At 58.8% G+C, this 114924-nt stretch carries 103 protein-coding genes, 3 tRNA genes and 2 pseudogenes (2 of these 108 running past the window's edge); 53 read left to right on the top strand and 55 right to left on the bottom strand.

Annotated features, from left to right (window positions below; all coding sequences use genetic code 11):
* Positions 1-960 (bottom strand): annotated as a pseudogene (locus WFM45_RS19165) (transposase); its annotated part reaches 19 nt to the left of the window's first position; the annotation flags it as partial.
* A gap of 260 nt (positions 961-1220) precedes the next feature.
* Here WFM45_RS19165 and WFM45_RS19160 point away from each other — a divergent pair.
* The gene (locus tag WFM45_RS19160; RefSeq protein ID WP_306403384.1) at positions 1221-1940 is read left to right on the top strand and encodes an Eco47II family restriction endonuclease; all 720 of its coding nucleotides are present in this window, start codon (positions 1221-1223) and stop codon (positions 1938-1940) included.
* Positions 1941-2020: 80 nt separating this feature from the next.
* Entirely contained in the window at positions 2021-3253 is a 1233-nt protein-coding gene (gene dcm, locus WFM45_RS19155; RefSeq protein WP_075205149.1) for a DNA (cytosine-5-)-methyltransferase, read from the top strand.
* Positions 3254-3405: 152 nt separating this feature from the next.
* Here the strand turns inward: dcm and WFM45_RS19150 are convergent.
* Positions 3406-4573 (bottom strand): annotated as a pseudogene (locus WFM45_RS19150) (integrase core domain-containing protein).
* A 382-nt stretch (positions 4574-4955) separates the two neighbouring features.
* Here WFM45_RS19150 and WFM45_RS19145 point away from each other — a divergent pair.
* Positions 4956-5672: a PmeII family type II restriction endonuclease gene (locus WFM45_RS19145; protein ID WP_075205157.1), complete on the top strand. Its 717-nt coding sequence runs from the start codon at positions 4956-4958 to the stop codon at positions 5670-5672.
* 754 nt (positions 5673-6426) lie between these two features.
* Here WFM45_RS19145 and WFM45_RS19140 read toward each other — a convergent pair.
* The 5 genes from WFM45_RS19140 to lptF form a co-directional block, all read right to left on the bottom strand.
* Entirely contained in the window at positions 6427-6675 is a 249-nt protein-coding gene (locus tag WFM45_RS19140; RefSeq protein WP_306403381.1) for a hypothetical protein, read from the bottom strand.
* Positions 6676-6889: 214 nt separating this feature from the next.
* Positions 6890-6974: transfer RNA gene (locus WFM45_RS19135), tRNA-Leu, on the bottom strand.
* Between the two features lie 1082 nt (positions 6975-8056).
* Positions 8057-8782: a LuxR family transcriptional regulator gene (locus WFM45_RS19130; RefSeq protein ID WP_336956882.1), complete on the bottom strand. Its 726-nt coding sequence runs from the start codon at positions 8780-8782 to the stop codon at positions 8057-8059.
* 134 nt (positions 8783-8916) lie between these two features.
* A complete protein-coding gene (gene lptG, locus WFM45_RS19125) occupies positions 8917-9987 on the bottom strand; it encodes an LPS export ABC transporter permease LptG (RefSeq protein WP_004933350.1) in 1071 nt (356 codons plus the stop codon).
* Complete coding sequence (lptF, locus tag WFM45_RS19120) at positions 9987-11081, bottom strand: LPS export ABC transporter permease LptF (RefSeq protein WP_004933351.1); 1095 nt, start codon at positions 11079-11081, stop codon at positions 9987-9989. Before lptF ends, lptG begins: the two co-directional genes overlap by 1 nt.
* Positions 11082-11363: 282 nt before the next feature.
* On the opposite strand from lptF, the gene pepA reads away from it, so the two are divergent.
* The 5 genes from pepA (at position 11364) to WFM45_RS19095 (ending at position 18984) form a co-directional block, all read left to right on the top strand.
* Positions 11364-12875: a leucyl aminopeptidase gene (gene pepA / locus WFM45_RS19115; protein WP_004933352.1), complete on the top strand. Its 1512-nt coding sequence runs from the start codon at positions 11364-11366 to the stop codon at positions 12873-12875.
* Between the two features lie 231 nt (positions 12876-13106).
* Positions 13107-13556, top strand: coding sequence for a DNA polymerase III subunit chi (locus WFM45_RS19110; RefSeq protein ID WP_015376463.1), 450 nt, complete (start codon positions 13107-13109; stop codon positions 13554-13556).
* Between the two features lie 12 nt (positions 13557-13568).
* The gene (locus WFM45_RS19105) at positions 13569-16445 is read left to right on the top strand and encodes a valine--tRNA ligase (protein WP_085337511.1); all 2877 of its coding nucleotides are present in this window, start codon (positions 13569-13571) and stop codon (positions 16443-16445) included.
* Between the two features lie 199 nt (positions 16446-16644).
* Positions 16645-17148, top strand: a complete 504-nt coding sequence (locus tag WFM45_RS19100; RefSeq protein WP_099032696.1) for a GNAT family N-acetyltransferase — start codon at positions 16645-16647, stop codon at positions 17146-17148.
* A 228-nt stretch (positions 17149-17376) separates the two neighbouring features.
* Positions 17377-18984: a GMC family oxidoreductase gene (locus tag WFM45_RS19095; protein WP_336956876.1), complete on the top strand. Its 1608-nt coding sequence runs from the start codon at positions 17377-17379 to the stop codon at positions 18982-18984.
* Positions 18985-18999: 15 nt separating this feature from the next.
* Here WFM45_RS19095 and miaE read toward each other — a convergent pair whose 3' ends face one another.
* Both miaE and rraB read right to left on the bottom strand, forming a co-directional pair.
* Positions 19000-19764 carry a tRNA isopentenyl-2-thiomethyl-A-37 hydroxylase MiaE gene (gene miaE / locus WFM45_RS19090; protein ID WP_015376459.1) on the bottom strand — a complete coding sequence of 255 codons (765 nt, stop codon included), beginning with the start codon at positions 19762-19764 and terminating at the stop codon, positions 19000-19002.
* Positions 19765-19943: 179 nt separating this feature from the next.
* Positions 19944-20369: a ribonuclease E inhibitor RraB gene (rraB, locus tag WFM45_RS19085; protein ID WP_004933365.1), complete on the bottom strand. Its 426-nt coding sequence runs from the start codon at positions 20367-20369 to the stop codon at positions 19944-19946.
* A gap of 162 nt (positions 20370-20531) precedes the next feature.
* Between rraB and argF the strand changes: the two genes are divergently transcribed.
* From argF to WFM45_RS19040, 9 genes are all read left to right on the top strand, one after another.
* Positions 20532-21551: an ornithine carbamoyltransferase gene (gene argF / locus WFM45_RS19080; protein ID WP_004933372.1), complete on the top strand. Its 1020-nt coding sequence runs from the start codon at positions 20532-20534 to the stop codon at positions 21549-21551.
* A 195-nt stretch (positions 21552-21746) separates the two neighbouring features.
* Positions 21747-23315 (top strand): ABC transporter substrate-binding protein, encoded by a 1569-nt coding sequence (locus WFM45_RS19075; protein ID WP_336956872.1) that lies wholly within the window; start codon positions 21747-21749, stop codon positions 23313-23315.
* A gap of 298 nt (positions 23316-23613) precedes the next feature.
* The gene (pyrB, locus tag WFM45_RS19070) at positions 23614-24549 is read left to right on the top strand and encodes an aspartate carbamoyltransferase (RefSeq protein ID WP_019453297.1); all 936 of its coding nucleotides are present in this window, start codon (positions 23614-23616) and stop codon (positions 24547-24549) included.
* Positions 24550-24561: 12 nt separating this feature from the next.
* Positions 24562-25026 (top strand): aspartate carbamoyltransferase regulatory subunit, encoded by a 465-nt coding sequence (gene pyrI, locus WFM45_RS19065; RefSeq protein WP_004933377.1) that lies wholly within the window; start codon positions 24562-24564, stop codon positions 25024-25026.
* Positions 25027-25124: 98 nt separating this feature from the next.
* Positions 25125-25511: a 2-iminobutanoate/2-iminopropanoate deaminase gene (ridA, locus tag WFM45_RS19060; RefSeq protein ID WP_015376455.1), complete on the top strand. Its 387-nt coding sequence runs from the start codon at positions 25125-25127 to the stop codon at positions 25509-25511.
* Between the two features lie 260 nt (positions 25512-25771).
* Positions 25772-27208, top strand: a complete 1437-nt coding sequence (locus WFM45_RS19055) for a circularly permuted type 2 ATP-grasp protein (RefSeq protein WP_336956868.1) — start codon at positions 25772-25774, stop codon at positions 27206-27208.
* Positions 27202-28128, top strand: coding sequence for an alpha-E domain-containing protein (locus tag WFM45_RS19050; protein ID WP_004933382.1), 927 nt, complete (start codon positions 27202-27204; stop codon positions 28126-28128). The genes WFM45_RS19055 and WFM45_RS19050 overlap by 7 nt, the downstream gene beginning before the upstream one ends.
* Positions 28125-28919, top strand: a complete 795-nt coding sequence (locus tag WFM45_RS19045) for a transglutaminase family protein (protein ID WP_336956864.1) — start codon at positions 28125-28127, stop codon at positions 28917-28919. Before WFM45_RS19050 ends, WFM45_RS19045 begins: the two co-directional genes overlap by 4 nt.
* Positions 28920-28994: 75 nt before the next feature.
* Entirely contained in the window at positions 28995-29723 is a 729-nt protein-coding gene (locus tag WFM45_RS19040; protein WP_015376453.1) for a proteasome-type protease, read from the top strand.
* A 29-nt stretch (positions 29724-29752) separates the two neighbouring features.
* Here the strand turns inward: WFM45_RS19040 and WFM45_RS19035 are convergent, their stop codons facing one another.
* Positions 29753-32143, bottom strand: coding sequence for a beta-N-acetylhexosaminidase (locus WFM45_RS19035; RefSeq protein ID WP_336956860.1), 2391 nt, complete (start codon positions 32141-32143; stop codon positions 29753-29755).
* Between the two features lie 267 nt (positions 32144-32410).
* Complete coding sequence (gene mgtA, locus WFM45_RS19030; RefSeq protein ID WP_336956859.1) at positions 32411-35119, bottom strand: magnesium-translocating P-type ATPase; 2709 nt, start codon at positions 35117-35119, stop codon at positions 32411-32413.
* 424 nt (positions 35120-35543) lie between these two features.
* On the opposite strand from mgtA, the gene treR reads away from it, so the two are divergent.
* From treR to treC, 3 genes are all read left to right on the top strand, one after another.
* Positions 35544-36491 (top strand): trehalose operon repressor TreR, encoded by a 948-nt coding sequence (gene treR, locus WFM45_RS19025; RefSeq protein ID WP_015376450.1) that lies wholly within the window; start codon positions 35544-35546, stop codon positions 36489-36491.
* Between the two features lie 137 nt (positions 36492-36628).
* Complete coding sequence (gene treB / locus WFM45_RS19020; RefSeq protein ID WP_103085879.1) at positions 36629-38044, top strand: PTS trehalose transporter subunit IIBC; 1416 nt, start codon at positions 36629-36631, stop codon at positions 38042-38044.
* 67 nt (positions 38045-38111) lie between these two features.
* Positions 38112-39776 (top strand): alpha,alpha-phosphotrehalase, encoded by a 1665-nt coding sequence (gene treC, locus WFM45_RS19015; RefSeq protein ID WP_336956856.1) that lies wholly within the window; start codon positions 38112-38114, stop codon positions 39774-39776.
* A 28-nt stretch (positions 39777-39804) separates the two neighbouring features.
* Here treC and WFM45_RS19010 read toward each other — a convergent pair whose 3' ends face one another.
* On the bottom strand, positions 39805-40329 hold the full coding sequence (locus WFM45_RS19010; protein WP_099982315.1) for an NAD(P)H-dependent oxidoreductase: 525 nt from the start codon (positions 40327-40329) through the stop codon (positions 39805-39807).
* 105 nt (positions 40330-40434) lie between these two features.
* Here WFM45_RS19010 and WFM45_RS19005 point away from each other — a divergent pair, with 105 nt between their 5' ends.
* The 3 genes from WFM45_RS19005 to nrdG all read left to right on the top strand — a co-directional run bounded on the left by WFM45_RS19005 (position 40435) and on the right by nrdG (position 44365).
* The gene (locus WFM45_RS19005; RefSeq protein ID WP_336956852.1) at positions 40435-41349 is read left to right on the top strand and encodes a LysR family transcriptional regulator; all 915 of its coding nucleotides are present in this window, start codon (positions 40435-40437) and stop codon (positions 41347-41349) included.
* Positions 41350-41593: 244 nt separating this feature from the next.
* Positions 41594-43732 carry an anaerobic ribonucleoside-triphosphate reductase gene (gene nrdD / locus WFM45_RS19000; RefSeq protein WP_336956850.1) on the top strand — a complete coding sequence of 713 codons (2139 nt, stop codon included), beginning with the start codon at positions 41594-41596 and terminating at the stop codon, positions 43730-43732.
* 168 nt (positions 43733-43900) lie between these two features.
* Entirely contained in the window at positions 43901-44365 is a 465-nt protein-coding gene (nrdG, locus tag WFM45_RS18995; protein WP_039567952.1) for an anaerobic ribonucleoside-triphosphate reductase-activating protein, read from the top strand.
* Positions 44366-44521: 156 nt separating this feature from the next.
* On the opposite strand, the gene WFM45_RS18990 is transcribed toward nrdG, so the two are convergent.
* Both WFM45_RS18990 and WFM45_RS18985 read right to left on the bottom strand, forming a co-directional pair.
* Positions 44522-45439: a M14 family metallopeptidase gene (locus tag WFM45_RS18990; RefSeq protein WP_336956847.1), complete on the bottom strand. Its 918-nt coding sequence runs from the start codon at positions 45437-45439 to the stop codon at positions 44522-44524.
* Between the two features lie 26 nt (positions 45440-45465).
* Positions 45466-46323 carry a DMT family transporter gene (locus tag WFM45_RS18985; protein WP_336956845.1) on the bottom strand — a complete coding sequence of 286 codons (858 nt, stop codon included), beginning with the start codon at positions 46321-46323 and terminating at the stop codon, positions 45466-45468.
* A gap of 99 nt (positions 46324-46422) precedes the next feature.
* On the opposite strand from WFM45_RS18985, the gene WFM45_RS18980 reads away from it, so the two are divergent.
* Entirely contained in the window at positions 46423-47277 is an 855-nt protein-coding gene (locus WFM45_RS18980) for a LysR family transcriptional regulator (protein ID WP_336956844.1), read from the top strand.
* A gap of 248 nt (positions 47278-47525) precedes the next feature.
* Here the strand turns inward: WFM45_RS18980 and WFM45_RS18970 are convergent, their stop codons facing one another.
* The 4 genes from WFM45_RS18970 to WFM45_RS18955 all read right to left on the bottom strand — a co-directional run bounded on the left by WFM45_RS18970 (position 47526) and on the right by WFM45_RS18955 (position 52162).
* Positions 47526-47861, bottom strand: coding sequence for a hypothetical protein (locus WFM45_RS18970; protein ID WP_336956842.1), 336 nt, complete (start codon positions 47859-47861; stop codon positions 47526-47528).
* A 333-nt stretch (positions 47862-48194) separates the two neighbouring features.
* Entirely contained in the window at positions 48195-50534 is a 2340-nt protein-coding gene (locus tag WFM45_RS18965) for a KAP family P-loop NTPase fold protein (protein ID WP_336956841.1), read from the bottom strand.
* Positions 50535-50874: 340 nt separating this feature from the next.
* Positions 50875-51066: a hypothetical protein gene (locus tag WFM45_RS18960; protein WP_336956839.1), complete on the bottom strand. Its 192-nt coding sequence runs from the start codon at positions 51064-51066 to the stop codon at positions 50875-50877.
* A 40-nt stretch (positions 51067-51106) separates the two neighbouring features.
* Complete coding sequence (locus WFM45_RS18955; RefSeq protein WP_336956837.1) at positions 51107-52162, bottom strand: permease; 1056 nt, start codon at positions 52160-52162, stop codon at positions 51107-51109.
* 227 nt (positions 52163-52389) lie between these two features.
* Here WFM45_RS18955 and phnF point away from each other — a divergent pair, with 227 nt between their 5' ends.
* From phnF to phnP, 11 genes are read left to right on the top strand one after another with little or no spacing between them, the layout of a single operon-like run.
* Positions 52390-53118 (top strand): phosphonate metabolism transcriptional regulator PhnF, encoded by a 729-nt coding sequence (phnF, locus tag WFM45_RS18950; protein WP_047025109.1) that lies wholly within the window; start codon positions 52390-52392, stop codon positions 53116-53118.
* A complete protein-coding gene (phnG, locus tag WFM45_RS18945; protein WP_019453314.1) occupies positions 53119-53562 on the top strand; it encodes a phosphonate C-P lyase system protein PhnG in 444 nt (147 codons plus the stop codon).
* Between the two features lie 3 nt (positions 53563-53565).
* On the top strand, positions 53566-54147 hold the full coding sequence (gene phnH / locus WFM45_RS18940; protein ID WP_336956834.1) for a phosphonate C-P lyase system protein PhnH: 582 nt from the start codon (positions 53566-53568) through the stop codon (positions 54145-54147).
* The gene (locus tag WFM45_RS18935; protein WP_336956832.1) at positions 54147-55232 is read left to right on the top strand and encodes a carbon-phosphorus lyase complex subunit PhnI; all 1086 of its coding nucleotides are present in this window, start codon (positions 54147-54149) and stop codon (positions 55230-55232) included. Before phnH ends, WFM45_RS18935 begins: the two co-directional genes overlap by 1 nt.
* Complete coding sequence (locus tag WFM45_RS18930) at positions 55225-56085, top strand: alpha-D-ribose 1-methylphosphonate 5-phosphate C-P-lyase PhnJ (RefSeq protein WP_004933420.1); 861 nt, start codon at positions 55225-55227, stop codon at positions 56083-56085. The genes WFM45_RS18935 and WFM45_RS18930 overlap by 8 nt, the downstream gene beginning before the upstream one ends.
* The gene (gene phnK, locus WFM45_RS18925; RefSeq protein ID WP_197787556.1) at positions 56085-56873 is read left to right on the top strand and encodes a phosphonate C-P lyase system protein PhnK; all 789 of its coding nucleotides are present in this window, start codon (positions 56085-56087) and stop codon (positions 56871-56873) included. Before WFM45_RS18930 ends, phnK begins: the two co-directional genes overlap by 1 nt.
* A gap of 16 nt (positions 56874-56889) precedes the next feature.
* Positions 56890-57594: a phosphonate C-P lyase system protein PhnL gene (gene phnL / locus WFM45_RS18920; RefSeq protein WP_033631640.1), complete on the top strand. Its 705-nt coding sequence runs from the start codon at positions 56890-56892 to the stop codon at positions 57592-57594.
* Entirely contained in the window at positions 57594-58730 is a 1137-nt protein-coding gene (phnM, locus tag WFM45_RS18915; protein ID WP_004933428.1) for an alpha-D-ribose 1-methylphosphonate 5-triphosphate diphosphatase, read from the top strand. Before phnL ends, phnM begins: the two co-directional genes overlap by 1 nt.
* A complete protein-coding gene (gene phnN / locus WFM45_RS18910; RefSeq protein ID WP_033631639.1) occupies positions 58730-59299 on the top strand; it encodes a ribose 1,5-bisphosphokinase in 570 nt (189 codons plus the stop codon). The genes phnM and phnN overlap by 1 nt, the downstream gene beginning before the upstream one ends.
* Positions 59296-59898 (top strand): DapH/DapD/GlmU-related protein, encoded by a 603-nt coding sequence (locus WFM45_RS18905; protein ID WP_015376431.1) that lies wholly within the window; start codon positions 59296-59298, stop codon positions 59896-59898. Before phnN ends, WFM45_RS18905 begins: the two co-directional genes overlap by 4 nt.
* Before the next feature lie 15 nt (positions 59899-59913).
* Positions 59914-60696 (top strand): phosphonate metabolism protein PhnP, encoded by a 783-nt coding sequence (phnP, locus tag WFM45_RS18900; RefSeq protein ID WP_336956823.1) that lies wholly within the window; start codon positions 59914-59916, stop codon positions 60694-60696.
* Here phnP and WFM45_RS18895 read toward each other — a convergent pair.
* Complete coding sequence (locus tag WFM45_RS18895) at positions 60653-61285, bottom strand: NAD(P)H-binding protein (RefSeq protein ID WP_074055392.1); 633 nt, start codon at positions 61283-61285, stop codon at positions 60653-60655. The two genes, phnP and WFM45_RS18895, sit on opposite strands and share 44 nt — an antisense overlap.
* A gap of 30 nt (positions 61286-61315) precedes the next feature.
* A complete protein-coding gene (locus tag WFM45_RS18890; RefSeq protein ID WP_015376428.1) occupies positions 61316-61756 on the bottom strand; it encodes a YhbP family protein in 441 nt (146 codons plus the stop codon).
* A 433-nt stretch (positions 61757-62189) separates the two neighbouring features.
* Between WFM45_RS18890 and speFL the strand changes: the two genes are divergently transcribed.
* The 4 genes from speFL to WFM45_RS18870 all read left to right on the top strand — a co-directional run bounded on the left by speFL (position 62190) and on the right by WFM45_RS18870 (position 66501).
* On the top strand, positions 62190-62294 hold the full coding sequence (gene speFL, locus WFM45_RS18885; RefSeq protein WP_004933443.1) for a leader peptide SpeFL: 105 nt from the start codon (positions 62190-62192) through the stop codon (positions 62292-62294).
* A 273-nt stretch (positions 62295-62567) separates the two neighbouring features.
* Positions 62568-64730 carry an ornithine decarboxylase SpeF gene (speF, locus tag WFM45_RS18880; RefSeq protein ID WP_016929309.1) on the top strand — a complete coding sequence of 721 codons (2163 nt, stop codon included), beginning with the start codon at positions 62568-62570 and terminating at the stop codon, positions 64728-64730.
* A 62-nt stretch (positions 64731-64792) separates the two neighbouring features.
* On the top strand, positions 64793-66109 hold the full coding sequence (potE, locus tag WFM45_RS18875) for a putrescine-ornithine antiporter (RefSeq protein ID WP_028127578.1): 1317 nt from the start codon (positions 64793-64795) through the stop codon (positions 66107-66109).
* 86 nt (positions 66110-66195) lie between these two features.
* Entirely contained in the window at positions 66196-66501 is a 306-nt protein-coding gene (locus WFM45_RS18870; RefSeq protein WP_025305084.1) for a GIY-YIG nuclease family protein, read from the top strand.
* Here the strand turns inward: WFM45_RS18870 and WFM45_RS18865 are convergent.
* Both WFM45_RS18865 and ubiT read right to left on the bottom strand, forming a co-directional pair.
* Complete coding sequence (locus WFM45_RS18865; protein WP_021504238.1) at positions 66488-66991, bottom strand: GNAT family N-acetyltransferase; 504 nt, start codon at positions 66989-66991, stop codon at positions 66488-66490. The genes WFM45_RS18870 and WFM45_RS18865 overlap by 14 nt on opposite strands.
* Positions 66985-67506 carry a ubiquinone anaerobic biosynthesis accessory factor UbiT gene (gene ubiT, locus WFM45_RS18860; RefSeq protein WP_033633544.1) on the bottom strand — a complete coding sequence of 174 codons (522 nt, stop codon included), beginning with the start codon at positions 67504-67506 and terminating at the stop codon, positions 66985-66987. The genes WFM45_RS18865 and ubiT overlap by 7 nt, the downstream gene beginning before the upstream one ends.
* A gap of 258 nt (positions 67507-67764) precedes the next feature.
* Between ubiT and ubiU the strand changes: the two genes are divergently transcribed.
* Both ubiU and WFM45_RS18850 read left to right on the top strand, forming a co-directional pair.
* A complete protein-coding gene (gene ubiU, locus WFM45_RS18855) occupies positions 67765-68760 on the top strand; it encodes a ubiquinone anaerobic biosynthesis protein UbiU (protein ID WP_033631633.1) in 996 nt (331 codons plus the stop codon).
* Between the two features lie 11 nt (positions 68761-68771).
* A complete protein-coding gene (locus tag WFM45_RS18850; RefSeq protein ID WP_336956813.1) occupies positions 68772-69650 on the top strand; it encodes a U32 family peptidase in 879 nt (292 codons plus the stop codon).
* 454 nt (positions 69651-70104) lie between these two features.
* On the opposite strand, the gene WFM45_RS18845 is transcribed toward WFM45_RS18850, so the two are convergent.
* Genes WFM45_RS18845 through WFM45_RS18835 form a run of 3 tightly spaced genes read right to left on the bottom strand, consistent with a single transcriptional unit; the run spans position 70105 to position 73351 of the window.
* Entirely contained in the window at positions 70105-71247 is a 1143-nt protein-coding gene (locus WFM45_RS18845) for an ABC transporter permease (protein ID WP_033631631.1), read from the bottom strand.
* Positions 71244-72398: an ABC transporter permease gene (locus WFM45_RS18840; protein ID WP_336956811.1), complete on the bottom strand. Its 1155-nt coding sequence runs from the start codon at positions 72396-72398 to the stop codon at positions 71244-71246. The genes WFM45_RS18845 and WFM45_RS18840 overlap by 4 nt, the downstream gene beginning before the upstream one ends.
* Positions 72380-73351 (bottom strand): HlyD family secretion protein, encoded by a 972-nt coding sequence (locus tag WFM45_RS18835; protein ID WP_336956809.1) that lies wholly within the window; start codon positions 73349-73351, stop codon positions 72380-72382. Before WFM45_RS18835 ends, WFM45_RS18840 begins: the two co-directional genes overlap by 19 nt.
* Positions 73352-73582: 231 nt before the next feature.
* On the opposite strand from WFM45_RS18835, the gene WFM45_RS18830 reads away from it, so the two are divergent.
* Positions 73583-74596, top strand: coding sequence for a luciferase-like monooxygenase (locus WFM45_RS18830; RefSeq protein ID WP_033633542.1), 1014 nt, complete (start codon positions 73583-73585; stop codon positions 74594-74596).
* 37 nt (positions 74597-74633) lie between these two features.
* Here the strand turns inward: WFM45_RS18830 and yedF are convergent, their stop codons facing one another.
* The 19 genes from yedF to rlmE all read right to left on the bottom strand — a co-directional run bounded on the left by yedF (position 74634) and on the right by rlmE (position 94194).
* The gene (gene yedF, locus WFM45_RS18825; protein ID WP_004933486.1) at positions 74634-74873 is read right to left on the bottom strand and encodes a sulfurtransferase-like selenium metabolism protein YedF; all 240 of its coding nucleotides are present in this window, start codon (positions 74871-74873) and stop codon (positions 74634-74636) included.
* Positions 74870-76084: a selenium metabolism membrane protein YedE/FdhT gene (yedE, locus tag WFM45_RS18820; protein WP_336956806.1), complete on the bottom strand. Its 1215-nt coding sequence runs from the start codon at positions 76082-76084 to the stop codon at positions 74870-74872. The genes yedF and yedE overlap by 4 nt, the downstream gene beginning before the upstream one ends.
* A 146-nt stretch (positions 76085-76230) precedes the next feature.
* Positions 76231-78153 carry a DEAD/DEAH family ATP-dependent RNA helicase gene (locus tag WFM45_RS18815; RefSeq protein ID WP_033641661.1) on the bottom strand — a complete coding sequence of 641 codons (1923 nt, stop codon included), beginning with the start codon at positions 78151-78153 and terminating at the stop codon, positions 76231-76233.
* Positions 78143-78217 carry a protein YrbN gene (gene yrbN, locus WFM45_RS24670; protein WP_223182019.1) on the bottom strand — a complete coding sequence of 25 codons (75 nt, stop codon included), beginning with the start codon at positions 78215-78217 and terminating at the stop codon, positions 78143-78145. Before yrbN ends, WFM45_RS18815 begins: the two co-directional genes overlap by 11 nt.
* Before the next feature lie 122 nt (positions 78218-78339).
* Positions 78340-79224: a lipoprotein NlpI gene (gene nlpI, locus WFM45_RS18810; RefSeq protein WP_004933495.1), complete on the bottom strand. Its 885-nt coding sequence runs from the start codon at positions 79222-79224 to the stop codon at positions 78340-78342.
* 128 nt (positions 79225-79352) lie between these two features.
* The gene (pnp, locus tag WFM45_RS18805; RefSeq protein ID WP_004933498.1) at positions 79353-81470 is read right to left on the bottom strand and encodes a polyribonucleotide nucleotidyltransferase; all 2118 of its coding nucleotides are present in this window, start codon (positions 81468-81470) and stop codon (positions 79353-79355) included.
* Between the two features lie 256 nt (positions 81471-81726).
* Positions 81727-81996: a 30S ribosomal protein S15 gene (gene rpsO, locus WFM45_RS18800; protein ID WP_004933502.1), complete on the bottom strand. Its 270-nt coding sequence runs from the start codon at positions 81994-81996 to the stop codon at positions 81727-81729.
* A gap of 124 nt (positions 81997-82120) precedes the next feature.
* On the bottom strand, positions 82121-83065 hold the full coding sequence (gene truB / locus WFM45_RS18795) for a tRNA pseudouridine(55) synthase TruB (RefSeq protein WP_004933505.1): 945 nt from the start codon (positions 83063-83065) through the stop codon (positions 82121-82123).
* A complete protein-coding gene (gene rbfA, locus WFM45_RS18790; RefSeq protein ID WP_004933508.1) occupies positions 83065-83475 on the bottom strand; it encodes a 30S ribosome-binding factor RbfA in 411 nt (136 codons plus the stop codon). The genes truB and rbfA overlap by 1 nt, the downstream gene beginning before the upstream one ends.
* Positions 83476-83545: 70 nt before the next feature.
* Complete coding sequence (gene infB / locus WFM45_RS18785; RefSeq protein ID WP_004933511.1) at positions 83546-86233, bottom strand: translation initiation factor IF-2; 2688 nt, start codon at positions 86231-86233, stop codon at positions 83546-83548.
* A 23-nt stretch (positions 86234-86256) separates the two neighbouring features.
* Complete coding sequence (gene nusA, locus WFM45_RS18780) at positions 86257-87765, bottom strand: transcription termination factor NusA (protein WP_004933514.1); 1509 nt, start codon at positions 87763-87765, stop codon at positions 86257-86259.
* Positions 87766-87786: 21 nt separating this feature from the next.
* Positions 87787-88239, bottom strand: coding sequence for a ribosome maturation factor RimP (gene rimP, locus WFM45_RS18775; RefSeq protein WP_004933515.1), 453 nt, complete (start codon positions 88237-88239; stop codon positions 87787-87789).
* Between the two features lie 217 nt (positions 88240-88456).
* Positions 88457-88533 (bottom strand) — tRNA-Met (locus WFM45_RS18770).
* A gap of 60 nt (positions 88534-88593) precedes the next feature.
* A tRNA-Leu gene (locus WFM45_RS18765) sits at positions 88594-88680 on the bottom strand.
* Positions 88681-88749: 69 nt separating this feature from the next.
* On the bottom strand, positions 88750-89085 hold the full coding sequence (gene secG, locus WFM45_RS18760) for a preprotein translocase subunit SecG (protein ID WP_004933519.1): 336 nt from the start codon (positions 89083-89085) through the stop codon (positions 88750-88752).
* A gap of 220 nt (positions 89086-89305) precedes the next feature.
* Complete coding sequence (glmM, locus tag WFM45_RS18755) at positions 89306-90643, bottom strand: phosphoglucosamine mutase (RefSeq protein WP_004933522.1); 1338 nt, start codon at positions 90641-90643, stop codon at positions 89306-89308.
* A 4-nt stretch (positions 90644-90647) separates the two neighbouring features.
* Positions 90648-91484 (bottom strand): dihydropteroate synthase, encoded by an 837-nt coding sequence (folP, locus tag WFM45_RS18750; protein ID WP_336956800.1) that lies wholly within the window; start codon positions 91482-91484, stop codon positions 90648-90650.
* Positions 91485-91576: 92 nt separating this feature from the next.
* Positions 91577-93508, bottom strand: coding sequence for an ATP-dependent zinc metalloprotease FtsH (gene ftsH / locus WFM45_RS18745; protein WP_004933529.1), 1932 nt, complete (start codon positions 93506-93508; stop codon positions 91577-91579).
* A gap of 56 nt (positions 93509-93564) precedes the next feature.
* Complete coding sequence (rlmE, locus tag WFM45_RS18740; protein ID WP_004933533.1) at positions 93565-94194, bottom strand: 23S rRNA (uridine(2552)-2'-O)-methyltransferase RlmE; 630 nt, start codon at positions 94192-94194, stop codon at positions 93565-93567.
* A gap of 143 nt (positions 94195-94337) precedes the next feature.
* Here rlmE and yhbY point away from each other — a divergent pair, with 143 nt between their 5' ends.
* Complete coding sequence (gene yhbY, locus WFM45_RS18735; RefSeq protein WP_004933536.1) at positions 94338-94631, top strand: ribosome assembly RNA-binding protein YhbY; 294 nt, start codon at positions 94338-94340, stop codon at positions 94629-94631.
* A 112-nt stretch (positions 94632-94743) separates the two neighbouring features.
* Here yhbY and greA read toward each other — a convergent pair whose 3' ends face one another.
* Positions 94744-95220 carry a transcription elongation factor GreA gene (greA, locus tag WFM45_RS18730; protein WP_004933539.1) on the bottom strand — a complete coding sequence of 159 codons (477 nt, stop codon included), beginning with the start codon at positions 95218-95220 and terminating at the stop codon, positions 94744-94746.
* Positions 95221-95476: 256 nt separating this feature from the next.
* Here greA and dacB point away from each other — a divergent pair, with 256 nt between their 5' ends.
* The 3 genes from dacB to pmrB are packed head-to-tail and all read left to right on the top strand — an operon-like array spanning position 95477 to position 98639.
* A complete protein-coding gene (dacB, locus tag WFM45_RS18725; protein WP_049243030.1) occupies positions 95477-96910 on the top strand; it encodes a serine-type D-Ala-D-Ala carboxypeptidase in 1434 nt (477 codons plus the stop codon).
* A gap of 8 nt (positions 96911-96918) precedes the next feature.
* A complete protein-coding gene (pmrA, locus tag WFM45_RS18720; RefSeq protein ID WP_033631626.1) occupies positions 96919-97581 on the top strand; it encodes a two-component system response regulator PmrA in 663 nt (220 codons plus the stop codon).
* The gene (pmrB, locus tag WFM45_RS18715; RefSeq protein WP_021504259.1) at positions 97578-98639 is read left to right on the top strand and encodes a two-component system sensor histidine kinase PmrB; all 1062 of its coding nucleotides are present in this window, start codon (positions 97578-97580) and stop codon (positions 98637-98639) included. Before pmrA ends, pmrB begins: the two co-directional genes overlap by 4 nt.
* Positions 98640-98675: 36 nt before the next feature.
* Here the strand turns inward: pmrB and cgtA are convergent, their stop codons facing one another.
* The 4 genes from cgtA to rplU form a co-directional block, all read right to left on the bottom strand.
* A complete protein-coding gene (gene cgtA / locus WFM45_RS18710; protein WP_004933553.1) occupies positions 98676-99848 on the bottom strand; it encodes an Obg family GTPase CgtA in 1173 nt (390 codons plus the stop codon).
* A 16-nt stretch (positions 99849-99864) separates the two neighbouring features.
* The gene (locus WFM45_RS18705; RefSeq protein ID WP_082997128.1) at positions 99865-100836 is read right to left on the bottom strand and encodes a DMT family transporter; all 972 of its coding nucleotides are present in this window, start codon (positions 100834-100836) and stop codon (positions 99865-99867) included.
* 105 nt (positions 100837-100941) lie between these two features.
* The gene (rpmA, locus tag WFM45_RS18700; RefSeq protein WP_004933559.1) at positions 100942-101199 is read right to left on the bottom strand and encodes a 50S ribosomal protein L27; all 258 of its coding nucleotides are present in this window, start codon (positions 101197-101199) and stop codon (positions 100942-100944) included.
* A 17-nt stretch (positions 101200-101216) separates the two neighbouring features.
* The gene (rplU, locus tag WFM45_RS18695) at positions 101217-101528 is read right to left on the bottom strand and encodes a 50S ribosomal protein L21 (protein WP_004933561.1); all 312 of its coding nucleotides are present in this window, start codon (positions 101526-101528) and stop codon (positions 101217-101219) included.
* 270 nt (positions 101529-101798) lie between these two features.
* On the opposite strand from rplU, the gene ispB reads away from it, so the two are divergent.
* Complete coding sequence (ispB, locus tag WFM45_RS18690; RefSeq protein ID WP_016929331.1) at positions 101799-102770, top strand: octaprenyl diphosphate synthase; 972 nt, start codon at positions 101799-101801, stop codon at positions 102768-102770.
* Between the two features lie 50 nt (positions 102771-102820).
* Here ispB and WFM45_RS18685 read toward each other — a convergent pair whose 3' ends face one another.
* Positions 102821-103177, bottom strand: coding sequence for a DNA-binding protein (locus WFM45_RS18685; RefSeq protein ID WP_033631624.1), 357 nt, complete (start codon positions 103175-103177; stop codon positions 102821-102823).
* A gap of 181 nt (positions 103178-103358) precedes the next feature.
* Between WFM45_RS18685 and WFM45_RS18680 the strand changes: the two genes are divergently transcribed.
* Complete coding sequence (locus WFM45_RS18680) at positions 103359-103619, top strand: helix-turn-helix domain-containing protein (RefSeq protein WP_004933567.1); 261 nt, start codon at positions 103359-103361, stop codon at positions 103617-103619.
* Positions 103620-103685: 66 nt separating this feature from the next.
* Here the strand turns inward: WFM45_RS18680 and mdh are convergent, their stop codons facing one another.
* A complete protein-coding gene (gene mdh, locus WFM45_RS18675; RefSeq protein ID WP_004933569.1) occupies positions 103686-104624 on the bottom strand; it encodes a malate dehydrogenase in 939 nt (312 codons plus the stop codon).
* A 464-nt stretch (positions 104625-105088) separates the two neighbouring features.
* Between mdh and argR the strand changes: the two genes are divergently transcribed.
* The 3 genes from argR (at position 105089) to yhcN (WFM45_RS18660) (ending at position 106610) form a co-directional block, all read left to right on the top strand.
* Positions 105089-105559 (top strand): transcriptional regulator ArgR, encoded by a 471-nt coding sequence (gene argR, locus WFM45_RS18670; protein ID WP_004933572.1) that lies wholly within the window; start codon positions 105089-105091, stop codon positions 105557-105559.
* A gap of 403 nt (positions 105560-105962) precedes the next feature.
* On the top strand, positions 105963-106226 hold the full coding sequence (gene yhcN / locus WFM45_RS18665; protein WP_004933574.1) for a peroxide/acid stress response protein YhcN: 264 nt from the start codon (positions 105963-105965) through the stop codon (positions 106224-106226).
* 120 nt (positions 106227-106346) lie between these two features.
* Positions 106347-106610, top strand: a complete 264-nt coding sequence (gene yhcN / locus WFM45_RS18660; protein ID WP_004933578.1) for a peroxide/acid stress response protein YhcN — start codon at positions 106347-106349, stop codon at positions 106608-106610.
* A 196-nt stretch (positions 106611-106806) separates the two neighbouring features.
* On the opposite strand, the gene mpl is transcribed toward yhcN (WFM45_RS18660), so the two are convergent.
* Entirely contained in the window at positions 106807-108186 is a 1380-nt protein-coding gene (mpl, locus tag WFM45_RS18655; protein WP_004933582.1) for a UDP-N-acetylmuramate:L-alanyl-gamma-D-glutamyl-meso-diaminopimelate ligase, read from the bottom strand.
* Between the two features lie 169 nt (positions 108187-108355).
* Here mpl and fbp point away from each other — a divergent pair, with 169 nt between their 5' ends.
* On the top strand, positions 108356-109360 hold the full coding sequence (gene fbp / locus WFM45_RS18650) for a class 1 fructose-bisphosphatase (protein WP_004933587.1): 1005 nt from the start codon (positions 108356-108358) through the stop codon (positions 109358-109360).
* 45 nt (positions 109361-109405) lie between these two features.
* Here the strand turns inward: fbp and WFM45_RS18645 are convergent, their stop codons facing one another.
* Positions 109406-110959: a methyl-accepting chemotaxis protein gene (locus WFM45_RS18645; protein WP_336956792.1), complete on the bottom strand. Its 1554-nt coding sequence runs from the start codon at positions 110957-110959 to the stop codon at positions 109406-109408.
* A 260-nt stretch (positions 110960-111219) separates the two neighbouring features.
* Here WFM45_RS18645 and ppa point away from each other — a divergent pair, with 260 nt between their 5' ends.
* A complete protein-coding gene (gene ppa / locus WFM45_RS18640) occupies positions 111220-111750 on the top strand; it encodes an inorganic diphosphatase (protein ID WP_004933594.1) in 531 nt (176 codons plus the stop codon).
* A 52-nt stretch (positions 111751-111802) separates the two neighbouring features.
* On the opposite strand, the gene WFM45_RS18635 is transcribed toward ppa, so the two are convergent.
* The gene (locus tag WFM45_RS18635; RefSeq protein WP_004933596.1) at positions 111803-112150 is read right to left on the bottom strand and encodes a gamma-glutamylcyclotransferase family protein; all 348 of its coding nucleotides are present in this window, start codon (positions 112148-112150) and stop codon (positions 111803-111805) included.
* Positions 112151-112152: 2 nt separating this feature from the next.
* Positions 112153-114924, bottom strand: the 3' portion of a protein-coding gene (gene tamB / locus WFM45_RS18630) for an autotransporter assembly complex protein TamB (protein ID WP_336956790.1). It continues 1047 nt past the right edge of the window; the window shows 2772 of its 3819 coding nt (coding positions 1048-3819); the start codon falls outside the window, past its right edge; its stop codon occupies positions 112153-112155.

Raw genomic sequence — 114924 nt, 5'->3', positions numbered from 1 at the left:
ATGAACCAGTTCTCATTCAAGCATTCATCGAAAAACAGAACATTAAAATGCTCGAGAAATCCATTTTAAGTGAATTTAATCGGCCGAATTAAACGCAGTTCCATCCCATACTCTAAGACTCATTTATCCAGAGCGAGAGCGGTAATTTTCGAGTTCTGAACGTTTATTATCATCGCCCCGGATAACTACGAAGCAGCACAATGCTATCCAGAATTTGTAACATTAACGCACCTGAAATCCCAAAAGCAGTGGTGATCGGCAGGAACTCCTTCAGGAAATTATCGAGACATATTAGGCTCCTAATCCGGCGGCCGCTGGCGAGTACACCCATGACAAATTTCATCAACGAGTCAACGTTCGGAGCTTCCGAGTGCAGAAGCGGCAGCCACTCATTTACCAGCCCTTTAAGACGTCGCCTGTGTTTTAACACCAAGCCATTAGCGGTATATCTGTTTGTGACTGAAGTGAAAACACTCGATGCGGCAATTACCAGATGCACCGATAATCAAAACGTCGGCGTTCAAGTACCAGTTCAGTGATGCATGCTGATAGCAAATACCGTAGCAGAACACTGAGTCTCATAGTGACGAGTTGACAGCAACAAACCAGCCAGACTACAGACACGACATTACGGCAGCCCCTTTACCTCACACATGACTTCTACGACTTCCCACTTCTTATCTGTTGTTATCTGTTGCCAAAACTTTCGCCCCAGAGCCACCTGAAGTACCTCCTTATCCAGCATGGCTTCGGCAAGCAGCTTCTTGAGCCTGGTGTTCTCTTCCTCAAGCGACTTCAGGCTCTTAACCTCGGGAACCTTTATACCGTCATACTTCTTGCGCCAGGTGTAAAGCGTGACATCGGAAATGGCGTGCTTATGTTAAAGCTCACGGGTAGAGGCTCCTGCTTCCGCTGCGCGGGGCTACTGATGAGCTGTTCATCGGAAAAACGCTTCCTCACGGGGATGCCCCCATGTGGTTTATGAAGGCATTACTAAGCAGGTCAGAACAAGCCATTCAGGGCTCAATATAGTAAACATCCGCGCTCCCTATAATTTCGTGCTTAATGGTCGTTCTCATCTATCCATACAACCGCTATGATGAGAAGAATTGTTCCGATATCGTTTTGAGAGCTGCTGCGTAGTTAGTCACAAGGCCAATTGGCCCCAAAGATTATTACGCAAATAACTTATTGAATTATAAGAGTGATAGAGGGAAGAGATGGCATTACTAGAATACATCAGCAATGAAAACTTATTCAGCGAAGTTGAAAATTTGTTAACAAAAGCAAAAAAGAAAAAAGAAACCGCTGAGAAAACTTTTAATAATAATGTGATAGACCCGTTTGGGGCTCTTTTTGAAGCTCCGGGATTCTCATCCCATGAAGAGTGGCGAAATTCCGAACTTGCACGGCAACAGCAGAAGACAATTCAGAACCATGTGGGTACCTTTCACCAAAAAATCCTCGGCCATGTGGATGGATGGCGGGACATGGGGATTGGTGGAATCGTTGACCTTCTCCATGAAGAGAGAAAAATCATCGCTGAAGTGAAGAATAAATATTCAACAGTTACTGGTGGTGACTTAGCTGATAAGTACAAAGGGCTAGATGAGCTGGTATCACCAAAACATAGCCGGTTTAAGGATTATTGCGCTTACTTTGTAAATATAATTCCTCGTAAACCGGTCAGATCCGACATGCCTTTCACTCCATCCAATAAAGGCAGTGGTACATTGTGCCCTTCAAATCCTAATATCCGAATTATTGATGGGGCAAGTTTCTATGGGCTAGTTACTGGTAGACCTGATGCGCTTAAAGAACTGTATACAGCTCTCCCGTACGCAATAGAGTATGTTTTGAATGAGCGTCTTGAGCAGGAAGGCTTCTCCATCCCTGATAAAGAGAGCTTTATTCAGTATTTTAGCCTCGCTTATGGTTAATAACCATGATCAATGTTTGACAAATCCTATGTAAACCCATACAGTAGTAACCATGACTAATGTTGACGTGGTTACTAAGTATGTTAAAGGAAGAGTTTTCACTTTCGGAAGTTGCAGACATCCTAGGTGTGTCAAAAGAAACTTTAAGACGTTGGGACACTTCAGGAAAATTAGTTTCTCATCGAAACGATGAGAATAACTATCGTTTTTATAGAATAGATCAACTCAAACATTTTGAACAGGCTCAATTTCTATTTAAAAGCCAATGGTCTGATGAGACTAAATTTTGCAATAACACTTATACTGTATTGGAATTATTTGCTGGTGCAGGAGGTATGGCTTTAGGTTTGGAAAAGTCAGGTTTAAAGTCTGTTTTGCTAAATGAAATAGATTCTCATGCATGTAAAACACTAAGAAGAAACAGACCTGAATGGAACGTTATTGAAGGTGATGTCAGCAAAGTAGACTTCACTCCTTATAGAAACACTGTCGATGTACTGGCAGGTGGTTTCCCGTGCCAGGCATTCTCGTATGCGGGAAAAAAACTTGGTTTCGAAGACACCCGAGGAACTCTCTTCTTCGAATTCGCTAGAGCAGTTAAGGAAACAAACCCAAAAATTCTTTTAGCCGAGAACGTGCGAGGATTACTAAATCATGATGAAGGTCGAACTTTAGAAACAATAAAAAACATTATTGCCGATTTGGGCTACACGTTATTTGAACCTAGAGTACTTAAGGCTATTTTTTATAAAGTACCGCAAAAACGTGAGCGTTTGATTATAATCGCTGTTAGGAATGATCTTGCTGATGGCATCGATTATGAATGGCCATCATCTTACAATAAAGTATTAACTCTTAAAGATGCCCTAAAAAAGGGAGAGCTGTACGATAGCGACGTGCCAGAATCAGAGGGGCAGAAATATCCTAAAAGAAAATCAGAGATCTTAAGCATGGTTCCGCCAGGTGGTTACTGGAGAGACCTTCCTGAAGACATCCAAAAAGAATACATGCTCAAAAGTTTTTACTTAGGTGGCGGTAAAACAGGTATGGCACGACGCTTGTCCTGGGATGAACCAAGCCTAACGTTAACCTGTGCCCCTGCACAGAAACAAACAGAACGTTGCCATCCGGAAGAAACAAGGCCATTAACAGTGCGTGAATATGCAAGAATACAGACATTCCCCGATGATTGGGTATTTGAGGGGCCAATTTCTGCAAAATATAAGCAGATAGGAAACGCTGTCCCTGTCAATCTCTCATTTGCTGTTGGAAAATCTGTTGTGAATCTTTTAGAAAAAATAAACAAAAGATGATCATATAGGGTAGGTTTGACTTCCTACCCTTCCATTCTTACAACATGTGAGTAAATTATATTTACTCCTAAATAATCTTTCCAATAAACCATTAGCATCTCTCCTCAGTAGTATAAGTATTCCTAGGCTCTCCAGCCCATGCGAGCCCGATTTTAAAGTATCCAGTCTAATATAAAAACACCCGATTTATTTTCGCGCAATTTTTGAAGTTTCACTTTTTCGGTCATTAGCCGGTACTCCTCCAGTATCGGGTTCTTCAAGAACTCATGAGGTAGCTCGCTATTGTATTCGACCCATCAACATTCTATAATTTCCCAAACTTCATTCAGGGTTCCAAACAGTTAAAATCTAGAATTTCTGTCCGGTACGTTCTGTTAAAGCGTTCTATAAAGTCATTCTACGTTGGCTTTCCGGTTTGATAAATTCTAGTATGACGCCATACCATTCAGCCTACTGCGCCAGCGTGAACGTGACCAGTTCCGGGTCGTTGTCTATTCGTAGTTTCAGCGAAAAATCCTGGTTTGCCACAATTCTGTCCCGCACTCTGACCACCCACGCTGCCGAAATATTCAGTTCGATTTCTATTACGAGAACCTCGCAGTTGAAAGTCGTCCATCATATTGAAGGTTCGGAAACGCCTAACGCGGATCAGCGAATCAGCGAATCAGCGAATCAGCGAATCAGCGAATCAGCGAATCAGCGAATCAGCGAATCAGCGAATCAGCGAATCAGCGAATCATACATAAAATCGATGAACCAGCTCTAGTTCAGAGATTACGTTGTGATCAGCAGAGCCAAATTTCGCACCGGCAAACGTTGCTTTCCCTTCCGGCGAAAATTCAGTTTCAGCAGGCAATAACTACAGTGAACACGTTTATAGTGCCAAGTATGCCCTACCAGTACAGTAACCGGAGTAGCGTCTTAAAACCATAGCACTCAGCCAACTCAGCCAACACTTGGAGCACCGGTTCATCGCGCCAAAAATAGACCGTCCTGGTCAGCGATGACGCCTTGCAGGATTGGCGGATGCTCATGGTAAATCGTACAGTCAGATAACCGACGAGCTTACACATTATCGTTAGTTTTAAAACTTTTCCGATAACGTCTTTAAGTGCCCGGCATTCAAGGCTGAGTTCAGTAAACATCTGTTTAAGGTGACGGTAGGTATTTCATTCTTTATATCGGAGGCTTCTATACCGCTAAACTTCTCTTTCCAGTTGTAATTGCTGGCTTTATAGTAGCATTCTTAACGATACATGCGGCCTCGATGGACTTCAAAACGGCAATATCCTGATGCTCAGTGAGTCGGGATTGATGCAAGATAATCTCCTCAGTTCTCAGAGAAAATAATAGCATGTCGGAGGATACAAAAAGTGAATAGCTCACTTTGTCGTGATGCCTTACATACATAAAGACTTAGAGAACAATAGTATAACTAAAAGCCAATTCACTCATAAAAAATACGGCTCATTTAAAAGCCCTTCCATTTAACTTTCGACAACTTGACATTACCATTATAACAATTTCAATCAGAATATTAATAAACCATCAATTCAGAGTGTAAATTCTGATTTTTAAAATAAAATATGCTTAGTGATATAATATTTAGGTGGATAAAATTAAGTTATACTTTATAAATAATAAATAGTATAATATTCGCGTATGCTTTTCATAAAAAATTAGTTATGTGAATGGAGCTCCTATGTTAGATAAAGAAAAAAGAGAAGAAATTCTTGAAAAATCAAAGCATTGGTTTATTGAAAAAATAGCAAAAAGTCACATTAGAAACACTATAAAGTTAACAGACCCAAAAGAATTTAATATAAACCCATTTTTGAATATTTATTTATCAAACTTCCTAACTGGAAATTCATCTCCAGAAAGCATAGCTAAAGCACTTATTTATCCCCGTGTATTAGGAACATCAATTACAACATCATTTGGGCAGCATATTCAAAGTTTCACCAGTGAAGTTCTAGATGGCTTTGGTAGTACAACTAGCGGCATTGATATTGAGTTTATAGACCAAGTAGATGGGTTGAAAAAATACTGTCAGATAAAGTCAGGTCCTAACACAATAAATAAGGATGATGTTGAGACAATTGCAGGGCATTTTAGAGGTGTAATAAACCTTGGAAGAACAAATAATCTGAAACTAGGATTTGAAAATATGATTGTTGGTGTGATATACGGTGAAGAATCAGAGCTTAGTGCTCATTATAAAAGAATAACCAACCAATATCACTTCCCCGTAATTGTAGGTAAGGATTTTTGGCACCGATTAACTGGTGATGAGAATTTTTATAAAGACTTGGCAGAAGCAATCGATGATGCAGTAAAAGATTCTGACTATAGCACAGAACTTGATACTGTAATAAAGGCCCTAGCTAAATCAGAAAAGATAATGAATATAAAATAAAATACAACTGTCTCTTAATTAATAAGAGACAGTTTTTATAATCTAACCACACTAACAACCCGAAACATATGAACTGTATTTACATAATCTTTATGCTACTTATCTAAATAATCTAACTCCATTAAACCTCATGAAAAACAACCATGAATTTTATATCAAGAATTAAAAACACAATTATCTAAGCCACTTTAGGTCTGTCATCACCAGAGAGCTAGCTGTCAAAAAAAGAAGCTATTTCCAATTTCATCGATAGTAACGTCAAAGACTAAGCACACACACATATTCAGAAAAAATAATAAATTTATTATCGACTGTCCGCCTAGAATCTAAGCCGTGGACTGCTATAAGTATATATCAACAAAGCCATAACTCCTTGAAGACCAATTCGCATCATTCCTACCAGCCCGATTAAAACGAGTCTGGCTTCAATACTATATATTCACCTTTTTCCATCTCCAAAAAAAAATCCAGCTCCACATGAGATAAGAAACACCTTAACAATTACTATATTACTTTGCCGATGATAAAAAACCGCCTATGCAAAAAACATCTCACTTTCTCAAAAACCAGTAGTTTTCGAACAGATTAGTGGATGTATATATAATCAATGCCACTATATTTCCAGATGGCTATCTTTGAAATAAATCCATCACTTATTATTTAATCATTATCAAAAATAGAAAAATTCTTAATCTACAATCTTGCGTTGCACTAGATATAAATTACCTTCCAAAGATAGCCCGAGGGAAAAAACCTAGGCAATAAAAAGATGCTGAGCTTCAGGATCCTGGCTCGCATAATCTCTTTCATAGAGTGACCTACGAAAGTACAACTCCCCATTCGGGCTCATCGCCGTGTACTGATTCTGTAGCCCAAACGGCAGGTAGCTGTCGCAGTGAACCAACACGCTCTGATAGAAAATGGTGCTGCCAAACACCGAGCGTGCCAGATTGATTTCGCCCGGCGTTAACGCCCGCATGACCCCTTCCTGTTGTGGCCCCATCCCGGAACGCCTGGCTCCGAAAGAGTTCAATGAAACGCGACTAAACCATTTAAAGTCAATAAGATATATCAAATTAAAGCATCGGGAAGCTCCGGTTTTTACGGGAGTGGGGAATGCGTCAATACGGAGTAAAAATAGTCAGGTAGTAGCTGCGGGCAGATTCCAGGCACAAAAAAACCACCTTTCGGTGGCTTCTTGTTCGCGCGGTACTTAATGGTGCCGAAGGCCGGACTCGAACCGGCACGTATCTCTACGGTTGATTTTGAATCAACTGCGTCTACCGATTTCGCCACTTCGGCACTGAAGTAGTATGCGGAAAACGGGTGAATTATACCTTCCCGCGACCAGCACGCAACACTTATCCGTTGTTCAATGAGTTAAGTGTCGAAAAAAACGCCGCCACGCGCGTTTGCCCGCCCCGTCTTCTCGCTGCGCGCCCTCCATAACCACGTTGATGATGAGCATGCTACATCCACATGCTGTTGCAACGAGCATCCAGGATCAGGCGCTACACTCACGTAATACCGTCCGATTCCAGGCTCCAGCATAGTTGCACAGAGCAATGATGGCTCCTGTGCCGGACGTCATTCACTCCCACTAGCCAGAACCGCTCATAGCGCTAGCGAGATTCGTTCAGGAGCCCGGCACGTCGTTGGTCGCAACCCGCCCCCCATCACTACTGCCTCACCCAGCGCCTGGCAGAAACAATATAATCCCCAGCCGCAATGGCAATGCTGCAAATAATTGCATACCCATGTGTCAGCCAATAAAGAATGAGGTTGCGCAACATTTCGAGAACACTATTTTTTCATTGTTGAATATCAGGCGGGAAATAAAAAATCGAAACGGGGCTATAAAAAGACAGAGGTTATTCACGTTGGATGGGCTTTATCTGAAATCACCAGAAAATAGCGTACATACATAACAAAATGGCTAGTTAATGCTTAAAAACCAGCTGAGATCGCTTGCCTCTGCGGAGTTAATAGCTTTAAGATGGTGTAACAAAATTTTCCCTGGTGTTGGCCAATATTGGCAACCTGGCCCTACGCGGTCAGGTTTTTTTTTGTATTTTTTATCAAAACATTACCGGGAAAGTGTATCGCCTCAAGGGGTGAGAAACTAGTTAGACTAAAGTACAGTCCCTTACTAGACCTTTATAAGTTCAGTGTGGTGATTATTTCAAATTGCAGAGTTCGGGATCGATATGCTATTGCGGCCTTCACGTTAATCGCCACGGTGCCAAATCAATACCGGTTAACGCCCGCCATTTCCTGAATCGAAAAGCTCTATTCGTTAGCCGATACTTTTTACCTCTAGACGTCTCCCGACTTATTTAGCTTTGCGCTGCCGCCGGCTCAGTATTCCACGGGGCGCTAGCAGCCTATCCATCCACAGGCTTAATCAGCCGCAGCTCCATCCCCAGGCGCACGGCATGTCGGGCATTCGTGACCCCCAGCTTTTTGACGACGTTGGACATATGAAACTTGATGGTGCCGGTCTTTATGCCGAGGATCATCGCCGTTTCCTGGTAGGTTTTACCCACGCTGGCCCAATAGAGGATCTCGTTTTCCCTGTCGGTAAAGCGGGCGTTTCTCTCCAGCGCTGCGGCGTTTTTTGCTGACAGTGGGGACAGCGCCAGGTACGACTCATGGATTGAGGCCAGCAATACCGAAATATCACCTTTACGATCGGTGAGCGCCTGAATGGCTTCCGTTTTCTGTTCCGCATTGAAGGCAAAGGAAAGCGTAACGAGATTGTCGCTGTAATCGTGCAGCACGAAGGTATAGCCGTGCGTCACGCCAAACTCGCGGGCCTGTTCGAACAGCTCAGGAAAGTGCAGCCCTGCGTCCGCCATGATTTGCTCGTCCCAGGCGAACGGGGTCAGGCGGTTGCGGGCGGTAAGCACCACCGGATCAATGTACTGCAATCCCTGCTCTTGATACTTTTTTACCCATTCACTCGGGTAGTTGGTGACGCCAAAGATGCAGGCAATGTCTTTTTTGGATAACACCACATACGCCCACAGGAGATCGCCCAACTCCCCTAGTGCCGCTTCCAGGCGCTTGCCGATAATGTTGCTGAGATTATATTCGTCTTCGTCTTCCATTGGCTGCCTGCTCCCTCTCCTGCATTGCTGCTGAAGTGACTATAGCACGACAAAAACCGCAGGCGGGGGCATGCCACACCAACAAAAAAGGCGCGGCCCCGCGGCCACGCCTTTCTTCACTGCCGAGCGCCCCGCTACTTGCGTTTGAGCAGCATATACACGCTGATCAGCAGGAACAGCATGCTCGGCAGCAGCGCGCCCAGCACCGGCGGCATGCTGTACACCAGGCTCAGCGGGCCGAAGATCTGATCCAGCACGTAGAACAGGAAGCCGAAGCTGATGCCGGTCACCACGCGGATGCCCATCGGCACGCTGCGCAGCGGGCCGAAGATGAACGACAGCGCCATCAGCATCATCACCGCCACCGACAGCGGCGAGAAGATTTTGCTCCACATGTTGAGCTGGTAACGGCTGGCTTCCTGGCCGCTCTGCTTCAGGTACTTCACGTAGTTGTGCAGCCCGCTGATGGAGAGCGAATCCGGATCCAGCGCCACCACGCCCAGCTTGTCCGGGGTCAGGTTGGTTTTCCATTCGCCGGTCAGCGTCTGGGTGCCGGTCACCTGTTTCGGGTTGGTCAGATCCGAGGTGTCCACCTGCGAAAGCTGCCACAGGCCGTTCTCGAAGCTGGCGGTAGCCGCATAGCGCACCGTTTCCAGGCGACGCTGATCGTTGAAGTGGTAGATGTTCACGCCGGAGAGTTCTTTATCGCCGGAGACGCGCTCGATGTAGATGAAATCGTTGCCGTCCTTCGCCCACAGCCCGCTCTTGGTGGAGAGCAGCGAGCCGCCGTACATCTGCTGGGCGCGGTAGTTGCGCGCCATTTGCTCGCCCTGCGGCGCCACCCACTCGCCGATCGCCATGGTCAGCAGCACCAGCGGAATGGCGGTTTTCATCACCGAGCCGGCAATCTGCAGGCGGGTGAAGCCGGAAGCCTGCATCACCACCAGTTCGCTGCGCGTCGCCAGTTGGCCCAGGCCGAGCAGCGCACCGAGCAGCGCCGCCATCGGGAAGAAGATCTCGATGTCTTTCGGCACGCTCAGCAGGGTGTACATGCCGGCGCTCAGCGCGGTGTATTCGCCCTGGCCGACCTTGCGCAGCTGATCGACGAACTTGATGATGCCGGACAGCGACACCAGCATGAACAGCGTCATGATGATGGTGTTGAAAATCGTTTTACCGATATACCGGTCTAATACGCCAAACATCAGGCCGCTCCTCTCAGGCGTGCGCGCAGCTTGCGCATCGGCACGGTATCCCACAGGTTCAGCGCCAGCGCGATCGCGAAGTAAACGCCGTTAACCAGCCACAGCCACAGCATCGGATCCAGTTTGCCCTTGCCGGCGTTGGAGCGCAGCGAGGTCTGCAGCAGGAAGAAGATCAGATACAGCAGGATGGCCGGCAGCATGCTCAGCACGCGGCCCTGGCGCGGGTTCACCACGCTGAGCGGCACCACCAGCAGCGCCATCAGCGCCACCGACACCACCAGCGTCAGGCGCCAGTGGAACTCGGCGCGCGCATCCGGATCGTCGGATTCCCACAGCGTCTGCATCGACATCTGTTCGGATTCAGTGTTGTCCGCCGCCACGGTGCGGTGGCCAATCACCGCCTTGTAGTCGGTGAAGTCGGTAATGCGGAAGTCGCGCAGCAGCGCGGTGCCTTCAAAACGCGTGCCCTTGTCGAGCGTCACCACCTGCGAGCCGTCTTTCTGCTGCACGATGTTGCCGTGCTCGGCCACCACCACCGACGGGCGTTGGTTGCCGTTCGGCCGCAGTTGCGCCAGGAACACGTCGTTGAAGGTGCTGCCCTTCACGTTGCCGATAAACAGCACCGCGTTGCCGTCTTGCGAGGGTTTGAACTGCCCTTCCGCCAGCCCGGCGATGCTCGGGTTGGCCTTGGCTTCGTTCACCACCACGTCCTGATAGCGCGAGGCCCAGGGGCCGGCCCAAAACACGTTCACCGCCGCGACCGCAGAGGTGAACAGCGCCAGGATCATGGCGGCGATAATCAGGGTGCGTTTGCCCAGCCCGCAGGCGTGCATGACGGTGATTTCGCTCTCGGTATACAACCGCCCAAGCGTCATCAGCAAGCCGAGAAACAGGCTCAAAGGCAGGATGAGCTGCGCCATCTTCGGCACGCCCAGAGCGAGCAGAGAGAGTACTAAGTTTGTCGGGATATTGCCGTCCACCGCGTCGCCCAACACCCTGACCAGGTTCTGACAAAAGAAGATCAGAAGCAGGATGAACAGGATGGCGATTTGGCTCTTGAGCGTTTCCCGTACCAGATATCTTATGATGATCACGCTTATTACGCCTGTGAAAACTTGTCTTTTTGCAGGAAAATCGATAATTTCATCGCTAATCCGCCATTTATTCTCATCATATGGCAACCTTCACAGCTAAAATAGTATTACAACATCAAGCCGTTTGGGTGTCCTATAGGAACTTGCTTATAGTCGCCAAAACAGAGCAATTTACGCCGTTCAGGTTAACATAATCCGTTAACTCAAATGGCGGGAGATCGTTACGGAGTCGATTATTCTAGCCGTAGCGTCCGCCTTTGTCTTTAAGATTCAGGAGAGTGCATGGAGTTCAGTGTAAAAAGCGGTAGCCCGGAAAAACAGCGCAGTGCCTGTATTGTAGTCGGCGTTTTCGAACCGCGCCGCCTGTCCCCTATCGCAGAACAACTCGACAAAATCAGTGATGGTTATATCAGCGCATTACTGCGCCGTGGCGAACTGGAAGGCAAGGTCGGGCAGACGCTGCTACTGCACCATGTGCCCAACATTCTCTCCGAGCGCATCCTGCTGATCGGCTGCGGCAAAGAGCGCGAGCTCGATGAGCGCCAATACAAGCAGGTGATCCAGAAAACCATCAATACCCTCAACGACACCGGCTCGATGGAAGCGGTCTGCTTCCTGACCGAACTGCACGTGAAAGGCCGCAACACCTACTGGAAAGTGCGTCAGGCGGTGGAAACCGCCAAAGAGACGCTCTACACCTTCGATCAGCTGAAAAGCAACAAGGTGGAGCCGCGTCGTCCGCTGCGCAAAATGGTGTTCAACGTGCCGACCCGCCGTGAGCTCACCAGCGGCGAGCGCGCGATTCAGCACGGCCTGGCGGTGGCTTCCGGCATCAAGGCGGCCAAAGATCTCGGCAACATGCCGCCGAACATCTGTAACGCCGGCTACCTGGCCTCGCAGGCCCGCCAACTGGCGGACGCCTTCAGCACCAACATCACCACCCGCGTCATCGGCGAACAGCAGATGAAAGAGCTGGGCATGAACGCCTATCTGGCGGTCGGCGCCGGTTCGCAGAACGAATCATTGATGTCGGTGATGGAATATAAGGGCAACCCAAATCCGGACGCTAAGCCGATCGTGCTGGTAGGCAAAGGGCTGACCTTCGACTCCGGCGGCATCTCGATCAAACCGGCCGACGGCATGGACGAGATGAAATATGACATGTGCGGCGCGGCGACCGTGTACGGCGTGATGCGCGTGGTGGCGGAGCTGAACCTGCCGCTGAATGTGATCGGCGTGCTGGCCGGCTGTGAAAACATGCCGGGCGGCCGGGCGTACCGTCCGGGCGACGTGCTGACCACCATGTCCGGCCAGACCGTCGAGGTGCTCAACACCGACGCCGAAGGCCGTCTGGTGCTGTGCGATACCCTGACCTACGTCGAGCGCTTCGAGCCGGAGCTGGTGATCGACATCGCCACCCTGACCGGCGCCTGCGTGATCGCTTTGGGCCACCACATCACCGGCCTGATGTCGAACCACAACCCGCTGGCGCACGAGCTGCTGGGCGCTTCCGAGCAGGCCGGCGACCGCGCCTGGCGCCTGCCGATGGCCGACGAGTACTACGAGCAGCTGGACTCCAACTTCGCCGACATGGCGAACATCGGTGGCCGCCCTGGCGGCGCCATCACCGCTGCCTGCTTCCTGTCGCGCTTCACCCGCAAGTACACCTGGGCGCACCTGGATATCGCCGGCACCGCCTGGCGCTCCGGTAAAGCCAAGGGCGCGACCGGCCGCCCGGTGGCGCTGCTGTCGCAGTTCTTGCTCAACCGTGCAGGCCTGAACGGCGACGATTAAATACCCTTCATCTTTCAAGCCGCAGCGTTGTTGGCCGCATTCGTTCACCCCAGTCACTGACTTGATGTCAGCTCCTGGGGATGAACGAACTTGCCGCCTAGCTGCAACTTGAAATCTATTGGGTATATAATCCTCTCAGCAGCGAAGGGGTAGAGTTATCTGCTCCGTTCCCAAAAAGGGCGCAACCTACATGTTGTGCCCTGTTTTTTTATCGGCAGCGGTGGATCCTTAATGAAACAGGCGACGTTTTATTTGCTCGACAACGCGGAACCGTCAGGCGCGCTCAGCGCCCATGAGGCCGTGGCCTGCGCCGTTGCCGCCGAACGCTGGCGCACCGGCAAGCGGGTGCTGATCGCCTGCGAGAGCCAGGAGCAGGCCCAGCGGCTGGACGAAGCGCTGTGGCAGCGCGAGCCGCATGAATTCGTGCCGCACAACCTGGCCGGCGAAGGGCCGCACTACGGCGCGCCGGTGGAACTGTGCTGGCCCGGCAAGCGCGGCAACGCCCCGCGCGATCTGCTGATCGCCCTGCTGCCGCAGTTTGCCGATTTTGCTACCGCTTTCCATGAAGTGGTAGACTTCGTTCCTTACGAAGACACTCTGAAACAGTTGGCGCGCGACCGTTACAAGGCCTATCGCAGCGTCGGCTTCCATTTGACCACGGCTACGCCGCCAACTCACTGAATACGATAAAGAATGGAAAAGACAAACAGTCAGCTCGATACCGCATACGACCCAAAACAGATCGAACAGAAGCTGTACGATCACTGGGAGAATCAGGGTTACTTCAAGCCGAACGGCGATACCAGCCAGGAAAGCTTCTGCATCATGATCCCGCCGCCGAACGTCACCGGCAGCCTGCACATGGGCCACGCGTTCCAGCAGACCATCATGGACACCATGATTCGCTATCAGCGCATGCAGGGTAAAAACACCCTGTGGCAGGCGGGCACCGACCACGCCGGCATCGCCACCCAGATGGTGGTGGAGCGCAAGATCGCCGCAGAAGAAGGCAAAACCCGCCACGACTACGGCCGTGACGCGTTCATCGATAAGATCTGGCAGTGGAAAGCGGAATCCGGCGGCACCATCACCCGCCAGATGCGCCGTCTGGGCAACTCCGTGGACTGGGAGCGCGAGCGCTTCACCATGGACGAAGGCCTGTCGAACGCGGTGCGCGAAGTGTTTGTCCGTCTGCACAAAGAAGATCTGATCTACCGCGGCAAGCGCCTGGTGAACTGGGATCCGAAGCTGCGCACCGCCATCTCCGATCTGGAAGTGGAAAACCGCGAATCCAAAGGTTCCATGTGGCACCTGCGCTACCCGCTGGCCGACGGCGCGAAAACCGCCGAGGGCAAAGACTATCTGGTGGTCGCCACCACCCGTCCGGAAACCGTGCTGGGCGATACCGGCGTGGCGGTCAACCCGGAAGATCCGCGCTATAAAGACCTGATCGGCAAAGAGATCATTCTGCCGCTGGTCGGCCGCCGCATCCGCATCGTCGGCGACGAACACGCCGATATGGAAAAAGGCACCGGCTGCGTGAAGATCACCCCGGCGCACGATTTCAACGACTACGAAGTCGGCAAACGCCACGGCCTGCCGATGATCAACATTCTGACCTTCGACGGCGACATCCGTCAGGAAGCGGAAGTGTTCAACACCCTGGGCGAAGTCTGCACCGACTACTGCAACGAGATCCCGGCCGAGTTCCGTGGCCTGGAGCGCTTCGCGGCGCGTAAAGCGGTGGTTGCCGCCTTCGAAAATCTGGGCCTGCTGGACGAGATTAAACCACACGACCTGACGGTGCCTTACGGCGACCGCGGCGGCGTGGTGATCGAGCCGATGCTGACCGACCAATGGTACGTGCGCACCGCGCCGCTGGCCAAAGTGGCGGTGGAAGCGGTCGAACAGGGCCAAATCGAGTTCGTGCCGAAGCAGTACGAAAACATGTACTTCAGCTGGATGCGCGACATCCAGGACTGGTGCATCTCTCGTCAGCTATGGTGGGGCCACCGCATCCCGGCCTGGTACGACGTGAACGGCAAAGTCTACGTAGGCCGCAGCGAAGAAGAAGTGCGCAGCGAGAACAACCTGGGCGCCGACGTGGTGCTGACCCAGGACGAAGACGTGCTGGACACCTGGTTCTCGTCCGGCCTGTGGACCTTCTCCACCCTGGGCTGGCCGGAGCAGACCGAGGCGCTGAAAACCTTCCACCCGACCAGCGTGATGGTCAGCGGCTTCGACATCATCTTCTTCTGGATCGCGCGCATGATCATGCTGACCATGCACTTCATCAAGGATGAAAACGGCAAGCCGCAGGTGCCGTTCAAGACCGTCTACATGACCGGTCTTATCCGCGACGACGAAGGCCAGAAGATGTCCAAGTCGAAAGGCAACGTGATCGATCCGCTGGACATGGTCGACGGCATCTCGCTGGAAGATCTGCTGGAAAAACGCACCGGCAACATGATGCAGCCGCAGCTGGCGGAGAAGATCCGCAAGCGCACCGAGAAGCAATTCCCGAACGGCATCGAGCCGCACGGCACCGACGCCCTGCGCTTCACCCTGGCGGCGCTGGCCTCGACCGGCCGCGACATCAACTGGGACATGAAGCGCCTGGAAGGCTACCGCAACTTCTGTAACAAGCTGTGGAACGCCAGCCGCTTCGTGCTGATGAACACCGAAGCGCACGACTGCGGCTTCAACGGCGGCGAGAAAGTGCTGTCGCTGGCGGATCGCTGGATCCTGGCCGAATTCAACCGCACGGTGAAAGCCTACCGCGAAGCGCTGGATACCTACCGCTTCGATCTGGCGGCCAACATCCTGTACGAATTCACCTGGAACCAGTTCTGCGACTGGTATCTGGAGCTGACCAAGCCTGTGGTGAGCAACGGCAGCGAAGCGGAACAGCGCGGCACCCGCCACACGCTGATCACCGTGCTGGAAGCGCTGCTGCGCCTGGCGCACCCGATCATTCCGTTCATCACCGAAACCATCTGGCAGCGCGTGAAGCCGCTGACCGGCACGACCGCAGACACCATCATGCTGCAGCCGTTCCCGGCCTACGACGCCGCGCTGGAAGACGAGCAGGCGCTGAACGATCTGGAGTGGATCAAGCAAACCATCATCGCCGTGCGCAACATCCGCGCCGAGATGAACATCGCGCCAAGCAAAGCGCTCGACGTGCTGCTGCGCAACTGCAGCGCCGACGCCCAGCGCCGTGTGCAGGAGAACCAAAGCTTTATCGCCCGCCTGGCGCGCCTGGGATCCATCGCGCTGCTGCCGGCCGGTGAGAAAGGCCCGGTCTCCGTCACCAAGCTGGTGGACGGCGCCGAGCTGCTGATCCCGATGGCCGGTTTCATCGACAAGGACGCCGAGATCGCGCGTCTGGCCAAAGAGATGGGCAAGCTGGATGCGGAAATCGCTTCGATCGAAGGCAAGCTGGCGAACGAAGGCTTCGTGGCGCGCGCGCCGGAAGCGGTGGTCGCCAAAGAGCGCGATCGCCTGGCGGCCTGCAAAGAAGGCAAAGTGAAGCTGCAGGAACAGCAGGCGACCATCGCCGCGCTGTAATCCACCGGCTCACGCCAACGCCTGAAAACAGCGGGGTCTTCCCCGCTGTTTTTTTATCGCCGTTGCATCCGGGCCGGGTTAGATGTTATTACAAGATATTACTGCTGCAGGGACGCCGCCGGGAAATAACCCCCGGCGCGTTTCGCGCTGCGATAAAAACGAAAAACGAACGTGGTCTCTTTCAATGGCGAGTGTAAACATGACAACAGCAACTCCGGCGCGCCTGCTGGTGCGCCCCATCACGGCGGAAGACAATGCCGCCATTGCTCACGTCATTCGCGAAGTCTCCGCCGAGCACGGCCTGACGGCGGATAAAGGCTATACCGTCTCCGATCCCAACCTGGATGCCCTGTATCAGCTCTATAGCCTGCCGCGCAGCGCTTACTGGGTGATCGAGATGGACGGCCAGGTCGCCGGCGGCGGCGGCATCGCGCCGCTGCAGGGCGGCGCAGACGATATTTGCGAATTGCAGAAGATGTATTTCCTGCCGGTGTTGCGCGGCAAGGGATTGGCGAAACGCCTGGCGCTGCAGGCGCTGGATTTCGCCCGCCAGCACGGCTTCCGCTGTTGTTACCTCGAGACCACCGCCAGCCTGACGCAGGCCGTCGCGCTGTACGAACACCTGGGCTTCGAACACATCGACCACGCGATGGGCGCCACCGGCCACGTCGATTGTGAAGTCACCATGCTGAAAACGCTGTAATCCTCCCCCCGCCTCTTCATCAGGGCGCAGCTTGCTGCGCCTTTTTTATTAATATCGCAATCAATCAGTAAAACTCGCTATAACGCCGTTTTTCAAGCAGATAAACTGACGTTAAAAACCGATATGTAAATTTAATGTGAAGTTCGTTAATAAATTAACGATCGCAAATTGACCGCCTTTTCCCCCGCGTTACTCTGCCAGTATCCCAATCGCGCACGGAGAGCTGTCATGTCGGAAAATACCTTTGATTACATCATCGTCGGCGCCGGTTCCGCCGGCTGCGTGCTGGCGGCGCAGCTGATCCGCCGCACCCAGGCGCGGGTGCTGCTGCTGGAAGCCGGCGGCGACGACAATAACCTGTTCATCAAGATGCCGGCCGGGGTGGCCAAGATCATCGCCAAAAAGAGCTGGCCTTATGAGACGGAGCCGGAACCGCACGCCAATAACCGCCGCATGCAGATCGCGCAGGGCAAGGTGCTGGGCGGCAGCAGTTCGGTCAACGGCATGATCTACCTGCGCGGCCAGCCGCAGGATTACGACGACTGGGCCGAGCGCTACGGCTGCGCCGGCTGGAGCTACCGCGAGGTGCTGCCCTACTTCAAACGCGCCGAGGCCAACGAAAGCCTGTCGGACGACTACCACGGCGCCGACGGGCTGCTGCCGGTCAGCGAAAACCGCTACCGCCATCCGCTCAGCATGGCGTTTATCCGCGCCGGCCAGGAGCTGAACCTGCCCTATCGCAACGACTTCAACGGCGACAGCCAGCACGGCGTCGGTTTCTACCAAACCACCACCCACAACGGCGAGCGCGCCAGCACCGCCCGCACCTACCTGAAGGCGGTGCGCGACGAACGGCGGCTGGTGGTGAAACTGAACACCCTGGCGCATCGGCTGACCTTCGAGGGCAACGTCGCCACCGGCGTGGTCTACAGCCAGAATGGCGGCGCGGAAGTGACCGCCCGCGCCACCAAAGAGGTGATCGTCAGCGCCGGCGCGGTCGGTTCGCCGAAGCTGCTGATGCTGTCCGGCATCGGCCCGCGCGACCACCTGCAGCAACTGGGCATCGAGGTGCGGGCGGATCTGCCGGTAGGCAAAAACTTCCACGACCACCTGCACATGTCGATCAACGTCAGCACCCGCGAGCCGATCAGCCTGTTCGGCGCCGATCGCGGCCTGCAGGCGCTGAGCCACGGCGCGCAGTGGCTGGCGTTTCGCAGCGGGGTGCTCTCGTCCAACGTGCTGGAAGGCGCCGCCTTCACCGACAGCCAGGGCGACGGCCGGCCGGACGTGCAGATCCACTTCCTGCCGCTGCTGGACAGCTGGGACGACGTGCCCGGCGAGCCGCTGCCGAACATTCACGGCTTCACGCTCAAGGTCGGTTACCTGCAGCCGAAGGCGCGCGGCGAAGTGCTGCTGCGCAGCAGCAACCCGCGCGATCCGGTCAAGCTGCACGCCAACTACCTCGGCCACCCGGACGATCTGGCCGGCAGCGTGCGCGCGGTGAAGTTCGGCCTGGATTTCCTGCAAACCGCGGCGCTGAAGCCGCTGATCAAAGCTCTGCTGATGCCGCAGCCGGAGTGGACACGCGACGAAGCGCAGCTGGAGGAGTTCGTGCGCAACTTCTGCAAGACGGTGTATCACCCGGTGGGCAGCTGCCGCATGGGGCCGTCGCCCCAGGACGCGGTGACCGATCCGCAGCTGCGGGTGCACGGTTTTGAACGGCTGCGGGTGATCGACTGCTCGGTGATGCCGCAGCTCACCAGCGGCAACACCAATGCGCCGACCATCATGCTGGCGGAAAAGGCGGTGGATCTGTTGCTGGGCGCGCCGCAGTAAGGGCGCGCCTCAACCTCAGGCGGCGGCGGGCACGCCGCTGTGGAAGCGCAGTTCGCTGTCCGGCGACAGGATCAGTTCAGCTTCGAGGCGGCCGAAATGCGCCACCCGTTCGCTGATGTCGCCGCCGGCGATCTGTTCCGCCAGCGTCAGATAGTCCTGATAGTGGCGCGCTTCGGATCGCAGCAGCGAGACGTAAAAGCGGTTCAGCTCGTCGTCCAGATGCGGCGCTAGCTTGGCGAAGCGTTCGCAGGATCGCGCTTCGATGTAGGCGCCACAGATCAGTTTGTCGATCAACGTCGCCGGATCGTGGGTGCGGATCTCGCGGATCATACCCTTGGCGTAGCGGCTGGCGGTGATCTTGCGATACGGGATCCCGCGCGCCTGCATGATCTCCAGCACCTGCGAGAAGTGATGCAGCTCTTCCTTGATCAACAGCACCATGCGATCCGCCAGATCCTGGCCGTAGGCCGAGCCGTTTTTCGGCAGGATCTTGCGGGTGAACTGGCCCTGGCGGAACAGCGTGTCCGGCGCGCCCTGCGCCTCGTGCAGAAACGCCTCGTAGGGCCGCAGTAGCGCCAACAGCGCGTCGCCGCTCTCTTTGTCCGCCACGTAACGGCGGATCAGCCACATGCCGGTCTGCGCGGCTTTCAGCTCGCACACCAGGTGGTCGGTCAGCAACAGCTGCAGGTTTTCCGGACGGCGCGCGGCGTCGATCCAGGCGTCGGGAGTTTCACAGTGCAGGAAGCTTAAAATCGGGGCTAGCAGGGATTGGTATGTCATGGCGTCATTGCCCTATGTATTTCAAGTTGCAGCTAGGCGGCCAGCTCACTCATCCCCAGGAGCTTACTCAGGTAAGTGACCGGGGTGAGAGAGTGCAGCCAACAACGCTGCAGCTTGAAAGACGACGGGGATATCAGGGGCCGGCGAGAGCCGGCCCACAGGCATTAATCGGAAAGGAATTAGTGGCGTTTGCCGTCGTCGTCTTCGTCGATGTAGTCGCCGTCTTCGTCATCCTCACCGTCTTCACCGTTCGGATCTTCGAAGTAGGTGCCCCAGCCGTCGTAGTTGACGCCGCAGCGTTCCGCCAGCGCCACCAACTGCTCGACCTGGGCGTCGATCAGTTCGGCGTTCAGGCCGACTTCGCTGATCACGTCGCAGCACATCACCAGCGAACCGTCTTCCACTTCCAGCTCTTCGGCGTCGGTCACTTCGTAGCCCAGCTTGAAGGCTTCAACGGCGGCCTGCTCCAGAACCTCAAATTTCTCGGCGGACAGATGGTGCTCGATGGTGTAGAGCGCGTCCGGATCGCTGCCGTCTTCCAGCAGCTCTTCGATGATCAGGCGGGTCTCTTCACGTTGTTCTTCCAGCAATTCGCGGTTTGCCATGCCTATATCCTCAAGTCAAATGGCCTTCATTCCTTCTATTTTCACACACCGCCGACGTTGCTTCCACGATAAACGTGAAAGATTTCCTCGCCGGGGTTGAAATTGAATATTCATACATATAAAGTGAATTTTAATTCAATTACACAATCAGGGAATCGGACTATGAGCACCGGCAATGCGTTCTACCAACGTCACTTTCTGAGGTTAATGGATTTCACCCCCGCCGAACTGCAGGCGCTGCTGAAGCTGGCGGCCGATCTGAAACAGGCCAAAAAGCTGGGGCAGGAACAGCGCCGGCTGCAGGGCAAAAACATTGCGCTCATCTTCGAAAAAGACTCGACCCGCACGCGATGCTCTTTCGAAGTTGCCGCATTCGATCAGGGCGCGCAGGTGACCTATCTCGGCCCGAGCGGCAGCCAGATCGGCCATAAAGAGTCGATGAAAGACACCGCCCGGGTGCTGGGCCGCCTGTACGACGGTATTCAGTATCGCGGTTACGGCCAGGCGCTGGTGGAAACCCTGGCACAGCACGCCGGCGTGCCGGTGTGGAACGGCCTGACCGACGAGTTCCACCCTACTCAGCTGCTGGCGGATCTGCTCACCGTGCAGGAACACCTGCCGGGCAAGGCGCTGAGTGAAGTGAAGCTGGCGTACGTCGGCGACGCGCGCAACAACATGGGCAACACGCTGCTGGAAGCCGCCGCGCTGGCGGGCATGGATCTGCGGCTGGTGGCGCCGAAGGCCTGCTGGCCGCAGCCGGAGCTGGTGGCCGAGTGCCAGGCGCTGGCGCAACAAACCGGCGCGAAACTCACCCTGACCGAAGACATCGCCGAAGGGGTGCAAGATGCCGACTTCCTCTACACCGACGTGTGGGTGTCGATGGGCGAACCGAAAGAGACCTGGCAGGAGCGTATCGCGCTGCTGCGGCCGTATCAGGTCAACATGGCGATGCTGAAGCTGACCGGCAACCCAAACGTGAAGTTCCTGCACTGCCTGCCGGCGTTCCACGACGACCAAACCACGCTCGGCAAGCAGATGGCGCAGCAGTACGATCTGCACGGCGGCATGGAAGTGACCGACGAGGTGTTCGAGTCGGCGCACAGCGTGGTGTTCGATCAGGCGGAAAACCGGCTGCACACCATCAAAGCGGTGCTGGTCGCCACGCTGAGCGAAACCCTCTGACAATCCCCCCCTCCGCCCTGGCGCCCCCGGCCAGGGCGGCTAATATATTCCAGGAATATCAAATAGCGCATTGACCTTTGCCCACCACCGGTAAAGGTTCTACCGTGACAGGCCGACGGCGCCCGCGCCGTAAAAACCAACGATAACAAACCGTTCTCAGCGCCACCTTGTGGTGCCTTCAGGGGATATACACCGATGAAAGCCAAACTCTTGCCGCTGTTCCTGCTCGCCGCCCTGCCCGCCGCCGCGTTAGCCGCCACGCCGCCGAATACGCTGGTGGTGGTGCAATCGCTGGATGACATCGTCAGCCTCGATCCGGCGGAAGCCAACGAACTCTCCAGCATCCAGACGGTGCCCAGCCTGTATCAGCGGCTGGTGCAGGCGGATCGCGACGATCCGGCCAAGGTGGCGCCGGTGCTGGCGGAAAGCTGGCAAAGCGATGCGGCGGCCAAAACGCTGACGGTGAAACTGCGGCCGCAGGCGGCGTTCGCCTCCGGCAACCCGCTGACCGCCGACGACGTGATCTTCTCCTACAGCCGCGCGGTCAAGATGAACAAATCGCCGGCGTTCATCCTCAACGTGCTCGGTTGGCAGCCGGACAACATCGACGCGCAGCTCAAGAAGATCGACGAACATACCGTGCAGCTGCGCTGGACGGCGGACGTCAGCCCGGCGGTGGCGCTGAATATCCTCTCGACGCCGATCGCCTCGATCGTCGACAGCAAAGCGGCGCTGGCCAACGTCAAAGACGGCGACTTCGGCAACGCCTGGCTGAAGATGAACTCCGCCGGCAGCGGCCCGTTCAAGATGCGCGTCTATCAGCCGCATCAGGCGATCGTGCTGGACGCCAACCCCACCTCACCGGGCGACAAGCCGCAGCTGAAAAACATCATCATTAAAAACGTGCCGGACCCGGCTACCCGCCGCCTGCTGCTCCAGCAGGGCGACGCCGATATCGCCCGCGAACTGGGCGCCGACCAGACCGAAACGCTGAAGAATCAGCCCGGCGTCAAGGTGCTGGAGATCCCGTCCGCCGAGCAAAACTATCTGGTGTTCAACACCGGCAACGGCGCCAATCCGCTGCTGAGCAACCCGGCCTTCTGGGAAGCGGCGCGCTACCTGGTGGATTATCAAGGCATCACGAAGGATCTGCTGAAGGGACAATACTTCGTGCACCAGAGCTTCCTGCCGGTCGGGCTGCCGGGCGCGCTGGAGACCAACCCGTTCAGCTACGATCCGGCCAAGGCGAAAGCCATCCTGGCCAAGGCGGGGATCACCCACGCCGCCTTTACGCTGGACGTAGAGAACAAACCGCCGTTCATCACCATCGCGCAGGCGCTGCAGGGCAGCTTCGCCGCCGCCGGCGTGAAGATCGAGCTGCTGCCGGCCGCGGGCAGCCAGGTTTACTCCCGCGTGCGCGCCAGGCAGCATCAGGCGGCAATCCGCCTGTGGATCCCGGATTATTTCGACGCTCACTCCAACGCCAGCGCCTTTGCCTACAACGACGGCAAGAGCAGTACGGTGGCCGGGCTGAACGGCTGGCAGATCCCGCAGTTGAATAAGCAGACGCTGGCGGCGCTGGCCGAAGCCGATCCGGCCAAGCGCCGCGCGCTGTACACCGCCATGCAGCAGGAGCTGCAGCGCAGTTCGCCGTACGTGTTTATCGATCAGGCTAAAACCGAAGTGGTGCTGCGCGACAACGTCAAAGGCTATCAACAAGGGTTGAACGCCGACATGGTCTACTACGATCGCGTCAGCAAATAGCCGGCGAGCGGCCATCGCCGGCCAATCGATTGCGGGGCGGCAAAAAACGGCGTTTTAACGCTTGCAGTGGCGAAAAGCGCGAGTATAATGCGCCACAATTTGCCAGGAGAAAGCATGAAAAACGACGTTTGTTTTGTTAGCCGCAATCGACAAAACCGACTGCCTATCGGCGGCCAGCTGCCGTTGTTTCTCCTGTTGCTAAACCGATCTTTTCAAGCCCCTCATTGAGGGGCTTTTTTTTGCCTTGAGAATATCCCAAAGTCCCGCGCCACGGGCACGCGTCGAGGAGGAGTGAAAAATGGCCAACCCGCTGTATCACAAACACATCATCTCTATTAACGATCTCAGCCGCGAGGATCTGGAGCTGGTGCTGCGCACCGCCGCCGGTCTGAAAGCCAACCCGCAGCCGGAGCTGTTGAAACACAAGGTGATCGCCAGCTGCTTCTTTGAAGCCTCGACCCGTACCCGCCTGTCGTTCGAAACCTCGATGCACCGCCTCGGCGCCTCGGTGGTCGGTTTCGCCGACGGCAGCAACACCTCGCTCGGCAAGAAAGGCGAAACCCTGGCCGACACCATCTCGGTGATCAGCACCTACGTGGACGCCATCGTGATGCGCCACCCGCAGGAAGGCGCGGCGCGCATGGCCTCGGAGTTCTCCGGCAACGTGCCGGTGCTCAACGCCGGCGACGGCGCCAACCAGCACCCGACCCAAACCCTGCTGGATCTGTTCACCATCCAGGAAACCCAGGGCCGCCTGAGCAACCTCAGCATCGCCATGGTCGGCGATCTGAAGTACGGCCGCACCGTGCACTCGCTCACTCAGGCGCTGGCCAAGTTCGAAGGCAACCGCTTCTACTTCATCGCCCCGGACGCGCTGGCGATGCCGGCCTACATCCTGAAAATGCTGGACGAGAAAGGCATCGAGTACAGCCTGCACGGCAGCATTGAAGAAGTGGTGCCGGAGCTGGATATTCTCTACATGACCCGGGTGCAGAAAGAGCGCCTCGATCCGTCCGAGTACGCCAACGTGAAGGCGCAGTTCGTGCTGCGCGCCGCGGATCTGGCCGGCGCGCGCGCCAACCTCAAGGTGCTGCACCCGCTGCCGCGCATCGACGAGATCGCCACCGACGTGGATAAAACGCCGCACGCTTACTACTTCCAGCAGGCGGGCAACGGCATCTTCGCCCGCCAGGCGCTGCTGGCGCTGGTGCTCAACGCTGATTTGGCTCTTTAAGGGGGAACCGCCATGACTCACGACAACAAACTGCAGGTCGAAGCGATCAAATGCGGCACGGTGATCGACCACATTCCGGCGCAGATCGGTTTCAAACTGCTGACGCTGTTCAAGCTGACCGCCACCGACCAGCGCATCACCATCGGCCTGAACCTGCCTTCCAACGAGCTGGGCCGCAAGGATTTGATCAAGATCGAGAACACCTTCCTGACCGAGCAGCAGGCCAACCAGCTGGCGATGTACGCGCCGAAGGCCACGGTGAACCGCATCGACAACTATGAAGTGGTGCGCAAGCTAACCCTTAGCCTGCCGGACCACATCGACGGGGTGCTGACCTGCCCGAACGGCAACTGCATCAGCCGCAGCGAGCCGGTGGCGTCGAGCTTCAGCGTCAAATCGCGCGGCGGCGAAGTGCACCTGAAGTGCCGCTACTGCGAAAAAGAGTTCGAGCACCAGGTGGTGCTGCAGGCCGACTAAGCCCGGTATGGGTGCCGGGAGATGGCGCTGTTATTCTCCCGGTGACGCCCTATAATGGGATTTCTGGATAGAACAATCCTCGTTTATCAGGAGAAAACATGTCACGTAACATCAGCACTGAACTCGCCCCGGCAGCCATTGGTCCTTACGTGCAGGGCGTTGATCTGGGCAGCATGATCATCACTTCCGGCCAGATCCCGGTCGATCCGAAAACCGGCGCCGTCGCCGACGACGTCGCCGCTCAGGCGCGCCAGTCGCTGGAAAACGTCAAAGCGATCGTCGAAGCCGCCGGCCTGAGCGTTGCCGACATCGTGAAAACCACCGTGTTCGTGAAAGACCTGAACGACTTCGCCACCGTCAACGCCGCGTACGAAGCCTTCTTCACCGAGCACAGCGCGCCGTTCCCGGCCCGTTCCTGCGTGGAAGTGGCGCGTCTGCCGAAAGACGTGAAGATCGAAATCGAAGCCATCGCCGTGCGTCGTTAATCGACGCGCACGCGAATGACGGTCAGCTTCGGCTGGCCGTTTTTATTTCTGCTCTGCCCCGACAGCCTGCCGTCCCTGCGCCTTCAGCGCTCACCGCCACCGCCATTTCGCCCTATATTAAGGCGTCGCTACGCCGCGCCTGCACCGCAAACGGGCGTTTTTCGCCGCGGCAGCCCCGCTCTGCGCCATTTTCGCCCGTTATCGCCTTGGCACGTTTTATGCTCGATTGATTGACAGCCTGCAATGTCGACGAGGTGACGATGCTGAATATCAATCTTTCCGCTTCACCGTTTTTTGATGAGATGCTTCTGGCTGAGGGAAAACACCGTGGCCACTACGACGCCTACTGGCAATGGCTGCAGCAGGCCGATCACCAGGCCGTGCAACGCAAGCGGGAAGAGGCTGCGCTGCTGTTTCACCGGGTGGGCATCACCTTCAACGTCTACGGCGACGATGACGGCGCCGAGCGGTTGATCCCGTTCGACAGCGTGCCGCGCATTATTCCGGCCGCCGAATGGGCGATGCTCGATCGCGGCATTCGCCAGCGCGTACAGGCGCTCAATGCCTTCCTGCATGACATTTACCACCAGCAGCATATTCTGAAGGCCGGCCTCATTCCGGCGGAGCAGGTGCTGGCCAACGATCAGTATCAACCCTGTATGCAAGGCGTTGATCTGCACCGCGATATCTATGCGCATATCGTCGGCGTGGACATGGTCCGCAACAGCGACGGCCAATACTACGTGCTGGAAGATAACTTGCGCACCCCGTCCGGCGTCTCTTACATGCTGGAAAACCGCAAAATGATGATGCGTCTCTATCCGGAACTGTTCGCCCGGCAACGCATCGCGCCGGTGGAGCGCTACCCGTCGCACCTGCTGCAAACGCTGCGCGAAAGCTCGCCCATCAACGATCCCACCGTGGTGGTGCTGACGCCGGGCCGCTTCAACAGCGCCTATTTTGAGCACAGTTTCCTGGCGCAGCAGATGGGGGTGGAGCTGGTCGAAAGCGCCGATCTGTTCGTCAAGGACGGCGCGGTGTTCATGCGCACCACCGCCGGGCCGTGCAAAGTGGACGTGATCTATCGTCGGGTGGACGACGCCTTCCTCGATCCGCTGGCGTTTCGGCCGGACTCGATGCTCGGCGTACCGGGGCTGCTGTCGGTGTATCGCCCCGGCAATGTGGTACTGGCCAACGCCATCGGCACCGGCGTGGCCGACGACAAATCGATCTACCCCTACGTGCCGGATATGGTGCGCTTCTACCTGCAAGAGGAACCGATCCTCAACAACGTGCCAACCTGGCAGTGCCGACATAAGAACGAGCTGTCGTACGTGCTGGCCAACCTCGAACAGATGGTTGTGAAAGAGGTGCACGGCGCCGGCGGCTACGGCATGTTGATCGGCCCCACGGCGAGCAAGGACGAGCTCGCCCGCTTCCGCGCGCTGCTGCTGGCGCGCCCGCAGAATTACATCGCGCAAAACACGCTGGCGCTGTCCACCTGCCCGACCTTCGTCAACGACGGTCTGGCGCCGCGGCATATCGATCTGCGGCCGTTCGCCCTCAGCGGCGCGGAGATCCGCCTGGTGCCCGGCGGCCTGACCCGGGTGGCGTTGGCGGAAGGTTCGCTGGTGGTGAACTCGTCGCAGGGCGGCGGCACCAAGGACACCTGGGTATTGGAGGACGACCTATGCTGAGCCGCACCGCCAGTGAACTCTATTGGATGGCCCGCTATCTGGAGCGGGCGGAAAGCATCGCCCGGGTGCTGGACGTCACCAACAAGCTGTCGATGATGCCGATCCGCGACGGCGGCGATCAGGATCTGCAGGTGCCGCTCAATCTGACCGGCACCGGCCAGCTGTATGCCGCCGCCTACCCGGAATTGACGATGCCGAATCTGGTCAGTTTCTTCGCGCTCGACAACCGCAACCACAGCAGCATCTTCAGCTGCCTGCAAATGGGCTGGAACAACGCCCACGCGGTGCGCGGCAGCCTGTCATCCGAAGTCTGGGAGTGCATCAACGCCACCTGGATAGAGATGAAACTGATCCGCCGCCAGGGCATCGGCTCGGTGGGCGCCGATGCCTTCTTCGACTGGGTGAAGGAGCGCGCCCATCTGTTTCGCGGCGCCATGTTCGGCACGCTGCTGCGCAGCGACGCCATGCGCTTTATCCGTCTCGGCACCCTGCTGGAGCGGGCCGACGGCACCGCCCGTCTGCTGGAGGTGAAGAACACGCTGATGGACATCGACGGCGACCCGGTGCGCGAATATTACCGCATGGACACGCTGCTGCGGGCAGTGAGCGCGCGCGAAGCCTACCACAGCATCTACAAGCAGCCGTTGAGCCGCGAGACCATCGCCGAACTGATGATTCTGCGCAATGAAATCCCGCGTTCACTGCTGGCCTGCGTCGGCGACATGGTGCAGCAATTGGAACTGATCGGCGGCGGCGCCAACCAACCGCGACGTCTGGCGCACACCCTGCATGCCGAGCTGCGCTTCAGCAGCATGAAGGATCTGAACAAGATCGGCCTGGGCGAGTGGTTGAGCGCCTTTCTCGGCCAGGTGAACGGCATCGCCGAAAGCATCCATCACACTTATCTGGAGGCGCAATGAAACTGAATATTGAGCACAACACCCATTATCGCTACGCCCAGCCGGTGCAGCGCAGCACCCAATATCTGCGGCTGACGCCGCAGGATTCGCCGCATCAGCGCATCCTCTCCTGGCAACTGTCGTTGCCGGATGACGCGGTGCGCACCACCGACGCCTTCGGCAACGTACTGCACGTGCTGACGCTCGATGAACCGCATCAGGCCATCACCATTCGGGTGCTCGGGGAAGTGGAGATTGAAGACGGCGTCGAAGATCGGGCGCTCGGGCATCTGTCGCCGCTGGTATTTCTGCGTCATAGCCCGCTGACCCAGCCCGATGACGCCATTCAGGCCTTCGCCCTGCGTTATCATCAACCGCAGGCGGTGCTGAGCGGCCTGGAACATCTGATGGGCGAGCTGCTGCTGAAGATGCCTTACAGCCCAGGCTCCACGCGCGTGACAGACAGCGCCGCCGAGGCGTTCGCCGCCGGCAGCGGCGTGTGTCAGGATCATACGCATGTCTTCCTGAGCTGCTGCCGCAGCCTGAACATCCCGGCGCGCTACGTCAGCGGCTACCTGTACAGCGAAGACTCGACCCATGTCGCCACCCATGCCTGGACGGAAGTGTGGGTGGAGGAACGCTGGCACAGCTTCGACGTGACCAACAATACGCGCATGCCAAATCAGCACCTTAAGCTGGCGGTCGGCATCGATTATCTGGACGCCTGCCCGGTGCGCGGCATGCGGTTGGGCGGCGGCTGCGAAGACATGAGCGCCATCGCCGCCGTACAAATGATGCCAACCGGCCAGTAGCCGCTTGCCGATGGAAAATGTTTCGGGCACGCTGCGCGTTGGCGGCGTGCCGGTCTTGTTTTGAGGGATTGTAGTATGACCTACTGTGTGGCCATGCGTTTGTCGTCCGGGCTGGTCTTTGCGTCCGATTCGCGCACCAACGCCGGGGTGGATCATATTTCCACCTTCCGCAAACTGCACGTGTTCCAACAGGACGGCGATCGCACGCTGGTGCTGCAAAGCGCCGGCAACCTGGCGACCACCCAGAGCATCATCAGTTTGCTGTTGCACCGCAGCAAGGACGCCGAACGCCCCAACCTGCTCAACGCTCCCAGCCTCTACGACGCCGCCACGCTGGTGGGGGAAACGGTGCGCGAGGTGATCCAGCGCGACAGCGAGGCGCAGCAAAGCGGCAGCACCACCGATTTCAGCTGCAACCTGCTGCTCGGCGGCCAAATTAGCGGGGAAGAGATGCGGCTGTTCCATATCTACCCGCAAGGCAATTTTATCGAAGCCACCCGCGACACGCCCTATTTTCAGATAGGCGAAAGCAAATACGGCAAACCGATCATCGACCGGGTACTGCACTACGACACGCCGCTGGAACAAGCGATGCAATGCGCGCTGATTTCACTGGATTCAACCTTACGCAGCAACCTGTCCGTCGGGCTGCCGCTCGACGTGATGATCTACCCGCGCGACAGCTTCAGCCATGCCCGGCAATACCGCATTACCGAAGATCATCCGTACTTCAGCGCCATCCGCAAGGGCTGGGGCGAAGGGCTGGTCAGCATTTTCACCCAGTTGCCGCCGCTGCAGCTGTAGGGTTCCGGGCTCACACGAGCCCGTCCGCCTCATTGCGGCTGGAGCCCCCGCAGCAGCGCCTCCAGCGGGTACACCGCCGCAATCACCACTTCGTCGCGCGTCTGCGCCGCCGCATCCAGCCGGCGCTGCGCTTGTTCTGCCTCGGTTCGGCTCAGCGGTTTGTCCTGCTGATACCGCTCCAGCAGCGTTAAGCCCAGCGAGGCCAAAGCATCGACGTCCTGCGCCACCGGCGCCAGCTCCCGCAGCGCGCGGTTGCCCGCGATCGCCGTCTGCAGCGCAGCGCCGTTCGCCTGCCAGCGCTGCAACCGTTCGCGCAGCGCCTGCGCCGCCGCCTTATCGCGCTTATCCTTCAGCAAAGCCGCGACCTGCGCATGCATCTCGCGCACCGCCTCGCTCTCCGGCGGCAGCGCATCGGCAAAGCGATTCAGCGGTTCGAACTGATGATAGTTGCCGGCCTGGAACTTCAGGTGCTGGCGGGTGTAATACTGCGCCGGTTCCACCGCCTCGGCCAGGATCTGCAGCGGCATGATCTGCACGCTGTTACTCAGCCGGGTGAATTCGCGCGCCGTTTCCGCGTGCTGCTGCAGGCCGACCGACACCACCGACCAGGCGTCGATCGCCGCCAGCCGCCGGTACATGTTGCTTTCATCGGTGACGTCCTGCGCCGACCACAGCCGCTCCGCCACTGCAAAAGCGCGCGGCCACAGCTTGAGATCGAGAAGCGGCGCGCGCACGTTTTCCGCCCACAGCGCCGCTTCCCCGCCGAGGATCTTGGCCTGCCCCTTCTCATCCGGCACCACCGGCATCTTGCCCGCCGGCGCCGCCGCCAGCTTGTCGCCGCTGGTGGGGTAACGCACGTTGCCGACCAACGTATAGCCGCTGAGCTTGTCCTGTTGCAGCGTGAACACCGGCCGTGTGTCGCCCATCCAGGTATCTACGCGGAACGTCACCTGCTGCGGCGTGCGCCAGACGATATCGTGCACCGCGCGGCGCGATTTGCCGTTGAAATCGATAAAGCCGCGCCAGCCCTGCTTGCCCTCGATCAGCGTGAAGCTGCCTTCCACCGCGCTGCCCTTCAGGCGCGGCATGCTGAAACGCCAGCTTTGCGCCTGCTCGCCGGGCTGCACCGCCGTCTCGACCCCCAGCGGCTGCGGCAGAATTTCATTGCGGTAGTGATAGGCGGTGCTTTGCGGCTGATCGAGATAGAAACCGGTGGAGAGAATGCCCTGATAGCCATCCTGCGCGCTGGCGCCCAGCGAGTCTTGCCCCTGCCAGGATTGAATGACGATCGAGCGCGGCAGCGACGGATGATAGATCTCGTCCCAGCCGACCATCTGCCGCTGGTGCTTCTCGAGGATCTTTTCCAGCTTCTGGTTGAAGTAGGCCTGCAGCGCATGGGTATCCGCCAGCCCGTTCTGCTGCATAAACGCCTGTATCGACGGCGACGCCCGCCACTGGCTGGCGTCCACTTCGTCGCCGCCGATGTGCAGATAAGGATCGGGGAAGATCGCCGCCAGTTCGCCGACGATCGTGTCGACAAACTGATAAACCTCGTCGCGGGTCGGATCGAGCGTCGGCTTATGCACGCCCCACTCGCGCTCCATGCGATACGGCCCCGGCGCGCTCATCAGATCGGGATAGGCCACCGCGATGCTGGAGGCGTGCCCCGGCATGTCTATCTCCGGCACCACGCGAATGCCGCGCGCCGTGGCGTAAGCCACCACCTGCCGCATCTGCTCGCGGGTGTAGAACTGGCCGTCGCTGGCCTGCTGCTGCAATTTGGGGTAATGCTCGGAGGCGAAGCGCCAGCCCTGATCGTCGGTCAGGTGCCAGTGGAATACGTTGAGCTTGGCCGCCGCCATGCCGTCAAGCTGGCGCAAAATGTCCGGCAGCGGCAGGAAATGGCGCGCCGAATCCAGCAGCACGCCGCGCCACGGAAAACGCGGCACGTCGCGAATATCCACCAATGGCAGGAAAGTGTTTTGCCCGTCGGTCTGCAGCAGCTGCAGCAGGGTCTCCATGCCGCGCAGCGCGCCGAAGCGGGTGTTGGCGGTCAGCGTGGCGCCCTGCGGCGTGACCGCCAGCCGGTAACTCTCATCGCTGCCCGGCAGCGGCTGCGCCGCCACCCGATCCTTGATCACCACCTTGATCGCCGCGCCGTTTGCTTCTTCCCTCGGCGCCAGCGTCCAGCCGGTCTGCAACTCGATGCGCTGGCGCCAGCGCGGCAGCGCGTCGCCCAAATCATCGCCCTGGAGGCTTAACGACAGCCGGTGATCCAAAATCAGTTTGCCCGCCGGTTGCGTCACGTCCACCTGCTGCGGCCAGGGCATCAGCGGCAGATCACCCGCCGGCTGCGCCAGCGCGCCGCAAGAAAACCATAACGATGAAGCCAGTAGCGTATAACGGAAAGGTCTGTGCATCGGAAATTCCTCAGAGGAAAAAAACAAAATATCCCCAATGAATTTCAAACCACCGCTAGGCGGCAAGCGCCCGCATCCCCAGGCGCTTAGGTCTGCTAAGTAACTGGGGGGCGGGCGTACAGCCAACAACGCGGTGGCTTGAAAGGCGCAGGGGAAAACAGCCAACGCTGTAGATAAAGACTCAGCACAGAACAGATGTCCAACCGTTGCGGTGAAAAAGCGGACGGGATCACAGTTGCCCCCTCCCGCCCGGAGGGGGCGAACGGGTTATTGCCAGCCGTAGCGGCGCACGAACCAGCCTTTCACGCACTGGGTCAGCACCATGTAACCGGCGAGGATCAATACCAGCCACGGGAAGTAGGCGAGCGGCAGCGCCTGCAGCTGCAGGAAGCCGGCCAGCGGCGAGAACACCAGGCCGATGCCGGTGGCGATCACCGCCAGCGTCATGATGCACAGCGGCCAGGACGGGCGGCTCTGGATAAACGGAATTTTGCGCGTGCGGATCATGTGCACGATCAGCGTTTGCGACAGCAGCCCTTCCACGAACCAGCCGGACTGGAACAGCGTCTGCATTTCCGGCGTATTGGCCTTGAACACCCACCACATCAGGCTGAAGGTCAGCACGTCGAAGATTGAACTGATCGGCCCAAAGAACACCATAAACCGCCCCAGATCGGCGGAGTTCCAGCGCTGCGGCTGGGTGATCTGATCGTCGTCGACGTTATCGAACGGGATGGCGATCTGCGAGATGTCGTACATCAGGTTCTGAATCAACAGGTGCAGCGGCAACATCGGCAGGAACGGCAGGAAGGCGCTGGCGATCAGCACGCTGAACACGTTGCCGAAGTTGGAGCTGGCGGTCATCTTGATGTATTTCAGCATGTTGGCGAAGGTGCGGCGCCCTTCGATCACCCCCTGCTCCAGCACCATCAGGCTTTTTTCCAGCAGGATGATGTCCGCCGCTTCCTTGGCGATGTCCACCGCCGAATCGACGGAGATGCCGATGTCGGCCGCGCGCAGCGCCGGCGCGTCATTGATGCCGTCGCCCATAAAGCCCACCACGTGCCCCTGGCGGCGCAGCAGTTTGACGATGCGCTCCTTATGCAGCGGCGTCAGCTTGGCGAACACCGTGGTGCGCGCCGCCGCCTGCGCCAGCTGCTCGTCGTCCATCTGCTCGATCTCGCTGCCGCGCAGCAGATGATCGGCCTCCAGCCCGACGTCACGGCACACTTTGGCCGCCACCAGCTCGTTGTCGCCGGTGAGGATCTTCACCGTGACGCCGTTCTGTTTCAGCGCCGCCAGCGCCGGTGCGGTGCTCTCCTTCGGCGGATCGAGGAAGGCGACGTAGCCTTCGAGGATCAGATCCGACTCGTCCGCCACGCCGTATTCATGGGTTTGCGCCGGCAGGATCTTGTTGGCCACCGCCACCACCCGCAGCCCCTGCTGGTTGAGATCGTCGGTGATGCGGCGGATCCTCACCAGCAGCGCCTCGCTGAGCGGGATCACCTCGTCTTCGTGGCGCACGTGGCTGCAAATCGCCAGCATCTCTTCCAGCGCGCCCTTGCACACCAGCTCGTGATACTCGTTGTCTTTGGCCACCACCACCGACATGCGGCGGCGCACGAAATCGAACGGGATCTCATCCACCTTGCGGTAATTTTGCAGCGCCTCCGGCTGCCGATTCTGCTCCGCGCAGCTCAGCACCGCCACGTCGAGCAGATTTTTCAAGCCGGTCTGGTAGAAGCTGTTCAGCCAGGCGTAGCGCAACACCCGCTCGCTGCCGGCGCCGAACGCATCGGTGTGGCGCTCCAGCACGATCTTGTCCTGGGTCAGGGTGCCGGTCTTGTCGGTGCACAGAATATCCATGGCGCCGAAGTTCTGGATGGCGTCCAGCCGTTTGACGATCACCTTCTGGCGCGACAGTTTCACCGCCCCTTTGGCCAGCGTCGAGGTGACGATCATCGGCAGCATTTCCGGCGTCAGCCCGACCGCCACCGACAGCGCGAACAGCGCCGCCTCCCACCAGTCGCCCTTGGTGTAGCCGTTGATCAGCAGCACGATCGGCGTCATTACCAGCATAAAGCGGATCAGCAGCCAGCTGACCTTGCTGATGCCGCTCTGGAAGGCGTTCGGCTGCTCATCCTGGCTGGTGACGCGCTGCGCCAGCTGGCCGAAATAGGTGCCGCCGCCGGTGCCGATCACCATCGCCAGCGCGGTGCCGCTGACCACGTTGGTGCCCATGAAGCACAGGTTCTGGCAGTCGAGCGGATCGGCCGCCGACAATTGCGGCGCGGCGGATTTCTCCACCGGCAGCGATTCGCCGGTCAGCGCCGCCTGGCTGATGAACAGATCCTTGGCCGACAGCACGCGCAGATCCGCCGGGATCATGTCGCCGGCCGCCAGCTTGATGATGTCGCCCGGCACCAGCTGTGCGATCGGCAGCTCCACGTGTTCGCTCTTGCCGGTGTGCGCGTCGCTGCGGATCACCGTGGCGGTGTTGCTCACCATCGCCTTCAGCGCATCGGCCGCCCGGTTGGAGCGCGCCTCCTGGATGAAGTTCAGCAACGTGGAGATCAGCACCATCAACGCGATCACCAAGGCGCCGGTGAGATCTTCGGTGGCGTAAGAGATCATGCCGAGCGCGGTCAGCAGCAGGTTGAACGGGTTGCGGTAGCAGTGCCACAGGTGCTGCCACCAGGCCTCTTTCTGCTGATCGTCGATGACGTTCTCGCCGCAGCGCTGGCGCACCTGTTCCGCCTCATGGGCGGTGATGCCTTCCGGGTGGCTGTGAAAACGCTCAAACAGCTGCATCGTCTCTGCGGCGGCGCATTCCAGCCGCTGCTGCGCCAGGCCGGCAGGCATATCGCGCGCAGCGCCGCCGACGCCGTCCAGCAGGCTGTCGCGGCGCACCAAACGGCGCGGGAGGCCGCGGGCGAACAGGCCCAGCAGCTGACGGGGGAGTTTTTTCAGTTTCATGGTTCGCACCTCGTCGCCCGGTGCCTCACGGCAGCGGGTAAACGGGGATCGTCATCGGCCGGGCGGATGGCGGGTGCGCCAAAAAGCCTCTGCCAACGCAGATCCTTATTATTTTTTTCAGCAGCAGGAGCGAACGACGAAGCGCGCGCTACCGGTTACCGTGATGTACTTCACCGGTAAAACAGCAGCGCCAGGCGGAGAGGTTTTACCGGAGAACCGAGTGAGTGTCTAAAGCAGTCGGGTCGGGGTCCATATGGGGTATAACCTCCGGTAAAGGGAAAAACAGAGCGGCAGGAGCGGCCGTTCAGCGCAGTGCAACAATCCCGTTTTGCATCAAGATCCCCGTAGGAAAATGAGCTATGCTGACGGGCATTGTTTTACAGGCCGTTATGTTACGCCTGTCCACTTCAACGAAAAGTAAACCATGCAAAACCGGCTGACCATCAAGGACATCGCACGCCTGAGCGGCGTAGGCAAATCCACCGTCTCACGCGTGTTGAACAATGAAGGCAGCGTGAGCCCGCAAACCCGTGAACGGGTGGAAGCGGTGATCCGTCAGCAAGGGTTTACCCCCTCCAAGTCGGCGCGCGCCATGCGCGGCCAGAGCGACAAAGTGGTGGGCATTATCGTTTCCCGTCTCGATTCGCCGTCGGAGAACCAGGCGGTGCGCACCATGCTGCCGCTGCTGTATCAGCAGGGCTTCGACCCGATCGTGATGGAGAGCCAGTTCGAAACCCGCCTGGTGCAGGAGCACCTGCACGTGCTGCGCCAGCGCAACGTCGACGGGGTGATCCTGTTCGGCTTCACCGGCCTGACCGCGGCGATGCTCAAACCATGGCAGGAAAAAATGGTGGTGATGGTGCGCGAATACGACGGCTTCTCGTCCGTCTGCTACGACGACGCCGGCGCGGTGAACCTGTTGATGGATCGTCTGTACCGGCAGGGGCATCGGCATATCGGCTATCTGGGGGTGCAGCTCAGCGACGCCACCACCGGCCAGCGCCGCTACCAGGCCTATCTCGACGCCTGTGAACGCCTCACGCTCACGCCGCGCGCCACGCTGGGCGAGCTGAGTTACCAGAGCGGTTTCCAGCACGCCGCCGAAGTGATCGATGCGCACACCAGCGCGCTGATCTGCGCCTCCGACAGCATCGCCCTCGGCGCGATCAAGTACCTGCAGCAGCAGCCGGCGCGCGCCATTCAGGTGTGCGCCATCGGCAACACCCCGCTGCTCAGCTTCCTGTTCCCCGACACTCTGTCGGTGGAGTTCGGCTACGGCAGCGCCGGCCTGCTGGCCGCGCAGCAGCTGCTGGCGCAGCTCAGCGGCGAACAGGGGATCCGCCGCCTGGTGGTGCCCAGCAAACTTTCCTGACTCCCTGATTAGAAATTGACCATTTTTTGTCATTTTGTGATCCTCGCCCCAAACCGGGAACGTTCCCATTTCATTCAAAAAGCCGAGTGGCTAAGCTTTGATCATTACTCAGTCAACACCTCTGCAGGTATCCCATAATGAGCAAAGTAAAACAGCAGGATATTGATCGCCTGATTGTTTTGGTCGGCGGCCGCGAGAACATCGCCACCGTCAGCCATTGCATTACCCGGCTGCGTTTCGTCCTCAACGATCCCAATAAGGCGAAACCGAAAGAGATCGAAGAGCTGCCGATGGTCAAAGGCTGCTTCACCAACGCCGGGCAGTTCCAGGTGGTGATCGGCACCGACGTCGGCGACTACTATCAGGCGCTGATCGCCAGCACCGGCGTCAACGAGGCCGACAAAGAACAGGCCAAGGTGGCGGCGCGCCAGAACATGACCTGGACCGAGCGCACCATCTCCCACTTCGCCGAGATCTTCTTCCCGCTGCTGCCGGCGCTGATCAGCGGCGGTCTGATCCTAGGTTTCCGCAACGTGATCGGCGACATCCCGATGTCCGGCGGCCAAACGCTGGCGCAGATGCACCCGGCGTGGAAAACCGTTTACGACTTCCTGTGGCTGCTGGGCGAAGCGATCTTCATGTTCCTGCCGGTGGCCATCTGTTGGTCGACGGTGAAAAAGATGGGCGGCACGCCGGTGCTCGGCATCGTGCTGGGCGTCACCCTGGTGTCGCCGCAGCTGATGAACTCCTACCTGCTCGGCCAGCAAACGCCGGAAGTGTGGAACTTCGGCTGGTTCGTGATCCAGAAAGTCGGCTATCAGGCGCAGGTGATCCCGTCGATCCTGGCGGGCATGGCGCTGGGCTGGATCGAAACCCGGCTGAAAAAGATCGTCCCCGACTATCTCTATCTGGTGGTGGTGCCGGTGGTCTCGCTGCTGCTGGCGGTGTTCCTGGCGCACGCGCTGATCGGGCCGTTCGGCCGCATGATCGGCGACGGCGTCGCCTGGGCGGTGAAAGCGGTGATGACCGGCAGCTTCGCCCCGGTGGGCGCCGCGCTGTTCGGCTTCCTGTATGCGCCGCTGGTGATCACCGGCGTGCACCAGACCACGCTGGCTATCGACATGCAGATGATCCAAAGCATGGGCGGCACCCCGGTGTGGCCGCTGATTGCGCTGTCCAACATCGCGCAGGCCTCGGCGGTGCTCGGCATCATCATCATCAGCCGCAAGGCCAACGAGCGTGAAATCTCGGTGCCGGCGGCGATCTCCGCCTACCTCGGCGTGACCGAACCGGCGATGTACGGCATCAACCTCAAATACCGCTTCCCGATGCTGTGCGCGATGATCGGCTCCGCCTTCGCCGGCCTTATCTGCGGCCTGGACGGCGTGATGGCCAACGGCATCGGCGTCGGCGGCCTGCCGGGCATCCTGTCTATCAAGCCGCAGTTCTGGCTGATTTACTCGCTGGCGATTCTGGTGGCGATCGTCATCCCGCTGGTGCTGACCATCATGGTCTACAAACGCAAGGCCGCGCGCGGCGAGCTGCCGGTTTGATTGACGCAATATGAATGTAGGAGCCTGCTCGCGCAGGCTCGTTGTCACGATTCGAAGGTATTGAACTATGAGCAACCCAACCCCCTGGTGGCAGAACGGCGTCATCTACCAAATTTATCCGAAGAGTTTTCAGGACAGCACCGGCAACGGCTACGGCGATTTGGCCGGCGTGACGCGGCGGCTGGACTATCTGCAGGAGCTGGGCGTCGACGCCATCTGGCTGACGCCGGTCTACGTATCGCCGCAGGTGGACAATGGCTATGACGTGGCGGACTACTGCGCCATCGATCCGGCTTACGGCACGATGGCGGACTTCGAGCAGCTGGTCGCCGCCGCCCACCAGCGCGGCATTCGCATCGTGATGGACATGGTGTTCAACCACACTTCGACCGAGCACCCGTGGTTCAAGGCCGCACAGGATCGCCACAGCCCGTATCGCCAGTTCTATGTCTGGCGCGACGGCGAAGACGATACGCCGCCGAACAACTGGCGCTCCAAGTTCGGCGGCAACGCCTGGCAGTGGCACGCCGACAGCGGCCAGTACTATCTGCACCTGTTCGCCGTCGAGCAGGCGGATCTCAACTGGGAGCACCCGCCGGTGCGCGAAGAGCTGAAGAAAGTGTGCCAGTTCTGGGCGGACAAAGGCGTCGATGGCCTGCGCCTCGACGTGATCAACCTGGTGTCCAAACAGCAGGACTTCCCGTCTGACAGCCAGGGCGACGGCCGCCGCTTCTACACCGACGGCCCGCGCATCCACGAGTTCCTGCAGGAGATGAGCCGCGACGTGTTCCAGCCGCGCGGCCTGATGACGGTGGGCGAGATGTCCTCCACCACGCTCGAACATTGCCAGCAATACGCGGCGCAGAGCGGCGAAGAGCTGTCGATGACCTTCAACTTCCACCACCTGAAGGTGGACTACGCCGGCGGCGAAAAATGGACGCGGGCGGCGCCGGATTACGTGGAGCTGAAGCAGATCTTCCGCCACTGGCAGCAAGGAATGCATAACCGCGCCTGGAATGCGCTGTTCTGGTGCAACCACGATCAGCCGCGCATCGTGTCGCGCTTCGGCGATGAAGGCGCACTGCGGCTGCCGGCCGCTAAAATGCTGGCGATGGTGCTGCATGGCATGCAGGGCACGCCTTATATTTACCAGGGTGAAGAGATCGGCATGACCAACCCCGGTTTCCGCGCCATCGAGCAGTATCGCGACGTGGAAAGCTTGAACATGTACGCCGAACTGCGCGCCCAGGGCCGCAGCGACGCCGAGCTGCTGGCGATCCTGGCCGACAAATCGCGCGACAACGGCCGCACGCCGATGCAGTGGAGCGCCGCGCCGCACGCCGGTTTCACCACCGGCACGCCGTGGATCGGCTGCGCTGAGAACTACCCGCAGATCAACGCCGAAGCGGCGCTGGCCGACCTCGACTCGGTGTTTTACGCCTACCGCCAGCTGATCACCCTGCGCAAGCAATACCCGCTGCTGACCCACGGCGACTATCAGGATCTGGCACCGGAACACCCGGCGCTGTGGTGCTATCAGCGCAGCTGGAACGGCCAGCGCCTGCTGGTAGCGGCCAACCTGAGCCGCGAGCCGCAGGACTGGACGGCGGCGGGCGTGGAGCCTTCCGCCCAGTGGCGCCCGCTGATGAGCAACTACAGCGACTCGGCAGACCAGCCGCAGGCGCTGACGCTACGGCCGTTCGAAGCGGTGTGGTGGCTGCTCGAAGACTAACCCCGCAGGGCGCGGCGAGCGCTGCGCCCTACCATTTCCCCAGCAGCGCCGCCACGCCGGCGGCCTCTTGCGCCAACTGCTCATCGCTCATGTCGCTCACGCCCTGCACCAGATGCGGCGGCAGATAATCCATGCCGGTCAGGTTGGCCATGGCGTGGAACGGCAGCAGCAGATCCTGCACCGGATAACGGTTGTACCCTTCCGCCGTATAAGCCTGCGCGTCGCCGCCGGTGCTCACCACCAGCTGCAGCGGTTTGCCGTGCAGTTGAGTGCCTTCGCTGCCGTAGGCGAAACCGTAGGTTAATACCGCATCCTGCCATTCGCTGAGGATCGCCGGCGAGCTGTACCAATAAAACGGGAACAACATCACTACCGCATCATGGCTCTGCAGCAGTTCCTGCTCGCGCGCCACGTCGATGCGGTAATCCGGATACGCGCGGATCAGTTCGTGCACGGTAACGTTGGGCAACGGACGCAGCGCCGCGATCAGCGCTTTGTTGATGCGCGACTCGTCGGGAGTGCGGTGGGCGGTTAACACTAAAATGCGTGACATAACGATTCCTCGGTCATAAGAAGATGAGGGCATTTTTCCATTTCCGCCGCTTCGGGTGTAGGCTGTTAAAGGTCACTTCAATTTCAACTGAAAGTATCAACCACTATGTCGCTGCCCTTTGACGTGCACCGCCTGTTGCCGGCCTTCCTCGCCGCCGCGCAGGCGCAAAATTTCTCCGCCGCTGCTCGCCAACTGGGCGTCACGCCGGCGGCGGTCAGCAAAAACATCCGCACGCTGGAAGAGAAGCTGGCGCTGCGGCTGTTTCAGCGCAACACCCACAACGTGCTGCTGACCGACGAGGGTAAGGCGCTGCTGGCGCAGGTGGCGCCGCTGTGGCAGGCGCTGGCGGCCACGCTGGAGAGCGCCGGCGGCGAACGGCAGGCGCCGGCCGGGGTGGTGCGCGTCAGCATGATCCCCGGCTTCGGCCGCCAGATGCTGATGCCGTTGATCCCGCAATTTCTGGCGCGCTATCCGCAGATCGATCTCGATCTGTCGCTGGACGCCCGGGTGGTGAACCTGGTGGGCGAAGGCTTCGACGTCGGCATCGGCAGCCGGGTCGATCCCGACAGCCGGCTGGTGGCCCGCCCGCTCTACCCGATGCATATGGTGCTGGCGGCCTCGCCCGACTATCTGGCGCGGCGCGGTGAGCCGCAAACGCCGCACGATCTGCTGCGCCACGACTGCCTGCTGCACCGTAACCCGGGCAACGGCCGCCACGTCAAATGGCAGCTGCGCCATCAGGGCGAAACGCTGGCGCTGGATCTGAACGGCCGGCTGGTGGTCAGCCGGCCGGAGATGTTGCTGGATGCGGCGCTGGCCGGGCTCGGTATCGTCAACCTGGCGCGCTGGTACGTTGAAAAGCACTTCGAACAAGGCACGCTGCGGCCGGTGCTGGCGCAATGCTGGCCGCGCCCGGTGCAGCTGTGGCTCTATTACGCCTCAGCGGATCTGCCGCCGCGGGTGCGCGTCTGGGTCGACTTTCTGCTGGAACATTTTCGCGATCGGCCAACGGGCGATTGACGTCTGTTCAGCTTACGCACGCTCTTCCGTTTTCCTTGTTCTACATCAAAAGAATCGCGCCAATATCTATATATAGTACATTAATAATTGCGAACACCTATATATAGTAGTTATCCACAAAATCATCCACACACCGCCACAGCCCCTGCGCGCTGCGGCTTTGCCCTGTGGATAAGCGAAATTTGACGGTTGCTCGCCGCGTCAGGCGGGTATGAACGCTCCCTCGGGGAACAAGGAGTACAACGTGAAACCAGTAGTGATTAAGCGGGACGGTTGCCAGGTACCTTTTGACGAAGCGCGCATTGCGCAGGCCATCGAGCGCGCCGCGCTGGCAGTGGGCGTGGTCGACGCCGACTACTGCGCCACCGTCGCCCGCGTGGTCGCTCAGCGCATGGAGCAACAGCCGCGCGTCGATATCCACGAGATCCAGCAGGCGGTGGAAAACCAGCTGATGGCCGGCGAGTACAAACAGCTGGCGCGCGCCTATATCGAATACCGCCACGATCGCGACGTGGCGCGCGAGCTGCGCGGCCGCCTGAATCAGGAAATTCGCGGCCTGGTCGAGCAAAGCAACCGCGCGCTGCTGAACGAGAACGCCAACAAGGACAGCAAGGTGATCCCCACCCAGCGCGACCTGCTGGCGGGCATCGTCGCCAAACACTACGCCAAGCAGCACATCCTGCCGCGCGACGTGGTGCTGGCCCATGAACGCGGCGAAATTCACTACCACGATCTCGACTACTCGCCGTTCTTCCCGATGTTCAACTGCATGCTGATCGATCTGAAAGGCATGCTGACCAACGGCTTCAAGATGGGCAACGCCGAAATCGAGCCGCCGAAGTCGATCTCCACCGCCACCGCCGTGACCGCGCAGATCATCGCCCAGGTCGCCAGCCATATTTATGGCGGCACCACCATCAACCGCATCGATGAAATTCTGGCGCCGTTCGTCGACGAGAGCTTCCGTAAACACCTACAGGTGGCGGAAGAGTGGCAGATCCCGGACGCCAAAGGCTATGCCATGGCGCGCACCGAGAAAGAGTGTTACGACGCCTTCCAGTCGCTGGAGTACGAAGTCAACACCCTGCACACCGCCAACGGCCAGACGCCGTTCGTCACCTTCGGCTTCGGCCTCGGCACCAGCTGGGAGTCGCGCCTGATCCAGCGCTCGATCCTGAAAAACCGCATCGCCGGGCTGGGCAAAAACCGCAAGACCGCCGTGTTCCCCAAACTGGTGTTCGCCATCCGCGACGGCCTCAACCACCAGTACGGCGATCCGAACTACGACATCAAGCAGCTGGCGCTGGAGTGCGCCAGCAAGCGCATGTACCCCGACATCCTCAACTACGATCAGGTGGTGAAGGTCACCGGCTCGTTCAAAACGCCGATGGGCTGCCGCAGCTTCCTCGGCACCTACGAGCAGGACGGCGAGCTGGTGCACGACGGCCGCAACAACATCGGCGTCATCAGCCTCAACCTGCCGCGCATCGCGCTGGAGGCGATGGGCGATGAGTCGCGCTTCTGGGCGCTGCTGGAACAGCGCCTGCAGCTGGCGAAAAAGGCGCTGATGACGCGCATCGCCCGGCTGGAAGGCATCAAGGCGCGGGTGGCGCCAATCCTGTACATGGAAGGCGCCTGCGGCGTGCGGCTCCAGGCCGACGACAACATCGCCGATATCTTCAAGCACGGCCGCGCCTCGATTTCGCTGGGCTACATCGGCCTGCACGAGACCATCAACGCGCTGTTCGGCGGCGAAAACCACGTGTATGACGACGAAGCGCTGCGCGCCAAAGCGGTGGCGATCGTCGCGCGCCTGCGTGCCGCCGTCGACGCCTGGAAGGACGAGACCGGCTACGGCTTCAGCCTCTACAGCACGCCGAGCGAGAACCTGTGCGATCGCTTCTGCCGGTTGGACACCGCCGATTTCGGCGTGGTGCCGGGCGTCACCGACAAGGGCTATTACACCAACAGCTTCCACCTCGACGTGGAGAAGAAGGTCAATCCCTACGACAAGCTGGACTTCGAAGCGCCCTACCCGCCGTTGGCCAGCGGCGGCTTCATCTGCTACGGCGAATACCCGAACCTGCAGCACAACCTGAAGGCGCTGGAAGACGTATGGGACTACAGCTACACCCGGGTGCCTTACTACGGCACCAACACGCCGATCGACGAGTGCTACGAATGCGGCTTCACCGGCGAATTCTCCTGCACCAGCAAAGGCTTCACCTGCCCGAAATGCGGCAACCACGACTCGGCCAAGGTCTCGGTCACCCGCCGGGTGTGCGGCTATCTCGGCAGCCCCGATGCCCGGCCGTTCAACGCCGGCAAGCAGGAAGAGGTGAAACGCCGGGTGAAACACCTCGGTAATGGGCAGCTCGGCTGAAAAACGCCGTGCAACCTATGCAGAAGCCTGTTCATCAGGCGTGATTGTCGCCGCCAGTTTGCCTTCGGCCAGCACGCACCAACCGCAGCGTACACGCAGTACGTGAGGATTGGGAGCCCTGCCCTGAGGCAAAATGGCCAGTAAAATAGCCTGATGGGCAGGCCTCACATGAATTATCACCAGTACTATCCGATCGACGTCGTCAACGGCCCCGGCACCCGCTGCACGCTGTTTGTCGCCGGCTGCGTGCACCAGTGCCCCGGCTGCTACAACAAAAGCACCTGGCGGCTCAACTCCGGCCAGCCGTTTACCCCGGCGCTGGAAGACCGCATCATCGCCGATCTGAACGATACGCGCGTGCCGCGCCAGGGGCTGTCGCTCTCCGGCGGCGATCCGCTGCACCCGGCCAACGTGCCAAGCATCTTGAAGCTGGTGAAACGGGTGCGCGCCGAGTGCCCCGGCAAGGATATCTGGCTGTGGACCGGCTACCGGCTGGCGGAGCTGGACGCGCAGCAAATGCAGGTGGTGGACAGGATCAACGTGCTGATCGACGGCAAGTTCGTGCAGGATTTGAAAGACCCGGCGCTGATCTGGCGCGGCAGCAGCAACCAGGTGGTGCATAGGTTGCGATGAGCTGATAGCTCGTGTCTCGACGTGTGTTAATACAAAGTCGGCATGATACGGCTACGGCACAGAGCTAAACCTGATCTGATAGGCGGCTTTGTGCCAGAAGCAGACGTTGATGCTGGATGAAAATTAGGCCAGGAGTTTTCTCACTGGCCTTAGCGATCAGTTTGATAAGGCGAAATCGATAGCCTGACGGATAGTCACTACCTGTGCCCTGACACATTCTTCCGGAGAGGTTTCTGCGCTGTCGGGGTAAACTTCAGTGGTTGTGGTGAAGGGAGCTCCGGTGATCGTGGCACATAAATGATATGCACCGTTGTCGTATTCAATCACGCCCGGGCTCACTACCGGAAAACCAAGCATGTTCCCCTCATGGTCAGCCGGGGCGATATGTGTCACCTTCTCCACAGCTTCGATAATTGCACGCTGGAAGTCGAGCCTTGAATTCTGTCTGTCGCTGACGAGGTAAAATCCATCCGGGATAGATTCTGGTTCGTAAAGTTGACCATCTCTTGCCGCAAGCGCCGGGCTGAACTCGCTTTCATCTGTATCTGTCGTTTCATGTAAATCGACATGAACCAGAAATCGTCCTTTTATCCCGGAAACGAGCTGCATTAAGCTTGTCGATTCTTCTGCGCTGCCTTGCGCGAAAAATTGCCTGTTAGGATCGACGGCATTGTAATTCCAGCGGGCTACACGTTCATACGCCCACGGGCTGACGCAGGGTACAACAAGCAAGTTTAATTTCCCCGCATATTCTTCCTGACAATCGGACAAAAATTCCAGAGCGCCAAGAACACCACTTGTTTCGTACCCATGAACACCGCCGGTAATAAGGGCAACAGGGAGCGTCTGCTCCCAGTCCTGTGACTTTGCCGCCATCAGAGGATAGACATCATCACCATATTGCAACTCGCCATACTGAACGATGTCATAGCGCTTAATAAGCGCCTGAAGCGCGTCGAGGACATCATTTTTATAGCTTCTGACACGCGTCTGTCTTTGTTGCCATATCTGCTTTTCTGTCTCGGTCCAGGGCTTGCCTGGGGTACCGATCGGGTAAAATTGTTGAATTGTCATACTTCCCTCTGAAGAATAAAAAAATTTCAGCGGCCGCGGGCTGGCAACAGAACCGATAACAGGGAAGCGCTGATGATTAACATTGCTCCCGCGATGGTCTGACCGTCGGGCCTCTGATTTAAGAACAGCCAGGCGAGTATCAGCGCATAAACAGGTTCAAGAACAATCATCATTGACACCGTGCGCGCCTGTAACCTCTGTAACCCCCAGGTGAGCATCCAGTATGCGAGTCCAGTACATAAAAAGCCCAGAATGCCGATGCTGACAATATCATGACCGTTACTGTAATACAGGCCCGTCGTACCAACGGGCAGGGTTGCAATTAAACATCCGGCGCACTGCCACCAGGAAGACTGAGTTGCCGAGGCCCGAACAGGTATATACCGGTTAAAGATAATAATAAGTGCATTGCTGAAACCAGCAGCGAGAGACCACAGCAATCCTTTCATGGCATCTGCATATCCGGTGTTCACCGGCGCTAATATATATACGCCGGCCACAATCATTGTCATCAGCACCATATCGAAATATGCCGGCTTTTTATTTGCCAGAGCAGACTCAATGATAATGACGAAAGCCGGGAACGTTGCAAACCCGAGCGTACCGATCGCGACGCCTCCTTCCCTGACGCCCATAAAAAAACAGAACCAGTGTCCGGCTAACAGCGCACCATTCAGCATCAGTTTGCTTTTATCACGCCAGGGGACCTTAAGACGACCGTTGTCTGAAAGGCAGAGCAGGCTGCTCAGCAGGATAAGAGCAAACAGACTTCTTCCAAATACAACCGCAGTAATCTCACTCTGGACATGCTCACCAATGAGAGCGGACAACCCAAACAAAAGGGTACATAGCTGGATGGCAAGATATGCCCTGATATTATGCATCTGTCACCTCACAAAACGCTGAGGCGAATTTACCTTTACAGGAGTTATCCGTAAAATGAATAATACACGGCAACAGAATTCGAATATCGGATAGGTAAAGTGAGCGACTCGCAACTCGAAATCAGCTGGTTAAAAACCTTTATCGTGGTGGCCCGGACGGGATCAATGACAGAAGCCATGTCGTCGCTCTGCCGCTCGCAATCCGCGATCAGCATGCACATAAAAAAAATCGAAGAGGTGCTTGGGCGTAAGGTTTTCAACCGCGAGGTGAGAAAACTCACCCTCACTCTGGCGGGCCAGGAGCTGTTAGTACATGCCCAAAGAATTCTGGGGGTGTATACAGAGGCCATGCAAAGCCTGGCAGGTTCGAATGTAAACGGAAAAATCAGCCTGGGGATCCCTGATGATTACGCCGTCCGTTATCTTCCGGATGTACTCAAAGCATTCGGGGAAAAATATCCGGCAATAGAAATCTCACTGTTCTGCGAACCCTCCCTGACTCTCATTCCCAAAATCGAATCCGGGATGCTTGATGTCGCCATTGTCACCCGGGATAAACCCGGACGCGGAGAGTTTCTTTTCAGTGAACAACTGGTATGGACTGGAGCGAAAAATAGCGTAATCAGGGAAGACCAACGCCTGTCTGTAGCCGTCTATGAATACGGCAGTGAAGCCCGCAAAAAAGTGATGTCCGCCCTTGGAAAACTCCCTTGCGGCTACAGGATCGCTTACAGCAGCCCCTATGTGGCAGGCCAGATTGCAGCTGTTGAAAGTGGCATGGCCGTCGCCGTGCTGACCCGGTGTAGCGTTCCGGATTCTTTGCACATCATAAATTCAGAGCAATTACCGCCATTACCGTCACTGGACGTTGTGGTTATTTCCCGCGATAACACGGCCAACTCCACGCTAAATGAGCTCCTGGTGAATGAAATTAAGCTTCAACTCAGCAGGTAAGCGATGGACGGAAATGTCAGCTTCTCGCTCATGACGGACCTTTGGTGCAGTAAGCTTGTCCGCTCTGTGCTGAAGCGGACGTTGCTAACAACAGTCTGAGTTGATCAACGGGGAGCAGGTCAGATGCGTAATTTATTAAACAGCGTTCATGTGAAAGTGCTCCACCTTTGGTGGCAAATTGCTCGCGAATTCGTTTGCCGTTTGCCCCAAATAGATAACACTCGCTAAGCCTCTTTCATGATGGTTGCTTACGAACGGTCATTTTGTTTAGCCTTCATGAGTAAATCCCGAATTTTCGCAAGGTGTGAATTTTCGGGGACTGAATCCATGTACGGATCGCGCTCAAACACTAATTGCTCAGACTCAACGAAAGCCTGCCACTCTACTGGGTCTAGCTCAAACTCCATCGCGGACATATCACTTTCATCTTCCCCCTCGATCCAGCTGACTAAATAAAAAAATTCATCATCAGGAAGGTCATCATCGTCATCAACAATATCAACGTCGGTTACAGTTATGCGAAAGGTGGGATCAATTTTCGAGACATAAATCCCTAACTGCGGCATAGATGGAATATTGTTCATGAAAATTCCTTTTATTGGTGTTTGCTATTTGAATAAAAATACGCCAAATAGAGTGCTTACTGTGAATACGGTAAGAATCGTTGTAAGTATCCCGATTAGACGCCCCATTCTCTTTTAGAGATCCTCTAGCATATGGATTATGTTACCCGAAAACGAACTTCCGTTCATCGCTCACAGCGAACCTTTAGCTCCGTTAGCTTGCCCACTCTGTGCCAGAAGCGGACATCGCGGACGTTATGGCACGTTAGGTCAGATATCTAAAAGCACATAGTCCACTTAGGTGAGAGATTTACAGCAGAACTCCTTGCTTGAGGCTGTTGCTGTTCCAATGATCTAAAAATCGAGAATGTCGTTTGCTCTCAACCCAAGCCACCTTTCTAGATGCCTAAGCAGCACTCGCAGGGCTTCTTCGTGCTCAGGGAACTGGTCAGGATTAATCGAGTCAATCCTAGCCTTAGCAACATCAATACCGATAAAATCGTCAATTGTTTCTTTGTTGAAACTATTGTGGGGCGTAGAGACCCTATCACCATACGTGTGGCTTGTACCACGGCTCATCAAGCGTGTGACCATGGTTGCGAAGCCTTGGTCGGTTTGAATTGCATTCATCATCCACTCTCGTGGTTCGTCCATTGAATCGGTATAGTTTTTCCAGCGATAGAGCAGGTATATGAGATCCGGTTCAGCAATCAGCGCATCGCCGTCTGCTGCGCGGATCCTTATCAACCGTAGCCATTCAGTCTTCATTGCCACAACGGTGTTAAGATCTAACGCTGGCTCTAACGCTCTACTCTCGCCCTCATTCCGATCGGTGGGATCGCTGAGATGAATCAGGATTGAGGCAACGGATAGCGCTTCACTTTTACGGAGTGCTTCAAGAGCCAAACCGCCTCGAACATCCTCAGGAATCCGCTTCAGGTACCAACTTGTTGCACGCCATGCTGCCACATATGACGAGTTGAAGGCGCCGCTGTTCTTGCCTGCAAGTTTTTCAGCGAGTCCGAACATCCCCGGGAGTAGAACAGCAGCGTTCTCGATCGGTAATCGGTCGACGGATTCGTCGAGCCTCGCAACGAGCGAATTCAGCAGGCCGTCAGCTTCGACGGCAGCGATTGCCACAGAGAGCTCGTCCTCTGTCGCCGTAGCATCGAGAAAGTCAACGAAGCTGCGCTCAGATATTTCTCCGACTGTCGTCTGGAGTTCGAAGTAACGTGGGAAGTATCGCGATGTGCACACTCGTTTCTCCGTTAACCACTGACGATGAAAACCGTCTGCATAGTTCATCCCCCCATATGCCCATTCGATGGGAGGGAATAAGTCTTTAAGCGCGTCACGAACAACATCACGGCGCTCCTCCGACACAATATCAAGAAGTATCTCCGCTGATTCCCGGTCTATCTTCCGTCGGCTATCACGGGAGTAGCGTCCTTCCTGGAGAACCAATCCTCGCTCACGGAACAGTGCATCATGGAGGTCGGGCTCAAAGACCCTGAGTGTCTCCAGAAGCAGAAAATCAACAATGTTCACCTCAAATACGTTGCCGACCACATGCAGTGGCATATGTATAGCAATGGACGAGATGAGACGACGTGCATCGCGTATATTGCGAAGCATAGGCTGGATGCAGCCAATGAAAGCGTTACCCCAGCGTCTCTGAGAGAACCCGTTGGCCTCAGTCGCATAGGAACCCGCTATTTCAGAGAGTTCCTCCTCGAACATACGATGCACGAAAGATGTCGGTACGGCCGGTAAATCAAAGCTAGTTTGCACGACCTTTTCAAGGAAGGCTCGGCCGTCGTTGTCGGCAACCGGATCTAGTGCTCGTTCTACGATACTGGGCTGGAACAGGAGCACAAAAACAATATTCGGTAGATTAGCATTCGCTTTTACCTGCCGAAGCAGCATCCTGATCTGCTCAGGCTCGAGCCGATCGATGTCGTCAACGAAGACAACCAGCGGCCGGTCAAGTTCGCGAAGACGAGCTTCAAGCGCTCTACGTACCTTGTCGAGAGACTCGCCGCTATGGTCACGCCCGAGATGCGATAGTACGCGTCCGAGAAGAGGTACTCCGACCGAGAGAAAAGCGAGAACAGCCGCGACCTTTGCGACCGTCGGAAGGTCGTATCCAATTGCCGACGCGATCGCTATAACCGAGGCATTTGTTAGCACCGTCGAGATTAGAAGGCCTGAACTCCCAGCCTCTTTAAGAGGTTTACTGACCCCGGTAAGGATCGCGCCGTAGCGTCGCAGTGCTTCGGCACGGTCGAGTGCTGCCTTCGAATGCTCGCCTCCCAAGCGATTTGCTATCTGGCCAAATAGCGCGCGGGCGATTGCGTCGCCATCCCCCCATTGCCAGGGGTTAAAGTCGAGCCAGTCCGCTCCGCTGCTCTTGGCATCGAGCCGTTCGGTGGTGAGGTTTTTCAGTGATGATTTGCCGAAGCCCCATCCCCCACGAATAGCGAACACTCGCCCTTCGCGCAAACTAAGCTCCGAAAGTACGTCGGCTATGCGAACCGCGAATTCAGCCCTTCTAAGGCGATCTTCGGATGCTGTCCGAATCGGAGCTTCAGCCCCAATCCCTCTGTCCGGTCGCTCGTTCCTTACGGCATCAGCATTAGGCTTCGCGCGACGACGAGCGCGCCATACCGCCAGACGGAACAACAGCTTATTCATCGCACACCATCTCCCAAGGATGCAGGTATTAATCGTCCTATTGCTAGAGACTTCACTGGTTGAACTTTGTCTACGCCAGCTAACTGGAGAGAGCTCGCTGCGGCAATTGCAAGCCAGTATAGCGGTTTTGTCTTCTCAACATGAACGGAGATCGGGCAACTACATCAACTAAGCGAGAATACTAAGGAGAATCTAGCAGGTGTAAGTTAGCACCAGTGACCTACTCTCTATAGCTCAAGATACTTCAATGTAAGTATGCATTCCGAACTTCCGCTTCTCGTTCAAAGCTGCCCACCTGTTCTACCTTTAGAACCTGCCAGCCCCGCTCTGAACGCCCCCCTCATCCCCCTCGCCGATAACGCCCCCGGATTTTCGCTTTAAATATAGCCATTCGTTTTTCTACCTCCGAATGGCTGAGATAAACCGCGGTGCCGTTTCTTAAGCGTTCAAGGGCGGCATCCACCCTTTCACGCAGCGCTTGCTCCTGCAACATCACCTCTACGTCCATTTCAGGTTTATTCCACTGTTCCATTTCCATCTCCTCCTTGAGACAGCATCAAGTCACGAATCAGTTACACCAACCCCATCCCCACCACGCCGGTCAGCACGCCGCACAGCACCACCAGCGCCGCCGTCAGGCACAGCGCGCGGGCGGAGAAGGCTTTGTTGAGCATCAGCAGCGAAGGCAGGCTGACCGCCGGCAGGGTCATCAGCAGCGCCAGCGCCGGGCCGGCGCCCATGCCCGCCAGCATCATGGTCTGCACGATCGGGATTTCAGCCGCGGTGGGGATAACGAACAGGCAGCCGACGATCGCCAGGCCGATGATCCACAGCAGGCTATTGTCGACGGCGCCGTCGGCGTGCGGGAACAGCCAGACCCGCGCCGCCCCCAGCGCCAGCACCGCCAACACGTAGATCGGGATGGTCGACCAAAACAGCGCCCACAGCGCTTTGCCCCAGCGGGCGAGGAACGGCTGCTCATCGCTCTGCGCCATCATCAGCGGCGGCTGCGGCGCGGCGGGTTGCGGATCGTTGGCGGTCACGCGCTGCACCAGCCAGGCGATACCCAGCACCATCACCACGCCCGCCACCAGGCGGATGGCGGCGAACGGCCAACCGAGCACAAACCCCATGAACACCAGCGTCGCCGGGTTCAGTACCGGGTTGGCGAGCCAAAAGGCCAGCGCGGCGCCGCTGGACACCGACTGGCGGCGCATGCCGGCGGCAACCGGCGCGGCGCAGCAGGTGCACATCATGCCCGGCAGCGCGATCAGCGCCCCCAGCATGGTGCCGGAAAAACGCCGGTGGCCGAGCGTGCGCGCCAGCCAGTCGCGCGGGATCAGCACCTGCACCAGCGAACCTAACAACACCCCGAGCAGCGCCGCCTTCCACACCGCGGTGAAGTAGACCAGCGCGTACTGCCAGGCCGCCAGCCAGGGGCTCGCGGCGCCGTCGGCCAGGATCGATTTGCCGATCGAGTGGCTGTCCGCCGCTACGAACGCCTTGCCGTAGTAAGGCTGCCATTTGACGTAGTAGAGGCCGACGGCCACCACCAGCAGAAACAGGATCGGTTTCCACAGCGGCCAGGCGCGTGGGGCGTGTTCAGGGGCGTTCAGAGGTTGCGGCATGGTAGCGGCCAGAGTGAGTCAACAGTGGCGCCAGCATAGCGCGCCGCCGCCGCCCGTGCACGCCCGGGCTGTCCAAAATAGTTCATCTGTTCGCCACCGACGCGTAACGCGATTGTCATCTGCGCCCGGCACCATGATGCCAACTTGAAAACCATAGGGTAGACGCCCGATGAAACGCACTGCTTTCGCCTTCATCGCACCGCCATCGGTATGACGAGGTTTTTATTATGATGGAGTTATCTAGACATCCGACCACTTACCCCACCCGCTATCAGCAGATCGCCGCACAGCTGGAACAGGAGCTGCGCACGCAGTACCGCTGCGGCGACTATCTGCCTTCGGAACAGCAGCTGGCCGAGCGTTATCAGGTCAATCGCCACACCCTGCGCCGCGCGGTGGATCAACTGGTAGAGCGCGGCTGGCTGCAGCGCCGCCACGGCGTCGGCATTCTGGTGCTGATGCGGCCTTACGACTACCCGCTGCACGCCAACACCCGCTTCAGCCAGAACCTGTTCGAGCAGGGCAGCCACCCCACCAGTGAGCGCTTACTCGCAGTCTTGCGGCCGTGCAATGGGCATGTCGCCAGCGCGCTCTCGCGTGAAGAAGGCGAAATGGTGATCCACCTGCGCACCCTGCGCCGGGTCAACGGCGTGCCGATGAGCGTGATCGACCACTATCTGCCCGATCTGGAGTGGTGGCCGGCGCTGCAGCAGTTCCACAGCGGTTCGCTGCACCAGTTTATCGAACAGCACCTGCAGCAGCCGCTGACCCGCCGCCAGACGCGCATCAGCGCGCGCCGCGCGCAGGCCAAAGAGAGCCGGCTGCTGGAGATCGCCACCCACGCGCCGCTGCTGTGCGTGCGCACCCTTAACGTCCGCAGCGGCGGCGAAGACGTGGCGGAATACTCCGTCAGCCTGGCCCGCGCCGACATGATTGAACTGACGATGGAGCACTGAATGCAAGCCTTAGAGTCGAGACAACGCTGGATGTCGGTGCTGGCGCACAGCCGGCCCGAGCAGCTGCGCAGCCACTGGCAGGCGCTGAACCTCAGCCCGGGTTACCGCAGCATCCGCGCGCCGGAGATCGGCCTGGCCCAGCTGCAGGGGCGCATGGGCGCCACCGGCCGCCGCTTCGTGCTGGGGGACATGACCGTCACCCGCGCGGTGGTGCAGCTGGACAACGGCGGCTACGGCTACAGCTATATCGCCGGGCGCGACAAGGCGCACGCCGAGCTGTGCGCGCTGGCCGATGCGCTGCTGCAACAGCCGGAGCACGGCGAGCGCCTGCAACAACAGCTGATCGCGCCGCTGGCCGCGCTCCAGCACGAACAGCGCCAGCTGCGCGCCCGGGCGATCGCCGCCAGCCGGGTGGACTTCTTTACGCTGGTGCGAGGGGATTAAGCCATGAGTTTATTGACCGGTTTTGAGCAACCGATAGACCAATCGCAGCACGCTTTCCGTTTGATTCTTAAAGCCTTGAGCGAACCGGGCCACCGGGTGACGCTGCCGGGCGGCCCGGCCTGGGCGCCACTGAACGCCGCCAGCACCGCCGCGCTGCTGACGCTGGCCGATCAGGAAACGCCGCTGCAGCTGTGCGCTGCGCTTAAAAGTGAGCAAGTGCTAACAAACATTCGTTTTCACAGCGGCGCGCCGCTGGCCGCCACGGCGCAGGAGGTCTGTTTTGCCCTGTTCGATGAGCAGCTGCAGGCCGCCGATCTGCAGGCGTTGCCGCACGGCACTGAAATCTCGCCGGAATGCGGCGCCACGGTCATCGTGCAGCTTGCCGAGCTGGAGAACGGCGCCGCGCTGCGCCTGACCGGCCCCGGCATCGAGAGCCAACGCCTGATTGCGCCGCGCCTGCCGCCGGCGCTGCTGGATTATCTGGTCAACCGCCCGCAGCGCTTCCCGCTGGGGCTGGATGTCTTGCTGACCTGCGGCGATCGCCTGCTGGCGATCCCGCGGACCACCCGCGTGGAGGTGTGCTGATGTACGTAGCGGTAAAAGGGGGCGAAAAAGCCATTGAGGCCGCCCACCAGCTGCAGGAACAGCTGCGGCGCGGCGACGAGACGCTGCCGGCGCTCGGCGCGGAACAAATCGAACAGCAGCTGGGGCTGGCGGTGGATCGGGTGATGACCGAAGGCGGCATCTACGATCGCGAGCTGGCGGCGCTGGCCATCAAACAGGCCAGCGGCGATCTGGTGGAGGCGATCTTCCTGCTGCGCGCCTATCGCACCACCCTGCCGCGCCTGGCGGTCAGCGAGCCGCTGGCCAGCGAAAACATGCGGCTGGAGCGGCGCATCTCGGCGGTTTACAAAGACTTGCCCGGCGGGCAGGTGCTGGGGCCGACCTACGACTACACCCACCGGCTGCTGGACTTCGCGCTGCTGGCGGAAGGCGAGGCGCCGCGCGCGCCGCAGGCCGACGAACCGCTGCCGGACAACTGTAGCCACGTGTTCGATCTGTTGTGTCGCCAGCAGCTGGCGCGGGAGGAACAGGACGACGGCAGCACGCCGGACGACATCACCCGCAACCCGCCGGTTTACCCCTGCTCGCGCTCTGCGCGCCTGCAGCAGCTGGTGCGCGGCGACGAAGGCTTCCTGCTGGCGCTCGGCTACGCCACCCAGCGCGGTTACGGCCGCAACCACCCGTTCGCCGGCGAGATCCGCACCGGCCACGTTTCGGTGGAGATCGTGCCGGAAGAGCTCGGTTTCGCCATCGATATCGGCGAAATCCTGCTGACCGAGTGCGAAATGGTCAACGGCTTCGTCGATCCAAAAGACCACCCGCCGCACTTCACCCGCGGTTACGGGCTGGTATTCGGCCGCGCCGAACGCAAGGCGATGGCGATGGCGTTGGTGGACCGCGCATTGCAGAGCCCCGACTACGGCGAAGGCGTCGCCGGCCCGGCGCAGGACGAAGAGTTCGTGCTGGCCCACGCCGACAACGTCGAGGCCGCCGGCTTCGTCTCCCATCTCAAGCTGCCGCACTACGTCGACTTCCAGGCTGAACTGGAACTGCTCAAGCGGCTGCGGCAGGAATACAGCGAGCGTCAGGAGGCCCGCGATGAGTGAAGTATTGACCGGCTATAACCTCGGTTATCTGGACGAGCAGACCAAGCGCATGATCCGCCGCGCCATCCTCAAGGCGGTAGCGATCCCCGGCTATCAGGTGCCGTTCGGCGGCCGCGAGATGCCGATGCCCTACGGCTGGGGCACCGGCGGCATTCAGCTCACCGCCAGCGTCATCGGCCGCGCCGACGTGCTGAAGGTGATCGACCAGGGCGCCGACGACACCACCAACGCGGTGTCGATCCGCCGCTTCTTCCAGCGCGTCGCCGGGGTGGAAACCACCGAACGCACGCCGGAGGCCACGCTGATCCAGACCCGTCACCGCATTCCGGAAACCGCGCTGCGCGAAGATCAGATCCTGATCTATCAGGTGCCGATCCCGGAGCCGTTGCGCTTTATCGAACCGCGCGAAACCGAGACCCGCAAGATGCACGCGCTGGAGGAGTATGGCGTGATGCAGGTGAAGCTGTATGAAGACATCGCGCGCTACGGCCATATCGCCACCACCTACGCCTACCCGGTGAAGGTCAACGATCGCTACGTGATGGATCCGTCGCCGATCCCGAAATTCGACAACCCGAAAATGCACATGATGCCGGCGCTGCAGCTGTTCGGCGCCGGGCGCGAGAAACGCATCTACGCCCTGCCGCCGTTCACCAAGGTGGAGAGCCTGGACTTCGACGACCATCCGTTCAGCGTGCAGCAGTGGGACGAACCCTGCGCGCTGTGCGGCTCGCGCCACAGCTATCTCGACGAGGTGGTGCTCGACGATCGGGGCAACCGCATGTTCGTCTGTTCGGACACCGACTACTGCCGGCAGCAGCTGGCGCAATCTTCGCAAGAGGCGCAGCACTGATGACTTCCACCCCTTTGAGCACCACTCCGCTGCTGTCGGTGAACCGGCTCACCCACCTGTACGCCCCCGGCAAGGGCTTCAGCGACGTGTCATTCGACATCTACCCCGGTGAAGTGCTGGGCATCGTCGGCGAATCCGGCTCCGGCAAAACCACGCTGCTGAAGTCGATCTCGGCGCGGCTGGCGCCGCAGCATGGGCAGATCCTTTACCGCCCGCAGGCGGGCCAGGAACACGATCTATACGCCATGGCGGAGAGCGATCGCCGCCGCCTGCTGCGCACCGACTGGGGCGTGGTGCATCAGCACCCGCTCGACGGGCTGCGGCCGCAGGTCTCCGCCGGCGGCAACATCGGCGAGCGGCTGATGGCCATCGGCCAGCGCCACTATGGCGACATTCGCCGCCAGGCCGGCCAGTGGCTGGAAGACGTCGAAATCCCGCTGTCGCGCCTCGACGATCTGCCGACCACCTTCTCCGGCGGCATGCAGCAGCGGCTGCAGATCGCCCGCAATCTGGTCACCCACCCCAGGCTGGTGTTTATGGATGAGCCGACCGGCGGGCTGGACGTATCGGTGCAGGCGCGCCTGCTCGATCTGCTGCGTAATCTGGTGGTAGAGATGCAGCTGGCGGCGGTGATCGTCACTCACGATCTCGGCGTGGCGCGGCTGCTGGCCCACCGCCTGCTGGTGATGAAACAGGGCGAAGTGGTGGAGAGCGGCCTGACCGACCGGGTGCTGGACGATCCGCACCATCCTTACACCCAGTTGCTGGTTTCTTCGGTGCTGTCGTAACCCAAGGCGATAACAGATGACTATGCAAATCCGAGTTGAACATCTCAGTAAAACCTTTGTGCTGCATCAGCAGTACGGCACCCGCCTGCCGGTGCTGCACGACGCCAACCTGACGGTCCACGGCGGCGAATGCGTGGTGCTGCACGGCCACTCCGGCAGCGGTAAATCCACCCTGCTGCGCTCGCTGTACGCCAACTACCTGCCGGACAGCGGCCATATCTGGATCAACCACCAGGGCGACTGGCTGGACATGGTCAGCGCCGATGCGCGTCAGATTCTGGCGGTGCGCCGCCATACGCTGGGCTGGGTCAGCCAGTTCCTGCGGGTGATCCCGCGCATCAGCGCGCTGGAGGTGGTGATGCAGCCGCTGCTGGAACAGGGGGTCGAGCGCGCCGAATGCCGCGAGCGCGCCGAAGCGCTGCTCGCTGCGCTCAACGTGCCGCCGCGCCTGTGGCCGCTGGCGCCGTCAACCTTCTCCGGCGGCGAACAGCAACGGGTGAACATCGCGCGCGGCTTTATCGTCGACTACCCCATTCTGTTGCTGGACGAACCGACCGCCTCGCTCGACAGCCGCAACAGCGCGGCGGTGGTGCAGCTTATCGAACGCGCCAAGGCGCGCGGCGCGGCGATCGTCGGCATTTTTCACGATGAAGGCGTCCGCCGACAGGTCGCCGACCGGCTTTATGACATGCAGGCGCCGCAGGCGCTGGAGGCCCTCTGATGATCGTCAATAACGTTAAGCTGGTGCTGGATGACCAGGTGGTGCAAGGCTCGCTGGAGATGCAGGACGGCGTGATCCGCAGCTTCGCCGACGGCCCGAGCCGGCTGCCGCAGGCGCTGGACGGCGACGGCGGCTGGCTGCTGCCGGGGCTGATCGAGCTGCATACCGACAACCTGGACAAGTTTTTCACCCCGCGCCCGAACGTCGACTGGCCGGCCCATTCGGCGATGAGCAGCCACGATGCGCTGATGGTGGCCAACGGCATCACCACGGTGCTGGACGCAGTGGCGATCGGCGACGTGCGCGACGGCGGCCACCGGCTGGAAAACCTGCAGAAGATGATCGACGCGGTGATCCACAGCCAGCGCGCCGGAGTGAACCGCGCCGAGCACCGGCTGCACCTGCGCTGCGAGCTGCCGCACGAGAGCACGCTGCCGCTGTTCGAACAGCTGATGGACAAGCCGGGCGTGTCGCTGGTGTCGCTGATGGACCATTCGCCGGGCCAGCGCCAGTTCGCCTCGCGCGAAAAATACCGCGAATATTATCAGGGCAAATACCACCTCAACGACCAGCAGATGAGCGAGTACGAGGAGCAGCAGGTCGCCCTGTCCGCCCGCTGGGCCGCGCCGAACCGCGAGGCGATCGCCGCCCACTGCCGCGCGCGCCGCATCTCGCTGGCCAGCCATGACGACGCCACCGCCGCGCACGTGGCCGAATCCTGCGCGCTGGGCAGCGCCATCGCCGAGTTCCCCACCACCGAGGCGGCCGCCCGCGCCTCGCACCAGCAGGGCCTGCAGGTGCTGATGGGCGCGCCGAACATCGTGCGCGGCGGCTCCCACTCCGGCAACGTGGCGGCGCACCACCTGGCGGCGCTGGGGGTGCTGGACATTCTCTCTTCCGATTATTACCCGGCCAGCCTGCTGGACGCGGCGTTTCGCCTCGCGGCGGACGAACGCAACGCCTACGATCTGCCCCAGGCGGTGCGCATGATCACCCGCAACCCGGCGCGGGCGCTGGATCTGCAGGATCGCGGCACCATCGCCGAAGGATTGCGGGCGGATCTGGTGCTGGCGCGGCCGCACGGCGAGCACGTTTATGTGCAGAACGTGTGGCGCCAGGGCAGGCAGGTGTTCTGATGGCGCGGCTCATCTATCTGATGGGGCCTTCCGGCGCAGGCAAGGACAGCCTGCTGGCCGCGCTGCGGGCCGACGCCGACCGCGCGCCGCTGGTGGCGCACCGCTATATCACCCGGCCGGCGGACGCCGGCTGCGAGAATCATATTGCGCTGAGCGAACCCGAATTTCTGCGCCGCCGCGCCAAGGGGCTGTTCGCGCTCGACTGGCAGGCGCACCAGCAGCGCTACGCGTTCGGGATCGAAGTGGATCTTTGGCTGCTGCAGGGGATCGACGTGGCGGTCAACGGTTCGCGCGCCCACCTGCCGCAGGCACAGCAGCGCTACGGGGCGCAGCTGCTGCCGGTGTGCCTGCAGGTCAGCGCCGCGATCCTGCGCCGGCGCCTGCAGGATCGCGGGCGGGAAAGCGCCGAACAGATCGAGCAGCGGCTGGCGCGGGCGGCGGAATATCAGCAGAGCCTGCCCGCCGGCTGCCGGGTGCTGCACAACGACGGCCCACTCGACGACACCCTGGCGGCGCTGCTGGCGCTGCTGCCGACCTCTACCCGACAAACTCAGGACGCGACGCCATGAACGACTTCGCCCAGCCGAAAATCGGCGACAACGTGACCCTTAACCGCACCCGGCTCGGCCAGTATGTGCATCTGGCCGACGATGCGATCCTGGAAGAGGTGGAGATGGGGGACTACTCCTACACCGCCGGGCACAACCAGATCTTTTACGCCACCATCGGCAAGTTCGTCTCCATCGCCTCCTATGCGCGCATCAATCCCGGCAACCACCCGACCTACCAGCGCATCGCGCAGCACCACTTCACCTACCGCGCTTCCGAATACGGGCTGGGGGAAGATGACGCAGCGTTCTTCGACTGGCGGCGCGAGCACCACGTCACCGTCGGCCACGACGTGTGGATCGGCCATAACGCCATTCTGATGCCGGGCGTCAGCGTCGGCAACGGCGCGGTGATCGGCAGCGCGGCGGTGGTCACCAAAGACGTGGAACCCTACAGCATCGTCGCCGGCGTGGCGGCCAAAAAGATCGGCATGCGCTTTGACGATGCGCTGATAGAGCGTATCGAACGCAGCCAGTGGTGGCACTGGGATCACGCCACGCTGCAGGCGCGGCTGGCGGATTTTCGCGACATCAACCGCTTTGCGCAGAAGTACCTTTAACAACGGAGGGGAGCGATGCAACTGACCTTTCTCGGCACCGGCGGCGCGCAGCAGGTGCCGGTGTTCGGCTGCGACTGCCCGATCTGCCAACGGGCGCGGCGCGAGCCGGCATTTCGGCGGCGAGCGTGCAGCGCCATGCTCAACTATCAGGGGGAAACGACCTTATTGGATGCGGGATTGCTGGCTTTGGAGCGGCGATTTTCGGCGGGGCAAATTCAACGTTTTTTACTGACACATTACCACATGGATCACGTTCAGGGGTTATTTCCTTTGCGTTGGGGGTGCGGAAATTCCATTCCGGTGTATGGCCCGCCGGATGAACAGGGCTGCGACGATCTGTTCAAACACCCCGGCATTCTGGCGTTTCAGCCGCCGCTGGCGCCCTTCGCCACCGTCGAACTGGGCGGCATGCGCATCACCCCGCTGCCGCTGCAACACTCCAAACTGACCCACGGTTATCTGATCCAGGCGGCGGGCGCTGCGCTGGCCTACCTGACCGACACCGTCGGCCTGCCGCCGGCCACCGCCGACTATCTGCAGAACGTGGCGCTGGATCTGCTGGTGCTCGATTGCAGCCTGCCGCCTCAGCCGCAGGCGCCGCGCAACCACAACGATCTGACCCGTGCGCAGGAGACGCAGCGGTTGCTGCAGCCCAAACGCACGCTGTTGACGCACATCAGCCATCATCTCGATCGGTGGCTGCTGGACAATGAACTGCCCGCCGGGCTGGAGCTGGCGTTCGATCACCTCAGCGTCAGTCTCGGTAGCAGTGCAGCCGATCCGACTCCAGCACCCTGACCCCTTCGCCCGGCGTGAACGCCTGCTGCAGCAGCGTTTGCGCCACGTCTTTGGCGGCGACCGCGCGCCATTTGCCGGGCAGCAGCCTGAACAGCGGCAGCGTAAGGCGCTCCATCAGGCGCGGCGCCGGGCGATCCCCCACCAGCATGGAAGGCCGCACCAGCGTCAGGCGCGGCCAGCGCTGTTCGCGCAGCGCCTGCTCCATTTCGCCTTTGGTGCGGTTATACAGGAAGGTAGAATCCGCATTGGCGCCCAACGCGCTCACCACCAGACAGTGCTGCGCCCCCAACCGGCGGCCGGTCAGCGCGCTCTCCACCACCAGTTGATAATCGACGTAGCGGAAGGCATCGGCGCTGCCCGCCGCCCGGCGGGTGGTGCCCAGGCAGCAGAACACCAGATCGACCGGTTGCTGCAGGCTACTCAGCAGCTCGAACAGCGCATCGCCGACCGGATTGGTCAGCTTGCCGTGCGGCGGCAGCGGCGTGCGCGTCGGCGCCACGATGGCCGTTATCTGCGGATCGCTTTGCAACCGCTGCAGCAACTCGCGCCCCACCAGCCCGGTTGCGCCGACTAACAGTGCTCGCGCCATGCAATCTCCCGTTGTAATCAATACGTCGACTTAAAGTATAGACCGCGCCCAGTGCAGCTTCTTGCCGAAGCCGAGGGTGTTGTCGGTCATCTTCACCTCGTGCAGATCCAGCCGCCAAACCGAGGCTTTCATCGCCCTGGCGATCGGGAAACGCTTGCAGTAACGCGCGCGCGCCGCCTCGGCCTCTTCGCCGCTCAGCAGCACCGCCTCGGCGCGGTACTGCACGCCGCGGATCAGCGCGATGCTTTTCGGCTTCGGCGCGATGGTGCCGACCACCCGGCCGTTGTTCAGCATCAGCCCGCCGTGGCGGGTGTGCGGTTCGGTCATCAGCCACAGCGCCATCGTCGCGGCGTCGAACACGTAAAAACAGTTGGCGCACCACATGTCGAGGCCGTCGCCGGCGCACAGCGTCAAGACGTGTTGTTTACCGATAAAATCCGCAATCTGCTGCCGTTGTTCTGGGGTATTCAAGGTTACTCGCCTCCCTGTTCACTCACTTCATCTTACCCTGCGTTGTTGAGGCGAGTCACAAATAACGATAATCATCAAGAAACAAAATTGAATATAAAAACACAATAAATGCATTTTTATTAACCTAAGCCCAAAGCGGATTTATAACATAAAAAATACAAGACGGATTTATTTGATCGTTATGCAACCGGTTAATCGAGCGATTTTATTGTTCTCATCCTGACGACACGCAAATTTAACGCACACGTCCGGCACCGATTAGCAATTTATTTACATACCCAGTTGACTCCCTGAACACGATTTATGCAACTCACTGCATAACTTATGAATAGTTATTTATAAAAACCGGCATTTATGTGACTCTCATCACAATTTTTAGTGCATCTTGCGCTAAAATAGCGCCATCTTTTCACTCAGCAAGGTGGATTAGAAAATGGAAAACAATAACCGAAAAATGGCGCACATCAGGCGTACAACCCATATTATGATGATGGCTCATCGCAGCTGCTTTAGCTTCGCATTCTTCAACTACAGATAACCCTCCCCCTCGCTCTTACGCCGTTGTTAAGAGTGTCTTTGCGTTTCACTTTATTCTCCGCACTCCGGTGATAATGTCTTTTTCTCGCTAAGCGGGAAGGACACGCAACACATTTTTAATTTCGGCCAAGCGCATCCAGGATAAATAAAACAGCGAACACAGTTAATGCCTTTCGGCATCACTGGGTTCTCGCACACCTTTATTTTCGTGAAGGCGTTAACGGCAAATGGAATTATTTGCCGGCGGAATGCCTTTGCCTGAAGAATGAGAAAAATGAAAAAATTAAAAATTGCCGCCAACACCCAAACCCTCGGCTGCTTTGAAACTGAACGCGACATCGTCGATGTGCATCACAGCGATTTCAATGACGTCGCCGCCATCGTGCTGTCGGTGGAGGACGTCGCGCAAGGCATGGTGGCGCGCATCGAAGAACACGGCCTGAACATTCCGCTGTTCGTCGCCGTCTGCTGCGAAGAAGAGCTGGATAACGCCGTCTTGCCGGCGCTGCACGGTGTGTTTGAACTGTGCGGCAAGAATACCCAGTTCTACGGCAAACAGCTGGAGGCCGCCGCCGCCAAATATGAGAGCGAACTGCTGCCGCCGTTCTTCAACACGCTGACGCAATACGTAGAAATGGGCAACGCCACTTTCGCCTGCCCCGGCCACCAGGGCGGCGAGTTCTTCCGCAAACACCCGGCGGGCCGCCAGTTCTTCGACTTCTACGGCGAAACGCTTTTCCGCTCCGACATGTGCAACGCCGACGTCAAACTGGGCGATCTGTTGATCCACGAAGGCGCGCCTTGCGCCGCGCAGCAGCACGCCGCCAAGGTGTTCAACGCCGACAAGACCTACTTCGTGCTCAACGGCACCTCGGCCTCGAACAAGGTGGCGACCAACGCCCTGCTGACGCGCGGCGACCTGGTGCTGTTCGACCGCAACAACCATAAATCCAACCACCACGGCGCGTTGATCCAGGCCGGCGCTACGCCGGTTTACCTGGAAACCGCGCGCAACCCGTTCGGCTTTATCGGCGGCATCGACGCGCACTGCTTCGACGAACGCTACCTGCGCCAACAGATCCGCGAAGTGGCGCCGGAACGCGCCAACGAGGCTCGCCCGTTCCGCCTGGCGATCATCCAGCTCGGCACCTACGACGGCACCATCTACAACGCCCGCCAGGTGGTCGACAAAATTGGCCACCTGTGCGACTACATCCTGTTCGACTCCGCCTGGGTGGGCTATGAGCAGTTCATTCCGATGATGAAAGACTGCTCGCCGCTGCTGCTGGAGCTGAACGAAAACGATCCCGGCATCATCGTCACCCAGTCGGTGCACAAACAGCAGGCCGGTTTCTCGCAGACCTCGCAGATCCACAAAAAAGACAAGCATATCAAGGGGCAGAGCCGCTACTGCAACCACAAGCGCTTCAACAACGCCTTTATGCTGCACGCCTCCACTAGCCCGTTCTACCCGCTGTTCGCCGCGCTGGACGTCAACGCCAAGATGCACGAGGGCAAGAGCGGCCAGCGCCTGTGGCAAGAATGTGTGCGCGTGGGCATCGAAGCGCGCAAAATGCTGCTGGATACCTGCACGATGATCAAACCGTTCGTGCCGGATCAGATCGACGGCAAGCCTTGGCAGGCCTATGACACCGCGGCGATGGCCAACGATCTGCGCTTCTTCAACTTCGTGCCCGGCGAAAAATGGCACGCTTTTGAGGGCTATGCCGAATCGCAGTACTTCGTCGATCCGTGCAAACTGCTGCTCACCACGCCGGGCATCGATACCGCGACCGGCAGCTACAGCGAGTTCGGCATCCCGGCGACCATTCTGGCCAATTACCTGCGCGAAAACGGCATCGTGCCGGAAAAATGCGATCTCAACTCGATCCTGTTCCTGCTGACGCCGGCGGAAGACATCGCCAAGATGCAGCACCTGGTGGCCCTGATCGCCCGCTTCGAGAAGCACATCGAGCAAAACTCCCTGCTCAGCGAGGTGCTGCCTGCGGTCTATAAAAACCACCAGCAGCGCTACAAAAACTACACCATCCGCCAGCTGTGCCAGGAAATGCACGACCTTTACGTCAGCTATGACGTTAAAGAACTGCAAAAAGAGATGTTCCGCAAAAGTTATTTCCCGCGCGTTGTGATGAACCCGCAGGACGCCAATACCGAGTTCGTTCGCGGCAATGTGGAATTGGTCTCGCTGGCCAAGGCCGAGGGCCGCATCGCCGCCGAAGGCGCCCTGCCTTACCCACCAGGCGTGCTGTGCGTGGTGCCCGGCGAAATTTGGGGCGGCGCCGCGCAGCGTTATTTCCTGGCACTGGAAGAAGGCATCAACTTATTGCCGGGATTCGCGCCGGAATTGCAGGGCGTTTATATCCAACAGGATGAGGACGGCTGGAACCGCGCTTACGGCTACGTCATGAAAAATTAATCACCTTACGGGGCGGCGATTATTCTCGCCGCCCGGATCGCATCCTAAAAGAGAAAATGATCATGAGTAAGTCCAATAATAAAATGGGGGTCGTGCAATTAACGATCCTGACCGCCGTGAATATGATGGGTTCCGGCATAATTATGCTGCCAACCAAGCTGGCCGAAGTGGGCACGATTTCGATCGTTTCCTGGCTGGTGACCGCCGTCGGCTCGATGGCGCTGGCCTACGCCTTCGCCAAATGCGGCATGTTCAGCCGTAAATCCGGCGGCATGGGCGGCTACGCCGAATACGCCTTCGGTAAATCAGGCAACTTTATGGCGAACTACACCTATGGCGTTTCGCTGCTGATCGCCAATATCGCCATCGCCATTTCCGCCGTCGGCTATGGCACCGAGCTGTTTGGCGCTACGCTCAGCCCGCTCGGGATCTGCATCGCCACCATCGGCGTGCTGTGGCTTGCGACCGTCGCCAACTTCGGCGGTGCGCGCATTACCGGCAAAATCAGCGGCATCACCGTCTGGGGCGTGATCATTCCGGTGGTGGGCATCTCGGTCATCGGCTGGTACTGGTTCAGCGGCAGCGCCTACGTCGCCGCCTGGAACCCGCATCAGGTGCCGACCTTCGAAGCCATCGGCGCCTCGATCTCGATGACCTTGTGGGCATTCCTGGGGCTGGAATCCGCCTGCGCCAACACCGACGTGGTGGAAAACCCGGAGCGCAACGTGCCGATCGCCGTACTGGGCGGCACCCTCAGCGCGGCGGTGATCTATATCGTTTCGACCAACGTGATCGCCGGCATCGTGCCGAACATGGATCTGGCCAACTCCACCGCCCCGTTCGGACTGGCGTTCTCCCACATGTTCAACCCGACGGTCGGCAAGATCATCATGGCATTGATGGTGATGTCCTGCGTCGGCTCGCTGCTCGGTTGGCAGTTCACCATCGCCCAGGTGTTCAAATCCTCCGCCGACAGCGGCTTCTTCCCGAAAATCTTCTCCAAGCTGAGCAAGGCCGACGCGCCGGTTAAAGGCATGCTGACCATCGTCGTCATCCAGAGCGGTTTGTCGCTGATGACCATCAGCCCATCGTTGAACAAGCAGTTCAACGTGCTGGTGAACCTGGCGGTGGTGACCAACATCATCCCGTACATCCTGTCGATGGCGGCGTTGGTCATTATTCAGAAAGTGGCGAAGGTGCCGGACAACAAGGCGCGCATCGCCAATATCATCGCCGGCATCGGCGCGCTGTACAGCTTCTATGCGCTTTACAGCTCCGGTGAGGAAGCGATGATGTGGGGCGCCATCGCCACCTTCCTCGGCTGGACGCTGTACGGCATCGTCTCGCCGCGCTTTGAGCTGGCGGGAAAAAAGGGGTAAAGCGGTAGGGCACCGGCGGCCGGGGATGGGATTGTGATGGCGAACATGCCATCATACGCCGACCCTGGCCACCGAAACGGCGTACGATGACCGACACTACCCCCACTCCCTGGCACCTCTATATGCTGCGTTTACCGAGCGGCATGCTGTATACCGGCATCACCACCGACGTGGCGCGCCGCCTGGCGCAGCATCAGGCCGGCAAAGGCGCCAAGGCGCTGCGCGGTAAAGGGGAGCTGACGCTGGCGTTTCACTGCCAGGTGGGGGATCGCTCAACGGCGCTGAAGCTGGAATACCGCGTCAAACAGCTGAGCAAAATACAAAAAGAGCGGCTGGTGAATCACCCGCCGCTGTCGTTGGCGTATCTATTGCCGGTGGTTAAAAGCGATTAAACGGCGCCGAAAAAGCCACTTCGCCGCTGACGCCATTCAGAGCGTCTTGCGCCAGCGGATACACCTGGAATGCGCTTTCCGTGTCCGGCCAGCGACAATTCAGGCCATAGGCGGCGGCCGGTTTGAAGCCGAAGCGGCCGTAATAGGCCGGATCGCCCAGCACCACCACCGCGGCGTAGCTGAATTCGTTCAGCGAATCCAACCCCTCGTACACCAGCTTTTCAGCCAGCCCCTGGCGGCGCAGGCTTTCGTCTACCGCCAGCGGCGCCAGCGCCACCCATTGGCGATCTTCGCCGGCCACGTCTACCGGGCTGAACGCGGCGTAACCCACTACGCCACCTTCGTCGTCAGTGGCGACCACGCCCAGCGTCAGCAGGCCATCTTCGCGCAGCTGCTGCACCAGGTCTGCTTCGTCGTCGCGGCCAAAGGCGCGGCGCAGCAAGGCGTCGATGCCCGCCGCGTCTACCGGGATCTCTACGCGGATCAGCATGATACCGCCACACGGGAAGCCGACGCCGTGCCCTCCTGCAGCCCTGCTTCGACAAAATCAGCCAACTGCAGCAGCCCCATGCGCAGCGGCGCAGGCATGCTTTCCAGCTCGATGGCGTCCATCAAATTTTTCACATACAGGCCCAATTCGGTATCCCCTTCAATCTGCAGCCGACGCTGAAAGAACAGCGTATCCGGATCTTGCTTGCGCGCCGCGATCAGGATCAGATCGTTGGCGTCGCCGCTGAAGCTGACGTCCGCTTCGGCGTGCTGGCTGACCACCAGTTTGTCGTTTTCTACCGTCATAAACCAGTGTAGCGCCAGATCGCGAACTTCGATCTTTAACCAGCGCGATTCGAGAAATTCCAGATCCCCATCCGCCAACGCCTGACGGAACTGCCAGCTCAGCACCTGTTGCAGCAGCTGGCGCTGCAGGGCGAACGGCGTGAATTTCAGCGGGATGCGCAGCAGCGACGGCCCCTGGCGCACAAGGCGTGCTCGTAGTTGTTCCAACACGGTCATCCACTCCTTTCAATACGGACTACCGCTATTTTGCCACACTGGCGCGCGGCTTCAGCGGTCTATATCAACAAATAGTGCATTTCACCGCCATGTTTATCAATACGCCATAAGCTGCCCCAAATCAAAACCTGTGTGCGCCCCTTTGCCTAAAATGGCCTCCCCGATTCGCGTTTGCCAGCGGAACACCGCCGCCGGCAACCTTTAAAGACAGCGTGCGCCCGGCCGGGCGTACGGCTAAGCCAGGATAAATCTATGGAGCTGCTTTGCCCCGCCGGCAACCTGCCGGCCCTGAAGGCCGCGGTGGATAACGGCGCCGACGCCGTTTACATCGGTCTGAAAGACGATACCAACGCGCGCCACTTCGCCGGCCTCAACTTCACCGAGAAAAAGCTGCAGGAAGCGGTTGATTACGTGCATCGCCACGGCCGTAAACTGCATATCGCCATCAACACCTTCGCCCATCCCGACGGCTACGCCCGCTGGCAGCGCGCGGTGGATATGGCCGCCCAACTGGGCGCCGACGCGCTGATTCTGGCGGATCTGGCGATGCTGGAATACGCCGCCCAGCGCTACCCACAGCTGGAGCGCCACGTTTCGGTGCAGGCTTCCGCCACCAACGAGGAAGCGATCCGTTTCTACCAGCGCAACTTCGAGGTGGGCCGGGTGGTGCTGCCGCGCGTGCTGTCGATGCACCAGGTGAAACAGCTGGCGCGCACCAGCCCGGTGCCGCTGGAAGTGTTCGCCTTCGGCAGCCTGTGCATCATGGCCGAGGGGCGCTGCTACCTCTCCTCCTACCTGACCGGCGAGTCGCCGAACACCGTCGGCGCCTGTTCGCCGGCGCGTTTCGTGCGCTGGCAGCAAACCCCGCAGGGCATGGAGTCGCGCCTGAACGACGTGCTGATCGACCGTTACCAGGATCACGAAAACGCCGGTTACCCGACGCTGTGCAAGGGCCGCTATCTGGTGGACGACGTGCGCTACCACGCGCTGGAAGAGCCCACCAGCCTCAATACGCTGGAGCTGCTGCCGGAGCTGCTGGCCGCCAACATCGCCTCGGTGAAGATCGAAGGCCGCCAGCGCAGCCCGGCTTACGTCAGCCAGGTGGCGCGCGTCTGGCGCCAGGCGATCGACCGTTGTCAGGCCAATCCCGCCGCCTATCGCGCCGACGCCGCCTGGATGGAGACGCTGGGCGCGATGTCCGAAGGCACCCAGACCACGCTGGGCGCCTATCACCGCAAATGGCAGTAGCCGGAGGAAACATGAAATACGCACTGGGGCCGGTACTCTACTACTGGCCGAAAACCGACATCGCGGCGTTCTATCAACAGGCGGCGGAGAGCAGCGCCGACATCATTTACCTTGGCGAGAGCGTCTGCACCAAACGGCGCGAGATGAAGGTCAGCGATTGGCTGGCGCTGGCGCGCGAGATCGCCCGCAGCGGCAAACAGGTGGTTATCTCCACGCTGGCGCTGCTGCAGGCGCCGTCCGAGCTGAATGAGCTGAAACGCTATGTGGAGAACGGCGAGTTCCTGCTGGAAGCCAACGATCTGGGCGCGGTGAACATGGCGGCGGAACGCGGCTTGCCGTTCGTCGCCGGCCATGCGCTGAACTGCTACAACGCCTATACCCTGCGCCTGCTGCGCCGCCAGGGCATGGTGCGCTGGTGCATGCCGGTCGAGCTGTCGCGCGACTGGCTGGCCAACCTGCTGACGCAGTGCGACGAGCTGGGCTTCCGCCACGATTTCGAGGTGGAGGTGCTGAGCTACGGCCACCTGCCGTTGGCCTACTCGGCGCGCTGCTTCACCGCCCGCTCGGAGAACCGCGGCAAGGACGAGTGCGAAACCTGCTGCATCAAATATCCGCAGGGCCGCATGATGCGCTCCCAGGAACAACAGCAGGTGTTCGTGCTCAACGGCATCCAGACCATGAGCGGTTACTGCTACAACCTCGGCAACGAGCTGCCAAGCATGCAGGGGCTGGTGGACATCGTGCGGCTGTCGCCGCAGGGCGCCGAGACGCTGGCGAAAATCGACGCCTTCCGCGCCAACGAGCGCGGTGAGCAGCCGCTGGCCTTGACCGACCACGCCGACTGCAACGGCTACTGGCGCCGCGTGGCGGGGCTGGAGTTGGTGGGGTGAAGCCCCCTTGCATTCAACAAATGAGCACCCATTGTGGTGCTCATTAGATCTGCAGATCTGCCTGTACGACAGTGAACACATACTTATACCCCAAACCCAACTTCTCTTTTTTCTAAGCTGCCTGTACGGCAGTGAACGACGACTTAAACGACTATGACCAGCGCCGCATTTTCTAAGCTGCCTATACGGCAGTGCACGCCGCGCTGGATTTAGATCTGGCCATCTTTCATTTCTAAGCTGCCTGTACGGCAGTGAACAGCCCAAACACCCACGGATGCGCCACGACGGTTTTCTAAGCTGCCTGTACGGCAGTGAACAGTTAGTAAGTGATCCTAACCTACTGAGAGCAAAAGGTAATAGCCTTTACTCACCCCCCCTTTTTCCGACAGAGAATGCATTTTATTGAAATTAAAAGCATTAATGTTAGTCGCCAAATAAAGGGGCAATGAGGGGATCAACTCGCCCGCCGCTTCCTGAACATCCCGCGCAGCGCCACGCTGTTGCGCAAGAAGCCGACGCCGAAGCCCAGCAGGGTATAGACCACGCCGAGCACCAGCATCATGGCGACGTCGCCCCACACCTCATTCAGCGACAGCCCCATCTGGTTGACGCCGGCGATCGCCTTGGTGCCCCAAGTGGAGGGGATGCTGTACGAGATGGCGCGCACCCAGGCCGGCATCGACTGCAGCGGCCAGATAGTGCCGGACAGGTAGAAGATCGGCGTGGTGATGAACGCCAGCGTCAGGTAGATCATCTCGACGCTGCGCAGACATTCTGTCACCAGCTTGCCCAGCCCCAATACCGCCAGCAGGAACGGGAAGGTCAGCAGCAGCAGCTCGGCGATGTTCGCCGTCTGCCTATAGCCCAATACCCACGGCCACAGCACGAACAACACAATCGACAGGAACAGCCAGATTGGCAGCAGCGCCGTCAGCCCGCCGAGGTGCGCCGCCAGCGGCGCCTTGCCGCCGGGCATGCTCTTCATGGCGATATTGACGCGGATACAGGCGATCAGCAGCGAGTGCTGCAACAGCATCACCAGCAGGCCGGGGAAGATGATCGCCGCAAAGCTGATGCCAGGGTTGAACACGTCCAGCGTTTGCCCCAGTATCGGCGTCAGCAGTATCTGCGCCTGCCGTTCGCTGAAGCCGCTGCGCAGCAGCAGCCCGTTGTTGTATTGCGTCAGCAGTTGCTGATAGGCCGCCACCACGTCCTGCTGGATCTGGCCGTTGGCCAGGCGGTTGGTGGCGTCGCCGTACATCGGCACCACGATGTTCTGCCCGCTGAGAATTTTCTTCTCCAGATCCACCGGCATGATGATCACCGCAAACAGCTTGCGCCAGCTGAGATCGCGCTGTGCCTGTTCCAGGCTGTCGTAGGTTTCAATCGCGATCTTGGAGGTAGCGTCCAGTTGGCGGATCAGCTGCCGACTGGCGGTGCTGTGATCCTGATCGATCACCCCCACCGGCAGATCCCACACCGTGCGGTTGGCGTACACCAGGCTCATGATGCACAGCGACAGGATCAGCATCAGCCACACCGGCCGCTCCAGCATGCCGAGCAGCACTTTAACGAAGGTTTGCCAATAAAGCTTCATCCGGCGCTCCCCTCTTTTGTCAGCCGCGCCGGCAGGCGATTGCGCACCAGCAGCGCGGCCACCAGCGGATAGACCGCCAGCAGCGCGCACACGCTGAAGATGGCGCTGGCGTGCACCTGCCGCAGGAACACGTCAAACATCGCGTACAGCGCGTGGGTCAGCGGTTCGATGTTGGAAATGATGCGCGCCGGCAGCGGCATCGACAGCTCAGGCACCGCCATGCCGGAGAAGGTCATCGCGATACTGACCAAAATACCGATCAGGCTGTACGCGGTGATGGTACTGCCGGTAAAGGTGTACAGCAGCAGGCCGATACTCTGCGCCGCCATCACATAGAACAGGCCGATCATCAGCATAAACAGCGGATTGCCGCTGACGCGGGCGTCAAAGATGCCCACCAGCGCCGCGATCTCCACCATCAGCAGGGTGGTGAAACACAGCGTGTACGGCGCCAGCTTGCCGAGCAGCGCCAGGCTGAACGGCTTGGCCTGCAGCAGCGACTTGCTGCGCGCCAGCACGTAGATCATGCAGGTCACCGCGAACAGCTGCAGCAGGTGGATGGTGGCGGCGAACTGCTGGTAATAGATATAGCTGCCGCTGGCGTTGAACAGGCTGCCGTAGGAGAGCGTCACGTCCGCCAGCGGCGGCAACGTTTTGCCCATCTCGGTGGCGATGATGCTGCGGGTGCTGGCGTTGATTTCGTTCATCAGGCCGCCAAAGTCCTGGGTGGAGTACAACCCGGCGCCGTAAAACAGCGCGTTGTAGTACATCACCACGCTCGGCTGTTTGCCCGACAGCGCATTGGCCTCAAAGTCCGGTGGGATATACAGCAACGCGTAATCCTGCGCGCTGCGCAGGCGGCTCAGCGACTCCGGCAGCCCGCCGCCGTATGCCTCGACGTGGGCGTGCGACCCGGCGTCCAGCCGCCGCGTCAGCGATTTGGACAGCGGGCTGTGATCGCTGTCCACCACCGAGACCGGCAGATCGAGCAGCGTGCCTTCGGAGAAGTTGCTGCTGATCAGCGCAAACAGGATCAGCGGAAAGATCCAGCTCAGCCAGTGCACCACCGGGCTGCGAAAGGCGACGCGACACTCTTTGTCGAACGCGTGACTGAAGCAGCGCCAGCCGGCCCTTACTCTTTCCATTGCCATAAGGTGCTCATCCCCGGACGCAGGCCGTCCACCGGCTGTGACGGATACAGGCGCACTTCGAAGGTTTTCAGGTCGAAGTCGCCGGTGGCGCGGGTGGCGCGTTTGGTGGCGTAATCCCCCAGCGGCGCGATGTAGCGCACCTCGGTGTCGATCATTTTGTCCTTCAGCGCCGGCACCCGCAGCTTGACCTTGTCGCCTTTGCGCACGTGGGCCAGGATGTCTTCACGCAGGTTAAACACGAAGTAAGCGTCCGGCACCCGGATCAACGTCACCAGCGGGCTGCCGGCGTTCAGCAATTCGCCCACTTCGGCCGGGATCGGCCCCACTTCGCCGTCCACCGGCGCTTTCACCTGCAGATCGTCGCTCTGCGCCTGGATCTGCAGCAGGTTCTCTTCCGCCGCCCGCAGCGCCGCCGCATATTGCTGCCGCTGCTCGACGCGGTCGCCGTTGATGCCTTCATCCAGGTTGGCCTTGGCGGCCTGCACCTGCTGGAAGGCGGTGTCGCGCGACCGGCGCGAAGCGTCCAGCTCGGACTTCGAGATATAGCCCTTGCCGGCCACGCTCAGGTTACGGTTGTAGTCGTTTTGCGCATTGCGGTACTGCGCCTCGGCCTGCGCCAGGTTGGCGCGCAGGTTGCGGATGCTCTCTTCTCGGGTGCCGTGCAGCGACAGCTCGAGCTGCGCTTTGGCCTCGTCGCGCATCGCCTGCGCGGAACGCAGCTGCGCCATCAATTCGGGGCTGTCGAGTTGGATGATCAGCTGGCCGCTTTTCACGTCATCGCCGCGTTCGATCAGGCGTTCAACAACCCGGCCTTTCGCCTTGGATGCGACGATCACTTCGGGGGCATCCACTTCACCCTGCAGCAACAGATCCTGATTGTGCGCGCGGAACAGGATCGCCAATGCGATCGCCACCATCATCAGCAACAGGGTAAACAGCGTCTTTTTTTTCATTATATCGGCTCCCGGAACGGTAAGCGGCGGGCGGGGATCATCATTTCCATGTCTCAAATTGCTCCAAAAAACACCATTGCACTCATGAGGATATCACAAGCACATATCTCCTCTTTTATAACTATAAATTGGATTATGCTTTTAACACTAAAAAGCATCTTTTTTCGGCCTTTTAGTATGCAGACTCCTGCAATCGCCCTTTAAGCGATCCACTCTCTGATGGACGATGTCATGACTGAACACACTGCCGTACCGCTTTCGGTACTGGATTTATCGCCAATCCCGCAAGGGGCCAAGGCGCGCGACGCTTTCCACTGTTCGCTGGATCTGGCGCAACACGCCGAACGCTGGGGCTACCAGCGCTACTGGCTGGCCGAGCACCACAATATGACCGGCATCGGCAGCGCCGCCACCTCGGTGCTGCTGGGCTATCTGGCCGCCGGCACCCAGAGCATTCGCCTCGGCTCCGGCGGCGTAATGCTGCCGAACCATGCGCCGCTGGTGATCGCTGAACAGTTCGGCACCCTGGAATCGCTCTACCCCGGCCGCATCGATCTGGGGCTGGGCCGCGCGCCCGGCACCGATCAACGCACCATGATGGCGCTGCGCCGCCACCTGTCCGGCGATGTGGATACCTTCCCGCGCGACGTGCAGGAACTGCAAAACTACTTCTGCGACGCGCAGCCCGGCCAGCCGGTGCAGGCAGTGCCGGGCCAGGGGCTGCATGTGCCGCTCTGGCTGCTCGGCTCCAGCCTCTACAGCGCACAGCTGGCGGCGCAGCTCGGCCTGCCGTTCGCCTTCGCTTCGCACTTCGCCCCGGATATGCTGTTCCAGGCGCTGCAGCTGTACCGCGAGAACTTCAAACCCTCCAAACAGCTGGCGCAGCCGCACGCCATGGTGTGCGTCAACGTGATCGCCGCCGACAGCGACCGCGACGCGCGCTTCCTGTTCAGCTCGATGCAGCAGCAGTTCATCAATCTGCGCCGCGGTTCGCCCGGCCCGCTGCCGCCGCCGGTGGATAACATCCACGCGCTGTGGACCGCCGGTGAGCAATACGGCGTCGAACAGGCGCTGCGGATGTCGATCGTCGGCGATGAAAAAACGGTGCGTCACGGGCTGCAAACGCTGCTGCGTGAAACCGATGCCGACGAGATCATGGTCAACGGCCAGATCTTCGATCATCAGGCGCGGCTGCGTTCGTTCGAGATCGTCGCCGGCGTGAAAGGCGACATCGTGAAGGGCTAAAAAGCGAAAAGGCGGTGGGAACCCCACCGCCTCGGCGTTAACGCTGGATCAGATAGCGGATAGTCGGCCCGTCCTGCTGGATATCCAGCACCTTGTAGCCGTGGTTGCGCGCATCGAGCGGGATGTTGTTGATCGACTGCGGACAATCACTGATCACCTCCAGGATCTCCCCCGGCTTCAGCTGCGGCATCGCCTCCAGCGTCGCCACCGCCGGGTACGGGCAAGGCTCGCCCAGCATGTCCAGCCGGTAGTCCGGCACTATCGTCGTCTCTTTCATGGCATGCTCCTCAAATTCACCACCTGCGCCTCAGGCCGGGCGCGGAAAAAGCGTTTCTCCCACCACAGCATGGCGGCGAAGGCCAGCGCCAGCAGCAGGTAAGTCACCAGCAGGCCGCCGATCGGGCCGAAGGTATCGAGCAGGTTGATCTTGTCGTAGTCGGTCGCCAGCGCCGGCGCCAGGTCGTCCCAGTAATAGGCCAGCAGCGTAGCGCCGATGATGTTGCCCAGCCCCACCCACCAGTAGTGCACCTGCCCTTCCACGGCGCGGTACATCCAACCGGTCTCGCAGCCGCCGGCCAGCACGATGCCGAAGCCGAACAGCAAACCGCCCAGCACTGCATTCGGGCCGGCCCACATGATCTTCGGCGCCACGCCGAGCTGCACATAGCTGAAGATGCCGATGGCGCTCACCGCCATGCCGATGATGATGGCTTTCGCCATGTGGGTGCGGCCGGTGATCCACAGATCGCGGAACGCCGAAGTGAAGCAGATCTGCGCGCGCTCGATCAGCAGGCCAAAGCCGATGCCGAACAACATGGCGATGCCAAGCTTCGGCGCATCGAACAGCGTCCACAGCGACCAGGCCACCGCCAGACCGAAGATCGCCATGCCCAACCGGAAGCGGCGGCGCGCCTGCTCAGGCTTCTGCGTCAGCGGCGCGGCGGCCTTCACCTTTTGCAATTTGACCGGAATGCGGAACATCGGCAGCAGCGTGAATTTGGCGCCGAAGTAGGAGCCGGCGGCGGTCGCCAGCGCGAAGAACCAGGCGTGCAACGAGAACTGCGGAATGCCGGTGAAGAACGCCGCCAGGTTGCAGCCCATCGCCAGGCGTGCGCCGAAGCCGGCGATAATGCCGCCCAGCAGCGCCTGCACGATGCGAATGCGGTGCTGCGGCTGACGCAGTTTGATGTTGTTGGCCCACAGCGCGGCGGCGATGCAGCCGGCGAACATGCCGATGATCATGCGCCCGTCGATGCGCTCCAGCGGCGTGCCCTGCAGGCCGATGACCTTGAAATAGCCCCATTGCTCGGGGTGCAGGCCGAACCACTGCAGCACATGGCCGCCCCAGCGGGTGAATTCGCCGGTCACCGCCCAGAAGGTGCCGGTCATGCCGAAGTAGTAGGTAGAGAGGATCCCGGCGGCGATCACCGCCGACAGCGGCGCCCAAAAGCGCACCAGGTATTGAGATTTAAACTGCTGCCAACTCATGGCATCTCCCGTGCATATCATCCGTAAGAAAAAACCTTATGAATGATACGCCATTCAGGGGCGTTTGACGGCAACTTTCAGGCATAAAAAAACCAGCCCGCAGGCTGGTTTTTCAGAGCGCTTCACCGCGAACGGTGAATCGGCGATTACGCGTCGCCGAAACGACGACGTGGTGCTGCCGGTGCGCCGTCATCACGGCGTGGCGCCGGCTTGCCGTCGCGGTTGTAGTTACCGCCACGACGCTCGCCGCCGTTACCGCCTTCACGACGTTCGCCGAAGGAGCGACGTGGGCCGCCTTCGCGACGTTCGCCGTTGAACGGACGACCGTTGCCGCGACGCTCGCCACCGTTGCCACCGTCACGACGCTCGCGACGTTCGAACGGCTGTGCATCGCCCAGCAGCTGCATGTTCATCGGCTTGTTCAGGATGCGAGTGCGAGTGAAGTGATTCAGGATCTCGCCCGGCATGCCTTTTGGCAGCTCGATGGTGGAGTGGGAAGCGAACAGCTTGATGTTGCCGATGTAACGGCTGCTGATGTCGCCTTCGTTAGCGATAGCGCCAACGATGTGACGCACTTCTACGCCATCGTCACGGCCCACTTCGATGCGGTACAGCTGCATTTCGCCAACGTCACGACGTTCGCGACGCGGACGATCGCCGTCACGGCTGTCGCGGCTGTCACGACGGTCGCCGCGGCGATCGTCACGGTCGTTGAACTCACGACGCTGACGCGGCTTGAAGACCGGATCCGGCGGCAGGATCAGCGGACGTTCGCCCTGAGCCATTTTCAGCAGCGCGGCGGCCAGGGTTTCCATATCCAGCTCTTCTTCCGGCTGCAGTTTGGTCAGCAGCGCGCGGTACAGATCCAGATCGCTGCTTTCCAGCTGCTGCTGAACTTTCGCCGCGAACTTGGCCAGACGACGCTCACCCAGCAGTTCTGCGTTCGGCAGTTCCACTTCAGGGATGGTCAGCTTCATGGTGCGTTCGATGTTGCGCAGCAGGCGGCGTTCGCGGTTTTCCACGAACAGCAGCGCGCGGCCGGCGCGGCCCGCACGACCGGTACGGCCGATACGGTGAACGTAAGACTCGGAGTCCATCGGGATGTCATAGTTGACAACCAGGCTGATGCGCTCAACGTCCAGGCCACGGGCCGCAACGTCGGTCGCGATCAGGATATCCAGACGACCGTCTTTCAGGCGCTCCAGGGTCTGCTCACGCAGCGCCTGATTCATGTCGCCGTTCAGCGCGGCGCTGCTGTAACCGCTGCGCTCCAGCGCTTCGGCCACTTCCAGGGTCGCGTTCTTGGTACGGACGAAGATGATCGCCGCGTCAAAGTCTTCGGCTTCCAGGAAACGCACCAGCGCTTCGTTTTTACGCATGCCGTAGACCGACCAGTAGCTCTGGCTGATGTCCGGACGGGTAGTCACGCTGGACTGGATGCGCACTTCCTGCGGCTCTTTCATGAAGCGGCGGGTGATGCGACGGATCGCTTCCGGCATGGTGGCGGAGAACAGCGCGGTCTGATGTTCAGCCGGGATCTCAGCCATGATGGTTTCTACATCTTCGATAAAGCCCATGCGCAGCATTTCGTCGGCTTCATCCAGCACCAGGCCGCTCAGGTTAGAGAGGTTCAGGGTGCCGCGCTTCAGGTGGTCCAGCAGGCGGCCTGGGGTACCCACAACGATTTGCGGGCCCTGGCGCAGAGCGCGCAGCTGCACGTCGTAACGCTGGCCGCCGTACAGGGCTACCACGTTGACGCCGTTCATGTGTTTGGAGAAATCGGTCATCGCTTCGGCAACCTGAACCGCCAGTTCGCGGGTCGGCGCCAGCACCAGGATCTGAGGTGCTTTCAGGTCTGCCTGCAGGTTGTGCAGCAGCGGCAGCGAGAACGCTGCAGTTTTACCACTACCGGTCTGCGCCATGCCCAGCACGTCGCGGCCGTTCAACAGGTGAGGAATACACTCAGCCTGGATCGGAGATGGTTTTTCATAGCCCAGATCGTTCAGGGCGGAAATGATTGGAGCAGACAGCCCCAGATCGGCAAAAGAGGTTTCAAACTCAGTCGTCATGTACACGTGCCTCATTAATAATGGCAGCCAGTCTACATAACTCGTCGAGAAAATTTTCAGTCATTTTCATTGAAAAGTGTGAACCGGCTCAAATTAGATTATAAAACGAACAAAAAAGCCCTCGCCCGTGAAGGCGATAACTTTGGTTAAAAACCAATGTCCATCAGGCTGATAGGTGTTCGTCAGCTATTGCTGGTCCGATTCCGATAGGTCGTCTTGCTCTTGGCCCAAAAGCGCCAATTCCAACAATGCATAGCGGTGCTCAACGAAGTTGTGAACGTTGTTAGACACCGTCAGTTTGAACAGCGCCGAAGCGGTGTCCTTGTCCCCCAGACTCAGGTAGTGTTTACCCAAATAGAAGTCAGTTTCACTGAGATGCTCAGCGAGCGAAGTGTTATCCGTTGCATCTGCCTTGAGGCGTTCCATCAGCGTTTTTTCGCTGATCTTGCCCAGGTAGAATTCGACAATATTCCATCCCCATTGCCCTCTGTCCGCTTTGTCATAGCGCTGCTGAAGCGCTACCTCGGCCTTCTTGGGATCGATTTCTCTCTCCACCAGATACAGCCATAACGAACGGAAGGGATCGTTTGGGTCGTCTTGATAAAACGCCTGCAGATCATCCTGCGCCAACGGGAAGCGGCCGCCATAATACAGTGCGATGCCCCGGTTTAAACGCGCGTAATTGTAAGTTGGATCAAGCTCTAGTACAGAATCAAACGCTTCATAGGCAGCATCAAAATTGCCTGCCTGCGTTAAGTAAATGCCCAGGTAGTTGAAAACTTCCGGCATGTCGGGACGTATCGCCAGCGCCTGCGAGAAATCATTGCGCGCTAATGCACGTAACCCGAGGCTATCATACAGCACACCGCGCTCATATAAAAGCTGTGCGCGTTCGTCATCCGTCAGTGCCCGGCTGGCAAGAATTTGTTCCATGCGCGCCAGGATCACTTCCTGCTGCAACGTAGGCTGCAACGGGATTGCCAAAACTTCGTCTTTACGCCAATCATGGTTGCTGCATCCTGCCAGCATGAGTGCTGTCGCAACGTAACACCAGCGCAAGAAAGGCTTCATTTCCCACTCCCGAAGACAAACATTGGATGAACGTCCTGTCCTCCGTTTGCTAAAACGCGGGCATCCTACCCGCGCGATACGAACAGCCCCCAACCCCGTGGCGGGGAGCTGTAAAACTATCTATACAGTTATTCTGCTTCAGGCGCAGGTGAACCTGCTTCCGGCGCCATCGCTTCTTTGATGCTCAGACGCACGCGGCCCTGACGGTCAACTTCCAGTACCTTAACCGGCACTTCCTGACCCATCTGCAGATAGTCGGTCACTTTCTCAACGCGCTTGTCGGCGATCTGAGAAATGTGCACCAGACCTTCTTTACCACCGCCGATAGCGACGAATGCGCCGAAATCAACGATACGGGTCACTTTACCCTGGTAGATACGGCCCACTTCGATCTCTGCCGTGATCTCTTCGATGCGACGGATAGCGAATTTCGCTTTCTCACCGTCGGTCGCAGCGATTTTAACTGTACCATCATCTTCGATTTCGATGGTAGTGCCAGTCTCTTCGGTCAGCGCGCGGATAACGGAACCGCCCTTACCGATCACGTCTTTGATTTTATCCGGGTTGATGCGGATAGTATGAATACGCGGTGCGAATTCGGAGATATCGCCGCGCGGAGTGCTGATAGCCTGTTCCATTACGCCCAGGATGTGCAGACGCGCGCCCTTGGCCTGGTTCAGAGCCACCTGCATGATTTCGCGGGTGATGCCTTCGATTTTGATGTCCATCTGCAGCGCGGTGATACCGTCGCGGCTACCGGCCACTTTGAAGTCCATGTCGCCCAGGTGATCTTCGTCACCCAGAATGTCGGACAGAACCACATAGTTGTCGGCTTCTTTCACCAGGCCCATCGCGATGCCCGCAACGGCAGCCTTAATTGGCACACCGGCGTCCATCAGCGCCAGAGACGCGCCGCACACGGAAGCCATGGAAGAAGAACCGTTGGATTCGGTGATTTCAGACACCACGCGAACCGTGTACGGGAAATCTTCCGGTTTAGGCATCATAGCCAATACGCCGCGTTTCGCCAGGCGACCGTGACCGATTTCACGACGCTTAGGAGAACCGACCATGCCGGTTTCGCCTACGGAGTACGGAGGGAAGTTGTAGTGGAACAGGAAGCTGTCGGTCTTCTCGCCCATCAGCTCGTCCAGGTTCTGGGCGTCGCGCGCGGTGCCCAGGGTCGCGGTAACCAGCGCCTGAGTTTCGCCACGGGTGAACAGCGCGGAACCGTGGGTGCGCGGCAGTACGCCGGTGCGCACGTCCAGGCCACGGATCATGTCTTTTTCACGGCCGTCGATACGCGGCTCGCCACGCAGTACGCGGCTGCGCACCACGTTTTTCTCCAGGTTGCCCAGGATGTCCTGGATCTCACCGGCGTCCAGCGTTTCGTCCTGCGCCAGCAGGGTTTCAACCACGCTGTCTTTGATCGCGTCAACCTGAGCGTAACGCTCTTGTTTTTCGGTGATGTGGTACGCGTCGCCCAGGCGAGCTTCGGCCAGTTCAGCCACGCGCGCGTGCAGCGCTTCGTTGACCGCAGGCGCCTGCCAATCCCACTTCGGTTTGCCGGCTTCGGCAACCAGCGCGTTGATATTTTCGATAACCACTTGCTGCTGGTCGTGGCCGAACACCACGGCGCCCAGCATCTGATCTTCGCTCAGCACGTCCGCTTCGGATTCAACCATCAGCACCGCACCGGCAGTACCGGCAACCACCAGATCCAGACGGCTTTCTTTCAGCTCGTCGGTCGTCGGGTTCAGCACGTACTGGTCGTTGATGTAACCCACGCGCGCTGCGCCGATCGGACCGTTGAACGGAATACCGGACAGGCTCAGGGCCGCGGAAGCACCGATCATCGCAACGATGTCCGGGTTCACCTGCGGGTTAACGGAAACCACGGTCGCGATCACCTGAACTTCGTTCAGGAAGCTGTCCGGGAACAGTGGGCGGATCGGGCGGTCGATCAGACGGGAAGTCAGGGTCTCGCCTTCGCTCGGACGGCCTTCGCGACGGAAGAAGCTGCCCGGGATACGGCCGGCGGCGTAGGTACGCTCTTGGTAGTTAACGGTCAGCGGGAAGAAGCTCTGGCCCGGTTTGGCTTTTTTCTGGCCAACGACGGTAACGAAGACGGCGGTGTCATCCATGCTCACCATAACGGCGGCGGTGGCCTGACGCGCCATCATACCGGTTTCGATGGTGACGGTATGCTGGCCATACTGGAATTTGCGAATGATCGGTGTCAGCAAAATTATATCCTTGATTAGCGGCGCGCAATCGCATTGACGACTCGACACGCCTGTGACTCGATTTGCCTTCTCACTACATCCTCGCGACTAATGACAATCCTTATCTCAGGCGGGAGATAAAGCCTCTCATTAGCCGCGCGAACCTCTGTAACGGAAGAACCTGTTTGGAAACATCAGTAATACATTAACCTGATTTGCTTATGCTTCCTAGAAGAAAGGGGCCAAAATAGGCCCCTTTCCACTGAAACTTGCTAGATTAGCGACGCAGACCCAGACGCTCGATCAGGCTGGTGTAACGTGCTACATCTTTACGCTTCAGGTAGTCCAGCAGCTTACGACGCTGAGAAACCATACGCAGCAGACCACGACGGCTGTGGTGATCTTTTTTGTGCTCGGAGAAGTGGCCTTGCAGATGGTTGATCTGCGCAGTCAGCAGGGCAACCTGAACTTCGGTAGAACCGCTGTCGTTAGTACCACGACCGAAATCAGCTACGATTTGAGCTTTAGCTTCAACACTTAGAGACATTGTAATACTCCAGATTATAGATAATAAAAACAGGCGCCGATCTCTAATTCAGCAACCCAATGCATAAGCTGCGCCATTCTACTCTTAGCGCAGTGCGATCGCAAGGCGACGCAGTGCCCCGCCGTCAGTCGAAATGTTCGACCACCAGGCGGCGCGGCGCCACGCGACCATCCTCGGCGATGTCGCCAACGCCGATGAATTTCCGCTCTTCACCCTCGGTGATACGCACCATGCCGGAGGCCGGCGCACCGGCCACCTGCACTGGCTGCCCTTGCTTGACGTAGCCCGCCACCACCGGCAGCAAATTCACTTCCGGATAGTTCTCAACCGGGCTGTCCATCGGCATCAGCAGCGGATCGAGCAGCTCGCCGGGCGCGATCGCTTGTTCCTGCGCCTGCGCCAGCAAAGCATTCAGCTGTTCCAGCGTCACCATGCGCGCGATCGGATAAGTCGCCACCTGCAGGCGGCGCAGATAAATCACGTGCGCGCCGCAGCCCAGCAGCTCGCCGAGATCGTCGGTGATGGTGCGGATGTAGGTGCCTTTTGAGCAGTGGATCTCCAGCTCCAGCTCATCCCCTTCCCAGCGGATAAACTGCAGCTCGTACACCGTGATGCTGCGCGCTTCGCGCGGCACTTCAATCCCCTGGCGCGCATACTCGTAGAGTTTCTTGCCCTGGTATTTCAGCGCCGAATACATCGACGGCACCTGCTGGATGTCACCGCGGAAGGTGTCCAGCGCCGCGTCGAGCTGCGCCTGGGTAAAGTTCACCGGGCGCTCCTGCACGATCTGACCGTCGGCGTCCGAGGTATCGGTACGCTGCCCCAGCTTGGCGATCACCCGATAACGTTTATCGGAATCGAGCAGATATTGCGAAAACTTGGTCGCTTCACCCAGGCAGATAGGCAGCATGCCGGTCGCCAACGGATCGAGCGCGCCGGTATGGCCCGCCCGGTTGGCGTTGTACAGGCGTTTTACTTTTTGCAGCGCATCGTTGGACGACAACCCTTGCGGCTTGTCCAGCAACAGCACGCCGTGGATGTCACGGCCGCGGCGACGAGGGCGACTCATCAGTCCTCCTTGTCATCGCCTGAGGCGGAACGGCGCTCGGCGTCGTTCTTCACCACGTTGGTCACCAGGTTGGACATGCGCATGCCTTCCACCAGGGAGTTGTCGTAAGCGAAGGTCAGCTCCGGCACCACGCGCAGGCGCATCGCTTTGCCCAGCAGGGTGCGGATGTAACCGGAAGCGTCCTGCAACGCTTTGATGCCGTTGGTGACCAGATCCGGATCGTGGTTCTCGGTCAGCACGTTCAGGAAGGTGACGTAAACCTTGGCGTACGCCAGGTCACGGGACACTTCCACGCCGGAAACGGTCGCCATGCCGACGCGCGGATCTTTCACTTCACGCTGCAGAATGATCGCAATCTCTTTCTGCATCTCTTGCGCCACGCGTTGACCGCGGCTGAATTCTTTTGCCATTTTGGATTCTCCAGACAAATCGGGGGGCACAAAGGCCCCCCGTAAACAGATATAAGCAGATGTGCAATCGTTAAGCGATGGTGCGTTGGATCTCAATGATTTCGAACACTTCGATCATGTCGCCGACGCGCACGTCGTTATAGTTCTTAACGCCGATACCACATTCCATGCCGTTACGGACTTCGTTAACGTCATCTTTGAAGCGACGCAGGGATTCCAGCTCGCCTTCATAGATAACCACGTTGTCGCGCAGTACGCGGATTGGGTTGTGACGCTTGATGGTCCCTTCGGTAACCATACAGCCGGCGATAGCGCCGAACTTAGGCGATTTGAACACGTCGCGCACTTCGGCCAGGCCGATGATCTGCTGCTTGTATTCCGGCGCCAGCATGCCGCTCATCGCCTGCTTCACTTCGTCGATCAGGTTATAGATCACGGAGTAGTAACGCAGATCCAGGCTTTCCGCTTCGATCACGCGGCGCGCAGAAGCGTCGGCACGCACGTTGAAGCCCAGGATGATGGCGTTGGAAGCCGCAGCCAGCGTCGCGTCGGTTTCGGTGATACCACCTACGCCGGAGCCGACAATCTTCACCTTCACTTCGTCGGTGGAGAGTTTCAGCAGCGAGTCGCTGATCGCTTCGCAAGAACCCTGAACGTCGGATTTCAGTACGATGTTCAGCTCGGACACTTCGCCGTCGGTCATGTTGGCGAACATGTTTTCCAGCTTGGACTTCTGCTGACGCGCCAGTTTGACTTCGCGGAACTTGCCCTGACGGTACAGCGCCACTTCACGCGCTTTCTTCTCGTCACGCACCACGGTCGCTTCGTCACCCGCTGCAGGCACGCTGGACAGACCCAGGATTTCCACAGGGATGGACGGACCGGCGGAGGTCACTTCACGGCCCAGCTCGTCGCGCATCGCACGCACACGGCCGTATTCGAAGCCGCACAGGACGATATCGCCCTTGTTCAGCGTACCTTCCTGAACCAGCACGGTAGCCACCGGGCCACGGCCTTTATCCAGGAAGGACTCGATCACTACGCCGCTCGCCATGCCGCTGCGTACCGCTTTCAGCTCCAGAACTTCGGCCTGCAGCAGGATGGCCTGCAGCAGCTCGTCGATACCGGTACCGGCTTTCGCGGACACGTGGACGAACTGCGCTTCGCCGCCCCACTCTTCCGGCATCACGCCGTACTGGGACAGTTCCTGCTTAACGCGGTCCGGATCGGCTTCCGGTTTGTCGATTTTGTTCACCGCAACCACCAATGGCACCTGCGCCGCTTTCGCGTGCTGGATAGCTTCGATGGTTTGTGGCATCACGCCGTCGTCGGCCGCCACCACCAGAACCACGATGTCAGTCGCCTGAGCACCGCGAGCACGCATCGAGGTAAACGCGGCGTGGCCCGGGGTGTCCAGGAAGGTGATCATGCCGTTCTCGGTTTCTACGTGGTAGGCACCGATGTGCTGGGTAATGCCGCCGGCTTCGCCCGCCGCCACTTTGGTGGAGCGGATGTAGTCCAGCAGAGAGGTTTTACCGTGGTCAACGTGGCCCATGATGGTCACGACCGGCGCGCGCGGCTCGGCTGCAGCGCCCGTATCACGGTCGCTCATCAGCGCTTCTTCCAGCTCGTTTTCACGACGCAGGATAACTTTGTGGCCCATCTCTTCGGCAACCAGCTGCGCGGTTTCCTGGTCGATAACCTGGTTGATGGTGGCCATGGCGCCCAGCTTCATCATCACTTTGATGACCTGAGAACCTTTTACCGCCATCTTGTTGGCCAGCTCGGCCACGGTGATGGTTTCGCCGATCACCACGTCGCGGTTAACCACCTGCGCCGGCTTGTTGAAGCCCTGCTGCAGAGCGCTAGGCTTGCGTTTGCCTTTACCGCCACGGGTAACGGCGCGCGCTTCTTCGCGATCCGCTTTGGATTCGGACAGCTTGTTGCCTTTCTTCTGCTTGGTGGCTTTGCCGCCGCGGGTGCGGCTGCGACGATCGCCTTCAACTTTGGCGTCGTTTTCATCTTCCGCGGCACGGGCGTGCTGAGAGGTGGTCACGTGATAGTCGGCGCTTTCAACCGCGGCGCTTGCCGCGTCTGCCTGGGCCCACTTCTCGCCGTTCTCTTCGGCCATGCGACGGGCTTCTTCCGCCACGCGCTTGGCTTCCTCTTCAACCTTGCGGCGCACTTCCTCTTCCGCTTTGCGTTTCAGTTCAGCGGCTTCGGCTTCACGGCGTGCTTTTTCCGCCTGAGCTGGCTTGGTCATTTCGTCGGTATGTTGATTGGTCACTTTTTCTTTTTCCGCTGAATTACGCTTAGCAATCTCCGCGGCCTCACGTTTGGCTTGCTCTTCGGCTGCGCGCTTCGCTTCCGCTTCGCGTTTTGCGAGCTCTTCCGCTTCGCGCCGTGCCTGCTCTTCCGCTTCACGCTGTGCCTGCTCTGCCGCTTCAGCCAACTGGGCTTCCTGCGTATCGCGATTTACATAAGTGCGTTTCTTGCGGACCTCAATTTGCACCGATTTACTTTTACCGCCGGTGCTCGGGATATTCAAGGTGCTGCGCGTTTTGCGCTGCAAAGTGAGTTTACCCGGCGCGCTGCCGTGTTCACGGTTCAGGTGCGCCAGCAATGTTTCTTTTTCTTGCTGGGTAACAGAGTCCGACTCGGACTTGTTGATCCCTGCATCAGCAAACTGCTGTACCAGGCGATCAACCGGAGTCTGAATCTCTGCTGCCAGCGATTTTACGGTTACATCTGTCGTCATGCTGTTCCTTCCTGCTACAGTTATTACGCGTTGTCGCCAAACCAACAGATATTGCGCGCAGCCATGATCAGCTCGCCGGCTTGCTCGTCGCTAAGCCCTTCAATATCAGCCAGATCGTCAACACCCTGCTCGGCAAGATCTTCCAGCGTACAAACCCCACGCGCGGCCAGTTTAAAGGCCATGCTGCGCTCAAGACCCGGCAGGTTGAGCAAATCGTCGGCCGGTTTGTTGTCGCCCAGGCTTTCTTCTTGTGCCAGGGCCAGCGTGGTCAATGCAGCTTTGGCGCGTTCGCGCAATGCTTCAACCGTATCTTCATCCAGACCGTCGATTTCCAACAGCTCTTTGATCGGCACGTAGGCCAGCTCTTCCAGCGTGGAGAAGCCTTCTTCAACCAGTACGGTGGCGAAATCTTCGTCGATATCAAGATACTTGGTGAAGGTATCAATAGCGGCATGAGCCTCGGCCTGGTGCTTGGCCTGCAGGTCGTCCGCCGTCATCACGTTCAGTTCCCAACGATCGTCGCCGCGGTGTTGTTTCAGCAGCTGGGAAGCCAAACGCACGTTTTGGCCGTTACGGCCGATCGCCTGTGCCAGGTTGCTGGCTTCAACGGCGATATCCATGGTGCAGTTATCTTCATCTACCACGATCGACGCGACGTCGGCCGGCGCCATGGCGTTGATGACGAATTGCGCTGGATTATCATCCCACAGGATGATGTCGATGCGTTCGCCGCCGAGCTCGCTCGACACGGCCTGAACGCGCGCACCGCGCATACCTACGCAGGCGCCGACCGGGTCGATGCGCTTGTCGTTGGTTTTCACTGCAATTTTCGCACGGGAGCCAGGATCGCGGGCTGCCGCTTTAATTTCAATCACTTCTTCGCCGATTTCCGGCACTTCGATGCGGAACAGTTCTTTCAGCATTTCCGGGCTGGAACGGCTGACGAACAGCTGCGCGCCGCGGGCTTCAGGACGCACGGCGTACAGTACGCCGCGAATGCGGTCGCCCGGACGGAAGTTTTCGCGCGGCAACATGTCTTCACGGCCAATCACCGCTTCGGCGTTGTTGCCCAGATCCAGCGCGATGCTGTCACGGTTCACTTTCTTCACCACGCCGGTGACGATCTCGCCTTCATGTTCACGGAAAGCGTCAACCACCATCGCGCGCTCGGCCTCGCGCACTTTCTGCACGATAACCTGCTTGGCGGTTTGGGTGGTGATACGGTCGAAGGTTACGGATTCGATCTGATCTTCGACGTAGCCGCCGAGCTCGATGCTCGGATCTTCAAACTGAGCGGCTTCCAGCGTGATTTCACGCGTCGGCTGCGTCACTTCGTCTACGGCGACCCAACGGCGGAAGGTATCGAAATCGCCGGTTCTGCGGTCAATGCTGACGCGCACGTCGATTTCCTGCTCGTATTTTTTCTTGGTTGCGGTGGCTAATGCAGTTTCCAGCGCTTCGAAAATCTTCTCGCGCGGAAGGGATTTTTCATTGGAAACTGCTTCAACAACAGCCAGAATCTCTTTGTTCATCCTAGTTGCCTCTTCCAAACTTTAAAAGTGGGGTACCAGGTTCGCTTTCTGGATGTTGCTCAGCGCGAACACTTCATCTTTCCCTTCCACAGTAACCGTGATCATCTCGCCTTCGACAGACTTGATAATACCCTGCCACTTGCGACGGTTCTGTACCGCCATGCGCAGGACCAGGCTGACTTCTTCACCGAGGTAACGCGTATAGTGTTCTGCGGTGAACATCGGGCGATCAAGGCCAGGAGAGGAGACTTCCAAGTTGTAAGCGACCGTGATTGGATCTTCGACGTCCAATACAGCGCTGACCTGGTGGCTGACATCAGCGCAATCATCAACATTGATGCCGTTGTCACTATCAATATAGATGCGGAGCGTCGATTGGCGCGCACGAATGAATTCGATGCCTACAAGCTCAAAGCCCAACGCTTCTACGGGTGCCGAAAGCATCTCTGTTAACTGTTGCTCTAATGTGGACAAGCCCACCCCCAAGACATAAAAAAAGGGCTAAATAGCCCAGTGATTCTGTTGCCAAATAACAAAAAACCCCGAAAAATCGGGGCTTTATGCAACTGGACCCTGTTTGCCGCTAGGCGGCCTCGGTACAACTTTCGAGCAAGTGTCATTTTCAAATGTTGATCGAGAAAAGCGGATTTCAATCGAAAAGTGTATTTGAAAATAAACACTTAAAGGAAAGTGGTTGCGGGGGCCGGATTTGAACCGACGACCTTCGGGTTATGAGCCCGACGAGCTACCAGGCTGCTCCACCCCGCGTCCGAAAACGTGGCAAATACTACGCCGATAATCGCAAAATTGCAAGTTATCTCTGGGATTTGGTACCGAGGATGGGACTCGAACCCACAAGCCCGTTAGGGCACTACCACCTCAAGGTAGCGTGTCTACCAATTCCACCACCTCGGTACTGATTCTTACTGCTAACGGCCGTTGTTCTTTCGAGTTCACAACCACCGTTTACAAACTTTTTGCGGCTTACTGCGGGATGTCGCTGCTCGGCTTGGCAGGTGCTGCCGGCGCGGTTGTCTGCTCAGTTTTCACCGGCTGACCGAGGTTTTCCCACTCGCTGCCTTTCTTGCTTTGGTTGCTGCTGAGGTTGCCCAGAATCAGGCTGATGACGAAGAACAGCGTCGCCAATACAGCAGTCATGCGGGTCATAAAGTTACCGGAACCACTCGAACCGAACAACGTGCCTGATGCACCTGCTCCGAAAGAGGCTCCCATATCAGCGCCTTTACCTTGCTGCAACATAATCAGAGCAACCAGCCCGATTGAAATCAGCAGGAAAATTACCAGAAGAGCTTCGTACATAGTAGTACCCGTATCCTTGCGGCCTCACCGCATGCCAAATGCTTCACACTCATCAAGCAGGCGTGTTTATAAACTGCCTACTGAAGCGGGTGTGAATACTAACCAAAGCCGCCAACCCGCGCAAGGGCAATTTGCAGCCGCCGGCGCGTTTGCGGAAAAAAACGCCAACAATCGCCTGTTCGGGCTCAGCGATGCCAAGCCCGGCGGCTAACTGTCTGTTTTAACCTGCGGATTTCACCGCATCGGCGATGCGATGCGCCAGCGCGGTCACCTGCTGCTCGTCCTCGCCTTCCACCATCACGCGGATCAGCGGTTCGGTGCCCGATTTGCGCAGCAGCACCCGGCCGCGGCCGGCCAGCTCGGCTTCCACCTGCTCGGTGACCTTGCGCACCGCTTCGGACTCCAGCGGATTGTGATCGCCGGCGAAACGTACGTTGACCAGGATCTGCGGCAACAGCTTCATGCCGCTGCACAGGTCATGCAGGCTCATGTGGTTGCGCACCATGGCGGTCAGCACCTGCAACCCGGCCACGATGCCGTCGCCGGTGGTGGTTTTGTCCAGCAAGATCACATGGCCGGAGTTTTCCGCACCGATGCGCCAGCCTAACTCCTGCAGCTTCTCCAGCACGTAACGGTCGCCCACTTTGGCGCGAGCGAACGGAATGCCCAGCTGTTTCAGCGCCAGCTCCAGCCCCATATTGCTCATCAGGGTGCCGACCGCGCCGCCGCGCAGCTGCCCCTGACGCAGGCCTTCGCGGGCGATGATGTACAGGATCTGATCGCCGTCCACCTTATTGCCCAGGTGATCCACCATCATCACGCGGTCGCCGTCGCCGTCGAACGCCAGGCCAACGTGCGCTTTTTCCTGCAGCACGCGCTCCTGCAACTGACGCACATCGGTAGCGCCGCATTTCTCGTTGATGTTCATGCCGTCCGGCTCAACGCCGATGGCGATCACCGTAGCGCCCAGCTCGCGCAGCACGCTCGGCGCGATGTGGTAAGTCGCGCCGTTGGCGCAGTCGACCACGATTTTCAGCCCTTTCAGGCTCAGCTCGCTCGGGAAGGTGCCTTTGCAGAATTCGATATAGCGGCCGGCGGCGTCGATGATGCGGCTGGCTTTACCCAGCTCCGAGGACTCCACGCAGGTCAGCGGTTTTTCCATCTCGGCTTCAATTGCCTCTTCGACGTTGTCCGGCAGCTTGGCGCCGTCGATCGAGAAGAATTTGATGCCGTTGTCGTAGAACGGGTTATGCGAGGCGGAAATGACAATGCCCGCTTCGGCGCGGAAGGTACGCGTCAAATAAGCCACCGCCGGCGTAGGCATCGGCCCGGTGAAGGAGGCGGACAATCCGGCGGCCGCCAGACCGGCTTCCAGCGCGGACTCCAGCATATAGCCGGAGATGCGCGTATCCTTACCGATGATGATCTTGCGGGAACCGTGACGCGCCAGCACTTTACCGGCCGCCCAGCCCAGCTTCAGCACGAAGTCCGGCGTGATGGGGCTGTCCCCGACCTTGCCACGGATGCCGTCGGTGCCAAAATATTTGCGCTCGCTCATGTCTCTACTGTCCCTTAGCTGAAAGTGTTGCCTCGACGACACGCATCGCCTCGACGGTTTCTTTAACGTCATGCACTCTGACAATCTGCGCACCCTGCATCGCCGCGATCACCGCGCAGGCCACGCTGCCGATAACCCGTTGATCCGGCGGCACGTTCAGCAGTTGTCCAATCATCGATTTGCGCGACATGCCGACCAACAGCGGCAAACCAAAACGATGAAACTCCGACAACCGAGCCAGAAGCTGATAGTTGTGCGCCAAATTTTTACCGAAACCGAAGCCGGGGTCGAGCAGCAATTTCTGATTTGTTATCCCCGCCTCGTTACAGCGCCGGATATGGTGTTCGAAAAACGCCTGAACGTCGGCGATCAGATCGTCGTAGTGCGGAGCCTGCTGCATGGTGCGCGGCTGCCCCTGCATGTGCATCAGGCAGACCGGCAGGCCGCTTTCCGCCGCCGCCGCCAGGGCGCCCGGCTCCTGCAGCGAACGGATGTCGTTGATCAGATGGGCGCCGGCCTGCGCCGATTCGCGGATCACACCCGCCTTCGAGGTATCGACCGAGATAAAGACCTCGAAGCGCTGCGCCAGCGCTTCCACCACTGGCACGACCCGCTCAAGCTCCTCCTCTTCGCTCACCTCCGCCGCCCCCGGCCTTGTCGATTCGCCGCCGATATCAATCATCGTGGCGCCGGCCGAAATCAGCGTATGCGCATGCACCAGCGCCTGGTTCAGGGTGTTGTGGCGGCCGCCGTCGGAAAACGAATCCGGCGTCACGTTGAGGATGCCCATCACCTGCGGATGGGAGAGATTGAGCGTCATGTCGCGCACGGTTAACTGCATGGTTGGTCCACCTTACTGTTGCCTGGTTCACTGCCCGCCGGGCAAAAAAAAACCCCGGCGTACCGGGGTTTGATGTTATTACACAGCCGTTCTTACTTGTCGAGCTGTTCGGACATGGTGTTGCCCGGCGTTGGGGTGCGCGGCTCATCTACCGGCGTCGGGGCTTTCGGGGTGCCGCCGTTGTCGGAGCTGTTGCCTTTGTTCGCATCGTCCCAGCCCGCCGGCGGACGCACGTCTTTGCGGTTCATCAGATCGTCGATCTGCGGCGCATCGATGGTTTCATACTTCATCAGCGCATCCTTCATCGAGTGCAGGATGTCCATGTTTTCCATCAGCAGCGAGCGAGCACGCGTGTAGTTACGTTCGATCAGCGACTTCACTTCCTGGTCGATGATACGCGCGGTTTCATCCGACATGTGCTTCGCCTTGGCCACGGAGCGGCCCAGGAACACTTCACCCTCTTCTTCCGCATACAGCAGCGGCCCCAGCTTCTCGGAGAAGCCCCATTGGGTCACCATGTTGCGGGCGATGGAGGTCGCCACTTTGATGTCGTTCGACGCACCGGTAGAGACTTTTTCCGGCCCGTAGATGATCTCTTCCGCCAGACGGCCGCCGTACAGGGTGGAGATTTGGCTCTCCAGCTTCTGACGGCTGGCGCTGATCGCATCCCCTTCCGGCAGGAAGAAGGTCACGCCGAGCGCACGGCCACGAGGAATGATCGTCACTTTATGTACCGGATCATGTTCAGGAACCAGGCGGCCAATGATGGCGTGGCCCGCTTCGTGATACGCGGTCGACTCTTTCTGCGCTTCGGTCATTACCATGGAGCGGCGTTCCGCACCCATCATGATCTTGTCTTTGGCTTTCTCGAACTCCACCATCGACACCACGCGCTTGTTGCCGCGGGCGGCGAACAGCGCCGCTTCGTTGACCAGGTTGGCCAGATCGGCACCGGAGAAGCCCGGCGTACCGCGCGCAATGACGGAGGCGTCGATGTCGGCAGCCAACGGCACGCGGCGCATGTGCACCTTCAGGATCTGCTCACGGCCACGCACATCCGGCAGCCCGACCACGACCTGACGGTCGAAACGGCCCGGGCGCAGCAGCGCAGGGTCAAGCACGTCCGGACGGTTGGTAGCCGCGATGACGATGATGCCCTCGTTGCCTTCGAAACCGTCCATCTCAACCAGCATCTGGTTCAGGGTCTGCTCGCGCTCATCGTGACCGCCACCCAGGCCGGCGCCACGCTGGCGGCCGACGGCGTCGATTTCATCGATGAAGATGATGCACGGCGCGGCTTTCTTCGCTTGTTCGAACATGTCACGCACGCGGGATGCGCCCACGCCGACGAACATTTCGACGAAGTCGGAACCGGAAATGGTGAAGAACGGCACCTTCGCTTCGCCGGCGATCGCTTTCGCCAACAGCGTTTTACCGGTCCCCGGCGGGCCAACCATCAGCACGCCTTTCGGGATCTTGCCGCCCAGCTTCTGGAAACGGCTCGGTTCGCGCAGGTATTCCACCAGTTCGCTCACCTCTTCTTTCGCTTCGTCACACCCGGCGACATCGGCGAAAGTGGTCTTGATCTGGTCTTCCGTCAGCATGCGGGCCTTGCTCTTGCCGAAGGACATCGCGCCCTTGCCGCCGCCGCCCTGCATTTGCCGCATAAAGAAGATCCAGACCCCGATCAGCAACAGCATCGGGAACCAGGAGATAAAGATAGAAGCCAGCAGGCTCGGCTCTTCAGGCGGCTCGCCGACAACTTTCACATTCTTCGTTAACAACGTATCCAGCAACTTAGGATCGTTGACAGGGATGTAGGTCGTGTATTTGTTACTGTCTTTCTTGGTAACGTTAATTTCACGTCCGTTGATTCGCGCTTCGCGAACCTGGTCCTGGGTCAGTTCGGACATGAAGGTAGAGTAATCCACCCTACGGCCATTCGACTCGCTGGGCCCAAAGCTCTGGAATACAGACATCAACACTACCGCGATGACTAACCAGAGAATTAGGTTTTTCGCCATGTCACTCAAGGGATTAACCTCATCTTACAACTGTGTTAACAAACAGCGTTAGGGTACTACAGTTTGCGCCCTGTCGCTACAATGTACACTTCGCGCGAACGGGCGCGGGAAGCGTCTGGCTTACGAATCTTAACCTTCGTAAACAGGGAGCGAATTTCCCGTAGGTACTCGTCAAAGCCATCTCCCTGGAACACCTTCACCAGGAAACTTCCGCCTGGTGCGAGGACATCACGACACATATCCAGCGCCAACTCCACCAGATACATCGACCTTGGAATATCGACCGCCGGGGTGCCACTCATATTCGGGGCCATATCGGACATGACCACCTGAACCTTACTCTCGCCTACTCGTTCCAACAGTGCCTTCAGCACCAGTTCATCACGAAAATCGCCCTGAAGGAAATCGACGCCAACGATAGGATCCATTGGCAAAATATCACAGGCGATGATGCGCCCGGTACCGCCGATTTGGGTGACCACATACTGCGACCAGCCGCCCGGTGCGGCGCCCAGGTCAACCACGGTCATACCCGGTTTGAACAGTTTGTCGCTCTGCTGTATTTCATCAAGTTTAAACCAGGCACGGGAACGCAGTCCCTTTTTCTGCGCCTGCTGTACATATTTATCGCTAAAGTGTTCTTGTAACCAGCGACTGGAGCTAGCCGAACGCTTTTTATTAGCCATCTCGTTTTCCAACTATCATAAAAAGAGTCTTATGTCAGGGTCGCTGCTCACGTAGACTCACACCGGTGAAGACCGATTTGGTGATATACATGAGATGGCGGTAGAATGTACCGTTTTCAATCCCAACTTAAGCAAAAAAGACAATGAATCTGAATAATAAACAAAAACAGCACCTGAAAGGCCTGGCGCATCCGTTAAAACCGGTGGTGATGCTGGGCAATAACGGTCTTACCGAAGGGGTGCTGGCTGAAATTGAACAGGCTCTGGAGCATCATGAGCTGATCAAGGTAAAAATCGCCGCTGAAGATCGCGAAACCAAGACCCTGATCGCCGACGCTATCGTGCGTGAAACGGGCGCCTGCAATGTGCAAGTTATCGGCAGTACGCTTATTCTTTACCGCCCGTCGAAAGAGCGCAAGATCAGTCTACCGCGTTAATAACCATCAGGTTAACGAAAAGGTGCCATGCGCCTGACCAAGATAAAAGGCCGCTTGCGGCCTTTTTCCTATCTTTACAAAACGTTGGCGCATTAATGACCAACGGCCTCGATCAGAGATACTCGACCTTCAGGATCTCGTATTCCACGTCGCCGCCTGGGGTTTTGATCACCACCACATCGTCTTGCTCTTTGCCAATCAGGCCGCGCGCCATCGGCGAGTTTACCGAAATCAGATTTTTCTTGAAATCGGCCTCATCGTCGCCAACGATGCGGTAAGTCACTTCTTCTTCACTGTCCAGATTCATCACCGATACGGTGGCGCCGAAGATCACCCGACCGGTGTTCGGCATCTTGGTGATATCGATCACCTGCGCATTGGACAGTTTGGCTTCGATTTCCTGAATGCGGCCTTCGCAGAAACCCTGCTGTTCGCGGGCGGCATGGTACTCGGCATTTTCTTTCAAGTCGCCGTGTTCACGCGCTTCAGCGATATCCGCAATGATTTTCGGGCGGCGCACGCTTTTCAGATATTCGAGCTCTTCGCGCAGTTTTTCAGCGCCAAACAAGGTCATCGGAATTTGGTTCATCGTATAAATACCTCTAAATCTTTCCTGTTCAAATAACCGTCATCCTGACGTATTCGTATGAAAACACGGTTGGCATACCGCCCCCCGCCTCCAGGCGACAAACAAAAGAAACCTGACTCGGAACGGAGCCCAAGCCAAGATCGGTTTTGCATTTTGATACGCATTTTAGCCTAGAGTTCCTTGAGGGTCATCGTTTACTTTTTCCCTGATTGCACCGTAGTATGACGGCACGTTATCCAGCTGTTATCCCGAGATTATGCGTTTTTCACGAATTGTCAGTGCATTGGCTTGCGCATTTGTTCTGAATGCGAATGCGGCTCCGGTTGAAGAGTACACACAATATCTGCCTGATGGGGCCAACCTTGCCCTGGTCGTTCAGAAGATCGGCGCCAGCGCGCCGACGATCGATTACCACTCTCAGCAGATGGCGCTGCCGGCCAGTACCCAAAAAGTGCTGACGGCGCTGGCTGCGCTATTGCAACTCGGGCCCGATTACCGTTTCACCACCACGCTGGAGAGCCAGGGCGATATCCGCGACGGCGTGCTGCGCGGCAACCTGATTGTCCGCTTCAGCGGCGATCCGACCTTCAAACGCCAGAGCCTGCGCAATATGGTGGCCGTCCTGAAAAAGCAGGGCGTGCGCCAAATCAGCGGCGACGTGCTGGTCGATACCTCGGTCTTCGCCAGCCATGACAAGGCGCCCGGCTGGCCGTGGAACGATCTGACGCAGTGCTTCAGCGCGCCGCCGGCCGCCGCCATTGTCGATCGCAACTGTTTCTCGGTCTCGCTGTACAGCGCGCCGAATCCGGGCGACATGGCGTTTATCCGCGTCGCCTCCTATTATCCGGTCAATATGTTTAGCCAGGTGCGCACCCTGGCGCGCGGCTCCGCAGACGCGCAGTACTGCGAGCTGGACGTGGTGCCGGGCGAGCTGAACCGCTTTACCCTGACCGGCTGTCTGACGCAGCGCAGCGAACCGCTGCCGTTGGCCTTCGCCATCCAGGACGGTGCCAGCTATGCGGGCGCCATCCTGAAAGACGAGCTGAAGCAGGCCGACATCCAGATCGACGGGCATTTGAAACGCCAGACGCGCCCCGGCATCACCGGCACGGTGATCGCGCAAACCCAGTCGGCGCCGCTGCACGATCTGTTGAAAATCATGCTGAAGAAATCGGACAACATGATCGCCGATACCGTCTTCCGCACCATCGGCCACGAACGCTTCGGCGTGCCGGGCACCTGGCGAGCAGGTTCCGATGCGGTACGGCAGGTGCTGCGCCAGAAGGCCGGCATCGATCTGGGCAACACCATCATCGCCGACGGTTCCGGCCTGTCGCGCCACAACCTGCTGGCCCCGGCGACCATGATGCAGGCGCTGCAGTACATCGCGCAGCACGACAACGAGCTGAACTTTATCTCGATGCTGCCGCTGTCCGGCTATGATGGCACCCTGCGCTACCGCGGCGGCCTGCATGAGGCTGGCGTAGACGGCAAGGTGTCGGCCAAGACCGGCGCGCTGCAGGGCGTCTACAACCTGGCGGGCTTCATCACTACCGCCAGCGGCCAGCGCATGGCCTTCGTGCAGTATCTCTCCGGCTACGCCGTGCCGCCGGAAGATCAGAAACAGCGCCGCGCGCCGCTGGTGCGTTTCGAAAGCCGCCTGTATCGGGATATTTACCAAAACAACTGAGGATCGCCATGAAGCTGCTGGTCGTTGAAGATGATGAACTGCTGCAACAAGGGCTGGCGCTGGCGCTGACCGGTGAAGGCTACGTGTGCGACTGCGCCGCCACGGCGGCGGAGGCCGGCAGCCTGCTCATCACCAGCCAATACAGCATGGTGATCCTGGATCTCGGCCTGCCGGACATGGACGGCGCAGCGCTGCTGCGGCAGTGGCGCCGCCAGCAGATCGATCTGCCGGTGCTGATCCTGACCGCCCGCGACGCCCTGGAAGACCGCGTCGATGGGCTGGACGCCGGCGCCGACGACTACCTGGTCAAACCCTTCGCGCTGGTTGAGCTGCAGGCGCGCGTGCGCGCTCTCCTGCGGCGCTACCAGGGCCACAGCGACAATCTGATGCAGGTGGATGACCTGCAGTTGAATCTCTCCAGCCAGCAGGTCTATCTGCAACAGCAGCCGGTGGAGGTCACGCCGAAAGAGTTCGCTATTCTGGCGCGCCTGATCATGCGTGCCGGGCAGACGGTCAACCGCGAACTCCTGCAGCAGGATCTCTACACCTGGCAAGACGATTTAGGTTCCAACACCCTGGAAGTGCATATTCACAACCTGCGCCGCAAACTGGGCAAGGATCGCATTCGCACCGTGCGCGGCATCGGCTACCGCCTGGAACCCTCGTCATGATCAGCATGCGCCGCCGCCTGCTGCTGATGCTGGCGCTGATCCTGCTGGTCACGCAACTCATCAGCGCCTTCTGGCTGTGGCACGAAAGCCAGGAGCAGATCAGCTTCCTGGTGGACGAAACCCTGTCCGCCAAAGTGCGTACCGAACGCGTCGATACCGAGATCGCCGAGGCCATCGCATCGCTGTTGGCGCCTTCGCTGATCATGATGATCGTCACCCTGTTGGCGTCATTCTGGGCTATCAGCTGGATCATCCGCCCACTCAACCAACTGCAACAGCGGCTGGAAAAGCGCTCTGCCGATAACCTGACGCCGCTGCCGATCACCAGCGATAGCCAGGAAATGGTGGCCGTCACCAATGCGCTCAATCAGCTGTTCTCACGGTTGGACAACACCATTCAACAGGAACGCCTGTTCACCGCCGACGCCGCCCACGAACTGCGCACGCCGCTGGCCGGCATCCGCCTGCATCTGGAATTGATGGAAAAACAGGGCGTCAAGGGCAGCCAGGCGCTGATCGCCCGCATCGATCAGCTGATGCATACCGTCGAGCAGTTGCTGATGCTGTCGCGCGCCGGGCAAGACTTCGCCAGCGGCCATTATCAGCATTTCGATTGGGTGGCCGATGTGATCCAGCCGCTGCGCGAAGAGCTCGACGAAATGGCCGCCCAACGCGGGCAGACGCTGGGCTGGCAATTGCCGGCTGCTGCCACAGTGAACGGCGATCCGGTGTTGCTGCGGCTGCTGCTGCGCAACCTGGTCGAAAACGCTCACCGTTACGGCCCGGAAGGCGGCGCGATACAGGTGCGGTTAACGCCGCAAGACAATGGCTATCTGCTGCAGGTCATCGACGATGGCCCGGGAATCAAGGAAGAAATGGTCGGGGAGCTGACGCAGGCGTTTCGCCGCATGGATCAACGCTACGGCGGCAGCGGACTGGGCCTGAATATCGTGATCCGCATCGCGCAACTGCACCAGGGGCGTTTGACGCTGGAAAACCGCCGCGATGCGCGCGGCCTGAATGCCCAGTGCTGGCTGCCGGAAAAGGCGCTCAAATAATAAGGGCCCAGCGTTGCTGAGCCCTTTATCACCGAATTACTTCTGGTAAATGATTTCGACGCCTTCGTCGTCGTCTTCGTCCCAGTCGTCATCCCAGTCATCTTCCGCTTCGGCTTCCACTTCCGCGATTTGCTCGCGGTGGTAGTCATCCCACATGAATTCGACTTTTTCCGGTGCGCTTTCTTCGATCGCCATCGCTTTCGGCTGGGTGTTGATGAAGTTCATCACGTCCCAGCACAGCGCGTTGACGCCTTCACGGTTGGCGGCGGAGATCATGTAGTACTTCCCTTCCCAGCCCATGCCTTCCACAATCGCCTTGGCGCGTTCGGCGGCTTCTTCCTCACCAATCACATCAATTTTGTTGAACACCAGCCAGCGCGGCTTCTGCGCCAGATTTTCGCTGTATTGGTTCAACTCGTTGATGATGACTTTGGCGTTTTCCACCGGATCGGATTCGTCGATCGGCGCGATGTCCACCAGGTGCAGCAGCACGCGGCAACGCTCCAGGTGTTTCAGGAAACGAATACCCAGGCCGGCGCCTTCGGAGGCGCCCTCGATCAGCCCCGGAATGTCGGCGACCACAAAGCTCTGCTCGTGATCCATGCGCACCACGCCCAGGCTCGGCACCAGCGTGGTAAACGGATAATCGGCCACCTTCGGCTTGGCGGCGGACACCGCGCGGATGAAGGTCGATTTGCCGGCGTTCGGCAGCCCCAGCATGCCCACATCGGCCAGCAGCAACAGCTCCAGCAACAGGTCACGCGCTTCGCCGGCGGTGCCCAGCGTCTTCTGACGCGGCGCGCGGTTGACCGAAGATTTGAAACGGGTGTTGCCCAGACCGTGCCAGCCGCCTTTGGCGACCATCAGCTTCTGCTCGTGGCGGGTCATGTCGCCGAGGATCTCGCCGGTGCCCTGATCCTTCACGCGCGTGCCGACCGGCACCTTGATGATGACGTCTTTACCGCGTTTGCCGGTACAGTCGCGGCTCTGGCCATTCTGGCCGCGTTCGGCGCGGAAAGACTTCTCAAAGCGGTAGTCGATCAGGGTGTTAAGGTTCTCGTCCGCCAGCAGGTAGACGTCGCCGCCGTCGCCACCGTCACCGCCGTCAGGCCCACCGTTGGGGATATATTTTTCGCGGCGGAAGCTGACGCACCCGTTGCCGCCGTCGCCTGCAACGACCAGAATCGCTGCTTCATCTACAAACTTCATTTACCGTCTCCGTAAATCATTCACCGGGCTGCTTCAAAGGAGCAACCAGGGGGGGGTCTGCCCGTCGCGGCCACCACCGGTGACCAATTGCGGAAAACATGGCGCCCGCCACAACCACAAACGCACCGACATAGCCGACGATGTTCAACGTCGGCATGGCGAATGCCTGGGGCCAAGCCAGCGCCAATAAATCTGAAAACAGCAGGGTAAACAGCGGGGTCAGCGTAACCAACGCGCTCACCTGCGCCGCCTGCCAACGCGCCATCGCTTCCGCCAGCGCGCCATAGCCGATCAGCGTGTTGGCGCCGCAAAACAGCAGGCACGCCAATTGCCAGCCGCTAAGCTGGAAAATCACCTCGGGTTTGGCCAGAGGGAACAACGCAATCGCACATAAAGTGTACAACATAACCAGGATCTGCGGCGAAGCCAGCCGGCGCAGCAACACCTTCTGCGCCACGCCATAGCTCACCCAGACCATCGCCGCGCACACGCCCAGCATGACGCCCAGCGTGTAGTCCGTCAGCCGGGTGAAGATCTCTATCAGACTGACGTTGAAAAACAGCATCAGCCCGCAAATCAGCATCAGAGCGCCAATGACCTGGGTGATGCGCATGCGTTCTTTTAAAATCAGCACGCTGGCGAACATCATACCGACTGGCGACAGCTGGCCAATCACCTGCGACGCCGTCGGGCTCAGGTATTGCAGCGAGGAGCTGAAGAACACAAAGTTGCCCAGCAGCCCCGCCGTCGCGATCGCCAACAGCAGCAGCCAACGCGGCTGGCGGAACATCGTCAGCCGCGGCAGCTTGCCGCGCACCGCAAGGATCACGCCCAAACCGATGGCGGCCATGGTAAAGCGATACCAGACAACGGTAAACGGCTCCATCACCACCAACACTTCTTTCATCGCGATCGGCAACGCGCCCCAGCAAACCGCCGTGGTTAACGCCAAAGAAATACCAACGCCGACCTGCTGCTTCGTATCCATATCACCTTCGCCAACGCTGACGGGCCTGCCCTCAGGCAACCCATAAATGTAAAAAGCCCCGCAACGAATTGCGGGGCTTACATCTATTTCGTAAGGCTCGAAAAATTATTCAGCTTCGATGCTGATGAATTTACGATTGCTCGGGCCTTTAACTTCGAATTTGACTTTACCGTCTTTCAAAGCAAACAGAGTGTGGTCTTTGCCGCAACCCACGTTGGTACCAGCGTGGAATTTGGTGCCGCGCTGACGAACGATGATGCTGCCTGCCAGTACTGCTTCGCCGCCAAAGCGTTTTACGCCCAGACGTTTAGCTTCTGAATCGCGACCGTTACGAGTCGAGCCGCCAGCCTTTTTGTGTGCCATTAATCCGCTCTCCTAACTTAAGCGCTGATGCCGGTGATTTTAACGTCAGTGAACCACTGACGGTGGCCCTGCTGCTTACGGTGGTGTTTACGACGACGAAACTTAACGATTTTAATTTTCTCGCCACGACCGTGAGCAACGACTTCAGCTTTGATCTTGCCGCCATCGACGAAAGGAACGCCGATTTTGATATCTTCGCCATTAGCGATCATCAGAATCTGGTCAAACTCAACCGCTTCACCAGTTGCGATGTCCAGCTTTTCCAAGCGAACGGTCTGACCTTCGCTTACTCGGTGTTGTTTACCACCACTTTGGAAAACCGCGTACATATAAAACTCCGCTTTCCGCGTGCCCGACTGTGTTAGTTCAGAGCGCGCTATAAATATTCACAATAGGGCGCGAATTCTACGCAAAAAAGCGGCGCATGACAAGAGCAGAATAAGACCAGAAGGAGAAAAAAGAAGAAAAAAAGCGCAGTTTCTTTCGTGGCGTTTATCTGAACCGTTTTTCAAGTACAATCATAGGGACAGTTACCGCCATGTACCGATGTGAGCAGCGATCTCAACGCGGTGAAGAGAAACACAGCTGAAAAAAACACAATGAACCTAGAGCAAATTACCGAGTTAACCGCGCAAGATATGGCGGCCGTGAACGCAACAATTCTCGAACAGCTGAATTCCGATGTCACGCTCATCAATCAGCTTGGCTATTACATTATCAGCGGTGGCGGTAAGCGCATCCGGCCGATGATCGCCGTCCTGGCGGCGCGGGCGTTGGGCTACGAAGGCAACAAGCACGTCACCGTAGCCGCCCTGATCGAATTCATTCATACCGCCACGTTGTTGCATGACGACGTCGTCGACGAGTCGGACATGCGCCGCGGCAAAGCCACCGCCAACGCGGCGTTCGGCAACGCCGCCAGCGTGCTGGTCGGCGACTTTATCTATACCCGCGCCTTCCAGATGATGACCAGCCTGGAATCCCTGCGCGTGCTGGCGCTGATGTCGGAGGCGGTCAACGTCATCGCCGAAGGTGAAGTGCTGCAGTTGATGAACGTGCACGATCCCGACATCAGCGAAGAAAGTTATATGCGGGTGATCTACAGCAAAACCGCCCGTCTGTTTGAAGCGGCGGCGCAATCGTCGGCGATCCTGTCCGGCGCCAGCGCTGAGCAAGAACAGGCGCTGCAAGATTATGGCCGCTACCTCGGCACCGCTTTCCAGCTGATCGACGATCTGCTCGACTACAGCGCCGACGGCAGCACGCTGGGCAAAAACACCGGCGACGATCTGAACGAAGGGAAACCGACCCTGCCGCTGCTGCACGCGATGCACAACGGCGACGACGCCCAGCGTGACATGATCCGCGGCGCGATTGAGCAAGGCAACGGCCGCCACCTGCTGGAGCCGGTGCTGCAGGCGATGCAGCAATGCGGTTCGCTGGAATACACCCGCAAACGCGCCGAGGAAGAAGCCGATAAGGCGATCGCCGCGCTGCAGGTCTTGCCGGCATCAGAGCACCGTACAGCGCTGGAGGGCTTGGCCCATTTGGCGGTACAACGCGATTTTTAAGAAATTTTAATTTCTTAATACATTCATCAGGCCCGCCCACGCGGGCCTGCCTAGGTATTGCTATCTTCGTCGATACGCGCCAGCAGGCCGCCAATCCCTTCCCGCATCAGGAAAGCCACCATTTTCTCGCGCTCGCTCTCCGTCAAATGGTAGTAATACTCGATCCAGACCGCCAACGGATCCTGGCGTTCTACGTCATATACCGCCCCGTCTTCTTTCAGCGTCAGCAGGTTACGCACGCCTGGAGGCAGGCTGTCGATATGGTACTCCAACGCTTTTCCCTGCACGCCTTTACGCCTGCGGCTGATCCAGCCTTCGCGTCGGGCCATCAGATTGATTCCCTGTGGTGAGGAGGGTAATCCTGCGATGCCTGTCAGTTCCTTGGCGGCAAACCACTCGTTTTTCATAGCCATCATCTCTGGGCAATAGTGGGCAATGTCGTTTTTTGGAAATTACTTGGGTATTTTTTAGGAAATTTAATGGTATTCTTGTTTCCTAATAAGCGTTTCACGTTGTTCAAACGCTTAACCATGACCCGTTAGTTATACCACTAACGCAACTTTGGCTAATCAGAAAAGGAATGTAAACATGAATTCAAGGAACCCAGATTGGCATCCGGCAGATATCATCGCGGCGCTACGCAAGCAGGGCACCACGCTGGCGGCAGTGTCGCGCAAGGCCGGATTAAGCTCATCGACGCTGGCCAATGCGCTGTCGCGCCCGTGGCCAAAGGGGGAATGGCTGATCGCCGAAGCGATAGGCATCCACCCTTCGGAGATCTGGCCAAGCCGCTATTACGATCCGCACAGCGATTGCCTGCTGGATCGCAAAGCACGCATCAAATCGTGAACGCGGGGCAAAAAAAACCGCCGGAACAGCGTCCGGCGGCGTTTATCGGCTGACTATCGGTGTCGATCAGTTATTGATGAACTTCTCGCCCAGTTCGATATCTTTATGCAGCACGTCCAGCATCTCGTTCAGCGCTTTCTGCTCGAAGGCGCTCAGGGTGCCGATATCTTTGCGTTCTTCAACGCCGTTCTTGCCCAGCACCAGCGGCTGCGCGAAGAAGCGAGCGTATTTGCCGTCGCCTTCAACGTAAGCGCATTCCACAACGCCTTTCTCGCCCTGCAGCGCACGCACCAGAGACAGACCGAAACGGGCGGCCGCCTGGCCCATGGACAGCGTTGCAGACCCGCCGCCGGCTTTGGCTTCCACCACTTCAGTGCCGGCGTTCTGAATACGTTTGGTCAGATCCGCCACTTCCTGATCGGTGAAGCTCACGCCAGGGATCTGCGACAGCAGAGGCAGGATGGTCACGCCAGAGTGGCCGCCGATCACCGGCACGTTCAGTTCTTCAGGCTGCTTGCCTTTCAGCTCGGCCACGAAGGTATTGGAACGGATGATATCCAGCGAAGTCACGCCGAACAGTTTGTTCTTGTCGTAAACGCCGGCTTTTTTCAGCACTTCCGCCGCGATGGCGACCGTGGTGTTAACCGGGTTGGTGATGATGCCGATACAGGCTTTCGGGCAGGTTTTCGCCACTTGCTCAATCAGGTTACGCACGATGCCGGCGTTAACATTGAACAAGTCAGAGCGATCCATGCCTGGCTTACGGGCCACGCCGGCGGAAATCAGCACCACGTCCGCACCGTGCAGAGCCGGAGTCGCGTCTTCGCCGCTGAAGCCTTTGATTTTAACTGCGGTTGGGATGTGGCTTAAGTCGACGGCAACGCCTGGGGTAACGGGGGCAATGTCGTAGAGAGAGAGTTCAGAACCTGAAGGAAGCTGGGTTTTGAGTAGAAGGGCGAGGGCCTGGCCGATACCGCCAGCAGCACCGAGAACTGCAACTTTCATCCTATACTCCTTTATTATCTTAAATATATAAAGCGCCGTGAATGTGTTGGTTACGGACCTTACGTTATTACACCTTTCAAAACAATAAATTAGCCAATTCTTGCCTGCAGGTGTAATAAAACGGCCGCTGTCGCGCCCATTTTAGATTAAATCGCTTACGCATGAAGGGCATAGCGCACACTAATCAAAAAAAGTGCGAGGTTATTCACGAGCAAGTTAACCGGCCGTTACATTACACCCTTACGCAACATCAGAACAACATCATTTTAATAACATTTTATTTACCACCGCAGGCCGATTTTCCGTCGTCAAAAGGGCATATTCATCGCGGCCGGATTTTGTTAAAATGCCGCCCTTTCCTCGCCGTCCGGTCATTTTTATTTTCTTTGGGGCGGCCTTTGTTGCATAAAAATTCATCTATATGCATAATCATGACTTCCACTATCAACATTCCACGGTGCAAAATGCGTAATCCCGCAAAACAGGAAGATCTGATCAAGACGTTCAAAGCGTTATTGAAAGAAGAAAAATTCAGTTCTCAAGGCGAGATCGTTTTGGCGCTGCAAGAAGAAGGCTTCGAAAACATTAACCAATCCAAAGTATCGCGCATGCTGACCAAGTTCGGCGCGGTACGTACGCGCAATGCCAAAATGGAAATGGTGTATTGCCTTCCTGCCGAACTCGGCGTGCCGACCACCACCAGCCCATTGAAGAATCTGGTGCTCGACGTCGACCATAACGATGCCGTCGTGGTGATCCACACCAGCCCGGGCGCCGCACAGCTGATCGCCCGCCTGCTCGACTCACTGGGTAAATCCCAGGGTATCCTCGGCACAATTGCCGGCGACGACACGATTTTCGTCACCCCGTCCAACGGCTTTACCGCTCAGAAGCTGCATGAAGCGATCCTGGGCGTGTTCGAACAAGAGCTGTGAAACCTGGCGCTAACAAAGTGCGGCTGTAAACCGCATTTTGTTAGCGCTTCTTTAACCCTCGCGTTACCTTCCCAGCCTTCAACCGCGTTTAACACTGCTTTTTTATCCCGCAACAACACATTTCCATGACATCTCCATGTAACCAGCAGTACCCACTGTGATCTTCCGCACTTTTGGTCAAAATCACTTACCTTATTGAAATTACATAAATTTAACATCAAAAGATCGTTTTATGAGCGTTTTTTATTCCTTACGGTTATAAAAAATAAGGATCATGAGGTTAAAGTTTCACTAGCAACTGTTAGCGAACTATTAATTTTTCGCGTTACTAGCTGTATACTCATTTTCGTGAACTGAATCACAGTTCGTTGGAACTGATAAAAGAATACGATGAGGTGAGATGATGAAAATTAAAGCTACCGTTGCAACCCTGAGCGTTCTGTCCATGCTTTCCTTTGGTGCATTCGCAGCACAATCTGTTGATGCAACCCAGGCCGCAAAACTGCAGCCCGCCGGTGTGATCACCGTGAGCGGCGTCGCCGCTGCGCCTTCCGACATTCGCCAGGCACTGTCCGACAAAGCCGACGCCAAAGGGGCGACCGCTTACCGCGTGATCGAAGCGCGCAACGACGGCAACTTCCACGCGACCGCTGAAATCTACAAATAAGTAACGGCATTACCCGGCAACGGGCAATACATCTCTGGAATCAAACGCTGTCATAACGGCCTTCAAGAATAAAAATCGCTGCCAAGCCCTTCCAGGCTGTTATGACCAAGGATCGCTATCATGAACATGAAAACTACTGTTGCTGCACTCGGTTTGCTGTCCGTCATCTCCTTCGGCGCGTCTGCCGCCCAGTTGGTGACTAACGATCAGACCGCCAATCTGCAATCTATCGGCACCATTACCGTCAGCGGCATCGACGGCGCGCCGACCGACATTCGCCAGGCGTTGTCGGAGAAAGCCGACGCGAAAGGCGCGACCGCCTACCGCGTGATCGAAGCGCGTAACGAAGGCAACTACCACGCCACCGCCGAGATTTACAAATAACAACTCTGGGAACGGCTTTGCAGAGCTGATTACCCTCGTCACTGCCACTGCCGAGTTCTGACGCAAACGCCGATTTCCCAGAGACCCTCTCGTCGTCCTATCCGACGAACCCCGTTGCCCTCGCTCGCGAGGGCTTTTTTATGGGCGTAAAAAAGGCCGCGAATGCGGCCCTTTGTTGGCTGATGCGGCTAAGCGATCAGTAGGTCACCTTCGGTTCCTGCTTTTTCGCCAGCGCGTCCAGCAGGCGATCGTGAATGCCGCCAAAACCGCCGTTGCTCATCACCAGAATGTGGTCGCCCGGCTGTGCGGTTTTCACCACCATGTCCACCAGCGTGTCGAGATCCGCGCTCCAATGCGCCGGCTGCACGCAGGCATCCGCCACTTCCGCGACCTGCCACGGAATGTGGTGCGGCTGGAACAGGAACACTTCGTCGGCACGGCCGAGCGAAGGCGCCAGATCGTTTTTGCTGATGCCCATTTTCATGGTGTTGGATCGCGGTTCCAGCACCGCCAGAATGCGCGCCGTACCGCCGACCTTGCCGCGCAGCGCGGCCAGAGTGGCCAGGATCGCCGTCGGGTGGTGCGCGAAATCGTCGTAAACCGTGACGCCGTTGGCTTCGCCACGCAGCTCCAGACGGCGACGGGCGTTAATGAAATCGCCCAACGCGCGGCAGGCATCCGCCGGCTGCACGCCGACGTGGCGAGTCGCGGCGATAGCCATCAGGCCGTTATGCATGTTGTGCTCGCCCACCAGCGCCCACTTCACTTCGCCGACCTGCTCACCGTCGAGGAACACTGCGTAATGGCTGGCGTCCGGCGTCAGCTTCTGCGCGCGCCAGGCGCCCTCTTCGCCCACCAGCTCCTGTTCGCTCCAGCAGCCCATCGCCATCACCTGCTTCAGGTGGCTGTCGTTGTCCGGCAGAATGATTTTGCCTTTGCCCGGCACCAGACGCACCAGGTGGTGGAACTGTTTCTGGATGGCTTTCAGATCGTCGAAAATATCGGCGTGGTCGAACTCCAGGTTGTTCATGATCAGCGTGCGCGGGCTGTAGTGCACGAACTTGGAGCGTTTGTCGAAGAACGCGCAGTCATACTCGTCGGCCTCGATCACGAAGAACGGGCTGCCGCCGAGGCGGGCCGATACGTCGAAGTTGCCCGGCACGCCGCCGATGACAAAGCCGGGCTGGTAGCCGCAGGCCTCGAGGATCCAGGTCGCCATGCCGGCGGTGGTGGTTTTACCGTGGGTGCCGGCGACCGCCAGTACCCAGCGATCGCGCAACACGGCGTCGTGCAGCCACTGCGGGCCGGAAACGTAAGGGATACCACGCTCCAGCACCGCCTCCACGCACGGGTTGCCGCGCGTCATGGCGTTGCCGATGATCACCAGATCCGGCGCCGGATCCAGCTGGGCGGGATCATAACCCTGAATCAGATCGATCCCCTGGTTCTCCAGCAGCGTGCTCATCGGCGGATAGACGTTGGCGTCCGAACCGGTGACGTCATGCCCCAGTGAGCGCGCCAGCATCGCCAGCCCGCCCATAAAGGTGCCACAGATCCCAAGAATGTGAATGCGCATAGGTTTCTCATGTGAGTGCATCGAATGTCGGCATATTCTAACGCTCAGAATCGTCCAGAAGAAATGGATTTGCCTATGAATGGCGCGCATCTTTGGGCTACACTGCACGCGAAAACGTTGGCGGTTTGTTAACAGGCCGCTATCCATCCGTAGATTCAGGGATTGTGTCATGAAAACGTTAGGCGAATTTATCGTCGAGAAACAGCACGACTTCTCTCACGCCACCGGCGAGCTGACCGCGTTACTTTCTGCAATTAAACTGGGCGCCAAAATCATCCACCGCGACATCAACAAGGCCGGCCTGGTTGATATTCTGGGAACCAGCGGGGTGTCCAACGTACAGGGCGAAGTTCAGATGAAACTGGACCTGTACGCGAACGAAAAACTGAAAGCGGCGTTGAAAGCGCGTGGTGAAGTTGCGGGTATCGCTTCCGAAGAAGAAGATGAAATCGTGATATTCGACGGCGAGCGAGCTGAAAATGCCAAGTATGTCGTATTGATGGATCCGTTGGACGGCTCGTCCAACATCGATGTCAACGTCTCGGTCGGTACGATTTTCTCTATCTATCGTCGCATCACGCCGGTCGGCACGCCGGTGACCGAAGAAGACTTCCTGCAGCCGGGCAGCGCCCAGGTCGCCGCGGGTTACGTGGTTTACGGCTCGTCCACCATGCTGGTGTACACCACCGGTTACGGCGTCCACGCCTTCACGTACGATCCGTCTCTGGGCGTGTTCTGCCTCTCTCACGAGAAAGTGCGCTTCCCGGCGAGCGGCAACATGTATTCCATCAACGAAGGCAACTACATCAAGTTCCCTCTCGGCGTGAAGAAATACATCAAGTACTGCCAGGAGCAGGACGAAGCGACGCAGCGCCCTTATACCTCGCGCTACATCGGTTCTCTGGTGGCGGACTTCCACCGCAACCTGCTGAAAGGCGGCATCTACATTTACCCAAGCACCGCCAGCCACCCGCAAGGCAAGCTGCGCCTGCTATACGAATGCAACCCGATGGCGTTCCTGGCCGAACAGGCCGGCGGTAAGGCCAGCGACGGCAAAAATCGCATTCTGGACATCACGCCGGTGAAACTGCACCAGCGCGCGCCATTCTTCGTCGGCACCAAGTCGATGGTAGAAGACGCAGAACGCTTCATCGCCGAAAACCCGGACGAGTAACGCGTTACTGGCAAGGGTTCGGCGCCGCGCCGAACCCTTATCGCCTTACAGCTTGAACGCCGCCATGCTCTGCGCCAGCAGCTGAGCCTGATCTTCCAGCGAGCGCGTCGCCGCCGCCGACTCTTCCACCAGCGCCGCATTCTGCTGCGCCACCTGATCCATCTGCGCCACCGCCAGATTCACCTGTTCGATACCGCTGCTTTGTTCGCGCGTCGCCGCCGAGATCTCACGCATCAACGCCGTCACCCGGCCCACTTCACCGGTGATACCGCTCATGGTCTGCGCCGCCGACTCCACCATCTGCTCGCCTTCCTGCACCCGGTTCTGCGACGCTTCGATCAACCCTTTGATCTCTTTCGCCGACTGGGCGCTACGCTGCGCCAGATTGCGCACTTCGCCGGCCACCACCGCGAAACCGCGGCCCTGTTCGCCGGCGCGCGCCGCTTCCACCGCTGCGTTCAACGCCAGGATATTGGTCTGGAAGGCGATGCCGTCCATCACGCTGATGATGTCGGCGATACGGCGCGAGCTGTCGGTGATCGCCTGCATCTTGCTCATGACCTGACTGACCACGTCGCTGCCCTGGTTGGCGATATCGGACACGCTCAGCGCCAGCTGGTTGGCCTGTTCACAGTTCTCGGCGTTCATTTTCACCGTCGAGGTCAGCTGTTCCATGCTGGCGGCAGTCTCTTCCAGCGAAGCGGCCGATTCTTCGGTGCGCTGCGCCAGATGCAGGTTACCGGCCGCCAGTTCCCGTGAACCGGTGTCGATCTGGCTGCTGGCGTCACGCACTTTGCTGACCGAATTGGCCAGCGCCTGCTGCATGCGCTGCATCGCCCGCACCAGGCGGCCCATCTCGGTATCGCCCTCGCCGCGGATCTCATGGGTCAGATCGCCGCCGGCGATGTATTCCAGCTGCGCGATGGACTCATCCAGCGGACGCAAAATGATCACCCGCAACGCAAACCAGGCCAGCACCGCCAGCAGCACGCTGAGCAGGCCCGCCACCACGATCAGCGAGATCTTGGTGCTGGCGTTGTTTTCCGCGTCATACACCTGCTTTTCGCCGAGCTTCATGGCGAAGCTGCGGAAATCGCTGAGATCCTTTTCAAACGCGATGCTCAACGCAGAGATGCGGGTCTCCTGAATATGGTAATACTCATCGATTTTACCGGCCTTGATGGCGGCGGCCATCGGCTTCACGCCCTGCTCGAGGTAGGCGCGATAGCTGTTTTGCAGACGATTGGAGAGTTCGCGGCCGCGCTCGGTCACGGTGCCGACGCCGACAAAGCGCGCCATTTCCTTGTTCGACTGCTCGAGGTAGCCGTAGATGCGGCCCACGGTGGCGTCGGAGACATCAGTCTGACCGATCTCCCGTTGGCGCACCGCCAGCGAGGCGGCGGTTCGGGCGCGCAGCGTCAGGTTGGAGCTGTTGGCCAGCGAGCCCAGCTCTTCGCCGAGGATCTGGTTTAAGGTATGGATCGAGCGCGATCCTTCGTTAATCGCGTTGACGCCAATAACGCTGACCATGATCAGCAGCATGGTCATCAGGCTCAGCAGGGCGATCAGCCCAGCCTTCACCGTAATCTTTTTTAGCATGAGTTCTTCCCGGCTTCAGAATAGTGAGATCAGACGTAGTAGGGGTGGCAAAACGCGGAGCCAGCTTTGCTGGCTCATTATTGTTTGTTGAAGTTATCGGCAGGCGGAGGCAAAACTTCATGCCGCGGCGGGATTAATCTGGAAATTCTCCGCGCGCAGAGACACTGGGTTTTCGACGATGAAAAGGGCAGGAAATCGCAAAAGAGTCCGCTATAATAGCCGCCACTCCATTTCTGGTTTGATGATTAAAGGAAACCGACATGAGCTTGAATCTGGTCCCAGCTGGCAAAGACCTGCCGGAAGACATCTACGTAGTAATCGAAATCCCGGCCAACGCCGATCCAATCAAATACGAAATCGACAAAGAAACCGGCGCGCTGTTCGTTGACCGTTTCATGTCCACCGCGATGTTCTACCCGTGCAACTACGGCTACATCAACCACACTCTGTCTCTTGATGGTGATCCGGTTGACGTGCTGGTCCCAACCCCATATCCGCTGCAGCCGGGCTCCGTGATCCGCTGCCGTCCGGTTGGCGTGCTGAAGATGACCGACGAAGCCGGTGAAGACGCCAAGCTGGTTGCGGTACCGCACAGCAAGCTGACCAAAGAGTATGATCACGTGAAAGACGTGAACGACCTGCCGGAACTGCTGAAAGCCCAGATCGCTCACTTCTTCGAGCACTACAAAGATCTGGAAAAAGGCAAATGGGTGAAAGTGGAAGGCTGGGCAGACGCTGCCGCAGCGAAAGCGGAAATCATCGCTTCCTTCGAACGCGCTGCCAAGAAGTAATTTTCGCCGCCGTCCGATGAAAAAACACCGCTCATTGAGCGGTGTTTTTTTATTACTGATCTTCGAGGCGTTTCAGCCAGTCACCGCTGGTAATTCGCGGGTAACCGTCCACGCTGTGTTTATACAGGTAGATCCACGCACTCCCATAAGGCGTCTGAATCAGCTCGCGCTTATAGTCCTTGGTGTTGCTTTTCAGTTCGTCCAGCTCTGCCAGAATCGATGAGTTAATACGATACACTTCGCAATGTATCGTGCCCTCTCCAGGGATCGCCGCCGGGTAATGGCCCAGATTATAAATCTGATAGCCTTCGAGCTCGTGCTCGCCGAGCCATTGGGCGTTGGTCATCCAATGGCTGTTTCCCTGTTTGCGCCGTAAACTGCCGTAGACAATTATTCGCATCGCTAAAACTCAAACTGATAGAGCAAATCTAATGCCTGGTCGAGACCAGACACCGCTTCAAGATACAACTTAGGCATCAGGCGATAACGCAACGTCAGCGTGGCCAGCGAGTCGAAAATGCCCACCCCATATTTTACTTGTAAGCCTGGGAGGACATAGCCGCTCACGACAACCTGGGAATTGTCGCCAACCCCTTGAGTGTCCAGAGCCAAATTACTCACGCCGAATGCCTCGCCGATTTTACCCACAAGTTGACCACTTTGTGCAACCCCCATGCCGATTAACATCGACGTCATGGCGTTGCCGTCGGCGCCGGAACTGCTTAAGCCCTGACCGCGCAGCAGATAAGATAGGGCTTCCTGTTGCGATTTGGCCGGATCGGAGAACACTTCCAGCTTCGGCGCATCCGCCAGGCCGGTCACGCGCACGCCGGCGGTCACGTCGTCCTCGGTGGATTCCGGGTTACGGATCGCCTCGATATTGAGCAGCGGCTGATCCGGCGGGCCGGAGAACATCAGCTGCCCTTTACGCACGATCAAATCCTGACCATAAGCATGGAAGCGACCGGAAGGGATGTCAATCTGGCCATTGAGGCCCAGCCCTTTCTTGTCCTGCACCACTTTCAAATCACCCTTCAGGCGGGCTTTCAGGCCGAAGGCGTCCAGCCGCACGTCGTTGCCGACGTGGATCATCAGATTGCTGTTGATCGGGATCGAGGCGGTCTTCGGTTGAATCGGCTTCAGCTGATCGTCCAGCATCACCTCGTCGGAAGAGACGCCCACCGCGCTTTCCGGCAGTTCCTGCACCGTGATGCGCGCCCAGGGAATATCGACCTTGCCGTTGAGCGAGAACAGCTGCGGCGTGGCTTCGAACACCAGATCCGGCGATACGTCGATGCGGATCATCGGCGGCACCGTCACCCGCAGCTTGTCGCCCTTGGCGGCGATGCGCGCGCGCCAGGCGTTGATGTCACGCCAGTCGGCGTCGCCCGCCAGATTCAGCTGGCCGCGCGTGGTGCTGAGCAGCCCTTCCAGCGTTGAGGTCATGCCGTTGAAATTCACCGCCAGCCGCGCGTCGGTCATATCGAACGGCATCCAGTGCCCCTGCACCTTCGCCCGATCCAACGCCAGACGGCCGAACACCAGCGGCTTCTGCGCGCTGCCGCCCAGGCGCAGGTTGGCGTTCAGCATGCCCGCCGCGCTTTCGCCCTTCATCAGCGCCGGGTTGATCAGCGCCAGCGAGATGTTGGTGATATTGACATTGCCGCTGATGGTGCGCCGCACCTGCGGATCCGCCACCTGGATATTGCCGTCGAACTGGCCGTTGTTGGTCAGTTTGATCCGCCAGTCGGCCTGCGCGCGGCCGTTGTTCAGGCCGGCGTTGAGGGTCAGCGTATCGAAGGCGATCGGCAGCGCATTGCCCTGTACTTGCTGCACCACCTTGACGCCGTTACCGGCCAGGGTGACCTTCGCCTCCGGCAGCGCGCCGCCCGGTTTCCAGCTGACGTCGGCCCGGCCAGTGAACACGCCGCTCAGGGCGGTCTCCGGGCCGAGGAACGGCTTGATCATCGCCAGATCGAACCGGTTGAGCACCACGCTGGCCTGGCCGCTCTGGCCGGCTTCGATGGTCTTCGGCACGCACAGCTCGGCGTTCGGGTTCTGCCAGCAGTGCGGCCCGATGCTGATTTTCTGCGCGGTGTTCAGGTAGTCCAGCGCGATGGCGCGCGTCAGGCGCCACTCCCCCACCGGCGTATCGAAGCGGGTATTGTTCAGATTGCCGCGCCAGCGCTGCTGCTGACGATCGAAGCTGCCCTGCAGCGCCAGCTGGCCGGAGACCGGTTTGCCGTCGATCTTCAGCTGCAGCTGATGCTGCTTCTCGCTGCCTTTGGCGTCGAGGGTCAGCAGGCTGACTTCCAGCGCGTCCTGCTTCAGCTGCTCGACGCGTACCGCCAGCTGCCCCTGGATCTGATCCGCGGAGCGCACGTCGCCGTCGATCTTCACCCGGTTGATGCGCAGCGCCTGCCACTGCAAACCGGAGGCGGTCAAATCCGCCAGCAGCTGAGGCGCCTGCAGATTGCCGCGCAGCTTCAGCAGCCCTTTGGCGGTGCCGCCCAGGCCCGGCAGCGCGCCGTCCAGACGCGGCGCGTCGATGTTGGCGTCCAGGTTCCAGCTCTTCTCGTCCAGCTGTCCTTTGACGTTCAGCTGGTTGCGCCCCAGCGTCAGATCGATGCCGGGGATTTTCCACTGCCCGGCGGCGTTGCCGCTCAGCGTGCCGCGCGCCGTGACCTTGTTCTGCTTCACGTTGCCGTCCAGCTGCAGCACCGGCACCTGCAGCTGCCAGCTGCCGCCGTGCAGGCTGCCGCGCGTGGTGATCTTGCCGTCGAGTTTCGCCGGCCATTCCGGCCACTGCTTGGCGGTATTGATGCCGCTCAGCGTCAATTGCGAGGTCCAGCTGATGGCCTTGCTCCAGTCCACCAACGCAGTGAGATCGGTATTGCCCTGCAGCGCCGCCAGCCGCAGGCGCTCCAGCTTGAACTGCTCGACGTTGCCTTTGCCGTCCAGCATCAGCACCGCCGGCGGCAGATCCTGGCCTTTCAGATTGGCGCGCGTCGACAGCGCATAGTCGGTCGCCTTGCCGTTAAAGCGCAGGCGGAAATCGTTAACCTGGTACTGCGCCTCGCCGCTCAGCGGCCATTTCAGCTGTTTGCTCTGCAGCGTCAGCGCCAGCGGCAGGCCGGCTTCGGCCAGCCGGGTTTGCACATCAAGCTGGGCGCC

The sequence above is a fragment of the Serratia sp. KG1D genome, from assembly GCF_037150675.1.
In the GTDB taxonomy this organism is placed as follows: domain Bacteria; phylum Pseudomonadota; class Gammaproteobacteria; order Enterobacterales; family Enterobacteriaceae; genus Serratia; species Serratia nematodiphila.
Note: the sequence above shows the minus strand (reverse complement) of the source record. Positions and strands in the feature narration are given on the sequence as shown.

What these genes read in the sequence shown, in the direction of transcription:
- WFM45_RS18990 (WP_336956847.1), bottom strand. Translation starts at nt 45,439, where the DNA reads ATGACAATTCAACAATTTTACCCGATCGGTACCCCAGGCAAGCCCTGG.
- treC (WP_336956856.1), top strand. Translation starts at nt 38,112, where the DNA reads ATGAGCAACCCAACCCCCTGGTGGCAGAACGGCGTCATCTACCAAATT.
- miaE (WP_015376459.1), bottom strand. Translation starts at nt 19,764, where the DNA reads ATGACATACCAATCCCTGCTAGCCCCGATTTTAAGCTTCCTGCACTGT.
- WFM45_RS18705 (WP_082997128.1), bottom strand. Translation starts at nt 100,836, where the DNA reads ATGGATACGAAGCAGCAGGTCGGCGTTGGTATTTCTTTGGCGTTAACC.
- rpmA (WP_004933559.1), bottom strand. Translation starts at nt 101,199, where the DNA reads ATGGCACACAAAAAGGCTGGCGGCTCGACTCGTAACGGTCGCGATTCA.
- speF (WP_016929309.1), top strand. Translation starts at nt 62,568, where the DNA reads ATGAAAAAATTAAAAATTGCCGCCAACACCCAAACCCTCGGCTGCTTT.
- yedE (WP_336956806.1), bottom strand. Translation starts at nt 76,084, where the DNA reads ATGAGTTGGCAGCAGTTTAAATCTCAATACCTGGTGCGCTTTTGGGCG.
- ppa (WP_004933594.1), top strand. Translation starts at nt 111,220, where the DNA reads ATGAGCTTGAATCTGGTCCCAGCTGGCAAAGACCTGCCGGAAGACATC.
- WFM45_RS18845 (WP_033631631.1), bottom strand. Translation starts at nt 71,247, where the DNA reads ATGAAGCTTTATTGGCAAACCTTCGTTAAAGTGCTGCTCGGCATGCTG.
- WFM45_RS18680 (WP_004933567.1), top strand. Translation starts at nt 103,359, where the DNA reads ATGAATTCAAGGAACCCAGATTGGCATCCGGCAGATATCATCGCGGCG.
- WFM45_RS18930 (WP_004933420.1), top strand. Translation starts at nt 55,225, where the DNA reads ATGAGTGAAGTATTGACCGGCTATAACCTCGGTTATCTGGACGAGCAG.
- WFM45_RS18840 (WP_336956811.1), bottom strand. Translation starts at nt 72,398, where the DNA reads ATGGCAATGGAAAGAGTAAGGGCCGGCTGGCGCTGCTTCAGTCACGCG.
- fbp (WP_004933587.1), top strand. Translation starts at nt 108,356, where the DNA reads ATGAAAACGTTAGGCGAATTTATCGTCGAGAAACAGCACGACTTCTCT.
- WFM45_RS18935 (WP_336956832.1), top strand. Translation starts at nt 54,147, where the DNA reads ATGTACGTAGCGGTAAAAGGGGGCGAAAAAGCCATTGAGGCCGCCCAC.
- WFM45_RS19040 (WP_015376453.1), top strand. Translation starts at nt 28,995, where the DNA reads ATGACCTACTGTGTGGCCATGCGTTTGTCGTCCGGGCTGGTCTTTGCG.
- mpl (WP_004933582.1), bottom strand. Translation starts at nt 108,186, where the DNA reads ATGCGCATTCACATTCTTGGGATCTGTGGCACCTTTATGGGCGGGCTG.
- nusA (WP_004933514.1), bottom strand. Translation starts at nt 87,765, where the DNA reads ATGAACAAAGAGATTCTGGCTGTTGTTGAAGCAGTTTCCAATGAAAAA.
- WFM45_RS18830 (WP_033633542.1), top strand. Translation starts at nt 73,583, where the DNA reads ATGACTGAACACACTGCCGTACCGCTTTCGGTACTGGATTTATCGCCA.
- WFM45_RS18960 (WP_336956839.1), bottom strand. Translation starts at nt 51,066, where the DNA reads ATGGAACAGTGGAATAAACCTGAAATGGACGTAGAGGTGATGTTGCAG.
- phnM (WP_004933428.1), top strand. Translation starts at nt 57,594, where the DNA reads ATGATCGTCAATAACGTTAAGCTGGTGCTGGATGACCAGGTGGTGCAA.
- pmrB (WP_021504259.1), top strand. Translation starts at nt 97,578, where the DNA reads ATGATCAGCATGCGCCGCCGCCTGCTGCTGATGCTGGCGCTGATCCTG.
- yedF (WP_004933486.1), bottom strand. Translation starts at nt 74,873, where the DNA reads ATGAAAGAGACGACGATAGTGCCGGACTACCGGCTGGACATGCTGGGC.
- phnK (WP_197787556.1), top strand. Translation starts at nt 56,085, where the DNA reads ATGACTTCCACCCCTTTGAGCACCACTCCGCTGCTGTCGGTGAACCGG.
- pmrA (WP_033631626.1), top strand. Translation starts at nt 96,919, where the DNA reads ATGAAGCTGCTGGTCGTTGAAGATGATGAACTGCTGCAACAAGGGCTG.
- phnF (WP_047025109.1), top strand. Translation starts at nt 52,390, where the DNA reads ATGATGGAGTTATCTAGACATCCGACCACTTACCCCACCCGCTATCAG.
- phnP (WP_336956823.1), top strand. Translation starts at nt 59,914, where the DNA reads ATGCAACTGACCTTTCTCGGCACCGGCGGCGCGCAGCAGGTGCCGGTG.
- WFM45_RS18985 (WP_336956845.1), bottom strand. Translation starts at nt 46,323, where the DNA reads ATGCATAATATCAGGGCATATCTTGCCATCCAGCTATGTACCCTTTTG.
- WFM45_RS18850 (WP_336956813.1), top strand. Translation starts at nt 68,772, where the DNA reads ATGAAATACGCACTGGGGCCGGTACTCTACTACTGGCCGAAAACCGAC.
- rraB (WP_004933365.1), bottom strand. Translation starts at nt 20,369, where the DNA reads ATGGCAAACCGCGAATTGCTGGAAGAACAACGTGAAGAGACCCGCCTG.
- rbfA (WP_004933508.1), bottom strand. Translation starts at nt 83,475, where the DNA reads ATGGCAAAAGAATTCAGCCGCGGTCAACGCGTGGCGCAAGAGATGCAG.
- ridA (WP_015376455.1), top strand. Translation starts at nt 25,125, where the DNA reads ATGTCACGTAACATCAGCACTGAACTCGCCCCGGCAGCCATTGGTCCT.
- WFM45_RS18645 (WP_336956792.1), bottom strand. Translation starts at nt 110,959, where the DNA reads ATGCTAAAAAAGATTACGGTGAAGGCTGGGCTGATCGCCCTGCTGAGC.
- infB (WP_004933511.1), bottom strand. Translation starts at nt 86,233, where the DNA reads ATGACGACAGATGTAACCGTAAAATCGCTGGCAGCAGAGATTCAGACT.
- WFM45_RS18870 (WP_025305084.1), top strand. Translation starts at nt 66,196, where the DNA reads ATGACCGACACTACCCCCACTCCCTGGCACCTCTATATGCTGCGTTTA.
- mgtA (WP_336956859.1), bottom strand. Translation starts at nt 35,119, where the DNA reads ATGAAACTGAAAAAACTCCCCCGTCAGCTGCTGGGCCTGTTCGCCCGC.
- ftsH (WP_004933529.1), bottom strand. Translation starts at nt 93,508, where the DNA reads ATGGCGAAAAACCTAATTCTCTGGTTAGTCATCGCGGTAGTGTTGATG.
- cgtA (WP_004933553.1), bottom strand. Translation starts at nt 99,848, where the DNA reads ATGAAGTTTGTAGATGAAGCAGCGATTCTGGTCGTTGCAGGCGACGGC.
- argF (WP_004933372.1), top strand. Translation starts at nt 20,532, where the DNA reads ATGAGCACCGGCAATGCGTTCTACCAACGTCACTTTCTGAGGTTAATG.
- pepA (WP_004933352.1), top strand. Translation starts at nt 11,364, where the DNA reads ATGGAGTTCAGTGTAAAAAGCGGTAGCCCGGAAAAACAGCGCAGTGCC.
- treR (WP_015376450.1), top strand. Translation starts at nt 35,544, where the DNA reads ATGCAAAACCGGCTGACCATCAAGGACATCGCACGCCTGAGCGGCGTA.
- WFM45_RS19160 (WP_306403384.1), top strand. Translation starts at nt 1,221, where the DNA reads ATGGCATTACTAGAATACATCAGCAATGAAAACTTATTCAGCGAAGTT.
- ubiU (WP_033631633.1), top strand. Translation starts at nt 67,765, where the DNA reads ATGGAGCTGCTTTGCCCCGCCGGCAACCTGCCGGCCCTGAAGGCCGCG.
- WFM45_RS18815 (WP_033641661.1), bottom strand. Translation starts at nt 78,153, where the DNA reads ATGACGACTGAGTTTGAAACCTCTTTTGCCGATCTGGGGCTGTCTGCT.
- speFL (WP_004933443.1), top strand. Translation starts at nt 62,190, where the DNA reads ATGGAAAACAATAACCGAAAAATGGCGCACATCAGGCGTACAACCCAT.
- folP (WP_336956800.1), bottom strand. Translation starts at nt 91,484, where the DNA reads ATGCAGTTAACCGTGCGCGACATGACGCTCAATCTCTCCCATCCGCAG.
- WFM45_RS18635 (WP_004933596.1), bottom strand. Translation starts at nt 112,150, where the DNA reads ATGCGAATAATTGTCTACGGCAGTTTACGGCGCAAACAGGGAAACAGC.
- pyrB (WP_019453297.1), top strand. Translation starts at nt 23,614, where the DNA reads ATGGCCAACCCGCTGTATCACAAACACATCATCTCTATTAACGATCTC.
- rpsO (WP_004933502.1), bottom strand. Translation starts at nt 81,996, where the DNA reads ATGTCTCTAAGTGTTGAAGCTAAAGCTCAAATCGTAGCTGATTTCGGT.
- mdh (WP_004933569.1), bottom strand. Translation starts at nt 104,624, where the DNA reads ATGAAAGTTGCAGTTCTCGGTGCTGCTGGCGGTATCGGCCAGGCCCTC.
- treB (WP_103085879.1), top strand. Translation starts at nt 36,629, where the DNA reads ATGAGCAAAGTAAAACAGCAGGATATTGATCGCCTGATTGTTTTGGTC.
- nrdG (WP_039567952.1), top strand. Translation starts at nt 43,901, where the DNA reads ATGAATTATCACCAGTACTATCCGATCGACGTCGTCAACGGCCCCGGC.
- rplU (WP_004933561.1), bottom strand. Translation starts at nt 101,528, where the DNA reads ATGTACGCGGTTTTCCAAAGTGGTGGTAAACAACACCGAGTAAGCGAA.
- WFM45_RS18685 (WP_033631624.1), bottom strand. Translation starts at nt 103,177, where the DNA reads ATGAAAAACGAGTGGTTTGCCGCCAAGGAACTGACAGGCATCGCAGGA.
- ispB (WP_016929331.1), top strand. Translation starts at nt 101,799, where the DNA reads ATGAACCTAGAGCAAATTACCGAGTTAACCGCGCAAGATATGGCGGCC.
- WFM45_RS18970 (WP_336956842.1), bottom strand. Translation starts at nt 47,861, where the DNA reads ATGAACAATATTCCATCTATGCCGCAGTTAGGGATTTATGTCTCGAAA.
- lptG (WP_004933350.1), bottom strand. Translation starts at nt 9,987, where the DNA reads ATGTTTGGCGTATTAGACCGGTATATCGGTAAAACGATTTTCAACACC.
- WFM45_RS18895 (WP_074055392.1), bottom strand. Translation starts at nt 61,285, where the DNA reads ATGGCGCGAGCACTGTTAGTCGGCGCAACCGGGCTGGTGGGGCGCGAG.
- yhcN (WP_004933574.1), top strand. Translation starts at nt 105,963, where the DNA reads ATGAAAATTAAAGCTACCGTTGCAACCCTGAGCGTTCTGTCCATGCTT.
- potE (WP_028127578.1), top strand. Translation starts at nt 64,793, where the DNA reads ATGAGTAAGTCCAATAATAAAATGGGGGTCGTGCAATTAACGATCCTG.
- WFM45_RS19140 (WP_306403381.1), bottom strand. Translation starts at nt 6,675, where the DNA reads ATGGGGCCACAACAGGAAGGGGTCATGCGGGCGTTAACGCCGGGCGAA.
- WFM45_RS18865 (WP_021504238.1), bottom strand. Translation starts at nt 66,991, where the DNA reads ATGCTGATCCGCGTAGAGATCCCGGTAGACGCGGCGGGCATCGACGCC.
- rlmE (WP_004933533.1), bottom strand. Translation starts at nt 94,194, where the DNA reads ATGGCTAATAAAAAGCGTTCGGCTAGCTCCAGTCGCTGGTTACAAGAA.
- WFM45_RS19130 (WP_336956882.1), bottom strand. Translation starts at nt 8,782, where the DNA reads ATGGAAGACGAAGACGAATATAATCTCAGCAACATTATCGGCAAGCGC.
- greA (WP_004933539.1), bottom strand. Translation starts at nt 95,220, where the DNA reads ATGAACCAAATTCCGATGACCTTGTTTGGCGCTGAAAAACTGCGCGAA.
- phnL (WP_033631640.1), top strand. Translation starts at nt 56,890, where the DNA reads ATGACTATGCAAATCCGAGTTGAACATCTCAGTAAAACCTTTGTGCTG.
- WFM45_RS19100 (WP_099032696.1), top strand. Translation starts at nt 16,645, where the DNA reads ATGACAACAGCAACTCCGGCGCGCCTGCTGGTGCGCCCCATCACGGCG.
- WFM45_RS19075 (WP_336956872.1), top strand. Translation starts at nt 21,747, where the DNA reads ATGAAAGCCAAACTCTTGCCGCTGTTCCTGCTCGCCGCCCTGCCCGCC.
- secG (WP_004933519.1), bottom strand. Translation starts at nt 89,085, where the DNA reads ATGTACGAAGCTCTTCTGGTAATTTTCCTGCTGATTTCAATCGGGCTG.
- WFM45_RS19005 (WP_336956852.1), top strand. Translation starts at nt 40,435, where the DNA reads ATGTCGCTGCCCTTTGACGTGCACCGCCTGTTGCCGGCCTTCCTCGCC.
- dacB (WP_049243030.1), top strand. Translation starts at nt 95,477, where the DNA reads ATGCGTTTTTCACGAATTGTCAGTGCATTGGCTTGCGCATTTGTTCTG.
- WFM45_RS18955 (WP_336956837.1), bottom strand. Translation starts at nt 52,162, where the DNA reads ATGCCGCAACCTCTGAACGCCCCTGAACACGCCCCACGCGCCTGGCCG.
- WFM45_RS18835 (WP_336956809.1), bottom strand. Translation starts at nt 73,351, where the DNA reads ATGAAAAAAAAGACGCTGTTTACCCTGTTGCTGATGATGGTGGCGATC.
- argR (WP_004933572.1), top strand. Translation starts at nt 105,089, where the DNA reads ATGCGTAATCCCGCAAAACAGGAAGATCTGATCAAGACGTTCAAAGCG.
- WFM45_RS19105 (WP_085337511.1), top strand. Translation starts at nt 13,569, where the DNA reads ATGGAAAAGACAAACAGTCAGCTCGATACCGCATACGACCCAAAACAG.
- phnG (WP_019453314.1), top strand. Translation starts at nt 53,119, where the DNA reads ATGCAAGCCTTAGAGTCGAGACAACGCTGGATGTCGGTGCTGGCGCAC.
- WFM45_RS19035 (WP_336956860.1), bottom strand. Translation starts at nt 32,143, where the DNA reads ATGCACAGACCTTTCCGTTATACGCTACTGGCTTCATCGTTATGGTTT.
- dcm (WP_075205149.1), top strand. Translation starts at nt 2,021, where the DNA reads ATGTTAAAGGAAGAGTTTTCACTTTCGGAAGTTGCAGACATCCTAGGT.
- WFM45_RS19095 (WP_336956876.1), top strand. Translation starts at nt 17,377, where the DNA reads ATGTCGGAAAATACCTTTGATTACATCATCGTCGGCGCCGGTTCCGCC.
- WFM45_RS19145 (WP_075205157.1), top strand. Translation starts at nt 4,956, where the DNA reads ATGTTAGATAAAGAAAAAAGAGAAGAAATTCTTGAAAAATCAAAGCAT.
- phnH (WP_336956834.1), top strand. Translation starts at nt 53,566, where the DNA reads ATGAGTTTATTGACCGGTTTTGAGCAACCGATAGACCAATCGCAGCAC.
- truB (WP_004933505.1), bottom strand. Translation starts at nt 83,065, where the DNA reads ATGAGTCGCCCTCGTCGCCGCGGCCGTGACATCCACGGCGTGCTGTTG.
- WFM45_RS18905 (WP_015376431.1), top strand. Translation starts at nt 59,296, where the DNA reads ATGAACGACTTCGCCCAGCCGAAAATCGGCGACAACGTGACCCTTAAC.
- WFM45_RS18965 (WP_336956841.1), bottom strand. Translation starts at nt 50,534, where the DNA reads ATGAATAAGCTGTTGTTCCGTCTGGCGGTATGGCGCGCTCGTCGTCGC.
- yhcN (WP_004933578.1), top strand. Translation starts at nt 106,347, where the DNA reads ATGAACATGAAAACTACTGTTGCTGCACTCGGTTTGCTGTCCGTCATC.
- phnN (WP_033631639.1), top strand. Translation starts at nt 58,730, where the DNA reads ATGGCGCGGCTCATCTATCTGATGGGGCCTTCCGGCGCAGGCAAGGAC.
- WFM45_RS19055 (WP_336956868.1), top strand. Translation starts at nt 25,772, where the DNA reads ATGCTGAATATCAATCTTTCCGCTTCACCGTTTTTTGATGAGATGCTT.
- WFM45_RS19050 (WP_004933382.1), top strand. Translation starts at nt 27,202, where the DNA reads ATGCTGAGCCGCACCGCCAGTGAACTCTATTGGATGGCCCGCTATCTG.
- yhbY (WP_004933536.1), top strand. Translation starts at nt 94,338, where the DNA reads ATGAATCTGAATAATAAACAAAAACAGCACCTGAAAGGCCTGGCGCAT.
- WFM45_RS19045 (WP_336956864.1), top strand. Translation starts at nt 28,125, where the DNA reads ATGAAACTGAATATTGAGCACAACACCCATTATCGCTACGCCCAGCCG.
- pyrI (WP_004933377.1), top strand. Translation starts at nt 24,562, where the DNA reads ATGACTCACGACAACAAACTGCAGGTCGAAGCGATCAAATGCGGCACG.
- WFM45_RS19010 (WP_099982315.1), bottom strand. Translation starts at nt 40,329, where the DNA reads ATGTCACGCATTTTAGTGTTAACCGCCCACCGCACTCCCGACGAGTCG.
- WFM45_RS19110 (WP_015376463.1), top strand. Translation starts at nt 13,107, where the DNA reads ATGAAACAGGCGACGTTTTATTTGCTCGACAACGCGGAACCGTCAGGC.
- glmM (WP_004933522.1), bottom strand. Translation starts at nt 90,643, where the DNA reads ATGAGCGAGCGCAAATATTTTGGCACCGACGGCATCCGTGGCAAGGTC.
- nlpI (WP_004933495.1), bottom strand. Translation starts at nt 79,224, where the DNA reads ATGAAGCCTTTCTTGCGCTGGTGTTACGTTGCGACAGCACTCATGCTG.